Origin of the sequence: Streptomyces sp. NPDC006140 (assembly GCF_040628815.1) — a bacterium.
Taxonomy (GTDB): Bacteria; Actinomycetota; Actinomycetes; order Streptomycetales; family Streptomycetaceae; genus Streptomyces.
The window spans coordinates 175,074-287,603 of record NZ_JBEXTS010000001.1 but is presented as its reverse complement, the minus strand read 5'-3'; the positions used below and the strand labels follow the sequence as shown (position 1 = coordinate 287,603).

The 112,530-nt window shown below is 70.2% G+C and carries 105 protein-coding genes, 3 tRNA genes and 5 pseudogenes (1 of these 113 cut by a window edge); 63 read left to right on the top strand and 50 right to left on the bottom strand.

Annotated elements, in window-relative coordinates; genetic code table 11:
* Positions 1–72, bottom strand: partial view of an amidohydrolase family protein gene (locus tag ABZ386_RS01325; RefSeq protein ID WP_358962932.1) — the 5' end (the start) only. 1,053 nt of this gene lie to the left of the window's left edge; the window shows 72 of its 1,125 coding nt (coding positions 1–72); it begins with the start codon at positions 70–72; its stop codon lies beyond the left edge, outside the window.
* A 202-nt stretch (positions 73–274) separates the two neighbouring features.
* Between ABZ386_RS01325 and ABZ386_RS01320 the strand changes: the two genes are divergently transcribed.
* The gene (locus ABZ386_RS01320; protein WP_358962930.1) at positions 275–757 is read left to right on the top strand and encodes a MarR family transcriptional regulator; all 483 of its coding nucleotides are present in this window, start codon (positions 275–277) and stop codon (positions 755–757) included.
* 304 nt (positions 758–1,061) lie between these two features.
* Here ABZ386_RS01320 and ABZ386_RS01315 read toward each other — a convergent pair whose 3' ends face one another.
* The 4 genes from ABZ386_RS01315 to ABZ386_RS01300 all read right to left on the bottom strand — a co-directional run bounded on the left by ABZ386_RS01315 (position 1,062) and on the right by ABZ386_RS01300 (position 5,588).
* The gene (locus ABZ386_RS01315) at positions 1,062–2,003 is read right to left on the bottom strand and encodes a ParB/Srx family N-terminal domain-containing protein (protein ID WP_358962927.1); all 942 of its coding nucleotides are present in this window, start codon (positions 2,001–2,003) and stop codon (positions 1,062–1,064) included.
* A 2-nt stretch (positions 2,004–2,005) separates the two neighbouring features.
* Complete coding sequence (locus ABZ386_RS01310) at positions 2,006–3,319, bottom strand: hypothetical protein (RefSeq protein WP_358962925.1); 1,314 nt, start codon at positions 3,317–3,319, stop codon at positions 2,006–2,008.
* Between the two features lie 186 nt (positions 3,320–3,505).
* On the bottom strand, positions 3,506–3,934 hold the full coding sequence (locus tag ABZ386_RS01305; protein WP_358963660.1) for a 2'-5' RNA ligase family protein: 429 nt from the start codon (positions 3,932–3,934) through the stop codon (positions 3,506–3,508).
* A 232-nt stretch (positions 3,935–4,166) separates the two neighbouring features.
* Positions 4,167–5,588, bottom strand: coding sequence for a helix-turn-helix transcriptional regulator (locus tag ABZ386_RS01300; protein WP_358962922.1), 1,422 nt, complete (start codon positions 5,586–5,588; stop codon positions 4,167–4,169).
* A gap of 992 nt (positions 5,589–6,580) precedes the next feature.
* Between ABZ386_RS01300 and ABZ386_RS01295 the strand changes: the two genes are divergently transcribed.
* The 13 genes and pseudogenes from ABZ386_RS01295 to ABZ386_RS01235 all read left to right on the top strand — a co-directional run.
* Entirely contained in the window at positions 6,581–7,975 is a 1,395-nt protein-coding gene (locus ABZ386_RS01295) for an ATP-binding protein (RefSeq protein WP_358962919.1), read from the top strand.
* Positions 7,950–8,378, top strand: a complete 429-nt coding sequence (locus ABZ386_RS01290) for a roadblock/LC7 domain-containing protein (RefSeq protein WP_358962916.1) — start codon at positions 7,950–7,952, stop codon at positions 8,376–8,378. Before ABZ386_RS01295 ends, ABZ386_RS01290 begins: the two co-directional genes overlap by 26 nt.
* A 16-nt stretch (positions 8,379–8,394) precedes the next feature.
* Positions 8,395–8,751 carry a DUF742 domain-containing protein gene (locus ABZ386_RS01285; RefSeq protein WP_358962913.1) on the top strand — a complete coding sequence of 119 codons (357 nt, stop codon included), beginning with the start codon at positions 8,395–8,397 and terminating at the stop codon, positions 8,749–8,751.
* Between the two features lies 1 nt (position 8,752).
* A complete protein-coding gene (locus tag ABZ386_RS01280) occupies positions 8,753–9,400 on the top strand; it encodes an ATP/GTP-binding protein (RefSeq protein WP_358962911.1) in 648 nt (215 codons plus the stop codon).
* Positions 9,387–10,010 carry a GAF domain-containing protein gene (locus tag ABZ386_RS01275; RefSeq protein WP_358962908.1) on the top strand — a complete coding sequence of 208 codons (624 nt, stop codon included), beginning with the start codon at positions 9,387–9,389 and terminating at the stop codon, positions 10,008–10,010. The genes ABZ386_RS01280 and ABZ386_RS01275 overlap by 14 nt, the downstream gene beginning before the upstream one ends.
* A 55-nt stretch (positions 10,011–10,065) precedes the next feature.
* Complete coding sequence (locus tag ABZ386_RS01270; RefSeq protein ID WP_358962906.1) at positions 10,066–11,277, top strand: acyl-CoA dehydrogenase family protein; 1,212 nt, start codon at positions 10,066–10,068, stop codon at positions 11,275–11,277.
* A gap of 164 nt (positions 11,278–11,441) precedes the next feature.
* Positions 11,442–12,413: a hypothetical protein gene (locus ABZ386_RS01265; RefSeq protein WP_358962904.1), complete on the top strand. Its 972-nt coding sequence runs from the start codon at positions 11,442–11,444 to the stop codon at positions 12,411–12,413.
* 98 nt (positions 12,414–12,511) lie between these two features.
* On the top strand, positions 12,512–13,105 hold the full coding sequence (locus tag ABZ386_RS01260) for a DUF6624 domain-containing protein (protein WP_358962902.1): 594 nt from the start codon (positions 12,512–12,514) through the stop codon (positions 13,103–13,105).
* A complete protein-coding gene (locus ABZ386_RS01255; protein ID WP_358962899.1) occupies positions 13,102–13,680 on the top strand; it encodes a class I SAM-dependent methyltransferase in 579 nt (192 codons plus the stop codon). Before ABZ386_RS01260 ends, ABZ386_RS01255 begins: the two co-directional genes overlap by 4 nt.
* Before the next feature lie 131 nt (positions 13,681–13,811).
* Complete coding sequence (locus ABZ386_RS01250) at positions 13,812–14,168, top strand: hypothetical protein (protein ID WP_358962896.1); 357 nt, start codon at positions 13,812–13,814, stop codon at positions 14,166–14,168.
* Positions 14,169–14,203: 35 nt separating this feature from the next.
* Positions 14,204–14,824: a hypothetical protein gene (locus tag ABZ386_RS01245; protein WP_358962893.1), complete on the top strand. Its 621-nt coding sequence runs from the start codon at positions 14,204–14,206 to the stop codon at positions 14,822–14,824.
* 465 nt (positions 14,825–15,289) lie between these two features.
* Complete coding sequence (locus ABZ386_RS01240) at positions 15,290–15,580, top strand: hypothetical protein (protein WP_358963683.1); 291 nt, start codon at positions 15,290–15,292, stop codon at positions 15,578–15,580.
* Positions 15,475–15,834, top strand: a pseudogene (locus tag ABZ386_RS01235) (MerR family transcriptional regulator); the annotation flags it as partial. The gene ABZ386_RS01240 and the pseudogene ABZ386_RS01235, both read left to right, overlap by 106 nt.
* A gap of 14 nt (positions 15,835–15,848) precedes the next feature.
* Here ABZ386_RS01235 and ABZ386_RS01230 read toward each other — a convergent pair.
* Positions 15,849–16,196, bottom strand: coding sequence for a hypothetical protein (locus ABZ386_RS01230; RefSeq protein ID WP_358962891.1), 348 nt, complete (start codon positions 16,194–16,196; stop codon positions 15,849–15,851).
* 88 nt (positions 16,197–16,284) lie between these two features.
* Between ABZ386_RS01230 and ABZ386_RS01225 the strand changes: the two genes are divergently transcribed.
* A complete protein-coding gene (locus ABZ386_RS01225; protein ID WP_358962889.1) occupies positions 16,285–16,701 on the top strand; it encodes a heavy metal-responsive transcriptional regulator in 417 nt (138 codons plus the stop codon).
* An 86-nt stretch (positions 16,702–16,787) separates the two neighbouring features.
* Positions 16,788–17,111 carry a DUF427 domain-containing protein gene (locus ABZ386_RS01220; RefSeq protein ID WP_358962886.1) on the top strand — a complete coding sequence of 108 codons (324 nt, stop codon included), beginning with the start codon at positions 16,788–16,790 and terminating at the stop codon, positions 17,109–17,111.
* Positions 17,112–17,121: 10 nt separating this feature from the next.
* Here ABZ386_RS01220 and ABZ386_RS01215 read toward each other — a convergent pair whose 3' ends face one another.
* Positions 17,122–17,793, bottom strand: a complete 672-nt coding sequence (locus ABZ386_RS01215) for a CDP-alcohol phosphatidyltransferase family protein (protein WP_358962883.1) — start codon at positions 17,791–17,793, stop codon at positions 17,122–17,124.
* Between the two features lie 144 nt (positions 17,794–17,937).
* Here ABZ386_RS01215 and ABZ386_RS01210 point away from each other — a divergent pair, with 144 nt between their 5' ends.
* Positions 17,938–18,507, top strand: coding sequence for an SRPBCC family protein (locus ABZ386_RS01210; protein ID WP_358962881.1), 570 nt, complete (start codon positions 17,938–17,940; stop codon positions 18,505–18,507).
* Between the two features lie 35 nt (positions 18,508–18,542).
* Here the strand turns inward: ABZ386_RS01210 and ABZ386_RS01205 are convergent, their stop codons facing one another.
* From ABZ386_RS01205 to ABZ386_RS01195, 3 genes are read right to left on the bottom strand one after another with little or no spacing between them, the layout of a single operon-like run.
* Positions 18,543–19,913, bottom strand: a complete 1,371-nt coding sequence (locus tag ABZ386_RS01205; protein WP_358962878.1) for an NAD(P)/FAD-dependent oxidoreductase — start codon at positions 19,911–19,913, stop codon at positions 18,543–18,545.
* Positions 19,914–19,951: 38 nt separating this feature from the next.
* Positions 19,952–20,656, bottom strand: coding sequence for a hypothetical protein (locus ABZ386_RS01200; protein WP_358962876.1), 705 nt, complete (start codon positions 20,654–20,656; stop codon positions 19,952–19,954).
* The gene (locus ABZ386_RS01195; protein WP_358962873.1) at positions 20,653–21,690 is read right to left on the bottom strand and encodes a DUF3179 domain-containing protein; all 1,038 of its coding nucleotides are present in this window, start codon (positions 21,688–21,690) and stop codon (positions 20,653–20,655) included. The genes ABZ386_RS01200 and ABZ386_RS01195 overlap by 4 nt, the downstream gene beginning before the upstream one ends.
* A gap of 144 nt (positions 21,691–21,834) precedes the next feature.
* Between ABZ386_RS01195 and ABZ386_RS01190 the strand changes: the two genes are divergently transcribed.
* From ABZ386_RS01190 to ABZ386_RS01150, 9 genes and pseudogenes are all read left to right on the top strand, one after another.
* A complete protein-coding gene (locus ABZ386_RS01190) occupies positions 21,835–22,290 on the top strand; it encodes a MauE/DoxX family redox-associated membrane protein (RefSeq protein ID WP_358962870.1) in 456 nt (151 codons plus the stop codon).
* Positions 22,274–22,582, top strand: a complete 309-nt coding sequence (locus ABZ386_RS01185) for a hypothetical protein (RefSeq protein WP_358962868.1) — start codon at positions 22,274–22,276, stop codon at positions 22,580–22,582. The genes ABZ386_RS01190 and ABZ386_RS01185 overlap by 17 nt, the downstream gene beginning before the upstream one ends.
* A 30-nt stretch (positions 22,583–22,612) precedes the next feature.
* Positions 22,613–24,181, top strand: a complete 1,569-nt coding sequence (locus tag ABZ386_RS01180) for a radical SAM protein (protein WP_358962865.1) — start codon at positions 22,613–22,615, stop codon at positions 24,179–24,181.
* Positions 24,178–24,996, top strand: a complete 819-nt coding sequence (locus ABZ386_RS01175) for a methyltransferase domain-containing protein (RefSeq protein WP_358962863.1) — start codon at positions 24,178–24,180, stop codon at positions 24,994–24,996. The genes ABZ386_RS01180 and ABZ386_RS01175 overlap by 4 nt, the downstream gene beginning before the upstream one ends.
* 84 nt (positions 24,997–25,080) lie before the next feature.
* On the top strand, positions 25,081–25,563 hold the full coding sequence (locus tag ABZ386_RS01170) for a hypothetical protein (protein WP_358962860.1): 483 nt from the start codon (positions 25,081–25,083) through the stop codon (positions 25,561–25,563).
* 188 nt (positions 25,564–25,751) lie between these two features.
* Positions 25,752–26,468 (top strand): Crp/Fnr family transcriptional regulator, encoded by a 717-nt coding sequence (locus ABZ386_RS01165; protein WP_358962857.1) that lies wholly within the window; start codon positions 25,752–25,754, stop codon positions 26,466–26,468.
* An 87-nt stretch (positions 26,469–26,555) separates the two neighbouring features.
* Positions 26,556–27,140 carry a redoxin family protein gene (locus ABZ386_RS01160; RefSeq protein ID WP_358962855.1) on the top strand — a complete coding sequence of 195 codons (585 nt, stop codon included), beginning with the start codon at positions 26,556–26,558 and terminating at the stop codon, positions 27,138–27,140.
* A 7-nt stretch (positions 27,141–27,147) separates the two neighbouring features.
* The gene (locus ABZ386_RS01155) at positions 27,148–28,041 is read left to right on the top strand and encodes a cytochrome c biogenesis protein CcdA (RefSeq protein WP_358962852.1); all 894 of its coding nucleotides are present in this window, start codon (positions 27,148–27,150) and stop codon (positions 28,039–28,041) included.
* Between the two features lie 192 nt (positions 28,042–28,233).
* A pseudogene (locus tag ABZ386_RS01150) lies at positions 28,234–28,335 on the top strand (fluoride efflux transporter CrcB); the annotation flags it as partial.
* A gap of 267 nt (positions 28,336–28,602) precedes the next feature.
* Here the strand turns inward: ABZ386_RS01150 and ABZ386_RS01145 are convergent.
* Positions 28,603–29,070, bottom strand: coding sequence for an ATP-binding protein (locus ABZ386_RS01145; protein ID WP_358962849.1), 468 nt, complete (start codon positions 29,068–29,070; stop codon positions 28,603–28,605).
* A 243-nt stretch (positions 29,071–29,313) separates the two neighbouring features.
* Between ABZ386_RS01145 and ABZ386_RS01140 the strand changes: the two genes are divergently transcribed.
* The 4 genes from ABZ386_RS01140 (at position 29,314) to ABZ386_RS01125 (ending at position 32,779) form a co-directional block, all read left to right on the top strand.
* Positions 29,314–29,895 carry a hypothetical protein gene (locus ABZ386_RS01140; protein ID WP_358962847.1) on the top strand — a complete coding sequence of 194 codons (582 nt, stop codon included), beginning with the start codon at positions 29,314–29,316 and terminating at the stop codon, positions 29,893–29,895.
* 194 nt (positions 29,896–30,089) lie between these two features.
* Positions 30,090–31,463 carry a potassium transporter TrkG gene (locus tag ABZ386_RS01135; RefSeq protein WP_358962845.1) on the top strand — a complete coding sequence of 458 codons (1,374 nt, stop codon included), beginning with the start codon at positions 30,090–30,092 and terminating at the stop codon, positions 31,461–31,463.
* Between the two features lie 79 nt (positions 31,464–31,542).
* The gene (locus ABZ386_RS01130; protein ID WP_358962843.1) at positions 31,543–32,181 is read left to right on the top strand and encodes a TrkA family potassium uptake protein; all 639 of its coding nucleotides are present in this window, start codon (positions 31,543–31,545) and stop codon (positions 32,179–32,181) included.
* Between the two features lie 178 nt (positions 32,182–32,359).
* On the top strand, positions 32,360–32,779 hold the full coding sequence (locus tag ABZ386_RS01125) for a hypothetical protein (RefSeq protein ID WP_358962841.1): 420 nt from the start codon (positions 32,360–32,362) through the stop codon (positions 32,777–32,779).
* A gap of 22 nt (positions 32,780–32,801) precedes the next feature.
* Here ABZ386_RS01125 and ABZ386_RS01120 read toward each other — a convergent pair whose 3' ends face one another.
* The 6 genes from ABZ386_RS01120 to kdpF form a co-directional block, all read right to left on the bottom strand.
* On the bottom strand, positions 32,802–35,363 hold the full coding sequence (locus ABZ386_RS01120) for a sensor histidine kinase KdpD (protein WP_358962839.1): 2,562 nt from the start codon (positions 35,361–35,363) through the stop codon (positions 32,802–32,804).
* Between the two features lie 54 nt (positions 35,364–35,417).
* Positions 35,418–36,098 (bottom strand): response regulator, encoded by a 681-nt coding sequence (locus ABZ386_RS01115; RefSeq protein WP_358962837.1) that lies wholly within the window; start codon positions 36,096–36,098, stop codon positions 35,418–35,420.
* A 162-nt stretch (positions 36,099–36,260) separates the two neighbouring features.
* Positions 36,261–36,875: a potassium-transporting ATPase subunit KdpC gene (gene kdpC / locus ABZ386_RS01110; RefSeq protein ID WP_358962834.1), complete on the bottom strand. Its 615-nt coding sequence runs from the start codon at positions 36,873–36,875 to the stop codon at positions 36,261–36,263.
* Between the two features lie 8 nt (positions 36,876–36,883).
* The gene (gene kdpB / locus ABZ386_RS01105; RefSeq protein WP_358962831.1) at positions 36,884–39,052 is read right to left on the bottom strand and encodes a potassium-transporting ATPase subunit KdpB; all 2,169 of its coding nucleotides are present in this window, start codon (positions 39,050–39,052) and stop codon (positions 36,884–36,886) included.
* Positions 39,049–40,713, bottom strand: coding sequence for a potassium-transporting ATPase subunit KdpA (gene kdpA, locus ABZ386_RS01100; RefSeq protein ID WP_358962828.1), 1,665 nt, complete (start codon positions 40,711–40,713; stop codon positions 39,049–39,051). The genes kdpB and kdpA overlap by 4 nt, the downstream gene beginning before the upstream one ends.
* Before the next feature lie 9 nt (positions 40,714–40,722).
* The gene (kdpF, locus tag ABZ386_RS01095; RefSeq protein ID WP_037965490.1) at positions 40,723–40,812 is read right to left on the bottom strand and encodes a K(+)-transporting ATPase subunit F; all 90 of its coding nucleotides are present in this window, start codon (positions 40,810–40,812) and stop codon (positions 40,723–40,725) included.
* A gap of 325 nt (positions 40,813–41,137) precedes the next feature.
* On the opposite strand from kdpF, the gene ABZ386_RS01090 reads away from it, so the two are divergent.
* Both ABZ386_RS01090 and ABZ386_RS01085 read left to right on the top strand, forming a co-directional pair.
* On the top strand, positions 41,138–41,311 hold the full coding sequence (locus ABZ386_RS01090) for a hypothetical protein (protein WP_358962824.1): 174 nt from the start codon (positions 41,138–41,140) through the stop codon (positions 41,309–41,311).
* Between the two features lie 498 nt (positions 41,312–41,809).
* Positions 41,810–42,559, top strand: a complete 750-nt coding sequence (locus ABZ386_RS01085; RefSeq protein WP_358962822.1) for a DUF4118 domain-containing protein — start codon at positions 41,810–41,812, stop codon at positions 42,557–42,559.
* Between the two features lie 539 nt (positions 42,560–43,098).
* Here ABZ386_RS01085 and ABZ386_RS01080 read toward each other — a convergent pair.
* The 4 genes from ABZ386_RS01080 to ABZ386_RS01065 form a co-directional block, all read right to left on the bottom strand.
* Positions 43,099–43,500 (bottom strand): hypothetical protein, encoded by a 402-nt coding sequence (locus tag ABZ386_RS01080; protein WP_358962820.1) that lies wholly within the window; start codon positions 43,498–43,500, stop codon positions 43,099–43,101.
* Between the two features lie 150 nt (positions 43,501–43,650).
* Complete coding sequence (locus ABZ386_RS01075) at positions 43,651–43,971, bottom strand: hypothetical protein (RefSeq protein WP_358962817.1); 321 nt, start codon at positions 43,969–43,971, stop codon at positions 43,651–43,653.
* A gap of 187 nt (positions 43,972–44,158) precedes the next feature.
* A complete protein-coding gene (locus ABZ386_RS01070) occupies positions 44,159–45,289 on the bottom strand; it encodes a ParB/RepB/Spo0J family partition protein (protein WP_358962814.1) in 1,131 nt (376 codons plus the stop codon).
* 510 nt (positions 45,290–45,799) lie between these two features.
* Positions 45,800–45,973: a hypothetical protein gene (locus ABZ386_RS01065; RefSeq protein WP_358962811.1), complete on the bottom strand. Its 174-nt coding sequence runs from the start codon at positions 45,971–45,973 to the stop codon at positions 45,800–45,802.
* 241 nt (positions 45,974–46,214) lie between these two features.
* Here ABZ386_RS01065 and ABZ386_RS01060 point away from each other — a divergent pair, with 241 nt between their 5' ends.
* Positions 46,215–46,757 carry a hypothetical protein gene (locus tag ABZ386_RS01060; RefSeq protein ID WP_358962809.1) on the top strand — a complete coding sequence of 181 codons (543 nt, stop codon included), beginning with the start codon at positions 46,215–46,217 and terminating at the stop codon, positions 46,755–46,757.
* A 6-nt stretch (positions 46,758–46,763) separates the two neighbouring features.
* A complete protein-coding gene (locus tag ABZ386_RS01055; RefSeq protein WP_358962806.1) occupies positions 46,764–47,576 on the top strand; it encodes a hypothetical protein in 813 nt (270 codons plus the stop codon).
* On the opposite strand, the gene ABZ386_RS01050 is transcribed toward ABZ386_RS01055, so the two are convergent.
* On the bottom strand, positions 47,554–48,534 hold the full coding sequence (locus ABZ386_RS01050) for a recombinase family protein (RefSeq protein ID WP_358962803.1): 981 nt from the start codon (positions 48,532–48,534) through the stop codon (positions 47,554–47,556). The two genes, ABZ386_RS01055 and ABZ386_RS01050, sit on opposite strands and share 23 nt — an antisense overlap.
* Before the next feature lie 119 nt (positions 48,535–48,653).
* A complete protein-coding gene (locus ABZ386_RS01045) occupies positions 48,654–48,908 on the bottom strand; it encodes a DNA-binding protein (RefSeq protein ID WP_358962801.1) in 255 nt (84 codons plus the stop codon).
* A 153-nt stretch (positions 48,909–49,061) separates the two neighbouring features.
* Between ABZ386_RS01045 and ABZ386_RS01040 the strand changes: the two genes are divergently transcribed.
* Complete coding sequence (locus tag ABZ386_RS01040) at positions 49,062–50,933, top strand: tyrosine-type recombinase/integrase (RefSeq protein ID WP_358962799.1); 1,872 nt, start codon at positions 49,062–49,064, stop codon at positions 50,931–50,933.
* A gap of 148 nt (positions 50,934–51,081) precedes the next feature.
* Here the strand turns inward: ABZ386_RS01040 and ABZ386_RS01035 are convergent.
* From ABZ386_RS01035 to ABZ386_RS01025, 3 genes are all read right to left on the bottom strand, one after another.
* Positions 51,082–51,158, bottom strand: a tRNA-Ile gene (locus ABZ386_RS01035).
* Between the two features lie 178 nt (positions 51,159–51,336).
* Positions 51,337–51,409 (bottom strand) — tRNA-Asn (locus ABZ386_RS01030).
* 5 nt (positions 51,410–51,414) lie between these two features.
* Positions 51,415–51,487 (bottom strand) — tRNA-Asn (locus ABZ386_RS01025).
* Between the two features lie 158 nt (positions 51,488–51,645).
* On the opposite strand from ABZ386_RS01025, the gene ABZ386_RS01020 reads away from it, so the two are divergent.
* The 4 genes from ABZ386_RS01020 to ABZ386_RS01005 all read left to right on the top strand — a co-directional run bounded on the left by ABZ386_RS01020 (position 51,646) and on the right by ABZ386_RS01005 (position 57,325).
* Positions 51,646–51,951 (top strand): YtxH domain-containing protein, encoded by a 306-nt coding sequence (locus ABZ386_RS01020; RefSeq protein WP_351332884.1) that lies wholly within the window; start codon positions 51,646–51,648, stop codon positions 51,949–51,951.
* Positions 51,952–52,104: 153 nt separating this feature from the next.
* Entirely contained in the window at positions 52,105–53,553 is a 1,449-nt protein-coding gene (locus ABZ386_RS01015; RefSeq protein ID WP_351332887.1) for an FGGY family carbohydrate kinase, read from the top strand.
* Between the two features lie 110 nt (positions 53,554–53,663).
* The gene (locus tag ABZ386_RS01010) at positions 53,664–55,397 is read left to right on the top strand and encodes an ABC transporter ATP-binding protein (protein ID WP_355713745.1); all 1,734 of its coding nucleotides are present in this window, start codon (positions 53,664–53,666) and stop codon (positions 55,395–55,397) included.
* Positions 55,397–57,325 carry an ABC transporter ATP-binding protein gene (locus ABZ386_RS01005; protein WP_358962796.1) on the top strand — a complete coding sequence of 643 codons (1,929 nt, stop codon included), beginning with the start codon at positions 55,397–55,399 and terminating at the stop codon, positions 57,323–57,325. The genes ABZ386_RS01010 and ABZ386_RS01005 overlap by 1 nt, the downstream gene beginning before the upstream one ends.
* A gap of 80 nt (positions 57,326–57,405) precedes the next feature.
* Here ABZ386_RS01005 and ABZ386_RS01000 read toward each other — a convergent pair whose 3' ends face one another.
* The 5 genes from ABZ386_RS01000 to ABZ386_RS00980 all read right to left on the bottom strand — a co-directional run bounded on the left by ABZ386_RS01000 (position 57,406) and on the right by ABZ386_RS00980 (position 64,298).
* On the bottom strand, positions 57,406–58,698 hold the full coding sequence (locus ABZ386_RS01000) for an RNA polymerase sigma factor (protein ID WP_355713739.1): 1,293 nt from the start codon (positions 58,696–58,698) through the stop codon (positions 57,406–57,408).
* 86 nt (positions 58,699–58,784) lie between these two features.
* Positions 58,785–60,707, bottom strand: a complete 1,923-nt coding sequence (gene dnaG, locus ABZ386_RS00995) for a DNA primase (protein ID WP_114252179.1) — start codon at positions 60,705–60,707, stop codon at positions 58,785–58,787.
* Between the two features lie 29 nt (positions 60,708–60,736).
* Entirely contained in the window at positions 60,737–62,002 is a 1,266-nt protein-coding gene (locus ABZ386_RS00990) for an FAD-dependent oxidoreductase (RefSeq protein WP_358962792.1), read from the bottom strand.
* Positions 62,003–62,136: 134 nt separating this feature from the next.
* Positions 62,137–63,414 carry a deoxyguanosinetriphosphate triphosphohydrolase gene (locus tag ABZ386_RS00985; protein ID WP_358962790.1) on the bottom strand — a complete coding sequence of 426 codons (1,278 nt, stop codon included), beginning with the start codon at positions 63,412–63,414 and terminating at the stop codon, positions 62,137–62,139.
* A gap of 110 nt (positions 63,415–63,524) precedes the next feature.
* Positions 63,525–64,298, bottom strand: a complete 774-nt coding sequence (locus ABZ386_RS00980) for a sirohydrochlorin chelatase (protein ID WP_358962788.1) — start codon at positions 64,296–64,298, stop codon at positions 63,525–63,527.
* 213 nt (positions 64,299–64,511) lie between these two features.
* Between ABZ386_RS00980 and ABZ386_RS00975 the strand changes: the two genes are divergently transcribed.
* Both ABZ386_RS00975 and ABZ386_RS00970 read left to right on the top strand, forming a co-directional pair.
* Positions 64,512–65,198: an ElyC/SanA/YdcF family protein gene (locus ABZ386_RS00975; RefSeq protein ID WP_351332905.1), complete on the top strand. Its 687-nt coding sequence runs from the start codon at positions 64,512–64,514 to the stop codon at positions 65,196–65,198.
* A gap of 169 nt (positions 65,199–65,367) precedes the next feature.
* Entirely contained in the window at positions 65,368–65,676 is a 309-nt protein-coding gene (locus ABZ386_RS00970) for a hypothetical protein (RefSeq protein ID WP_351332908.1), read from the top strand.
* Between the two features lie 116 nt (positions 65,677–65,792).
* Here the strand turns inward: ABZ386_RS00970 and ABZ386_RS00965 are convergent, their stop codons facing one another.
* Genes ABZ386_RS00965 through ABZ386_RS00955 form a run of 3 tightly spaced genes read right to left on the bottom strand, consistent with a single transcriptional unit; the run spans position 65,793 to position 69,365 of the window.
* Complete coding sequence (locus tag ABZ386_RS00965; RefSeq protein WP_358962785.1) at positions 65,793–66,560, bottom strand: enoyl-CoA hydratase-related protein; 768 nt, start codon at positions 66,558–66,560, stop codon at positions 65,793–65,795.
* A gap of 31 nt (positions 66,561–66,591) precedes the next feature.
* Positions 66,592–67,848 carry a hypothetical protein gene (locus ABZ386_RS00960; RefSeq protein ID WP_351332913.1) on the bottom strand — a complete coding sequence of 419 codons (1,257 nt, stop codon included), beginning with the start codon at positions 67,846–67,848 and terminating at the stop codon, positions 66,592–66,594.
* Positions 67,845–69,365 (bottom strand): amino acid adenylation domain-containing protein, encoded by a 1,521-nt coding sequence (locus ABZ386_RS00955; RefSeq protein WP_351332916.1) that lies wholly within the window; start codon positions 69,363–69,365, stop codon positions 67,845–67,847. The genes ABZ386_RS00960 and ABZ386_RS00955 overlap by 4 nt, the downstream gene beginning before the upstream one ends.
* A 390-nt stretch (positions 69,366–69,755) precedes the next feature.
* On the opposite strand from ABZ386_RS00955, the gene ABZ386_RS00950 reads away from it, so the two are divergent.
* The gene (locus ABZ386_RS00950) at positions 69,756–72,077 is read left to right on the top strand and encodes a molybdopterin oxidoreductase family protein (RefSeq protein ID WP_358962783.1); all 2,322 of its coding nucleotides are present in this window, start codon (positions 69,756–69,758) and stop codon (positions 72,075–72,077) included.
* On the opposite strand, the gene ABZ386_RS00945 is transcribed toward ABZ386_RS00950, so the two are convergent.
* Positions 72,064–73,710 (bottom strand): M4 family metallopeptidase, encoded by a 1,647-nt coding sequence (locus ABZ386_RS00945; RefSeq protein WP_358962781.1) that lies wholly within the window; start codon positions 73,708–73,710, stop codon positions 72,064–72,066. The genes ABZ386_RS00950 and ABZ386_RS00945 overlap by 14 nt on opposite strands.
* Positions 73,711–73,849: 139 nt before the next feature.
* Here ABZ386_RS00945 and ABZ386_RS00940 point away from each other — a divergent pair, with 139 nt between their 5' ends.
* The gene (locus tag ABZ386_RS00940) at positions 73,850–74,260 is read left to right on the top strand and encodes a gamma-glutamylcyclotransferase family protein (protein ID WP_355713714.1); all 411 of its coding nucleotides are present in this window, start codon (positions 73,850–73,852) and stop codon (positions 74,258–74,260) included.
* Positions 74,261–74,408: 148 nt separating this feature from the next.
* On the opposite strand, the gene ABZ386_RS00935 is transcribed toward ABZ386_RS00940, so the two are convergent.
* Positions 74,409–75,038: an NAD(P)H-dependent oxidoreductase gene (locus ABZ386_RS00935; protein WP_351332925.1), complete on the bottom strand. Its 630-nt coding sequence runs from the start codon at positions 75,036–75,038 to the stop codon at positions 74,409–74,411.
* 269 nt (positions 75,039–75,307) lie between these two features.
* On the opposite strand from ABZ386_RS00935, the gene ABZ386_RS00930 reads away from it, so the two are divergent.
* On the top strand, positions 75,308–75,829 hold the full coding sequence (locus tag ABZ386_RS00930; protein ID WP_358962779.1) for a hypothetical protein: 522 nt from the start codon (positions 75,308–75,310) through the stop codon (positions 75,827–75,829).
* 111 nt (positions 75,830–75,940) lie between these two features.
* Complete coding sequence (locus ABZ386_RS00925; protein WP_351332931.1) at positions 75,941–76,585, top strand: class F sortase; 645 nt, start codon at positions 75,941–75,943, stop codon at positions 76,583–76,585.
* On the opposite strand, the gene ABZ386_RS00920 is transcribed toward ABZ386_RS00925, so the two are convergent.
* On the bottom strand, positions 76,523–76,921 hold the full coding sequence (locus ABZ386_RS00920) for a helix-turn-helix domain-containing protein (protein WP_114252207.1): 399 nt from the start codon (positions 76,919–76,921) through the stop codon (positions 76,523–76,525). The two genes, ABZ386_RS00925 and ABZ386_RS00920, sit on opposite strands and share 63 nt — an antisense overlap.
* A gap of 105 nt (positions 76,922–77,026) precedes the next feature.
* Between ABZ386_RS00920 and ABZ386_RS00915 the strand changes: the two genes are divergently transcribed.
* The 4 genes and pseudogenes from ABZ386_RS00915 (at position 77,027) to ABZ386_RS00900 (ending at position 80,036) form a co-directional block, all read left to right on the top strand.
* Positions 77,027–77,923 carry an NAD(P)-binding domain-containing protein gene (locus ABZ386_RS00915; protein WP_351332935.1) on the top strand — a complete coding sequence of 299 codons (897 nt, stop codon included), beginning with the start codon at positions 77,027–77,029 and terminating at the stop codon, positions 77,921–77,923.
* Between the two features lie 224 nt (positions 77,924–78,147).
* Positions 78,148–78,498 (top strand): annotated as a pseudogene (locus tag ABZ386_RS00910) (2-keto-4-pentenoate hydratase); the annotation flags it as partial.
* A 314-nt stretch (positions 78,499–78,812) separates the two neighbouring features.
* Positions 78,813–79,454: an NAD(P)H-dependent oxidoreductase gene (locus ABZ386_RS00905; protein ID WP_351332938.1), complete on the top strand. Its 642-nt coding sequence runs from the start codon at positions 78,813–78,815 to the stop codon at positions 79,452–79,454.
* A 93-nt stretch (positions 79,455–79,547) separates the two neighbouring features.
* Positions 79,548–80,036, top strand: a complete 489-nt coding sequence (locus ABZ386_RS00900; protein ID WP_358962776.1) for a helix-turn-helix domain-containing protein — start codon at positions 79,548–79,550, stop codon at positions 80,034–80,036.
* 283 nt (positions 80,037–80,319) lie between these two features.
* Here ABZ386_RS00900 and ABZ386_RS00895 read toward each other — a convergent pair whose 3' ends face one another.
* Both ABZ386_RS00895 and ABZ386_RS00890 read right to left on the bottom strand, forming a co-directional pair.
* Entirely contained in the window at positions 80,320–80,664 is a 345-nt protein-coding gene (locus ABZ386_RS00895) for a hypothetical protein (RefSeq protein ID WP_356499465.1), read from the bottom strand.
* Between the two features lie 333 nt (positions 80,665–80,997).
* Positions 80,998–81,495 (bottom strand): annotated as a pseudogene (locus ABZ386_RS00890) (sulfite exporter TauE/SafE family protein); the annotation flags it as partial.
* 164 nt (positions 81,496–81,659) lie between these two features.
* Between ABZ386_RS00890 and ABZ386_RS00885 the strand changes: the two are divergent.
* The 6 genes from ABZ386_RS00885 to ABZ386_RS00860 all read left to right on the top strand — a co-directional run bounded on the left by ABZ386_RS00885 (position 81,660) and on the right by ABZ386_RS00860 (position 90,563).
* The gene (locus ABZ386_RS00885) at positions 81,660–82,877 is read left to right on the top strand and encodes an FAD-dependent oxidoreductase (protein ID WP_356499464.1); all 1,218 of its coding nucleotides are present in this window, start codon (positions 81,660–81,662) and stop codon (positions 82,875–82,877) included.
* On the top strand, positions 82,877–85,480 hold the full coding sequence (gene nirB, locus ABZ386_RS00880; RefSeq protein WP_351332947.1) for a nitrite reductase large subunit NirB: 2,604 nt from the start codon (positions 82,877–82,879) through the stop codon (positions 85,478–85,480). The genes ABZ386_RS00885 and nirB overlap by 1 nt, the downstream gene beginning before the upstream one ends.
* Positions 85,477–85,827, top strand: a complete 351-nt coding sequence (nirD, locus tag ABZ386_RS00875) for a nitrite reductase small subunit NirD (RefSeq protein ID WP_351332949.1) — start codon at positions 85,477–85,479, stop codon at positions 85,825–85,827. The genes nirB and nirD overlap by 4 nt, the downstream gene beginning before the upstream one ends.
* A gap of 166 nt (positions 85,828–85,993) precedes the next feature.
* Complete coding sequence (locus ABZ386_RS00870) at positions 85,994–88,567, top strand: DHA2 family efflux MFS transporter permease subunit (protein WP_358962773.1); 2,574 nt, start codon at positions 85,994–85,996, stop codon at positions 88,565–88,567.
* Between the two features lie 40 nt (positions 88,568–88,607).
* Positions 88,608–89,477 (top strand): maleylpyruvate isomerase family mycothiol-dependent enzyme, encoded by an 870-nt coding sequence (locus ABZ386_RS00865; protein ID WP_358962771.1) that lies wholly within the window; start codon positions 88,608–88,610, stop codon positions 89,475–89,477.
* Positions 89,478–89,603: 126 nt separating this feature from the next.
* A complete protein-coding gene (locus tag ABZ386_RS00860) occupies positions 89,604–90,563 on the top strand; it encodes a superoxide dismutase (RefSeq protein ID WP_351332958.1) in 960 nt (319 codons plus the stop codon).
* 53 nt (positions 90,564–90,616) lie between these two features.
* Here the strand turns inward: ABZ386_RS00860 and ABZ386_RS00855 are convergent, their stop codons facing one another.
* Both ABZ386_RS00855 and ABZ386_RS00850 read right to left on the bottom strand, forming a co-directional pair.
* A complete protein-coding gene (locus tag ABZ386_RS00855; protein ID WP_358963657.1) occupies positions 90,617–92,239 on the bottom strand; it encodes a SulP family inorganic anion transporter in 1,623 nt (540 codons plus the stop codon).
* Between the two features lie 443 nt (positions 92,240–92,682).
* A complete protein-coding gene (locus tag ABZ386_RS00850) occupies positions 92,683–93,288 on the bottom strand; it encodes a carbonic anhydrase (RefSeq protein ID WP_356499457.1) in 606 nt (201 codons plus the stop codon).
* Between the two features lie 216 nt (positions 93,289–93,504).
* Here ABZ386_RS00850 and ABZ386_RS00845 point away from each other — a divergent pair, with 216 nt between their 5' ends.
* The 4 genes from ABZ386_RS00845 to ABZ386_RS00830 all read left to right on the top strand — a co-directional run bounded on the left by ABZ386_RS00845 (position 93,505) and on the right by ABZ386_RS00830 (position 97,765).
* Positions 93,505–94,311: a response regulator transcription factor gene (locus tag ABZ386_RS00845; RefSeq protein ID WP_356670442.1), complete on the top strand. Its 807-nt coding sequence runs from the start codon at positions 93,505–93,507 to the stop codon at positions 94,309–94,311.
* Complete coding sequence (locus ABZ386_RS00840) at positions 94,308–95,792, top strand: HAMP domain-containing sensor histidine kinase (protein WP_356499455.1); 1,485 nt, start codon at positions 94,308–94,310, stop codon at positions 95,790–95,792. Before ABZ386_RS00845 ends, ABZ386_RS00840 begins: the two co-directional genes overlap by 4 nt.
* 208 nt (positions 95,793–96,000) lie before the next feature.
* Complete coding sequence (locus tag ABZ386_RS00835) at positions 96,001–97,155, top strand: alkaline phosphatase PhoX (RefSeq protein WP_351332968.1); 1,155 nt, start codon at positions 96,001–96,003, stop codon at positions 97,153–97,155.
* 109 nt (positions 97,156–97,264) lie between these two features.
* Positions 97,265–97,765, top strand: coding sequence for an excalibur calcium-binding domain-containing protein (locus ABZ386_RS00830; protein ID WP_351332970.1), 501 nt, complete (start codon positions 97,265–97,267; stop codon positions 97,763–97,765).
* 86 nt (positions 97,766–97,851) lie between these two features.
* On the opposite strand, the gene ABZ386_RS00825 is transcribed toward ABZ386_RS00830, so the two are convergent.
* From ABZ386_RS00825 to ABZ386_RS00810, 4 genes are all read right to left on the bottom strand, one after another.
* Positions 97,852–98,346 (bottom strand): DUF6415 family natural product biosynthesis protein, encoded by a 495-nt coding sequence (locus ABZ386_RS00825; RefSeq protein ID WP_358962767.1) that lies wholly within the window; start codon positions 98,344–98,346, stop codon positions 97,852–97,854.
* Positions 98,346–98,567 (bottom strand): hypothetical protein, encoded by a 222-nt coding sequence (locus ABZ386_RS00820; protein ID WP_356499448.1) that lies wholly within the window; start codon positions 98,565–98,567, stop codon positions 98,346–98,348. Before ABZ386_RS00820 ends, ABZ386_RS00825 begins: the two co-directional genes overlap by 1 nt.
* 143 nt (positions 98,568–98,710) lie before the next feature.
* Positions 98,711–99,895, bottom strand: a complete 1,185-nt coding sequence (locus ABZ386_RS00815) for a helix-turn-helix transcriptional regulator (RefSeq protein WP_355726805.1) — start codon at positions 99,893–99,895, stop codon at positions 98,711–98,713.
* A 72-nt stretch (positions 99,896–99,967) separates the two neighbouring features.
* Entirely contained in the window at positions 99,968–100,627 is a 660-nt protein-coding gene (locus tag ABZ386_RS00810) for an HAD family hydrolase (RefSeq protein WP_351349321.1), read from the bottom strand.
* A 66-nt stretch (positions 100,628–100,693) separates the two neighbouring features.
* Between ABZ386_RS00810 and ABZ386_RS00805 the strand changes: the two genes are divergently transcribed.
* Complete coding sequence (locus ABZ386_RS00805) at positions 100,694–102,034, top strand: erythromycin esterase family protein (RefSeq protein ID WP_358962764.1); 1,341 nt, start codon at positions 100,694–100,696, stop codon at positions 102,032–102,034.
* Between the two features lie 7 nt (positions 102,035–102,041).
* Here ABZ386_RS00805 and ABZ386_RS00800 read toward each other — a convergent pair whose 3' ends face one another.
* The gene (locus ABZ386_RS00800) at positions 102,042–103,292 is read right to left on the bottom strand and encodes a serine hydrolase domain-containing protein (protein ID WP_358962762.1); all 1,251 of its coding nucleotides are present in this window, start codon (positions 103,290–103,292) and stop codon (positions 102,042–102,044) included.
* Positions 103,289–103,807 (bottom strand): NUDIX hydrolase, encoded by a 519-nt coding sequence (locus ABZ386_RS00795; RefSeq protein ID WP_356620257.1) that lies wholly within the window; start codon positions 103,805–103,807, stop codon positions 103,289–103,291. The genes ABZ386_RS00800 and ABZ386_RS00795 overlap by 4 nt, the downstream gene beginning before the upstream one ends.
* 352 nt (positions 103,808–104,159) lie before the next feature.
* On the opposite strand from ABZ386_RS00795, the gene ABZ386_RS00790 reads away from it, so the two are divergent.
* Entirely contained in the window at positions 104,160–105,410 is a 1,251-nt protein-coding gene (locus tag ABZ386_RS00790; RefSeq protein ID WP_351349309.1) for a helix-turn-helix transcriptional regulator, read from the top strand.
* 416 nt (positions 105,411–105,826) lie between these two features.
* Entirely contained in the window at positions 105,827–106,321 is a 495-nt protein-coding gene (locus ABZ386_RS00785) for a DUF6415 family natural product biosynthesis protein (protein ID WP_358962759.1), read from the top strand.
* A 139-nt stretch (positions 106,322–106,460) separates the two neighbouring features.
* Here the strand turns inward: ABZ386_RS00785 and ABZ386_RS00780 are convergent, their stop codons facing one another.
* The 3 genes from ABZ386_RS00780 to ABZ386_RS00770 all read right to left on the bottom strand — a co-directional run bounded on the left by ABZ386_RS00780 (position 106,461) and on the right by ABZ386_RS00770 (position 111,428).
* Positions 106,461–106,829 (bottom strand): hypothetical protein, encoded by a 369-nt coding sequence (locus ABZ386_RS00780; RefSeq protein ID WP_351346316.1) that lies wholly within the window; start codon positions 106,827–106,829, stop codon positions 106,461–106,463.
* Positions 106,830–107,047: 218 nt separating this feature from the next.
* A complete protein-coding gene (gene ppdK / locus ABZ386_RS00775) occupies positions 107,048–109,741 on the bottom strand; it encodes a pyruvate, phosphate dikinase (protein WP_351346314.1) in 2,694 nt (897 codons plus the stop codon).
* Positions 109,742–110,225: 484 nt separating this feature from the next.
* Entirely contained in the window at positions 110,226–111,428 is a 1,203-nt protein-coding gene (locus tag ABZ386_RS00770; RefSeq protein ID WP_358962757.1) for an ROK family protein, read from the bottom strand.
* 121 nt (positions 111,429–111,549) lie between these two features.
* Here ABZ386_RS00770 and ABZ386_RS00765 point away from each other — a divergent pair.
* A pseudogene (locus tag ABZ386_RS00765) lies at positions 111,550–112,530 on the top strand (hypothetical protein); the annotation flags it as partial.

Below are 112,530 nucleotides of genomic sequence, written 5' to 3'. Positions count from 1 at the left end.
GGCCGCGGCGGCCAGCAGACGCCGCCGCGAGGTGCCCGCTGCGAGGGGGGATACAGACGGTCCTGTCGTCATCGTCCTGCCTTTCCATCGGTTTATGCGAATCGGGGACATGGGGCTGGGCTGGAATCGATCGAGCCCAGTATTAGGTAAACTAATCATAGGCTACCTAATGAATGATGGTCTCGGAAGCCCCGGTGATGTTGGGCACCAGGTCTGACCGGCTTACGATCGACAGACCGCGCCGAACCGACCGCCCCACTGGGAAAGCAGACCCATGTCCTCCTCCCCGTCTGAATCCGAGCCCCTCATCCGGCTGCTGTGGCGCGCACACAACTGGTTCCGAACCGCCCTGATCAACGCGCTTGAGGCCCAGGACGGCGAGGCGACCATCAGCGCAGCGCACGTGACCTTGCTGAGCCAGCTCCCGTCAGAGGGGGCAAGCATCGCCGAGCTGTCCCGGCGTCTGGGCGTCAGCGCCCCTACCGCGCACCAGTGGGTTCATGAACTCGCCGCCATGGGCTTTGCGACCGTGGAGAGCGATCCCCGGTCCGCGCGGTCCAAGCTCGTGCGCCTCTCGACAGCCGGTACCCGGCGCCGCGCGGAGTCGATGGAGATACTGGCCGGGCTCGAAGACGCGCTCGCCGGGCGCGTCGGTGCGGACATGGTCACCGCACTTCGGGCAGCCCTGGAGGAACCGTGGGGATCTCCGGAGTCGGCGGCTGCGGACGCCGACCTTGCCCCGCTGAAACGCCGTTGACTCCCGGGCACAGTGGCCGGTACCTCCCCGGGCAAGGACTCAGTGCCTGTGCGGGCGATGCGCTGGGTGACGCCGCGCTGCGGCATGATCCAAATGACAGGCCCTAGTGGTGCGGGACGATCACCACCGCGCGAGCAGAGGTGAACCGCGGACGGAGACGTCCGGTGATACCAGCAGGGGGTGCTCTCCGTGCGAGCGGGGGTGATCCCGTCGAGAGAAAGTCCAACCGCCTGACGACTGCCGTTCGCACGAACGGCGATCTACTGCACACGCAGCAGCTCCCATTTGGCAGCCACCGATGTCGTCAAGACTTTTCCGGATCAGGCGCTCCACTGGCTTCATCACCTGGGTTGCTCATAGCCAGGACCTCCAGCGCACGCCACGGCTCATCGGCCGGCACAGTGCCGTCCTGCACCATCCGGTCGATGGCCGCCCGTACGACGGCTGCGGTCTCCACTGGCACGTCCCGCACGCCGAACACCGTCTCCAGCGGGGCCGTGCCCTTGCGGTTCGGCTCACCCGTGGCGGCGTCGAACCAGCCCTCGGCCAGCTCACCCAGGTGCCGCTCGAACACAGTGAGGATCACGCCGAGCGCCGTCGCGCTGTTGCCGATCTTGTAGGCGGCCCGCGACGTCTCCAGCGCATCGAGAACCGGCTCGTACTGCTCCAGGCCCGCCACCCACCGCTGGTCCGCGGAGGCCGTGGCGCGTGCGGCGTCGAACGCGGCTTCGGCGCGCTCCAGCTCGTCGGGCAGGAACACCAACTGCACGGAGGCGAAGTCGAGGTTGGCCTCGCCGAGACTGGCGACGTCCACCTTTTCCAGCAGGTCGAGAGTCTTGTCGTCCAGGCCGGTGTACTGGCGCCACTCCACCGACTCCAGCTCGTCGTACAGCTCCTTGAGGATCGCTGGGTCGTCCTCGCCATCGATGGCGTTGTGTGAGAGCTGGATCGCGATCTGCCGCTGCCGTGGCAGCGGCTCGTCGATCTGCATCCACCAGATCGAGGACAGGCCGGCCTCGATGGCCGCGAGCGTGCGGTGGTTGCCGGACAGCACGATCAGCCGCCCGCTGTCGGTATCGTTCCAGACCAGCGGGGTCGAGGTCAGGTGCCCGTCGCGCTTGATGTTGGCGACGAGCTGCCGGAACCTCTCGTGCGGCATGAAGCGCGCGTTGACGTCCAGCAGGGTCAGCGTTCGCGGGTCGCCCTGCACCATCTTCGGCGCGGCGAGCTGGGTCGACTCCTCCATGGTCAGACTCCCGTCTGCGTCGGCGTGGCACGGGCGCCCCACCGCTTCGCCCACTTCTCCAGAGCCCCGGCGAGCGTGTGCCCGCCCATCGGCCCCTGGTACTGGAGCTGGAACTTCCAGCCGTCCCCGTTCGACGGGCTGCGTTTCACCATCCGCAGCAGCCCGCGGTACTTCATCGACACCGGGTTGTTGCTGAACGCCGTCGTGAGCACCGTGCGGATCCGGCGCGAGAGCGCCCGCTGGCACAACAGCTGTGCTTCCGCGCTGGTAGCCGCGAGCACGATCAGCTTCGACAGCCGCGGGTAGTCCGTCGGCGCGACCGCGAAGTCGGAGAGCAGGTATGCCTCGTCGGGCGTGTAGGTGCTCGGCGCCATGGCGAAGACGCCGAGGATCTTGCCGGTGCCGTCCCGGACTGCGACCGCGAGGTTCGCGGCGCCGGGCGCGATGCGCGGGTTGAGGTAGCGGGAGCGCAGCGCGTTGAACTGGCCCGGCTTGAGTATGGCGAGCTGCAACGGCCCGACCAGTTCGTCACCGGCCTGCAACCGTGGGGCCTTGACGGGCTCGATCGGCTGGCGGGGAGCGACGATCCGCGTCGGAGCAGCGGAGGCATAGACATAGAAGGGAGCGGCGCGCGGGGTGGCCTTGATCACGCCGCGCAAGTACGCGCGCAGCTCGGGCACGTCGTGATTCGAGGCGGTCAGCCAGTACGGCCGGTCGGTGATAGCGGCGAGGACGTCAACCACGTCGGCGTCGGACAGCGGCTCGTACTCGGGGGCGTCCCACGTGAAGTGGGTGTTCAGCGGCTCGTACAGCTTCTCGTACCCGCCGCCGTAAAAGGGAGGGAAGGAGCAAACGGGAGCCTCGCGTGGCACCTTCTGGAGCCAGGTGCGCACGTCTTCCACTTCGTACGAGGCCAGTTCGACGCGGGTTGTCGATAGCCGCTGGACGGTCTCGGCGTGCTTGGTCTTCCACTGGTCTCGGTAAGACCGTACGACCCGTTCGTGCCAGAGGCCTTCTCGGCCGACGCTGGCCAGGAACCTGGTGCCGAGCATCATCGTGGCGACGGTGCCGACTCCGTCGTCCAACGAGTCAGCAAGCCAGTGGAGCTGTTCCTTGCTCTCCTCCCGCAACTGGATGCCGATGCGCTGTTTGGTAAGCCACCGGCCGATAGCTGTGGTGTAAATGGACACGTCCGAGGAGTGGAGAGCGAAGCCCATTCCACCCAGGGACCTTTCGATGGTGAAGTTCCCGCAGCACGGAATGTAGACACACCCTCGCGGCCAACTTCCCGCTGTTTCACGCACGATGGCGCGCATCGGGCTCGGAATGGTGCCCTGGAACAACTCTCTCCTCCCGGATGCGCGTTTGCGAGGAACGACCAGCGCCCGGCCCGTCGAGTGCCGGACCGGGCGCTGAAGAGGAACTTAACACAAGGATCGTAGTAACAATTTCAAGTAGGTCACCTATCTCACCCCAACTCGTCGCCCCCGACCGGCCAGAGGCTACCGGGCGCCTTCAAGCGAGAGGTGGACCGTCCGAACCATCTTCCATGTATAGGCGGCGGCCTCACGTCGCATCTCGACTAGGTCGAGGCGATCGATCAGCAGTGGCACAGGAGGCAGAGAACGGAGGGGCTTGACCACGGCCTGAACGGGGCGTGCTGGAATCCTCGTGCGGCAGTAGCCGATTCCGATATGGGGCCTGAGCCTGCTGCTGCTCTTCATGGGGGGAAGGCCACAGGCGAAGGAGGCCGCGACGAGTCGCTGATGGAGGGAGATGATGGGGGTCCATGGAGCGACGCTGTAACGGAGGGCACCGCGAGATCCTGTAAGGGGCAGGGCGGAAAGCTCGAAAGCGGGCGGCGCCTCGGCTTGTACGGCTTCAACCAGGTCGTGGAGCTGACGCTCGTCGACGTCATGGGCAAGGGCGATACGGCCCATCGTGAGGTGGAAGCCCTGCCGATCGATCAGATCGAATGCCTGTAGGTGGCGTACTGCGTCCTGGCACCGAAGAGCGTGAGCGACGAACGCGGGATCATCGGGAACGGTGAGCAGCCAGTAGTAGGCGCGTGTGTCGGCTGTCCAGCCCGGGCGCCGCCAGTGGTCTTGCATCTCTGTGAGTGCGTCGAAGGCCTGCCAATCGTGTGTGGCGATGGCGACAGGGTCATTCAGGTCCGGGGGTGGGCTGGAGGGGAACGCGTCCGGGTGCGTGATCAGTGGAGCCATCCCGCGGCGACGTCCTTCCCGTGACGTGTGCTGACGCTGGCATCGTGACAGAGTCGGCCAGCTGGCGTACACGGGGGGTGGCGGCCCACGCCCGCAGGGCCTCGCCGTACTCACGTACGGCCGCGACCTCCTTCCAGTTCGTTGCGCTGCGTCGGAGATCATGGGCTCGTTGGACGACCGACAGGATCAGGGGACCGTCCGCCGCGTCTTCGAGGACCTGCCGGCCGAGAAGCATGGCGTGTTCGACATCAGGGCGTTGACCCAAGACCAGTGCGGTGGCGACATCGAGCCGAACCAGGGAGCGCGTCCAGTCCGAGTCTGATTCGGCGACGTGTTCGCTGATCTCATCCTCGTAGCGCAGGACCTCGGCGGTGTCGCCGAGGGCGACGTAGCCGGTGATGGCGTTGGCCAGAGTACGGGTAACGCCGTAGGGCTCCAGCGAGATGCAGGGAGTCAGAGCGGCGGTGACGCCGTGGCGGGCGGTGAGACCTTCCGCAGCCTCGATGGCGCGGATGGTGCCGGTGTGATCGCCCTGACGGGCGAGCGCGCGTGCGAGTCCGTTGACGTGGAGGCGAATGGCCTGAGGGTGTTCCGGAGAGAGTGCGATCCCCGTCCTGGCCCATGTAGCTGCGTGAGCGAAATCGCCCTGGTAATAGGACGACAGTGAGCGCGTGCCGTGGACCCACATGATCGTCTCTAGGTCGCCGATGTCCTGGGCCATGGTGACGGCTTCGGTGCAGTAAGACGCAGCGACGTCGTGGCGTCCGGCATTGACTGCCATGTAGCCCAGGACGGCCGAGATGCGTGCCGCGACCCGGAACAGCTCGGTGCGGTGGGAGGGCGGCTGTTGGCCCTGAAGCAGCCTGTGCAGGTGAGAACGGAGCTTGCGCGTCTTGCTGGCGAGCCGGGACGAGCCCGTGGGCCCGTCGGACTCGTAGACATCGACGATGCGCAGCAAAGCGTCTTCAGCTGCCTGAATCGCCATCGGCGCCGTATTCGATGCCAGCATGTCGTCCACGGCGGTGGCGATGTCCACCGGGTCGTCCCAGTCAGGCTCGACCGGCGTGACAGGGATGGCTGGTGCGCCCGGTACGCGGATGGGTGACAAGGCGGCCGGGACGCCCAAGCCCTCCACCACCTTGATGATCTTGTCGATGCGCGTCAGGGGACGGCCGGCTTCGAGCTTGGAGACTTCGCCCTGAGACAGACCGGTGCGCGAGGCGATGTCTCCTTGGGACAGGCCGGCGATCTCTCGGATGAGCTTGATGGCCGTGACGAAGTCATAGGAAGAGAAGGCCTGTTGTACTGCGGGGTGGTCCCAGACCTGTGAAGGCAGCCATCCCGTCTGCTGGCACGTCACGCACAGAGGGCCGGGGTTGTAGCGGCTGAGTGGAGCGCCGCACCACCTGTTGCTGCATCGGCCATTCGTCTTCACGTTGCCCCCGAACTCGCCTTTCAGACAGGGCCCTTCAGCCTATTCACTTTGGAATATTCCTGCGGGAATGGGTTCCCCGTGAGGATCGTGCCACTCTCCTTTTCGGCCGCTGCCCAAGCGGTTTCATGAGAGGAGGTGTCCCGATTTGTTCACTCACGCATGGACGGATGACGAACTGGTCGATGTCCTCGCTGACCGGTACGGGCTGCGGGTCATCTCCGCGTCACGGGTCGATCACCCGGAGCCAAGGGCCATGAGCTGGCGCGTCAAGCACGAGGCTGGAGGCCCAGTGCAGGTCACGCAGCACCTGGACCGGAAGCGCCTGGCGTCGGCATCGATCGCGCTGGACATGGCTGAATACTGCCGTGCCGCATCCCTCGCGGTCCCCAGGGGCTGGGCCGACTCCTCTACCTGCACGACACCCATTTCGCCCCAGAGATCGACCAAACAGTCACGGAGCGTGTCCGACATGCTCAACCGACTGCCCCCGTAGCCGGTGACCGGGACAGGTGCGCACGTCGTTACCCCGTGGCGGGTGGCTTGTCCCGGTGACCTCTCCCTCTTACCCACGCCAAGTCACGCGGCCGGCGCACCTGTTAGGTCGCCCGCCCCCGAGGTTGCTGATGTCTGTTACTTCACCTGCTGGACGCTCTGCAGGCCGACGACGTGGAAGGCCGTCAGGGCGCGGGCTGAACACTGCCAGGGGTATACGCGCGCGGCTGCGGCTACTCGCCGTCGTCCCAGCGGCTGCTGTGCTGGTGTGGTTGGCCTTGGCCGAGCATGTCCTGCGTGCCGGACTGCTGAGGTCCGGCATGAGTTGGCTCCCGTGGACCGGAGCGGCCCTTGGATGCCTGCTTGTGGCGAGCGCCGCGTGGGGGTGGGCTGATGCGACCGCGGGCACGGTCCATGAGCAGCGGGTGGCCAACAGCAACGCCGTGGAGCAGTGGATCACGCGTCTGCTCTCGGTCCTGGCTGATGGTCTCAAGTGCACCCAGCAGACGATGGATCAAGTACAACGTGGCGAGCGGCCGCAGCTGCGCGAACTGCCCCTGAAGCCTGATGAGCGCAACCGATTCGCCGTTTTGGAGTACGAGCTGCACAGGTTCGTACGCGAGGCTCAGCTATTGATCAGCGGTGCTTCCGCTCAGCAGGAGAAGCGGGCGCACCTCACGCTCGGGCGCCGGATGCTGATGCTGCTCAACCAGATGCTGAGGGCCTTCGACGAGCTGGAGCGTGAGATCGAGGACCCTGTTGTCCTGCGTCCGCTGTGGCATCTGGATCACATGGCGACTCGGGCCCGTCGCTTCGCCGAGAGCATCGCCGTAGTGGGAGGCGCCGTGCCTCGGCGCTCCGACAAGCCGACATCGCTGTCCGATGTGATCAACCATGCGATTGCCGAGGTCGAGCAGTATGCGCGCGTGAAGCTTGCGTCACCCGTCGAGGGGACTATCAGGGGCAGGGCGGCAGCCGGCCTCATTCATTCGCTGGCCGAGCTGATCGACAACGCGACTAACTTCTCCGCTCCCGACACTCAGGTCGCGGTCCGAGTCGTGAAACTGCCGGCCGGGATCGCCATCGAGATCGACGATCACGGAGAGCAGATACCGGACGAATTCCGGGATCAGTTGAACGGTCTGTTGGCCGATGTGTCCCGTCCCACCGTCGGCGAGTTCGTGCGCGATGGACGTATCGGGATGTGGGTGGTCGCCACCCACGCCCGGCGGATCGGCTTCCAGGTGAGGCTCCAGACCAACATCTATCTGGGCAACCAAGCGGTTGTCGTCATTCCGTTCGCTCTGTTTCACAGCAGCACGACCGACAACGGACAGGACGAGCAACCTGCGCCCGCACCGGTACGCCGAGATCTGGAAACGCCTCGGCCGCCCCTGACTGGTGGACGCATCCGTCCGGGCAGCGACACACGTCTTCCGGACGGTCCGCGACCCGCAGGTGCCGCACTGCCGACTTCGGCAGCCGACGCTGAGCGGTTGCCGCCGCTGCCCCAGCGCAGGACGGGCGCGACGCAGGCATTTCAACCCGGCCGGACAAGCTCAACCAGTTCCGGCAGCGAGAGCCCGCAGCCGCTGACGGTCCGGGACACCTCACGCTCCTACCTGGCAGAAGGACTGCGGCGTAGGCCCAGTCGAGCCGTGCCCACCAACGCGCCTGATAGCAGGCTGATGGCACAGATCGCTGCCGGACGCCGTCGCGCAGCCCAGCAGGGCGCTTCCGGCAGCCACCCCTCCCCCAAACCTTCCGAATCTCCCCACGCCTTGGAGGCATCTCATGAAGCCCGAAACCCCGACGAATGACCTGACTTGGCTGCTGAAGGACTTCGTCGAGCGGGCGTCCGGCGCCCAGAGCGCGCTGGTGACGTCCCGAGACGGATTGAAGGTGGGCTACTACAGCAGTCTCGATGGAGCCGAGCCGGACACGCTGAGCGCCATCGCCAGCGGGATGCACTCGCTGGCGATCGGTGCCACCGTCGAACTCCAGGTTGCCGGCGGTGTCCGGCAGGTCACCGTGGAACTCGACGAGGGCTACCTGTTCGTCATGGCGGCTGGCGATGGTGCGCTGCTGACCGTCCTGGCCGACGGTGCCACGGACATTGAGCAGATCTCGTATGAGACGGAACTGCTCATCAAGCGCATGCCCGGATCCCTGTCCGTCGCGCTCCGGGACCAGGCTGCGGCTGCCGGCGAGTCGGTCCTGTGAAGTGCCGGGCGACGACATGGTCTGGCTCGACGATGACCTGGGCGCGGTGCGGCCGTATGCACTGGTCCACGGACGCGTCAGCCCTACTCACCCCGAACTTGACCGTGCGTCCCTGGTTCAGGCGAGCAGCGAGCCGCCCGCCACCGCTCTGCAGACCCACTATGCGCAGGTGTTCGACCTGTGTCGCTTCGGGCCACGCTCAGTCGCCGAGATCGCGGCCACACTCGGGAAGCCGATGCAGGTCGTCAAGATCTGGCTGTCCGATCTCCTCGACGACCGCTATCTGACGGTGCCGATGCCGGTCGGCTTCGAGACGGCCGTTACCGATCCACGAGTACTGGAGGACGTCCTTGCCGGACTACACAAGCTCTGACTTGACGATCCCGGCCAAGGTCGTGGTCTCTGGCGGCTTCGGCGCAGGCAAGACAACCCTGGTCGGCGCGGTCAGCGAGATCAAGCCGCTTAAGACTGAGGAGACTCTCACCGTCGCCGGGATCGGCACGGACAGCCTCGTCGGCATTGAGCGGAAGACGCAGACCACGGTGGCCATGGACTTCGGCCGCATCACCATTCCGCTCAGTTCCCGGACGGTGAGGGAGCTGCGGTACGGGGGAAGGGCCCATGTCCAGCTGATGCTGTTCGGTACTCCCGGCCAGGACCGCTTCTGGTTCATGTGGGACGACCTGGTCGAGGGAGCCATCGGCGCGGTCGTCCTCACCGACACCCGTCGGCTCGCGGACTGCTTCGCGGCCGTGGAGTACTTCGAACGCCGCCGAACGCCATTCCTCGTGGCGATCAACCGCTTCGACGGAGCCCACCTCTACACCGAAGACGAAGTCCGCGCGGCCCTCCAGCTCGACCCGCAGATCCCAGTCGTCTCATGCGACGCGCGTCAGAAGGCGTCCGTGCGACAGGTGCTGATCTCGCTGATCGAGCACGTTCGCGAGCGCACCCGAAACTCGCCCACTCGACCGCCCCTCACTGATGTTTGCCTCGGAGAAACGCCCAATGCCCACCTTTGACAACGATTCCGGCCGCCACGACCTGGTCCCGGCCGACCGTGAACTCCACACGCGTATGGGCTTGCTGCCGGTCCTGAACCTGGTCGATGACCAACCGGTTGCCCAGCTCGACGCACTCGCCTCGGCGCTGGCGGCCGAAGCGGCCGACCTGGTGAGGAACCCGGCCGGGTTCCACAGCATGGTCAACATCATGAAGAACGGCTACCAGTACTTCGCCGGAATGTACGTCCCCGTCGGCCGAGGCGGCGGCGAAAGCCAGGCCGCCGCCACCGAGATCCCGCCCGTTCAGCGGTTCATGCCCCGCAACGAGGGGTGGTGCGTCCACACCCTGGACCGCCGTAAAGTGCTGCCTTTGGAAGACATTTACGACTATCCCCGATGGTCGGGCAACGGCGCCGTTGCCAAGCTCGGTGCTCGCACCTACCTCGGCGGCCCCCTGATCCATCAGTCGACGGATACGGGAATCGGAACCATCTGTCTGGTCGGAGACCGGGTGACCGCCTGGGGGCGTTCCGGCGTCAGCCTCCTCAAGCACTACCAGCAGCAGACCCTGACTCTGATCGACGAGCTCTCTGCCCAAGCGCCGCACCCGCTCACCGCGCCGCGCTGACCGCACACCACGGCAAGGCAGTAGGGCCGTTGGCCCGAGGAAAGGGAAATCCAGGATGTCTTCACTCGACGTGTATCTGAGCGAAGCCCATCGCAGCCTGCGCAAGCAAGGCCGGGAGGTCGCCCGCGAAGAGGTCGCACCCCGCATCGCAGACATGGAAGCCGCCGGAACGCACACCGACCACGGCATCGCACGCATCGTGGGCGAGCGGGGCTGGTTCGGCGTATTCATCGGCACCGAGCACGGGGGCCTGCACGCCGGGCACGTCGCCAAGACCATCCTGCTCGATGAGCTCTCCTACGTCAGCGGAGCCGCAGGTGCGATTCTGCAGGCCCCACTTATCCCCACCCTCGCCCTCCTGTACCGAGGCAGCGTCGAGCAGAAGCAGCGATGGCTGCCCCAGATCGCCGCCGGAACGCTGTACATGGCGATCGCGGTCACCGAACCGGAACACGGCAGTCATGTCCTCGGCATGACGAGTACAGCGCGCCGCAGTGGCAAGTACTGGATCATCAACGCCGACAAATGCTGGGTGGGTGCCTCGGGTATCGCCCACCTCCACGTGGTCATCGTCCGCACAGGCAAGCGCGGCGACCCGCGGGGCTTGTCGGCCTTCCTCGTCGAAGCCGACCGGGACGGCCTCGAAGTCACCCAGCCACCGCTGGTAGGTCTGCACGGGTTCACCGCCGGCAATGTGCGGCTGCGCAACGTCCGTGTACCCGCGAGCGCGTTGCTAGGCGAGGTGGGGGACGGCCTTGACATCGCCTACACCGCCTCCACCGTCTGTGGCCGCCCCAACCTCGCGGCAGTCGCGCTCGGGCTGCATCGCCGCGTGCTGGATGTGACCACCGACTTCCTCGCCGGTCGCCCGCGATACGACGGTGTCCTGGCGGACCTGCCGGTCGTCGGCCAGCACCTCGCCGAAATGAAGTCCCGTCTGATGACAGCCGAAGGCGCTGTCTACTACGCGGCGCACCTGCTGGATCAGGGCGTTTCGTGCGACGCAGAACTGGTCAACAGCAAGCTCGTCAACAGCCGTGCGGCCAAGGCTTCTGTCCAGGAAGGCAAGGACACCCATGGCGGATACAGCGGCCGGGCCGACTACGAGATTTCCCGTCTCTCCCGCGACATCGACCTCGTCTCAGCCCCCGCCGGACCGGACGACATCCAACTCCTTCGGCTCAGCGAGGTGGCCCGGGGCACCGACCGTGTCCAGTGGTCCGCACGCTACCTCGCGCAAACCGCCTCCCAGACGCCCCCTGTCTGATCCCCCGCTTCCCGCCCCCTGCTGGACCGACATGGAGCACCTTCATGGCGAGCACCTCCCTCCACGCCGTACTGGGAGTCGGCCGACGGCCTGAGGGAGCTGATCGGCACGCGGAATTTCGGCGGCGGCGCTTCAGACGACCGGACCCCCATACCAACTACGTCATGTCTGAGCAGCACTCCGTCCACGAATTGAGAAGGGACATGCAGACACCTATCCCGGCGGAGATAGCCACATGGGCCAGAGGCCGTGTGGGGAATCACCTATCCTGGGCGCTGCCCAACGACCTCTCCGGTGCCCGCTCCTGGCGCATGTCCTCATCGGAAGGGATCATCGAGCTTCGCGTTCTGCGGACCCATGGCGACTTCCAGCGAGAGGTGTACGCGCACCGGAACGCCATCCCTCACCTCGGCGCCGGACGCGCACCGCGTCTGCTCGGCTTCGAACCCAGGTTGCGGGCGCTGCTGACGTTGGAGCCACGCGGCGAGCGGGTGGACGACGCTCCGGAAAGGGGCCTGCACTTGATGGCACCTGTCCATGAACAGGCCGGACAGCTGCTGCGCAGCCTGCACGACAGCGCGGTCCGAGTCGGCGACAGGCATGCCCAAGCCGTCCGGAACACCGTGCTCTACATCGATTACGTCGACCGCCTGCTGGATCAAATCGATTCCTCGATACTCGACGGGCAGCGCACGGTCATCCGCCGCCGCCTGGACGTCGTGCGCGAGCGTGCCCCTCAGTTACCCAGTGCCTTCTGCCATGGCTCGTTCGGCTCCTCATGCTGGCGATGGCAGCGGGCACAGCGGACCCTGGTCCTCACCGGTTTCAGACGCTCCCAAATGATGGCCGCTTCCCTGGACTTCGCCCGGCCGTCGCTGCTCTGGGCCGACCGTCCTCAGCTCCGGGCCGCCTTCACCAGGGGATACGGCCGACCCTTCAACCAGCTGGAACAGCGCCTGCTGAACGACTTCGCCGTCGTCGCGACCGTAGAGGATCTACGGAACGCGATCCGGCTACAGGACTCCGAAGCACACGCGTATGTCGCCGTGGCCCTCCGCGCCGCCATGAACCGGCTGCAAATCCCGGACATTGCCCTGCCCACACGTCTGGTCGGCACGGAGGCGCCACCCAGATAACGGTCATGCCATTTCCAGACCCACGAACCTCGCCGGGTCCGCCCAGCGCAGGCGACAACCATTGAAAACGTTCTCACGGCGCCGATCGGAGTCTGACCATGACCACGCAACCGCAGCGGCCCGACCTTGCCCGCGAACTGCTCAGCCGGGCCCAGAGAGCAACGACGCACCGCTCCAAGCTGCTCCGCGGACTGCTGAGCCGGTCCGAGATCGACATGGGATGTCATATCGACCACGCCGATGCCCAGGTGCTCCGGCGGATCGTTGCTGAACACGGATGGCCTGGCAGGAGCCTGGTCGGTGAGGAAGGCGCGGAGGCAGCGTGGCAGCTCGCCTTGCACGCCGATCACCTTCCGGACTTCCAGCGGGCGGCGCTGCGCATGTTGGCCAATGCCGTTGAACGGGGTGAGGCCCCGATCCGGCAGTGGGCGCACCTTCGTGACCGGTGCGCCATCAACGCGGGACAGCCCCAGATCTACGGCACACAGCATCGCCGCGGGCTGCCCGGCGTAGAGATGTTGCCGACCCAGGACCCGGAGAACCTGGATGCACGGCGCGCCAGTGTCGGCCTGCCCCCGCACGCCGCTGTTCATGAAGCCCTGCGGCAGCGCCACCACCGTGAACCGAAAACCGAGCAGTCCGGTCGCGACGGCGAGCCGACGCGAGCTGCTCTGCTCAGGAGCGCGGCATGACGATGACCATCACCAGTCCCGCCAGCACCACGTGGAATGCCTGGACAGCGGAAAGCCGCAGCTATCACATGCTCACCGTTGTGGAGCTGGAGCACTTCGTCCGGCAATTCCCCGTACGGCGCGGTCACGTAGCCGTGGACGCCGGCTGCGGCAGTGGCGTGTTCTCCCGTCAGCTCTTCCGCTTCGGCTATGACGTCACCGGACTCGACTACTCCGCCCCCGCCCTGATCGCCGCCCGCCGAACGCCGTTGCCCGGCGTCCGCTACTTGCGTCACGACCTCAACCGGGGCGACCCACCTGGTCTGCCGTCACATGGCATCGATCGCGTGGCCTGTCGCCTGGTCCTGCCCTGCCTTCGTGACCCGGCCGCCTCGATGCGACGCGTCCGCGACCTCTGGCTCAGTCCCGGAGGCCAGATGTACGCCGTGGTTCCCGTCGTTGATGAGCATGCCGAGCAACCCGGAGGAACGACCGAGCGGGAGATCGACGCCCTCAGCTCCGGGTGGGCGCAGACCGTGCGCTACGACCTGCGCGGTCCGCTCGCCTGCCTGGCCCTCCGTACCACGGCGACGTAGACCCCGCTTGGGCTTCCGGCCGACGCCACTCCCGGGAGCCTAAGCGCACAAACTCCCGGCGCGAACAGCGGAACAACATCTCGCACCGGGCCACGCAAGTATCAGGAAATTACGCACAAAGGGAGAATCAGGTGACGGTGCTCGCCTCCGGAACGCTGGTGGAGCAACAGGCGGAACTCATGCGGCAGCTGAATGACGTGCTGAAGCAGCATGAAATCGGACGTGACTTCCGGATCATGTTCGCCCCGCCGCAACTGGACGTCGCCGAGGATGAAGTCCTCGTCCAAGTGGTGAACCCCGAAAAGCGCATGGTGGAAATCCACCCGCGCCGCCTGACGGAGCTCCACCTTGGAGACACGATCCACGCGACACAGGTCATCGACCCCTCTGACGAGGCGTTCGGAAACTACTCAACAAGCCAGCGCGCCACGACCTACCTCAAGACAACAAGGCCGGACGGCTCCAAGGGCCACCTGATGGTGCCTTGAATCAGCCCACCATGGACGCTCGTACGCATCAAACAATGGCATCCAGCTTCCTCGCAGGTCTGGGGCCGGCAATCTGGCCCAGACTCGCATCGGAACGACCAGTGCACGTCCCGCGGGTATTCGAGCCGACTTGGATCAGCGACCTCCACCTACCCCTGGGCGCGGGAAAGGCGGCCAATCAGACGGTTGCGCTGGCCGACGACACGGCCTTCCACCGTGAATCCCACGAAGACGCAGTCACTCGCGCCTACCAGGACCGACCGCGGACACGCATCTACGAAAGCCTGAACGTCCGCAGCGATGGCTGGTTCAGTCTGGTGGCGCTACGCCTGGCGGGAATGCTGCGCCGCCAAGTGGTCTGCGCCGCGTACGAATCCCAGGCCGCCGACCGCAACCTCGGTGCGCATGATGACGAATGGCTCGGCGTTATCGCTCAAATGCGAGGCGTCAAACGCTGGTTGATGTGGCCAGAGTCGAACGGCGTACCGGTCGAGACTGTCACCCGGGTTGGAGACGTACTGATCCTGCCACGAGGCGTGAAGCACGAAGTGAGCACTCCCGACCCTCCGGGCTATTCGGTGCATCTGCTGTTTGCCGTCACCGACAAGCCAATCGAAATGCAGCGAGAAGAGAGCCACGGAGCAGCAAGACCATGACGGAATGACCTGCGCGGCGCTCTCACCTGCCTCGCGCTTCGCTCGGTGGCCCAGAGGTACCAGCCCGGGCCATCGAGCGGCAGGGCGGCACCTGCGGTCGGCGCCGAGACGCCGATGACGCGGTCTCGGTCATCTCTGATTGGGCCCGAGCCCTCGGCGCGCGCAGCCGAGAAGGACGGAGGCCCTGCCTACCCAGCCGGCACCCCTGATGACCAGATTCCCGGCGATCGGATCATCGACAAGAAGTACAGCCGGATCTCGATCTCCTGGTCGGCCGCCTAGTACGCGGTGCCGGACCAGGACGTCATGCACCAACCCATCCACGCAATGGTGAGGCAACCGATGCCCCCTTCGCCAACCAGCTCGCGGCGCCTGACCGCAACCGAGCGACGTACGGAGACACCGCTCACCTCATCCCGTGGATCGTCCTCGACCCCGCAGCGATCACAACTGAAGGGGCAGCCGGTGAGAAGGTTCCTGAGCCCAGAGCGCCTGTGGGCTCTGCTTGATGCGCCGCAGGAGGACCGGATCTTGCCGCATGTGCTGTGGCTTCCGGACCAGGAGGTCCGGGTGCTCAACTACTTCGCTCGCGTGCGCGAGATCCTGAACCGCTACCCGGAGCTGATCACGCCGGTCGCCACCCCCGCCCTTCAGCACGAACTGTCCGGTCTGGCACCGACAAGACCGGCCTCGTCATCCTTCCCCGCTCCCAGGGCGGCTTCCGCCTCTGCACCGAGTCCGACGTCGCCCGCCTGATGGTCATCCGCCACATGAAGCCCCTCGGCTTCACTCTGGATCAGATGCGCGACCTGCCGGACGCCACCGACCGCCTTGACGGTGATCAGCTCACGCCGGAGGAGCGGGACGCCCTGATGGACCGTGTCTGCGGATACGAGCAGGAGGCCACCGAGCAGGTGGCCAAGCTGCGCGTTCAGCTGGCGCGGGCCGAGGAGTTCGCGCGGACACTGCGCGAGCGGGTGGAGCGGAGCCAGGGGGCCATCCTCCCGTAGGGCGAGCTGCCTCCTCAGCCCATCCCGTTCGTCTCGGAGAATCCGCTCGCAGTCAGGGCACGGCGCAGGTCCGCGACGGCAGGGGCACCGTCCATAGTGCCGTCGAGGTGGCGGTAGATCCGGCAGGACAGGCTCGGCTCAGCGCCCTCGTTGGCGAACGGGTCGATGCCGTCCAGCAGGAGGGTGGGTGAACCTGTCATGCCCTGCCGGGTGGCCTCGTCCGCGTCGTTGACCTCGATCCATTCCACCGGGACGGTCCGGCCTTCGAGGGCGTCGGCGATCCGTTCGCGGATGAGCGGGGCGTTCGGGCAGTTGGGCACGGTCAGCACAGTGATACGCGTCGTCGTCCCCGGCTGGTTCATGGCGGACCCCTTCCAGATCTGGCGCTGTGCCTTTATCTGGACGGTAGACCTTCCAGTGCGCTGGAAGGTCAAGGGCTAGCCTGGAGGCATGCGCATCGGTGACCTCGCCGCCGTCAGCGGGGTGACGGCGAAGACCCTCCGCTTCTACGAGCAGGCCGGGCTGCTGCCCGCGCCTCCGCGTACGGCGGGCGGCTATCGCGACTATCCGGAGCAGACCGTGCAGCGGCTTGCGTTCATCCGCGACGCCCAGGGAGCGGGGCTGAGCCTGGCCGAGATCCGCTCCGTGCTCGCTCTGCGCGATGCCGGCGCGTCGCCCTGCGCACACGTCACCGCACTCGTCGACCGCCACCTTGAGGACATTGACCGGCGCCTGGCCGAGTTCCAGGCCACGAAGGCGGTCCTCCAAGGGCTGGCGGAGCGGGCCGCCGTGACCGATCCGGCCGACTGCACCGATGCCGAGGTGTGCCGCATCCTCGCAGGAGCGAACAGTTCTCGTGGACGGTGAGCGCCATCACTGAAGGGGCCGGTCGGGCCCACCTAGCGTGAAGGTCACGGGGCATACCGTCCCCGTTCACGGTGAGGAGTAGGGCCATGCTGCGTGCAGTGTGGAACGGCACGGTGATCGCGGAGGCGCCGCGCACGGTGATCGTCGAGGGCAATCACTACTTCCCGCCCGAGTCGCTGCACCGGGAGTACTTCACGCCGAGCAGGACCCGGTCGCTGTGCTTCTGGAAAGGGATGGCGCGGTACTACAGCCTTGAGGTCGACGGGCTGACGAATCCGGATGCTGCCTGGTACTACCCCAAGCCCAGCCCACTGGCCCGGAAGATCAAGGACCATGTGGCGTTCTGGCAGGGCGTACGCGTGGAGGGCACACCGGAGCCGCCGGACCAGCCCGCCGCCGACAAGAAGTAGCACGGGCGGTTCAGCGGCGGGTGAGGTGGCGCAGCGCGACGACGGTCTGGAGGGCGGCGGCCGGCCGCAGGAGGACGGGGCGTGGCCGCTCGGGCATGGTGCCGCGGTACAGGGCGAGGCCGGTGACGGCGACGACGGGAAGCGTCCAGGCGGCGACCGCAGCGGCCCGTACGGTGCGGCTGGGTTCGTGGCGCAGGGTGAGCCACATCCAGTAGGCGGCGTCGGCGAAGGTGTCGGCGTACTCGCCGAAGGGGGAGGTCGTGCCCTGATGGCGGGCGAGGCGTCCGTCGGCGAGATCGAGGCCGATCGCCAGCACCCCGGAGAAGCGGCCGGCTCCGCCGGGCAGGGCCGGGAGATTGGCGCGCAGCAGCGTCAACGCGTCCGCGGGGGTCAGGCGGTTACGGTGCTCCAGCATCCCTAGGTGCAGTACGGCGAGCGTCCAGCCGACGGTCACCCAGCGCCGCCCAGGCCGCTTGTCGGCGGCCAGCGCGTACAGGGCGCCGTGCAGGACGGTGACCTCGGCCAGCGCCCTCGGCCGTCGGGCGGCCTGACGCAGTGACCGGCGGGCAGCGTGCCCGAGGAAGCGCACGACGGCAGCCGGGGCGAAGTGCCCCGCACGCAGTTCGGCCAGCAGCATGTTCGTGGCGGCGCGGCTGTCGGCCAGATCGGATACGGACTCCACGCTCCTCCAAGCTCCACAGGGCGATGGTGCTGAGCGTAGAGGCCGACACGGCCGGCTGAAGGTGAGCGCGCTCACTGATCGGCGGCAGTACCCGGCCTAGCGTCGGTCAGAAGACGGGATGGAAGCGCGTGGGAGGTCGGGGCGATGGTGTGGATCGGCGCGGCGGTGGCAACGGCGGTGGCGGGCGTGGGAGCGGCGGCCGGGTATTTGGGGCTGGTGACCGGGGCACTTCCCGTGGATGTGGGGGTCGGGCGGCGCAGCCGACCACTGGGGTCTCAGACGGTCGACGTCGCGGCCCCACGGGAGCTGGTGTTCGATGTCATCGCCCAGCCGTATCTGGGGCGGGCCACGCGGGCGATGCGGGAGAAGGTGCTGGTGCTGGAGCGGGGTTCGGACATGGTGCTCGCCGCGCACCGCACCCCGGTCGCGGGCGGACGGCTGACGGCGACGACGGTGGAGACGGTGCGGTTCACCCACCCGGAGCGGGTCGATTTCCGCCTGGTGCGTGGACCGGTGCCCGCCGTCACCGAGTCGTTCACGCTCACCGAAGACGGGCCCGGTACGCGACTGGTGTACGCGGGTGAGCTCGCCACCGACCTGTGGCGAGCGGGGCAGTGGTGGGGTGGCCTGGTCGCCCCACGGTGGGAGGCGACCGTCGCCGCGTCCCTGGCAGCAGTCCGGCAGGAGGCCGAGCGGCGCGCGGCCTTGCCGTGAGCGGGTCGCCGTGCTGGTGCGCCACGGGGTTCTGGTCAGTCATGGCCGAGGTTACTGAGGGCGTCCTCCACGGCGCGGTGGAAGGTGGGGTAGGCGAACATCATGTGGCGGAGCCGCTGGACAGGGATCGCGTTCTGGATGGCGATGGCCAGCCCGTAGAGGACTTCACCGCCCGCCGGGCCGACGGAGGTGGCCCCGACCAGGACGCCGCGGTCGGTGTCCTCGACGAGTTTGATCAGGCCGTTGTTACCGGCCTTGTGGATCCATCCGCGTGCTGAGGACGGCATCCGCGCGGTGCCCGTCCGTACTCGAAGGCCCTCCTCGCGGGCGGCCTGTTCGCTCAGGCCCACGGAGCCGACCTCGGGGTCGGTGAAGGTGACGCGTGGCAGCGCCCGGTAGTCGGCGTCCGGTCCGGGCGTGCCGAGGATGCTGCGGACGGCGATCTCGGCCTGGTACATCGCCACATGGGTGAACAGGCCACGGCCGGTGACGTCACCGACGCCCCAAACCCCCTCGGTGGCTCGCATGTGTCCGTCGACGGCCAGGGCACGTGCGTCGGGATCGAGGCCGACGGTCTTCAGGCCGAGTCCGGCCAGCTGGGGCCGGCGTCCGGTGGCCACCAGCAGCCGCTGCGCGGTGATCTCCTCCCCGCCTTCCAAGGTGAGCGCGAAGGTGTCGTTCGCGTGGCGCACTCCGGTGGCGCGCGCTCCGGTACGTACGGTGATGCCTTCCTCTTCGAGTACATCGGCCAGCAGTGCTCCGGCTTCGGGTTCTTCCGCCGACAGCAGCTGCCCCAGCGCCTCCACGACGGTCACCGCGGTGCCGAAGCGGGCGAACGCCTGCGCCAGTTCCAGGCCGACGGCGCCGCCTCCGAGCACGAGCAGTGATGCCGGGGGCTCTTTGACCGAGACCGCTTGCCGGTTCGTCCAGTACGGCACGTCATCCAGGCCGGGGACGGGTGGGATCTGCGGGTGGCTGCCGGTGGCCAGCACCACCGCGCGCCGGGCGGCGAACGCCTGGCCGTCAGCCTCTACACGGCCGGGGCCGGCCAGGCGGGCACGGCCGCGGACGAAGTGCCCGCCCTTGCGGGCGAACCGGTCGACGGCCACCTGGTCGTTCCAGTCGTCGGTGGCCTCGTCGCGGATCCGGGCGGCGACCGGAGCGAAGTCGGCAATCACCTGGGACTCTCCGGCCATGCCGGGCACCCGCCCCGCCTCGGCGAGGAGATTGCCGGCGCGGATCATCATCTTGCTCGGGATGCACGCCCAGTACGGGCACTCCCCGCCGACCAGTTCCGCTTCCACCCCGACCACGTCCAGCCCTTCTTCGGCCAGCCGCTCGGCGGCATGTTCACCGCCGGCCCCCATGCCGATCACCACGACATCGACTTCCTGTACCCGAGCCATGAGGGGCCTCCTTGATCAACTGTGCTTGAGGGTCCTGGTCATTGCGTATCCGGGACGGCAGGGGGTGTCTGTGCCGCCGCGTCGCCGGTGTCACCCGCGTGGCGGGTGCGTCGTCCGGATCGGTCAGTCCGCGAGGTGCCCCACGTCAACGTGCCGGCCAGCATGAGCAGGGCGAGCGGGTAGAAGACCGGGCGCAGTGGGATCAGGACCGGCAGGAGTGCGGCGGCGGTACTCGCTCCCAGGACGAGCAGGAACGTGGGCACGCAGCAGGCGAGGCCGAGCAGGAACGCCGGAAGCACGCCCAGCAGCCGGGCGTAGCGGGTGCGCCTACAGGAGGCCACCTGCTGGGCGGCATGGGCGGCCACGGCGATGTTGCAGCCGACCAGTGCCGCCACGACGGCGCCGAGCAGCAGGTTGACCGGACTCAGGAGAACCGCGACATGGCTGGTGGGGTGCCAGGCGAGGACCGGCTCGAAGAGATACGGCGCGCGGACCTCCAGCAGCTGCCCGGGAGCGGCCTGGACCGCGGGTGCGCCGGTGAACCGGCCGGAGGCAGAAACGGCGAGGTCTCCGATGGAGAGCAGGTACACCAGCAGGGTGAGGCTCGCGGCGATCAGCGCGGCCCTGCGGTGGCGGCGTACGGCGAGGGCGGCACGCACCCGCCGCGGCGCGGCCTTGAGCGCGACGGCGGCGGCGTCCCAGGCGTCGCCGGCCCTGGCGACTGCGGTCAGGGGGCTGCTCATGTCCGCACCTGTGCGTTGGGGTAGAACGCGTACCAGGCGAACCACATGGCGTCGAGGAAGTCCGCCGGCTCCCACCGTTCACCGACCTGCTGAACGACGCGGGCGGTGCCGAGTCGGTCGTCCCAGCGGGCCTCCACCCGCGTGCCACCCACCTCCGCTCGCACGATCCGGTGCGTGCGCACCAGGTCCTTGCGGATGGCCAGCCGCTCCTTGCCGACCCGCACGCCGATCACGACGTCCTTGTCGGCGAAGCGGTCGCTGGAGGCGAGCACGGGGAAAATCGGACTGCCCTCGGCGTAGTAGCCGCCGCAGTCCGGATAGGACTCGTAGGAGCCGTACGGGTCGCTGCCGTACGAGCGCAGCGCCCCCGTGTCGGTGGACAGCACCGCCGTGTCGGGATGCGCGGCGCGCCACTGCTTCCACGTCGTCCACACCAAAGGGACGGTGTCCAGCCGGGTGCCCTTGAGCGGGCCGCTCACCGCCTGACCGAGCAACTGCGGCCACTGCGAGCCGGTCTGCCGGTCGTACATCAGCAGGTTGGAGTTGACGAGCTTGCCGGTGGTGCCGAACGTCAGGTCCTGGACGCCGGGCGGGGCGGAGAAGCCGATGACCGTCCCGGTCAGCGGGCAGTAGGTGACCGCGAGCGGTTCGCCGCCGACGGTGTCGTTGACGATCTCGTGCCACACCAGCACCAGCTGCGGGTACGCCCTCACCTCACCGCGGTACTCCAGACCGAAGATCGGATCGTCCTCGTCGAGGAAGCCGGCCTTGTTCGCCATGACGAACCGGGGCTTGTCGACGGAGGGAATGCCATCCTTGTCCGGCCCGCCGGACACAGCCGATTCAGCGAGCGCCTCCAACGACGGATCCTGGCCCGCCTGCACCGCCGTCACTGACCCCGACGGCCGCTCCGAGAGGGTCTGCCAGCCGATCACACCCCCGCCGCCCACGAGCAGAACGACGACGCCCCCGATCACTCCCGCGCCCTTGAGCACCTGCCGCCGTGGCGGGCGGGGGGACAGTTGACCGTTCACCTGGCACCTCCCGAAACCGCTGGGACACCAGCTCGCACAGCGGGCGAACACCGCTTCGCACCTTCGATCGTGCCCCGGGGCGAGGTGACGGTTCGGTGAGCGCGCTTACAGTTCTCGCCCTCCGTGGCGGCCTACGGTCGGATCATGGTGCTCAGGATCGTGCTCGGGACGCTGTACACGGCGATGGCCATCGGTCAGCTCGCCTCCTTCGAGCACATGCCGCGGATTCTGTCCGCGTACGGGCTGGTGACCGGTCCCGCGGCGAACGTGCTGGCCGCAGCTCTCATCGTGAGCGAGCTGGTGTGCGGGATCTGGTTCCTGGCCCGCCCCCGGTCGAAGGCCATGGCCCCGGTGTGGGCGTACACGGGCGTGTCGGCGATGTGGACGGTGCTGGCCGCGCAGGCGTACGCCCGCGGCGTGACGGCGGCCAACTGCGGCTGCTTCGGCATCTACCTCACGCAGCGACTGAGCTGGTTCGTGCTGCTCCAGGACGCACTGACCTTGCTGTACGCCGCCGTGCTGATCCACTCCGCCCGCCGGGTGCCCGCCCCGTCACACGGTGACCGGGAGGAGGCGAGCCGCAGTGTCCGAATCCCGTGAACATTCCGGGCTCGGCGCCCTGGCGGCGGCCGTGGGTGCCGCACTGTTGATGGTGGTGTGCTGTGCCGGCCCGCTGCTCGTGGCCGGCGGGGCACTTGGCGCCGTCGGCGGGGCCCTGGCCAATGGGTGGCTGGTCACCGTGGGCGCGGTGGTGCTGCTCGCTGGCGCTGGCCACGCCCTGCGCTGCCGGGCCCGACGCCGCCGCGGCGCCGGACCGGACGACTGCTGCCCGACCGTCCCAGCACAGCCACAGCCACACGAAGAAGCCGACCCCAGCAGCGACGTCCGCTGAACGGCGATTCCAAGAAAGAGGAGTTCTTCGATGACCCAGGCGCCAGCACCGAAGCACAAGGTGGACCGCGACGAGGTGTTCGTGGAGTTCACCAAGTCAATCTGCCCTCTGTGCAAGACGCCCGTTGACGCGCAGGTCAACATCCGCGCGGACAAGGTGTATCTGCGGAAACGCTGCGCGGAGCACGGCGAGTTCGAGGCGCTGGTGTACGGGGATGCCGAGGAGTACCTGTCCTCGGCCCGCTTCAACAAGCCCGGGACGATCCCCCTCACCTTCCAGACCGAGGTGAAGGACGGCTGCCCGTCGGACTGCGGGCTGTGCCCGGAGCACAAGCAGCACGCCTGCCTGGGGATCATCGAGGTCAACACCGGCTGCAACCTGGACTGCCCGATCTGCTTCGCCGACTCCGGCCACCAGAGCGACGGCTACTCCATCACCCACGAGCAGTGCGCGACCATGCTGGACGCCTTCGTCGCCTCCGAGGGGGAGGCGGAGGTGGTCATGTACTCCGGCGGCGAGCCCACCATCCACAAGCACATCCTCGACTTCATCGACCTGGCCCAGGCTCGCCCGATCAGAAACGTCAACCTCAACACCAACGGCATCCGCCTGGCCACCGACAAAAACTTCGTCGCCGAACTCGGCAAACGCAACCAGATCCCGGGCCGCTCAGTGAACGTCTACCTCCAGTTCGACGGCTTCGACGAGCGCACCCACCTGGAGATCCGCGGCCGTGACCTGCGCACGTTCAAACAGCGGGCGCTGGACAACTGCGCCGAGGCCGGGCTCACCGTCACCCTCGTCGCCGCCGTCGAGCAGGGCCTGAACGAACACGAACTCGGCGCGATCATCGAGTACGGCATCGACCACCCCGCCGTAAGGTCCGTGGCGTTCCAGCCGGTCACCCACTCCGGCCGGCATGTGGAGTTCGACCCACTGAACCGGCTCACCAACCCCGACGTCATCCGGCTGATCAACGAGCAGCGGCCCGGCTGGTTCCAGAAAGGCGACTTCTTCCCCGTACCGTGCTGCTTCCCGACCTGCCGCTCCATTACCTACCTGCTGGTGGACGGCGAGCCGGGCAACCACACCGTGGTGCCGATCCCGCGGCTGCTGAACGTCGAGGACTACCTCGACTACGTCACCAACCGCGTCATGCCCGACGACGGCATCCGCGAGGCGCTCGAAAAGCTCTGGTCCGCCTCCGCGTTCATGGGTACCGCCACGACCGAGGAGAAGCTCCGTGCGACCGCGGAGGCCCTGGACTGCGCTGACGCGTGTGGCATCGACCTGCCCGAGACGGTCAAGCATCTGAACGACAAGGCGTTCATGATCGTCGTGCAGGACTTCCAGGACCCCTACACCCTCAACGTCAAGCAGCTGATGAAGTGCTGCGTCGAGGAGATCACCCCCGACGGGCGGCTCATCCCGTTCTGTGCGTACAACTCCGTCGGCTACCGCGAACAGGTCCGCGCCGAGATGTCCGGCGTCCCCGTCGCACCGGTCGCCCCGAACGCGCTGCCCCTCGCGGGCCGGCTGACGACGACCCCGTACGGCTCGAAGACCACCCGTACCGGCAGCGAGGAGCGTCGGCCGTGACCAATGAGGAGATCAAGTCCTGCTGCGCGGACGCCTACTCCAGGGACATCGTCGCCCTGCTGCTCGGGGACTCCTACCACCCCGGCGGCACCGCCCTGACCCGGCGCCTCGCCGACCGTCTCGCGCTCGACCCCGTCAAACGGGTCCTGGACGTGGCCTCGGGCCGCGGCACCACCGCTCTCCTGCTCGCCGACGTCTACGGGGTTCGGGCGGACGGCGTCGACTACGCGCCGGCCAACACCGCGCTCGCCCAGGGCGCCGCCGAGGCCGCCGGGCTGGCCGACCGGGCCGTCTTCACCACTGGCGACGCCGAGCACCTGCCCTACGACGACGGGGTATTCGACGCCGTGGTGTGCGAGTGCGCGCTGTGCACCTTCCCCAACAAGGAACGTGCGGCAGCCGAGTTCGCCCGCGTCCTGAAACCCGGCGGACGCCTCGGCATCACCGACGTCACCGCCGACATCGACCGCCTTCCGCCCGAGCTGCGCGGACTGACCGCCCGCATCGCCTGCATCGCCGACGCCCGCCCCTTGGACGAATACGCCGAGATCCTGGCCGCGGCCGGGCTTCGCATCGTCACCACGGAGCGGCACGACGAGGCGATGCTCCGCATGATCGACCAGATCCAGGCCCGGATGAGCCTGCTGCGCATCACCGCCCCGGCCCGCCTGGCCGACGCTGGCGTGGATCTGGGCGCGGCTCCGGCCGTATTGGACGCGGCCCGCGACGCCGTCACCGACGGCGTGCTCGGCTATGCCTTGCTTACCGCAGTGAAGTCACCTGGACGGCCCACCGGTCTACCGCCGGGTACGTAAGCGCCCTCACATACCTGCATGTGCCCTGCGTCCTAGCGTCGGCGACGAGAGGGGAAAGAACCCACAACAGGGAGGACGATCACCATGGCCACCACCGTGCAGGCATCCCCCAAGACCGCCGCGATCCCGGTCCATGCGCTGTGGGGTGCCGCGGCCGGGCTGGTCGGCGGAGTCGGGATGGGCATCTGGATGTCGGTGTCCCGTCCGATGATGGACACCGCCATGATCACCATGGTCGCCGGTCTCCTCGGCTCCACCAACGCCTTCGCCGGATGGCTGATCCACCTGGCCATCGCCACCTTCGCCGGCATCACGTTCGGCGTGGTGCTGGGGCAGTTCGCCGAGCGCATCGCCCCCGCCGTCGTCCTCGGCCTCGCCTACGGCGCGGTGTGGTGGACCGTCGGCGCACTGTGGATCATGCCCGCCAACATGGGCATGCCCATCTTCGAGTGGAACGACGTCACCGCCTCGAGCCTCGGCGCCCACCTCGTCTTCGGCCTGCTCGCCGGAGCGGCGTTCGCGTGCATCGCCCAGGCGATGGGCAAGCACACCGGCCCGGCTCGATGAACCGCGAGGCTCCCCCGTCAACACCCGACCCCACCGCCCCACCACCGGGCGCGGCACCGCGCCACATAGCCATCGACGGCGGTGCGGTGCCCTACTGTCTGGCCAGCGGCGCCGAGGCGCTGGCCAGCCCGGCGTGGGGCGCCGCGCCCCCGCCATGGGCCCCGGGACGACGCGAGGAGACGCACACCATGAACCACGCCGCATCGGACGACGACGCCGAGCGGACCTGGTGCCTGGCCGAGGTCGACATCTTCTGCGACCTGTCCGAGCAGGAGATGGAAGCCATCGCCGCCGCGGCGCCGATGAAGACCTACCACGCGGGCGAGATCCTCTACTCGCCCACTCAGCCCTCCGAGGTGCTGTTCATCCTCAAGAAGGGCCGGGTCCGCGTCTTCCGGGTTTCCGCCGACGGACGTGCGCTGACCACCGCGATCATCTCACCGGGCACCATCTTCGGCGAGATGGTCCTGCTCGGACAGCACATGTACGACAACTACGCCGAAGCCCTCGACGACACCGTCGTGTGCGTAATGAGCCGCGCAGACGTACACAAGTTCCTGCTGTCGGACGCCCGGATCGCCGCCCGGATCACCGCGATCCTCGGCCGCCGCCTGGCCGACCTCGAACAGCGACTGTCCGACAGCGTGTTCAAAACCGTCGCCCAGCGCATCGCCACCACGCTCACCACCCTGACCACCGCCCAGCCCCCCGCCGGCCCGCTGCGGCCGGTCGGACGCCATCCCCAGATCGCCCTCACCCACGAACAGCTCGCCGCCCTCGCCGGCACCTCCCGCGAGACCTGCACCAAAGTGCTGCGCGACTACGCCGACCACGGCCTGCTCCGCCTGGCCCGCGGGCGCATCACCGTTCTCGACCCCGAACGGCTCAAGGACGCCGCGGGCTGACGTCACCAAACCGTAAGGGCCTGGCTTGCTGCCCACCCGAGCCGCCACAACTACCTTCGCCACCAAGACCGACCTATAGGAGCCTCCTTGCGCGCCCGCACCCTTCTCCCGGCCATCCTGGCCGCCGCCCTCCTCACGCTCACCGGATGCGGCTCCAGCGAAGGCGCCGCCTCCGCCAGTGACACGGGTGCATCAGCGACGGAGGCGTCACCCCCCGCTCAGCCGCCCGCCGCCTCGAACGGGAGCGGGGCGGACGGGGCGAAGGTGCCCGAGGCGCTGAACTTCACCGCGACCACGGTGGACGGCAAACCGTTCGACGCGAAAACGCTCGCGGGCAAGCCCACCGTGCTGTGGTTCTGGGCACCGTGGTGCCCCACGTGCAAGGGCCAAGCCGCCGAGACCGCCAAGGTCGCCACCGACAACGCGGGCAAGGTGAACGTCGTCGGTGTCGCCGGCCTCGACAAGAACGCCGCTATGCACGACTTCGTCGCAGACACGGACACCGGCTCCTTCCCTCACCTGTCCGACGAGAAGGGCGAGGTGTGGAAGCGGTTCGAGATCACCCAGCAGAGCCACTACGTGATCCTCGACAAGACCGGAGAGACCGTCTACGAAGGCGTCCTGCCCGGCGGCAAAGGGCTGGCCGACAAGGTCGCCGGGCTCACCGGCTGAACCCGCCATGGCCGATCTTCCCCTCGCCCTCGCGCTCGGCGCCGGGATGCTCGCCGCCGTCAACCCCTGCGGCTTCGCCCTGCTCCCCGCCTACCTGTCCCTGCTCGTCCTCGGCGACGACACCCCCAGCCGCACCGTCGCCGTCGGCCGCGCGCTGACGGCCACCGCCGCCATGACCGCCGGATTCGCCGCCCTCTTCGCCGTCTTCGGACTCGCTGTCCAGCCCGTCGCCGGGCAAGTGCAGCAGCACCTGCCCTGGTTCACCATCGCGTTCGGGCTGCTCATGGCCGCCGCCGGAGCCTGGCTCCTGACGGGCCGCCAACTGCCCAGGCTGGCTCCGAAACTCCGGCGCGCACCGAAAGTGACCCGCTCCCTGCCCTCGATGGCGCTGTTCGGCGCGGCGTACGCCACCGCCTCCCTCGGCTGCACCATCGCCCCGTTCCTCGCCATCGTCGTCTCCGCCTTCCGCAGCGGCTCCATCGGCGAGGGCATCGCCCTGTTCGCCGCCTACGCCGCCGGAATGGGGCTGATCGTCGGAGCGTCTTCCCTGACCGTCGCGCTCACCCGTGCCACCGCCGTGACCCGCCTACGCCGCCTCGGTGGGATCGTCCCGCGCCTCGGCGGCGGCCTGCTCCTCCTCGCCGGCACCTACGTCGCCTACTACGGCTGGTACGAGATCCGCGCCCAGAACGCCCCAGCCACGGCGGACCCAGTCATCGATACCGCGGGCAGCGTCCAGCGCGCCGTTGCCGACGCCCTGGACGCTGCCGGCCCGGTCGTGATCGCCGTTGTCTTCACAGTCCTGCTCCTCGCGGCCTTGCTGATCCGCCAGCACAGGCGCACCCGCCGGAAGCCCCGCACCGGCCTCGAATCATCGTCCGCAGCCAAACGGCCGGCCTGAACCGGAGCAGGACGGGCGGGCTCGGCTGAAGCAGCTGACCACCGGGCGGGGCCTGGCCTACGCCTCCCCGTACGGTCACGCCTGTCTGCTGGGTGGGGCGCTGCGGCAGGGAGCGCGTGAGCGTGTCGCCAGCCTGCCGGAGAGTGATCCAGATGCCGCCGCACCGCACACGGGTCGCCGCTGGGCCCGGCCCTGGCCGAGACCGGCGTGAGGTTCTTCGCCGCCGCCAGCGTGGTCGCCGCACTAGGGGCCGCGTTCACCGGCGCCGCGCTCGCCCGAGCGATCTGGGCCTGAACATCAGCCCGAACGCGAACCAGCCACATCGGCTTTCCACGGCGCGATCATCCAGACCAGCACCGAGTCCTGTAGCCCGGCCCGCACGAAGCCCAGGCCCAGCAGGCCGTCACCAGCTGAACCGTTCGCAGCCGCGCGTCAAGCTGTCTGATGTGCGACGGCCCGTGGCCTGCTGCCGGGCCGGAGAAGGCCAAGGGACGCCTGCTATGGCCCCGGCCCAAGTCACTGCGGAGTGAACCGGCGACGTCAACGTGCTGATCAGCCCGGTCAGCCGGCCAGGTCTCCGATCGCGTCGTCGGCCAACATCACCGCCGCCACCACGCGCTTGCCCACCGGCTCGCGGTGCACCTCAAAGTGCGGGCAGATGGCCATGACGATCTCCAGCCCGTGCTGACCCACCCGGCTCGGATCGGCGGCATGGACCACGGGCATCCTGGGCTCGGTGTCCCATACGCTCACCTGAACCGCGCCCCCGTGGAGCTCCAACGTCAGCAGCATCGGGCCTGGGGCGAACTTGCGGGCGTTGGTCACAAGCTCGCTCACCACCAGCTGCACCATGCCCATCGCACGGCCGGACACTGGCACCCCGTGCTCGGCCTGCAGATCCTCGAGGAACACCCGGGCCAGCTTACGAGCCTCGCCGATCTCCTCGCAGCCCTCGAACGCAGCGGACTCCGATTTCACCCCGCTGCCCAGCGGCGTTGCCCATTCCCCGCCCTCGGTCGCCTGGCCCATGCAACTCGCCTCGCATCCGGTACTCACGCCTAGAGCCGAATACCCTCAGATGCCGACGCCAGACGGGCCAAACCGGGCAACACGATCCGATCAGCCCGCACTGCCCAGGCGGCCCACTGCTCCCTTCGGAACCGCAGGCTCCCAGTTCCGCTGTGTGGTCTGCCATGGTCACCGCGGCCCCGCCGTCTTCTTCCGTATTTCAGTACGCAGTCTTCATCTTGATTCCCAAGGGGAGGAAATCGCGTGCCGAACGACGCACGAGTGACGCGCCGCCACAGCCTGAGGACCGCAGCGGGGGCCGCCGCCATCGCCGTACCGCTGCTCACCACGGCGGGGTCCACCGCGCCCGCGGCGGCCGGCGAGTATGCGGGCGCGCTGAACGTGATGACGTACAACCTGCGCTTCGCGCGCGAGCGTTCCGCGGAGCTGATCAGCGAGACGATCGCCCGTTTCGACAGCTCGCTACTGGTCGTGGTGACCGGCGACTTCAATGCCGCGGCTCATGACAACCCGGTCTACGACGCGATGCTGGGCGCCGGGCGGCAGGCGCATCGACTGGATCCTCACCACCCCCGCGGTGACCACGTACTGGGCGGCGATCAACCCGTTGTCGATGGACGGCCAGCTCCCGAGCGACCACTTGCCGGTGCAAGCCTCGCTGGCCCTGGGAGTGCATCGCCGAGTCGGCTCATCGTCGTATCGGTCACGCACGGGCGGGCCGGAACCTGGGCCGACACCTCCCGACCTCTGGCGGCGTGGACAGGGCCGCGGGTCGGGGAGTCTTCTGGAGACAAGCCCGCGATGAGCAGCTCCAGACCGGCGTAAACCGTCTGGCGCCATATGACTCGCCGAGCTAACACACTCCCGTCTGCCGCCGACTGGGCCGCCGGGGGGGCGTTCCATTCCCTCCGGACCGGCTACATACACCGTGGCAGGACCTCGGTTAAGGTGGCCCGCTGGATCTTGGCTGGTTGCTGGTGGATCCTTTACGGAACGTTGACGGACAGGAAGGCCGGGGTGTGGCAGGGCGCGCGGTGCGGATGTGGCAGTCGCTGTTGGCGGCGCATCCGGCTCGCACGGTGGTGATGGGCTTCGCTGCCGTGATCCTGCTGGGGACGGTACTGCTGATGCTGCCCGTCGCCGCAGAGGACGGCCGGAGTGCCGATGCGGTGACGGCGCTGTTCACGGCCACGTCCGCGGTGTGCGTGACGGGTCTGGTCGTGGTGGACACCGGCACGTACTGGAGCGGCTTCGGCGAGGGCGTGATCCTCGTGCTGTTCCAGATCGGCGGCTTCGGCATCATGACGATGGCCTCACTCTTGGGTCTGCTGATCTCCGGCAAACTGCGGCTGCGGATGCAGCTGACCGCGCAGGCGGAGACCAAGAGCCTGGACATCGGGGACGTGCGGCGGGTGCTGCTCGGGGTCGCCGGATGCACGCTCGCGGTGGAACTCGCGGTGGGCGCGATGCTGGCGCTGCGGCTGCGCTTCGGCTACGGCGAGTCCATCTGGGACGCCACATATCTGGGGGTCTTCCATGCCGTGTCGGCGTTCAACAACGCCGGGTTCGGGCTGCACGCCGACAGCCTCACCAGGTACGCGCAGGATCCGTGGGTGACGCTGCCCGTCGCCGTGGCCGTGATTCTTGGTGGAATCGGTTTTCCGGTGCTGCTGGAGTTGCTGCGGCACCGCAATCGGGCCCGCGCCACGGGTCGGCGTGGCTGGTCGTTGCACTTCCGGCTGACGGTGGTCACTACGGCCGTGCTGCTGTTCACCGGGACGCTGCTGACATGTGTGCTGGAGTGGGCGAACAGCGACACGCTGGGCTCGTTCGACTGGCCCAAGAAGATCCTGGCGGGGTTCTTCCATTCGGCGATGTCGCGTACCGCGGGGTTCAACAGTGTCGATGTCGGGGCGATGACGGATGCGACGCTGTTGCTGACCTGCATGCTGATGTTTATCGGCGGCGGCAGCGCGGGTACTGCGGGTGGCATCAAGGTCAGCACCTTCGCGGTGCTGGGTGCGGCGATGTTGGCCGAGGTCCGTGGGGAGCCCACGTCCTCGGCGATGGGCCGCAGGCTCGCGCCGCATGTGCTGCGGCAGGCGCTGACCGTGGCGCTGGCCGGCGTGGGCTTTGTGATGTCGGCGACCCTGGCGCTGCTCGCCGTGGTCGACAAGCCCTTCGAGGAGGTGCTGTTCGAGGCGGTGTCGGCCTTCGGGACGGTGGGGCTGTCCACCGGCATCACCGCCGACCTGCCGACCGTCGGCCAGCTGATCGTCATTGTGCTCATGTTCGTCGGCCGGCTCGGCCCGGTCACCCTGGTCTCGGCGCTTGCCCTGCGTGAGCGCAAGCGTCGCTACGAGCTACCCGAGGAGCGACCCGTCATTGGCTAGTTTTCTGCACTCACTGCGCCGTCGCCGCCGTAAGCGCCGTGCTGGGCACACTGCCATTTCCGGTCACGGTGAGCAGCGCGTGGCCGTGATCGGTCTCGGCCGCTTCGGCAGCTCGCTGGCCCATGAGCTGATGCGGCGCGGCTGGGACGTTCTCGGTGTCGACACCGACCCGCATCTGGTCCAGCGGTTGAGCGACGATCTCACGCACACGGCGGTCGCCGACTGCACCGACCCCGAAACTCTGCGCCAGCTCGGCGTGCACGAGTTCACCAGCGCCGTGGTCGGCATCGGTACCGACATCGAGGCCAGCATCCTCATCGCCTCCAACCTGCTGGAGGCGGAAGTCCCCAACATATGGGCCAAGGCCATCAGCCGCCAGCACGGCAAGATCCTCGAACGCCTGGGCGTGCATCACGTCGTCCTGCCCGAGCACGACATGGGCGAGCGCGTCGCCCACCTGGTGACCGGCCGCATGCTGGACTTCATCGAGTTCGACAACGACTACGCCCTGGTGAAGACCGTCGCCCCGGCTGTGGCCACCGGCATGCCGCTCGGCGAGAGCCAGGTGCGCAGGCGCTACGGGGTGACGGTCGTCGGGATCAAGCGGCCGGGCGAGGGCTTCACCTATGCCACCGCCGAGACGGTCCTGACGAAGGGGGACGTCATCGTCGTCACCGGCAAGATCCACGATGTGGAGTCCTTCGCCGAACTGAGCTGAGCCCACAGCGAGCGGTCCTGCCGCTTCTTCATGTTCTGTGCCGCGGACGGCGGGTCGGCCCAGGGTGCTCGTTGCCCATACGGAATCCGTTAAGAAGGCCGGTCACGACGGGCGGAACTGCCCTGGACACGGTGTCATGGGAGGGAGTAGGGCAAAGGGTACGGGGAGGGATGTGCTCATGGCGGAGTGGCGGCCGTTGCGGATTGCGGCCAGGCCGATTCCTGAGCCTGTCCCCACGCCCTTTGTGTGGGCGGGGGCCTTTGCCGGGGCATTGCTGACGGTGGGTGTTCTCAGCGCGGTGAACGGGTTCGCCGATGCGCTGCACGCCTTGCTTGTGCTGTGTGCCCTGGCGGCGCTGCTGGGTGTGTGCGCCCGCTTTGCCGCGGCGCCGGGCACCGGCGCGGTGTGCTGGCTTTTCCTCAACGGCTTCGCGGTGCCCCCGCACGGGGAGCTCACATGGCAGGGTTATCCGGATGTGGGGCGGCTCGTCTTCCTGACTGCTGCGGCACTGCTCGGTACGGTGACCGCTCGCCTCGTCAGCGCCCGGGGGGCATACCGGCGGATCACCCCGGGCGGCGACCGGGACGCGCGCTCCTGAGTGGCGGCCTCGGCAATGGTCGTTACGAGGTGATGTGGGCGGGCAGGTCGGGCGGTACGGGCGGGTGGTCGGTAGCGGTCTTGAGGGTGAGGACCATGGTCATGCCGCCGCCGGGGGTGTCTTCGGCGGTGAGGGTGCCGCCCATGGCCTCGGCGAAGCCCCGGGCGACCGCGAGGCCGAGCCCGACTCCGGCGCCGCGGGGGGCGTCCCCGTACCGCTGGAACGGCTCGAAGATCCGCTCCTTGGCTTCGTCGGGCACACCGGGGCCGCGGTCGACGACCCGCAGCTCGACCCGGTCGCCGAGCGTGCTGGCGGAGATCAGCACGACTTCGTTCTCCGGGCCGTACTTCACGGCGTTCTCCACGATGTTGGCGACGGTCCGCTCCAGCAGCCCGGGGTCGGCCGCGACCATCGGCAGGGTTTCGGGGACGTCCAGTTCGACGGAGCCTTCGGGAACGCCGCCGAGCGCCATGGGCACCACTTCGTCCAGGTCTATGTCGCGGATCAGCGGGGTGACGGTGCCGGTCTGCAGCCGGGACATGTCCAGCAGGTTGCCCACGAGGTGGTCGAGCCGGTCGGTGCCTTCTTCGATGCTCGCCAGCAGTTCCGCCTGGTCTTCTGCGGACCATTGGACGTCGTCGGAGCGCAAGGACGTGACCGCAGCCTTGATGGTGGCCAGCGGGGTCCGCAGGTCATGGCTGACGGCGGCGAGCAGCGCGGTGCGGATGCGGTTGCCCTCGGCGAGCTCGCGTGCCTGTCCGGCTTCCTGCTTCAGCCGCTGGCGGTCCAGGACTGCGGCGGCCTGGGCGGCGAAGGCGGCCAGCACCCGGCGGTCCTCGGCGGGCAGCACTCGACCGGACAGGGCGAGGACCAGGTTGTCACCGACGGGCATGTCGACGTCGGCGTCCGCCGGGCGCTCGATGGGACGGGCGGTCCCGGCGCTGCCCGCGCAGGTCCACGGCTCGACCTCGCTCTTCCGCTCCAGCAGTGCCGCCGACTCCATGCCGAAGGTCTCCCGCACCCGTTCCAGCAGCGCCTGAAGACTGTCCTCACCGCGCAGCACACTGCCCGCCAGGAACGACAGGGTCTCGGCCTCGGCGCGCAGCCGGGCAGCCTGGTGGGTGCGGCGGGCAGCCAGGTCCACGACCGAGGCGACCGACACCCCGACCGCGAAGAAAACGATGATCGCCAGGAGATTCGCCGGATCCGCAATGATCCACGTGTGGGTGGGCGGGGTGAAGAAGTAGTTCAGCAGCAGCGAGCCGACCGTGGCCGCCGCCAGGGCGGGCAGCAGTCCGCCGAGCAGTGCGGCAGCCACAGTCAGGGTCAGGAACAGCAGCACTTCGTTGGCGAAGCCGGGTCCCGCATCGGCGGGCCGGGTGTTGACCGAGGTGAGCAGCACAGTGAGCAGCACCGGGCCGACCACGCCGACGAGCCATCCGGCGATGATGCGGGTGCGGCCGAGCCGGCCGCCACGGGCCACCGGCAGCCCGCGGCCCTTGGCTGCCTCCTCGTGGGTGACGATGTGGACGTCGAGATCCGGTCCGGACTCACGGGCCACCGTGGCGCTCACACCGGGCCCGAAGGCGTACTGCCAGGCGCGTCGGCGGCTGACGCCGAGCACGATCTGGGTGGCGTTGACGCTGCGGGCGAAGTCCAGCAGCGCCTGGGGGATGTCATCGCCGACGACATGATGGAACGTGCCGCCCAGATCCTCCACCAGCGTCCGCTGCATCGCCAGCTCCTTGGGCGAGGCCGAGGTGAGCCCATCGCTGCGGGAGATGTAGACGGCCAGCACCTCGCCGCCCGCCCCCTTCTCCGCCAGCCGGGCCGCGCGCCGGATCAGGGTCCGTCCCTCTGGCCCGCCGGTCAGCCCGACCACGATCCGCTCGCGGGCCTGCCAGGTGGAGCGGATGTCGTGCTCCCCGCGGTACTGCTGCAGGTACTCGTCGACCCGGTCCGCGGTCCACAGCAGCGCCAGCTCCCGCAGCGCGGTCAGATTGCCCGGCCGGAAGTAGTTCGAGAGCGCCGCGTCGACCTTGTCGGGCTTGTAGATGTTGCCGTGCGCCATGCGGCGGCGCAGGGCCTGCGGTGACATGTCGACCAGCTCTATCTGGTCGGCGCGGCGGACGACTTCGTCCGGTACGGTCTCCCGCTGCCGTACGCCCGTTATCGACTCGACGACGTCGCCGAGCGACTCCAGGTGCTGGATGTTGACGGTGGTGATGACGTCGATCCCGGCGTCCAGCAGTTCCTCGACGTCCTGCCACCGTTTCGGATTCCGTGAGCCGGGCACATTGGTGTGGGCGAGTTCGTCCACCAGGACGACGGCCGGCCGGCGCTTGAGGACGGCGTCCACATCCATCTCGGTGAACACCGTGTCCCGGTACTCCAGCTCCCGGCGCGGGATGTGCTCCAGGCCGTGCAGCATCACCTCGGTGCGCGGCCGGTCGTGGTGCTCCACGAAGGCCACCACACAGTCGGTGCCGCGCTCCACGCGGCGGTGCGCCTCCGACAGCATCGCGTAGGTCTTGCCGACGCCCGGCGCCGCACCGAGGTAGATCCGAAGCTTGCCGCGTGCCATGGTGCAGTGGTTCCGATCTTTCTGCGCTTCGCCGGGCTGGTACGGGCAGGAGGGTTACTTCTCGAAGCGGTATCCCATGCCCGGCTCGGTGATGAGATGTCGTGGATGGGTGGGGTCTGTCTCCAGTTTGCGCCGCAGCTGCGCCATGTAGACCCGCAGGTAGTTCGTGTGCGTCTCGTACGAGGGGCCCCACACCTCCTGAAGCAGCTGCTTCTGGCTGACCAGCCGCCCCGGGTGGCGGATCAGCACCTCCAGCAGCTGCCACTCCGTCGGAGTCAGGCGGATATCTGTATCGCCGCGGTGGACCTTCTTCGCGAGCAGGTCGATGGTGAAATCGTCCGTGGCGACGGTCACCGGTTCACCTACCCCCGCCTCCTCGGTGCGGCGGACGGCGGCACGCAGCCGGGCCATCAGCTCATCCATGCTGAACGGCTTGGTCACGTAGTCGTCGGCGCCGGCGTCGAGGGCCTGGACCTTCTCCATCGAGGTATGGCGGGCGGAGACCACCAGGATGGGCGCCCGGGCCCAGCCGCGCAGGGCTCGGATGACGTCGATGCCGTCCATGTCCGGCAGGCCGAGGTCGAGCAGCACCACGTCCGGCGGTGCGGCGGCGGCCAGCCGGAGGGCCGTGGCGCCATCCAAGGCGGTGTCCACCTCGTACTTCCGCGCCTTCAGATTGAGCGCCAGGGCCCGGATGATCTGGGGATTGTCCTCGACCACGAGTACCCGGGTCATCGCAATGCCTCCGTCCTGACCGCGGCGGTCGTCCGTCCGTAATGCCGGCGGCTTGCCAGGCATGACAGGGTGCCTTTCGGGGGTGGATACGAAAGGCGGCGGGAGCCGGTGGCGCTGGTGGATCCCTCGCTTCGCCGGCTCCCGCCTGCCGCATCGGTGTAATCAGTTCCTGCTCAGAAGCGCCCGCACCGCGAGGTTGAGTTCCAGGACGTTGACGCGCGGCTCGCCCAGGAAGCCGGCTGTGCGGCCCTGGGTGTGGTCCTTCACCAGCCTCTCCACCTGATCGACGGACAGCCCGTTCGCCGCGGCGACCCGCTTGACCTGGATCTGGGCGTACTCCGGCGAGATGTCGGGGTCGATGGCGGAGGCGGAGCCGGTGACCGCGTCGGCGGGCACCTTGGACTCGGGGACGCCGTTGAAGTCGGCGACCTGCTTCTTCGCCACCGTAACCGCCTTGACCAGGCGCGGGTCACTGGCGCCGAGCTGGCTTGAGCCCGTGGCCAGCGGGTCGTAGCCGCTGTGGGAGGGGCGGCCCTGGAACCACATGGGGCCGGGATCGTCGGTGCCCTTGATGTTCCAGCTCTGCCCGATCAACTTCGATCCGACCTCTCGTCCGTCGGCATCGACCATCGACCCGTTGGCCTTGCCAGGGAAGGCGGCCTGGGCGATGCCGGTGACCAGGAGCGGATAGGCGATGCCCGTCACCAGAGTCAGGACGAGCAGGGCCCGAAGTCCTGCCCAGAGCAGACGTGCGGTGTTGGCCACGGAGTTGTTCATGGTCGTCGTCACCCGATCCCGGGGATGAGAGAGATGAGCAGGTCGATGAGTTTGATGCCGAGGAACGGGGCGACGAGCCCGCCGAGCCCGTAGATGCCGAGGTTGCGCCGCAGCATCCGGTCGGCGCTCATCGGCCGGTAGCGCACACCCTTCAGGGCGAGCGGGACGAGGGCGATGATGATCAGCGCGTTGAAGATGACCGCGGAAAGGATCGCCGACTCGGGCGAGGCCAGGCCCATGACGTTGAGCTTGTCCAGGCTCGGGTAGGCGACGGCGAACATCGCGGGGATGATCGCGAAGTACTTCGCGACGTCGTTGGCGATGGAGAACGTCGTGAGTGCGCCCCGGGTGATGAGGAGTTGCTTGCCGATCTCGACGATCTCGATGAGCTTGGTCGGGTTGGAGTCGAGGTCGACCATGTTGCCGGCCTCCTTGGCGGCCGACGTCCCCGTGTTCATGGCCACGCCGACATCCGCCTGCGCGAGTGCGGGCGCGTCGTTGGTGCCGTCGCCGGTCATCGCGACGAGCTTGCCGCCCGCCTGCTCCCGCTTTATCAGCGCCATCTTGTCCTCGGGCGTGGCTTCGGCGAGGAAGTCGTCGACACCGGCCTCGTCGGCGATGGCCTTCGCGGTCAGCGGGTTGTCGCCGGTGATCATGACGGTTTTGATGCCCATGCGGCGCAGCTCCTCGAACCGCTCCCGCATGCCCTCCTTGACCACGTCCTTGAGGTGGATCACCCCGAGCACGCGGGCCCCGTCACCGTCCTCGACGGCGACGAGCAGCGGGGTGCCGCCGACCTCCGAGATCTCGTTCGCGATGGCGTCGGCGTCTTCGGCGGCGGTGCCGCCGCGCTCTCGCACCCACGCGAGGACGGAGGCGGTCGCGCCCTTGCGGACTTTGCGGCCGGCCCCGTTCTCGACGAGGTCGACGCCGCTCATCCTGGTCTGTGCGGTGAACGGCACCCATTCGGCGTGCGCCAGCTCGCCCTGGTGCCGCTCGCGCAGCCCGTACTTCTGCTTCGCCAGGACGACGACGGAGCGGCCCTCCGGCGTCTCGTCGGCCAGCGAGGACAGCTGGGCGGCGTCCGCGAGCTCGGCTGCGGTCGTCCCCTGCACCGGCACGAAGTCGGCGGCCTGCCGGTTGCCCATGGTGATGGTGCCGGTCTTGTCGAGCAGCAGCGTCGAGACGTCACCGGCGGCCTCGACGGCCCGGCCGGACATGGCGAGGACGTTGCGCTGCACCAGCCGGTCCATGCCCGCGATGCCGATGGCGGACAGCAGTGCGCCGATCGTCGTCGGGATCAGGCACACCAGCAGCGCGGTCAGCACCATCATCGACTGCTCGGCACCGGCGTAGATCGCGAACGGCTGCAGGGTGACCACGGCGAGCAGGAAGACGATCGTCAGCGAGGCGAGGAGGATGTTCAGCGCGATCTCGTTGGGGGTCTTCTGCCGGGCGGCGCCCTCGACGAGATTGATCATGCGGTCGATGAAGGTCTCGCCGGGCTTTGTCGTGATCTTGACGACGATCCGGTCCGACAGCACCTTCGTACCGCCGGTGACGGCGCTGCGGTCGCCGCCCGACTCGCGGATGACCGGGGCCGACTCACCGGTGATCGCCGACTCGTCGACGGAGGCCACGCCCTCGACGACGTCACCGTCGCCGGGGATGATGTCACCCGCCTCGCAGACCACGAGGTCGCCGACGCGCAACTCGGTGCCGGGCACCCGCTCCTCGGTCCCGTCCTTCGTGAGCCGCCGTGCCACGGTGTCGGTCTTGGCCTTGCGCAGGGTGTCGGCCTGCGCCTTGCCGCGTCCCTCGGCGACCGCCTCCGCCAGGTTGGCGAAGATCACCGTCAGCCACAGCCAGATGGTGATCGCCCAGCCGAACCAGTCGCCGGGGTCGGTGAAGGCCAGCCCTGTGGTGAGCACCGAGCCGATCTCCACCACGAACATCACCGGGGACTTGGCCATCACCCTCGGGTCGAGCTTGCGGAAGGCGTCCGGCAGGGACGTCCACAGCTGCTTCGGGTCGAACAGGCCCCCGCCGATCCGCCCGCTCGGCTTGTGCCCGGTGGGCGCGTCCTGGTGGGGAGCGAGGGTGGGGGCGGTGGTCGGAGTGGACATGGCGTCCTGCTTCTTAGCGTCCAGTTCGTGCTTGCCGGTGTCGGTGGTCATGTCGCCAGCCCTTCCGCGAGCGGGCCCAGGGCCAGGGCCGGGAAGAACGTCAGACCGGTGACGATCAGAATCGCGCCCACCAGCAGACCGGTGAACAGCGGCTTCTCGGTGCGCAGGGTGCCCGCCGTGGCCGGGACCGGCTTCTGCTCAGCGAGCGAGCCCGCCAGCGCCAGCACCAACACCATCGGCAGGAACCGGCCGAGCAGCATGCACAGCCCCAGCGCGGTGTTGTGATACGGCGTGTTCGCGGCGAAGCCCGCGAAGGCGGAACCGTTGTTGTTGGACGCCGAGGTATACGCGTACAGCACCTCGGAGAAGCCATGGGCCCCGACGTTGGTCATCGACGACTCGCCCTTGCCCAGCGCCATCGCCAGCGCCGTGCCGATAAGGACCAGCGCGGGCGTGACCAGGATGTAGAGCGCCGAGAGCTTGATCTCCCGGGTGCCGATCTTCTTGCCCAGGTACTCGGGCGTACGGCCGACCATCAGGCCCGCGAGGAAGACCGCGATGACCGCCATGATCAGCATGCCGTACAGGCCGGAGCCCACCCCGCCGGGCGCGATCTCGCCCAGCATCATGCCCAGCAGCAGCACCCCGCCCGACAGCCCCTGGAAGGAGTCATGGAAGGAGTTCACCGACCCGGTCGACGTCATCGTCGTCGACACCGCGAACAGCGAGGAGGGGCCCTCGCCGAACCGCTGCTCCTTGCCCTCCATGGAGCCGCCCGCGATCTGCGAGGCGGTGCCCGGGTGGGCGTACTCGACCATGGTCACCGCGATCACACCGGCGAGCCAGATGACCGCCATGGCCGCGAGAATCGCGTATCCCTGCTTCACCGAGCCGACCATCTTGCCGAAGGTCCGCGGCAGCGAGAACGGGATCACCAGCAGCAGGAAGATCTCCAGCAGGTTCGTGAATCCGTTGGGGTTCTCGAAGGGATGGGCGGAGTTGGCGTTGAAATAGCCGCCACCGTTCGTCCCCAGGTCCTTGATGGCCTCCTGGGAGGCGACCGCACCGGGGCTGATCGCCTGCTTGTCCCCGGTCAAGGTGGTGATCGTGTGGATGTCTGAGAAGTTCTGGATCGCGCCGGCCGCCACCAGCAGGATCGCGGCGACGACCGAGATGGGCAGCAGGATCCGTACGATCCCGCGCACCAGGTCCGCCCAGAAGTTCCCCAGGTCGCCTGTGCGGGACCGGGCGAAGCCTCGCACCAGCGCGATCGCGACGGCGATACCGACGGCCGCGGAGACGAAGTTCTGCACCGCCAGCCCGGCGGTCTGGGTGACGTGGCTCATCGCCGACTCACCCGAGTACGACTGCCAGTTGGTGTTGGACACGAACGAGGCGGCCGTGTTGAACGCCTGGTCCGGGGTGATCGCCTTGAAGCCGAGTGACAGCGGCAGTTTGTCCTGCACCCGCTGCAGCAGATACAGGAACAGGACACCGACGACCGAGAAGGCGAGCACCGCCCGCAGATACGCCGGCCAGCGCATCTCGACGTCGGGATTGGCACCGACCGAGCGGTAGATCCACCGCTCGGCCTTGAGGTGCTTCTTGGAGCTGTATACGGCGGCCATGTAGTCGCCGAACGGGCGGTGCACCAGCGCGAGCGCGCCGATCAGCGCGGTCACCAGGAGCACGTCAGCAAGAACGGGGCTCATCGGCGGTGCTCAGAACCTCTCCGGGAAGACCAGCGCGATGACCAGATAGCCCAGCAGGGCCACGGCCACGACCAGCCCGACGATGTTCTCGGCGGTCACAGCCGACCCACCCCCCGGGCGATGAGAGCCACCAGCGCGAACACCGCGACGGTGGCGAGTACGAAGGCCACATCGGCCATCGCGAGCTCCTAGACGAGATTCGGAAATCAGCGGACCTGTAGAGGAAACCCCGCCGCAACACCGATTCACCCGTCGTTGACACCGTCCTGACGCCCCCAGCGCCCTTCTTGACGCGTCCCTAACGCGGTTGCGCCCGACCCTGCCGAAACAGTTCCTAGAGTGTCTCCCGATGACGGGTCTGCGACCGCCGCCGTAGGCGGCTGATGCCGTCATTGAGCCCTTCGACGCTGAGGGAGGCGGCGGAATGACCGGTCCTGAAGACCCGTACCGCAGCATCCGGCGCATCGAATACACCCTGCTTCTGATCGTTGTGGGCCTGGGAGCCGTCGGGGTGGTCACCGAGACGGTGTGGCTGCTCTGGATCGCGGCATGGTTCCTGATCGTCGCCGGCCTGATGGAGATGTTCTTCCGGCCTTGACAGAGCGGTCGGCGGTTGTCCGCCTTCGGCCACGTACCTCGATCGGGCGCCGGCGCCGACGTGGTCGCCCTGGGCATCGACGAACGGGCCCGCTAGCCCATCACCTTCCGGCAGTCACCACGGGCTGATCGTCATACTGGCCACCGTGGGGGTGAACGTGCTGACCTGCGGCTGCGCCACTTCGCACGCGGCGGTGGCGCCGCAACCCTCTGCAGCACTGCAGCGACATCGTCGAAGCCTGGCTCCTATGCGCGTGGGTGTGACGGGCGCACTCGCTGCGCTGGGAACCGGCGGTGCTGTATGGGGTTGCGGCTGACACGCAGGGGCACCGACTAGCTGGTGCACGGCGTCAGGAATACATCAAAGCGGCGCAGCGGATGTGGCCGAGCAGGGGCGGCAGCGGGATTCTTGCCCTGTCGACCACCGTGCCGCGTCGACCCCCGTACGGGCGGCATTCTGGGCAAGGGGCCGCTGACCGCTACCACGAGGTGGTGGACCATGCCGAATGTGCTGCGTGACCGGATCGCCCTGACGTCGGCCCTGCTCGCCCCGCTCTTGGTGGCGCTCGCCCTGGTACCGATCCGTCCCCACGTGTCGTCCGCGAACCTGGCGCTCATCCTGGTCGTGGTCGTTGTGGCGGTCGCCGCCCTGGGCAGCCGCACCGCCGGGGCGGTGGCCGCGCTGTCGGCGGCGGCATGGTTCGACTTCTTCCTCACCCGTCCCTACCAGCACTTCACCATCTCCGACGGCGACGACATCGTCACCACGCTCCTGCTGCTCGCGGTGGGCGTAGCGGTCTCCCAACTGGCCGCGCACGCCCGCACGTTGAAGCTGGTCACCATCACTGGTGCGGCACACCTGGCACGCATCCACGAAACCGCCCGTCTGGTCCAGGCCGGAGCCTCGCCTTACGCCGTCGTGGATCAGGTGCGGCAGCAGCTCATCGAGATCCTGGGTCTGCGCGGCTGCCGCTTCGAGCACGGGACCTTGCTCGGCCGACATCCCCGCCTGGAACAGGACGGCTCGCTGGCCGCCGGCCGGGCCCACTGGAACCTGGACAGGGGCGGCTGGCCCGGCGAGGAGATCGAACTGCGTGCCTCGGTAGGCGGCCGATACCTCGGCCGGTTCATGCTGCTGCCCGAGCCCGGCGCCGCAGTGCCGCCCGTGCAGACCCGTCTGGTCGCCATCAGCCTGGCCGACCACGTCGGTGCGGCGCTGGACACAGCGGGTCCGGTGCTCGACCGCTGACCCGGCGGGTCAGGCGCTCGGCACGGTGCGCCATGGTGCGAGGGCCATGTCCTGGCTGGGCCAGGGCACTCGCTCGACTCGGCGTTGACCAGTGACCGCGCTGAAGGGACTGTGGCGTTGTACACACTGGCGAGTTCTGGGAGCGCCCGAATGCGACACGGAGGGTCTCCTGCGAACGCGAAACGCACCACTCGCCCGTCGGCCCCGAAAGCGACACGACCTGCGTGGGACACGACGTGTGGTATGGACGCACGGCTGCGCCACCCGGCGCACGGCATCATCCGGTGATGCGGCACACCTCCTCTCGGAGGTCGCGGGCAGCACCCAGCATGCGCGCTCCATACATCCAACTGCCTGCGGTTTCCCGCGCGATGGAGCGCATGGGCCGGAATGGCGTCTGGATCATCTCTCGCCTCCTGCACGAACGACAACGCCCGGCCTCGGCGAGTGCCGGGGCCGGGCGCTGAGCTGGAACCTTACACAAGGAGCAGGCATACCCTATGAATCATGACATCTACCTTTGGGTGCGATTCCGACACTCAGATCAAGGTGCCCTGCTGATTCATTGGGGACAGCTCACGCACATCGTCCCCCGTGACGTTCTTCCACCAGGCGGCGAACACGCGGCGGTGGCACCACAGGCCAGGCTTGGCCAGATCCTCGAAGCAGAGCAGAACCAGGCGGTGATCACCCTCGGCCTGCGCGATCTGCCGAAGCCGCGCGGCGATCCGCTCGGGGCCGAGCTGGTCGAGGTCGGCCCGGTAGGCCGCATTGAACTCAGGCTCGGGCGCATAGAGGTAGTCACGACGCGGCGCGAGCTCCCGCACCGAGTGGGTGAGGGAGTAGGGGAGCTTGAAGCGAACACCGCCCAGGGTGATGCGAACTGGGACCCCTTGCGGGGACTGGAACGCCTGGAATCGGTTGGTGAACAGGGTGAGCACGCTTGCTTCCTTCCTTACTGCTGATCACCCCGGCCACAGGCATGCCGCCGACGGCCAGGGCGTTGCCGGCGCCCGCTCGCCTCTGGGAGCGGGCCCGAACGACACCGGGTCCGCAGGGAGGACGCTCCCTGCGGACCCGGGCCGATCCTCTTACTCGTCCGAGAAGACGAAGGAGGTCGGGGCTGCCAGTTGAATGACGATATCGAATTCCACTGGCCCGCCTGCACAGTTGGCCGTGAGGCGGAGGACCCTGTTGGTCTCATTGGAGAACTGGGAGGCCGTGGTCTCTTCCACTTCGGCGATCATTTCCGAAGCCGGGCCGGGAACAAGCTCACGCGACTCCGCCAGGAGGAAGGAGAGGTGATCCGCAAGCTCCCGGATCGCAGGGGAGGCCGACTTACTCCCCCAGTCCACACACTCCGACCTGACCTGCCAGATGCTAACAGAGTCCAGTTTCACATCGTTCATCATTCCCCAATCCCCAACCTCAAAGAGAATTTCCCTTTCCGTGCTTATATTTTATGACATACACAGCTCCATTAACATGGAAAGCGAAAGGGAATTCAAATTGAAGTGGGCGCCGCCGGACTCCCGGCCGCGCCCACTCTGCAACACCTGGAGAGAGGTGGGGCGCGGCCGCCGCCGCGCCCCACCTGCTCTACTTCGCCGCCGCTTCGGCCTTCTTGGCGGCCGTCCGGCGCACCGGGGCCTTGGCGCCCGTGGCGGTGCGCGCCGCAGGCTTCGGAGCGGGCTTGGCCGCCGCCTTCTTCGCCGGGGGCTGCTGCTTGGCCGCCGCCTTCACCTCCGGCTTCTCGACCGCCTTCGGCTCGACCGGCTTCTCGGCTTCCACCTCGGCCTTCGCAGCCGCCGCCTCCTGCTGGACCTCGACCGCCGCCTTGTTGAACTCCTCGGCCATCGCCCGCTGCACGCCCTGGGCCTTGCTCAGCAGGTTCCGCACCATCTGGATCTTGGCGTACAGGCGGCCGACAACCCGCAGGTGACGGGCGAGGTCGTCACCGAGGATGACGGCCAGGTCCTCCGGCTTCTTCTCGGCCAGCTCCTCCAGCAGCGGGATCAGGACTTCCTCCGCCTTGCCCAGGCCGTCCTTCGCCTTGGCCTTGGCCGCCTTGCGCTTCTGGGTCTCCTCCTCGGTGGGCGACTCCTCGCCGGTCAAGGAGGTCTGCTTCTCCATCAGCTTGAGCCCGTTGGCGAAGTGCTGCGCCTCCGCCTCGGAGTCGAAGTCGCCGCGCACGTACCGCATGGCCGCGACCATCTGGTTGGCGGGGTTGAGCTGGGCGATGTGCCAGGCCAGGTTGTTCTTGATCTGGCCCTTGTCGACCATCTCGGCGACCTCCGGGCGCAGGGTGAGCAGGCCGAGGCGCCAGGTGATGTGGGTCTCGGTCTTGCCGAACTGCTTGGCGATCTTGGCCGGGGACCAGCCGGCCGCCTTGAGGTCGGCGTACGCACCGGCCTCTTCCATGATGGTCATGTCGGCGCGACCGACGTTCTCGGCGATGCCCTTGACGTACGCGTCTTCTTCGTCCGTGTTCTTGATGATCATGGCCGGGATCACGTCCATGCCGAGCGCCTTGCAGGAGATCCAGCGGCGCTCGCCCGCGATCAGCATGTAGGGCGCCTCGCCCCCCTCGACCGGGCGGACGACGATCGGCTGAAGAAGGCCGTTCTCCTTGATGCTTCCCTTCAGTTCTTCGAGCTTCACCTTGTCGAAGAACTTGCGGGGCTGCTCCGGGTTCCGGGCGATCTCCGAGAGCTTGAGGTTAGCAAACATTTCCCGCGCCTTCCTTAATTCTTGGGAAAACTTCACTTTCGCTTTCCCGTTGATTTCTTACACTTATATCTTAATCGCATGCACCTCTAAAGCAAGTGGGAATTCCTTTTAATTTCCGGAATTCAATTCCGGGTGTTGCGGCTCAAATCCCCAGAGAGGGGGAGGTGTCAGGCCCGCCGGGGCGACCTCGACCTCGTGCCGCGCGCTGGAAATGAGGCGAGCCCGCCACGACCTCACGGCCATGGCGGGCTCCGCTCTCATCACGCACCCCATCGACCGCACCGACACGGCCGACTCCTCGCGGGCGGGGCGCGGGGGGTCGGCCGCCCGCGAGGAGTAGGGAAGGGCGTCGCTCACGCGACGCCACCCAGGCGGGATCCTGCGGCTGCTGCACCCGCCCGGCGCCTTAGAACATACATCACTTCATCAAAAGAGTCACCTATCTCAATGCCCATGACGATGCGGTGCGGTGCGGTGCGGTGCGGTGCGGTGCGGTGCGGTCTGGCAGTCTCACCCGTTCTCGCCTTCCCTGCGACCTGACCCCTGGCCCTCGGCGCGAATGAGACCCAAGGACTCCACAACCTTGCGCGCCTCTTTGCGGGCCGCCGACCGGTCGGTGCCGAGCAGCACCCGCGGGGGCAGCTTCGCCAACTCCTTGATCCGCCGCTCGTCAACCTCGCACATGCGATTCCTCCCGTGAACGGCGTGCGCGCCGCCATCGCCCGCCAGATGCACCCTCTCCCGGCACGTCGGCCCTGGAGGGCGGACGCGGAGTGCAGCGGCGCCCCGCTCGCCGGCCTGCACCCATCGGGAAACTGTCCGACAAACCTTATAACCCGTCCGAGCTGCTAGGTATTGTGGAAGACGCAGCTCCTACTGGGTAGTTACCATGCCGGGAGCATATGTCAGGACAAGGATGGGGGAGATGGCAGATACTGCGGATGCGCCCGAACCCATGGGTCTGGGCGCGAAGTTGCTCACCTTGCTGCGCCTGCGCCGTGACCCGGACGGGTTCACCCCCAGCGCCCGGGACATTGCAGAGGCAACGTCAACACCCGGACAGCGCAAACCCGGCCTCTCTCATGGCCAGGTCAACAGCCTGCTCAACGGCTCCAGCAGCAACCCCCGGACGTCCACCGTCACCGCACTCGCTCAGGCACTCGACGTCCCCGCTGCCTTCCTGCTTCCCGGGCCGGAATGGGATGACCTCACCGCGCTCACCGTGTACCGGGACCGTCCCGAGGTGCGCGAGGCGCTGCGATTAATGCAGGGCCTCGATGTGCAGGACATTGCTGCAATCGTTTCGATGCTCAGGAAGATGCGCTTGGACGCGGGTCTCCCCGAAGACGTGCCAGCGATCCCCCCTCCTCCTCCTGGCGTCGACCAACCCCGTGAAGGCCGTCCGCGTCGCCGACTGAGCCTGAGAGAAGCCGCTGAGAGGGCAGCGGCCGACCTGGAAGGACGCTGAACTCCCTTGGACACCCCCCTCTTCAGCGCGAGTGCCCTGCTCATCGCGCTCGCCACAGCCGCCTACCTCGCCTACGCTCCCCAGCCCCGGCGCCAGGAGCCCTTCCACATGGCCCGCCGCGCCCGCGTAGTGCTGTTCACGAGCGCCTTCACCTGTGCGTTCTTGCTGGTTCCCCCCGTTGCCACGGCTGTGGACGAACTGACCCGGCAAGACGGAATGGGCACCTTCTTCTTCAACCTTGCGAGCGGCCTGACCGTGCTCAGCATGCACCTCGTGACGGTGTACTGGACGTACCCAACCGCCCGTATCCGCAGAGCCATTGTGAGCTGCATCTGCTTCTTCGGCTGTGTCATGGCCGTGCAGGTCTGGGAGTTCCGCTCCGTCCAAGCCTCATCGGCAGAACTCTTCTCCGCATCCGTGAGCAGTAGAACGGAGGCCGCCTTCGTTCTGACGCACCTTGGCTTCCTGGACGTCATGGCCGTCGCGGTCAGCCTCCAGTACGCCCTGCTGGCCCGCGCCACCTGGCCACGCTGGCGCGTTGCCGCTGCCGGTCTCGCAGTCACCACCCTCGGAGCCCTGCTCGGCCTGGTCTACTCCCTCGCCCGCACCGGAGCCGTCATCGCCCACCTCGTGGGGCAGTCCTGGCCCGCCGCCGTAGAGACACGCGTTGTGCCCATCACGGGTGCCCTGGCGGCACTTTTTGTCACCGCAGGGCTCACACTGCCCACGATCGCGCAGCGGATCCTCCTGCCGCACGACCAGCCAGTAACGGGCCGGGCCGTCAGGGACAGCACCGTCAGGCGGATTGCGCTTCCGTAGAAGACGCCGTGTCCCACGAGCGCCACTTCAAGGCCACCCGGTCCGCGTCCACGGTACGCGAGCCCCTGGACGCGGCCGGGTACACGGCGATCTGCTCCAGGAGGAGGACGAGGAGACCCCTCTTCGCGACCATCGGAGCGTGCTTCCACCACCGGACCAGATCGGGGACGTCGCCCACGGGGACGTGCTTGACCTGCTCCAGGAAGCGGGCCTGCGTGGACTTCTCCCGGATCAGCTCGGCCAGTTTCTTGTCGGCCGCCTTGAACGCCTTGAGTGACAGGTCCTGGACCGTGCCGTAGCTCTCGCCGAGTTCCTTCTGCCTGCGGCGGGCGTCGGCAGCCTCCTTGCGCAGCTTCTCGGCCTCGGCAAGCAGTTCCTCCCGCACCTCGCCGATCAGCGCAGCCACCTCCGGCTTGGCCAGCTCCGCCAGGACGTGTTCGGCGACGTACGCCTCAAGCAAGTCGGCGTTGATGCGGACCTTGCCACACCCCCCGGGGTGCTGGGCTGTGCTCGGCATGCAGCGGTGGCCGCGGCTGCCCGAGTTCGACGGCGAAGCCCCCAGAGTGCACCCGCACAGGCCGCAGACACCCAGCGGACCGGTGACCAAGTACTCACGAGCGGGTTCCCGCTGGGTGTCAGCGTCGCTGGAAGAGCGCATGGCACGGATGGCCAAGAAGTCTTCAACAGGGATGAGCCGCGGGCCGCCGGAGTCCACCAGGTTCCCGTTCTCGTCCTCCATCAGGCCGGCAATCGCCGGGTGGTACAGGACGTTTGCGAGAGTGGCCGGCCTGAACAGGTTGCCCTGCGTCGTGCGGTAGCCCTCGGCGTTGATCCAGTCGCACATGGCCTCGAAGCTCTGCTTCAACAGGCGCCGGGAGGCAGCTCCCCTGATCCCTTCCGCCTCGCTCTCGCGCACACGCCGAAAGGCCATGTCCTCGAACCCGAACAGCCGCGGCATCTCCTGGACTCCTCGCCCTCACAACCGACCCCCTGACATGGGCCACTCTAGTGGCAGATAGGTCACCCTTTTGCAAATTCATCACGCTTCTTGCGCGTATGAACCAGCTACCCCGCACATCACGCATGCCCGGACGCCAGACCCTCGACCCCCAGAACCTTCCACAGCTCCGCCGTCGGCACGCGAGTCGTCCCACCCAACACAAGCGTCCGAACCGGGAAGGCCCCACTCCGGATCAACTCATACGCCTTATCACGGCCAATACCCAAAGCACGGCCGGCGGTCGTCACGTTGACGGTGGCCGGAAGCGACAGCAGCTCCTCAAGCCCCATCACTCCGACCGATGCCTGGCCGCCGGCTTCCTGAGCAGTCATCTCGTTGGTCGCAATCTCCCCCGCGCCAACTCGTCAGCAACTTTACAACGCTGTCCGACACCCCCAGCAAGATCAAGAGAGATCACGCCAGACACGTACGGACACGTACGCACGACCGGGCTGGCTACGGGCCAGCCAACGGCAGGGGGTTGGATGTACTCGCCGAACTTCTACCGGCGATGCCAGTGCAAGGGGCCGCTCACCGACAAGAACGGCAACCCCATACTGAACGCCGACGGCACGCCGAAGATCGGGGACATCGGGCTGACGTGCCCGAAGCTCGGACGGAAGGGCCACGGTACGTGGTACTTCTCCCTGGAGCTCGAACGCGGCGAGAACGGCAAGCGGCGCCGCCCCAAGCGCGGCGGCTTCCCCACCAGGGAGAAGGCCGAGGCGGCGGCCGAGCAGTTCTACAAAGAGGTGGTCGGCGGCGCCGACGTCCTGTCGACCGAGACCATGGCCGAGTATCTGCGGCGCTGGATCGACGCGAAGAAGAAGCTGGCCCGCACCACCCGGCACGGCTACCAGGAGCACATCGACAACTATCTGGTGCCGCACCTCGGCCACATCAAGCGCCGAGACCTCCGCGTCCGCCACCTCGACGCCATGTACAACGCCATCGAGCGCGAGAACGCTGAGCGGATACTCCACCGCCTACGGGTCGAGGAACTGACCAAGGCCCGCGATGCCGCCCACCAGTGCTGGGTCCGCGCCGCAGGGAAGAAGGAGGAACGCCGCCGTACCCGGCGGGCATACCTCGACGCCAACGCCGCCCTGCGAGAGGGCCGAAGGGGCCTGCGGAAGGTCACGTCCGCCGCGACCATGCACCGCATCAACGACACCCTCAGCTCCGCCATCACCTGGGGGATGAAGCGCGAGGATGCGTTCAGCAGGAACTGGGCCCGGCTGGTCGAACTGCCGGCGGTCACGCGTCCCAAGCCACTGGTGTGGACGCCCGAACGCGTCGAGCACTGGAAGCGAACCGGCGAGAAGCCGGGCCCCGTCATGATCTGGACGCCCGAGCAGACCGGCGCCTTCCTGGACTTCGTCCGGGACGACTGGTTGTACGACCTGTGGCACTCCTTCATCTTCCTCGGTCCTCGCCGGGGCGAGATGTGCGCGCTCCCGGTGCACGAGGTCAACCTGGCCGGTCTCTGGCTACGCATCTCGGCCCAGATCGTAGAGGTGGCCTACCGGCTGTACGGCGAAGCACCCAAGGCCGACAGCGTCCGCACTCTGAACCTGAGCGAGGAGTCGGCCGAAGTCCTGGCGCAGGGACGAGCCCGGCGGGCGAAGGCGCGCGAAGAGTGGTCCGCCGCAGGCGCTTGGGTCGAGTCGGACCGCTTCTTCACCCACGAGAACGGCGAACCTCTCCACCCCGACTGGGTGAGTCGGCGCTTCAAGCGCCTGGTGGAGCTGTCCGGCCTACCCCCGGTCCGGCTTCATGATCTCCGGCACATCTCGGCCAGTCTCTCGCTGCTCCAGGGCAACGACATCAAGGTGGTCCAGGAGCGGCTTGGGCACAGCTCGCGCCAGATCACCTCGGACACCTACACCAGCGTCATGCCCCAGCTCGCACGACGCGAGGCCGAGTCCATGACGTCCGTGATCCCGCGCAGCGTCTCCTACGACGTGCTCCGGCCGCTCGCTCTGCCTCAGAAGCTCTTCAGCAACGGGATGGCCGTTGTCTACGCCGAGGCCGCCCGGAGCCGCGACGACATCTGGACCGTCAGTGTGAAGGCACGGCACGACGGCCGCTCACTCGGCAGGATCAAGACGGCCGCCGCCAGCCAGGAGAACGCGACCCTGGCCGTGATCCAGTGGGTACGCGACTACTGCAAGGAGGCCGGTCTAAGGATCTTGTCGGCGGACAAGATCACGGCGCATCTGCCGGAGCTCGGGCGGCGCCGACACCTTGCCCGCTTCGTCATCGACGGCGAGACCGAGATGGGCCTCGAAAGCCTGGCCCGCGTCCTACTGGAAGCCAGCGAGCAGGACCAGGAGCCGTCCGATGAGGCGGCCTAGGCACCTGAGGGATCCGAGTGGCGCCCTCCGGGTCCCTGTAGGGTCCCTGGATCTTGATCTGGGTGGGTGAACGGTGGTCGCCGCCTCGGTGTGGCGCCCACCGTTCTCGCGTTTCCGCAGGTCACATCGTTTCTGCGTGACCACTGGGTGGTGGGGCGGGTGGGACTCGAACCCACGGCCGACGGATTATGAGTCCGCTGCTCTAACCGGCTGAGCTACCGCCCCATAGCGGCGTGTCGCGTACATGTGTGCGCGCCGTCTGCCGCAGCATAGCCGCTCATACGATCTCCTGCTTCGGATGGTCGGCTCGGCCACGGCGTTCGTGACCTTGATGACTCCGCCACGGGCCGGACGGTTCCACCGGACATGAAAAAGGACCCCTGAGGGGTCCTCGTTCACCATGCTCCCCCGACTGGACTCGAACCAGTAACCTGCCGGTTAACAGCCGGCTGCTCTGCCAATTGAGCTACGGAGGACCGAGCTCCCCGGACTGGACTCGAACCAGTAACCTGCCGGTTAACAGCCGGCTGCTCTGCCAATTGAGCTACCGAGGAAGGTCTCGTTGCATCGAACGTACCTACCTGGGTATTCGCCAGGGGGCGCGCGCTCGCTGCGACACATACATTAGCGCAAGCAGGGGGGTGCTCCGCCAATCGGTACTCCCCGGCGCCGACGCCCCACCGGAGACCTACGCAAGGAAAGGGTGGCCGCCATGCGTTACCGGCTCACGTTCGTCGCCGGAGTCGTCCTGGGTTACGTGCTGGGCACGAGGGCCGGACGCGAGCGCTACGAGCAGCTGAAGAAGTCGGCCCGGCAGTTCGCACAGAACCCGGCCGTCCGCAACACCGCGGAGTCCGCGGCCCACCAGGGCCGTGAGATCGCGGGCAAGGCCTACCACGTGGTCAGCGACAAGGTCGGCGACCGCGTCCCGGACTCGGTCGCCGAGCGCGTCCGCCACCTCAGGGAGCGCGCCACCCACAACGGCGGCGCGGACGACTGGGGTACGAGCAATACGTAACAGTTCCTTCCCAGGCGCCGAGCACACCCAGGTCCCCCAGGGACGCGGGGAACTGCGCGACCAGCCACGAAGCACCCGCACCCAGAACCCGGCGGCCCACCCCCACGGCGCCCACGGCTCAAGCCGGCGCGGCGGTACGGCAGAATTTTGGCCATGGGGATAGTCGCCGGGTTGGACAGTTCACCCGATTTCACTCGTATCGTCGTCTGTGACACGGACACCGGAGCCGTGCTCAGGCAGGGATATGCACCGCATCCGGTGGAGAGCCCCGAGGGCGGCGGCCGGCCGTCCGACGTCGACCCGCAGGCCTGGCTGCTGTCCCTGGGCGAGGCCGCGGGCGGCGGGCTGCTGGAGGGCGTGCAGGCGATCGGCGTCTCGGCGCAGCAGAACGCCGTCGTGCCGCTGGACGCGCAGGGGAACACCGTGCGGCCGGCGATGGTCGGCGGGGACAAGCGGACGCAGGTCGCGGCGGCCGATCTGGTCGACGCGCTCGGCGGGCGCGAGGCGTGGGCGCAGGCCGTGGGGTGTGTGCCGCAGGCCGCGCAGCCGGTGACGAAGCTGCGCTGGCTGGCGCGGACCGAGCCGGAGAACGCGCAGCGCACCGCGATCCTGCTGCAGGCGCACGACTGGCTGGTGTGGCAGCTGCTGGGCCGGCCGGTCCGCAGGACCACCGACCGGGGCGGAGCGTCCGGCACCGGGTACTGGTCGGCGGCGACCGGCGCCTACCGGCCCGACCTGGTCGAGCTGGCGCTCGGCCACCAGGTGATGCTGCCGGAGGTGATCGGCCCGGCGGACGCCGCCGGTACGACGCCGGAGGGGCTGCTGATCTCCGTGGGGACCGGCGAGACCATGGCGGCGGCGTTCGGGCTGGGCATCGGCCTCGGGGACGCGGTCGTCTCGCTGGGCGCGTCCGGGTCGGTGATGGCCGTGCACCCCGAGGCGCTGGTCGACGGCTCCGGGATGATCACCGCGCTCGCCGACGCGACCGGCATGCACCTGCCCGTCGTCACCACGCTGAACGCCGTACGGACCCTGCGCGGGGCCGCCGAGCTGCTGGGGCTGCCCGATCTGGAGAGCCTGTCCGACCTGGCGATGAAGTCGACGCCGGGGGCGCACGGGCTGGTGCTGCTGCCCTATCTGGAGGGTGAGCGGACGCCGAACCTGCCGCATGTCGCCGGGACCCTGGCGGGGCTCCGGCGGGAGTCGATGAAGCCGGAGCATCTGGCCCGGGCGGCGTTCGAGGGCATGCTGTGCGGGCTCGCGGACGCGCTGGACGTGCTGCGCGGCCGGGGCGTGGAGGTGCGGCGGGTCTTCCTGCTCGGACCGGCCGCCGAGCTGCCCGCCGTGCAGGCCGCGGCGCCCTCGCTGTTCGGGACGCAGGTCGTGGTGCCGCAGCCCGCGGACTACGCGGCGATCGGCGCCGCCCGGCAGGCGGCCTGGGCGCTCGGGGCGTCGCAGGGCACGCTCGACGCGCGGACCCCGCCGGCCTGGCAGGGCGCGGTCGCGCAGGTGCTGGAGCCCGGGGAGGAGCTGGCGGTGGGGCAGGCCGTGCGGCAGCAGTTCGTGTCGGTGCGGGAGCAGACCCATCCCGGGGCTTTCTGAGGGCTTGACCGCCTGTTGGGTTAATTCGGTTGAGGTAACGCCGGTGGAGTGTTCGACGATAGGGGCCAAGGGCAACCAACCGCCCCCTCGCCCACTCCGAGAGAAGCAGCGTGCTCATACGACTTCTGCGACGTTATCTCAGGCCCTACAAGAGACCCATCGCCCTGCTGGTGCTGCTGCAGTTCCTGCAGACCTGCGCCACGCTCTACCTGCCCACGCTGAACGCGGACATCATCGACCAGGGTGTCGTCAACGGCGACACCGGCTACATCATGGGCTACGGCGGCCTGATGATCGGCATCTCGCTGGTGCAGGTCGTGTGCAACATCGGGGCCGTGTACTACGGCGCGCGGACGGCGTCGGCGCTCGGGCGGGATGTGCGCGGTGCCGTGTTCGACCGGGTGCAGTCGTTCTCCGCGCGTGAGGTCGGACACTTCGGGGCGCCGTCGCTGATCACGCGGACGACGAACGACGTCCAGCAGGTGCAGATGCTGGCCCTGATGACGTTCACGCTGCTGGTGTCGGCGCCGATCATGTGCGTGGGCGGCATCGTGCTGGCGCTCGGTCTCGACGTGCCGCTGTCCGGGGTGCTGGTGGCGGTCGTGCCGGTGCTGGGGATCTGCGTGACGCTGATCGTGCGGCGGCTGCGGCCGCTGTTCCGCTCCATGCAGGAGCGGCTGGACGCGGTGAACCGGGTGCTGCGCGAGCAGATCACCGGCAACCGGGTGATCCGGGCCTTCGTCCGGGACGAGTACGAGCAGCAGCGCTTCCGGAAGGCCAACACCGACCTCACCGACTTCGCGCTGGGCACCGGCAATCTGCTCGCGCTGATGTTCCCGATCGTGATGACGGTGGTGAACCTGTCGTCGATCGCCGTGGTGTGGTTCGGCGCGCACCGCATCGACAGCGGCGGGATGCAGATCGGTGACCTGACGGCGTTCCTCGCCTATCTGATGCAGATCGTCATGTCCGTGATGATGGCCACCTTCATGTTCATGATGGTGCCGCGTGCGGAGGTGTGTGCCGAGCGCATCCAGGAGGTGCTGGACACCTCCTCCAGCGTCGTGCCGCCGTCGGCGCCGGTGCGGGAGCTGCGCCGGCACGGGCATCTGGAGATCCGGGGGGCGGGCTTCCGCTATCCGGGTGCCGAGGAGCCGGTGCTGCGGGCCGTGGACCTGGTGGCCCGGCCGGGTGAGACGACCGCCGTGATCGGCTCGACCGGCAGCGGCAAATCCACGCTGCTCGGGCTGGTCCCGCGGCTGTTCGACGCGACCGAGGGGCAGGTGCTCGTCGACGGGGTCGAGGTGGCGGAGATCGACCCGCAGCTGCTCGCGAAGACGGTCGGGCTGGTGCCGCAGAAGCCGTACCTGTTCGCGGGGACGGTGGCGACCAACCTGCGCTACGGCAATCCCGACGCCACCGACGAGGAGCTGTGGCACGCGCTGGAGGTGGCGCAGGCCAAGGAGTTCGTCCAGGGACTGGAGGGCGGGCTGGACGCGCCCATCGCGCAGGGCGGGACGAACGTCTCCGGCGGGCAGCGGCAGCGGCTCGCGATCGCCCGGACGCTGGTGCAGCGGCCCGAGATCTACCTCTTCGACGACTCCTTCTCCGCGCTCGACTACGCCACGGACGCCGCGCTGCGGGCCGCCCTCACGCGGGAGACCGCCGAGGCGACCGTGGTGATCGTCGCCCAGCGGGTGGCGACCATCCGGGACGCCGACCGGATCGTCGTCCTCGACGAGGGCCGGGTCGTCGGCACCGGCCGGCACCACGAGCTGATGGCGGACAACGAGACCTACCGGGAGATCGTGCTCTCCCAGCTCACGGAAGCGGAGGCTGCCTGATGGCGGGGCCCATGGGGCGGATGATGGCCGGGGGCGGTCCCGACCAGCGCTCGCTGGACTTCAAGGGGTCGGGCAAACGGCTCGTCGCGCAGTTCCGGCCGGAGCGCGTGACCATCTACGCGCTGCTGCTGTGCGTGGTGCTCAGCGTCGGTCTCAACGTCGTCGGGCCGAAGATCCTCGGCAAGGCGACCGACCTGGTCTTCGCCGGGATCGTCGGGCGGGGCATGCCCGAGGGGGCGAGCAAGGAGCAGGTCCTGGAGCAGATGCGGCAGCGCGGGGACGGTGAGGTCGCCGACATGCTCCGCAGCACCGACTTCACCCCGGGTGAGGGCATCGACTTCACGGCCGTCGGGCATGTGCTGCTGCTCGCGCTGGGCGTGTTCACGGTGGCCGGGCTGCTGATGGCGGTGGCGACGCGGCTGGTGAACCGGGCCGTGAACCGCACCATGTTCCGGATGCGGGAGGACGTGCAGACGAAGCTGTCGCGGCTGCCGCTGTCCTACTTCGACAAGCGGCAGCGCGGTGAGGTGCTGTCCCGGGCGACGAACGACATCGACAACATCGGGCAGACACTGCAGCAGTCGATGGGGCAGCTCATCAACTCGGTGCTGACCATCGTCGGCGTCCTCGCGATGATGTTCTACGTCTCCTGGATCCTGGCGCTGGTCGCGCTGGTGACCGTGCCGCTGTCGTTCGTCGTCGCCACGCGCGTGGGCAAGCGGTCGCAGCCGCACTTCGTGCAGCAGTGGCGCACGACCGGCAAGCTGAACGCGCACATCGAGGAGATGTACACCGGGCACACCCTGGTGAAGGTGTTCGGGCGGCAGGAGGAGTCGGCGCGGCAGTTCGCCGAGCAGAACGAGGCGCTGTACGAGGCGGGGTTCCGGGCGCAGTTCAACAGCGGGGTCATGCAGCCGCTGATGATGTTCGTGTCGAACCTCAACTACGTGCTGGTCGCGGTCGTCGGCGGGCTGCGGGTCGCCTCCGGGTCGCTGTCCATCGGCGATGTGCAGGCCTTCATCCAGTACTCGCGGCAGTTCTCCATGCCGCTGACGCAGGTCGCGTCCATGGCGAACCTGGTGCAGTCGGGTGTGGCGTCGGCGGAGCGGGTCTTCGAACTGCTCGACGCGGAGGAGCAGAGCGCCGACCCGGTGCCGGGCGTGCGGCCCGAGGAACTGCGCGGGCAGGTGGCGCTGGAGCACGTGTCGTTCCGCTACGACCCCGACAAGCCGCTCATCGAGGACCTGTCGCTGAAGGTCGAGCCCGGGCAGACGGTGGCCATCGTCGGCCCGACCGGCGCGGGCAAGACGACCCTGGTCAACCTGCTCATGCGGTTCTACGACGTCACCGGCGGGCGCATCACCCTCGACGGGGTCGACATCGCCCGGATGTCCCGGGACGAGCTGCGGGCCGGCATCGGCATGGTGCTGCAGGACACCTGGCTGTTCGGCGGGACCATCGCGGAGAACATCGCGTACGGGGCGTCCCGGAAGGTGACCCGCGGGGAGATCGAGGAGGCGGCCCGGGCCGCGCACGCGGACCGGTTCATCCGGACGCTGCCGGACGGGTACGACACGGTGATCGACGACGAGGGCAGCGGGGTCAGCGCGGGTGAGAAACAGCTCATCACCATCGCGCGGGCGTTCCTGTCCGACCCGGTGATCCTGGTGCTGGACGAGGCGACGAGTTCGGTCGACACGCGCACGGAGGTGCTGATCCAGAAGGCGATGGCCAAGCTGGCGCACGGGCGGACCTCGTTCGTCATCGCGCACCGCCTGTCGACCATCCGGGACGCGGACGCGATCCTCGTCATGGAGAACGGGTCGATCGTGGAGCAGGGCACGCACAGCGAGTTGCTGGCGGCCGGTGGGGCGTACGCGCGGCTGTACCAGGCGCAGTTCGCGCAGGCGGTGGCCGAGGTGGACTGAATCGGTCGTGGGGCGGCTGCGGGTCCGTCGTGGCTGGTCGCGCAGTTCCCCGCGCCCCTTGAAGGGGCGCGGGGACGGCATCAGTCCAGATAGCCCCTCAGCTGGTCCGCGAAGGCGTGGTCCCGCAGTTTGTTCAGCGTCTTCGACTCGATCTGCCGTATCCGCTCCCGCGTCACGCCGAAGATGCGGCCGATCTCCTCCAGCGTGCGCGGACGGCCGTCGGCCAGGCCGTACCTCAGTTGGACGACCTTCCGCTCCCGCTCCCCCAGCGTCGACAGCACCGCCTCCAGGTGCTCCCTGAGCAGCAGGAACGCCGCCGACTCCACGGGGGAGGTCGCGTCGCCGTCCTCTATGAGGTCGCCGAGGGCGACGTCGTCCTCCTCGCCGACCGGCGCGTGCAGCGACACCGGCTCCTGGGCGAGGCGCAGGACCTCGCCGACCCGCTCCGGCGGCAGGTCCAGGTGCGCGGCGACCTCCTCGGGCGTCGGCTCGTAGCCCCGCTCCTGGAGCATCCGGCGCTGGACGCGGACGACGCGGTTGATCAGCTCCACGACGTGGACGGGGACCCGGATCGTGCGGGCCTGGTCGGCCAGGGCGCGGGACATGGCCTGGCGGATCCACCAGGTGGCGTAGGTGGAGAACTTGTAGCCGCGGGCGTAGTCGAACTTCTCGACGGCCCGGATGAGTCCGAGGTTGCCCTCCTGGACGAGGTCGAGCATGGTCAGGCCGCGGCCGACGTAGCGCTTGGCGACGGAGACGACCAGGCGCAGGTTGGCCTCGATGAGGCGGCGCTTGGCCATCCTCCCCATGACCACGAGCCGGTCGAGGTCCAGCGCCAACTGGCTGTCCAGGTCAGGGGTGTTGCTCAGCTTCTCCTCGGCGAACAGGCCGGCCTCGACGCGGCGGGCGAGTTCGACCTCCTCGGCCGCGGTCAGCAGGGGGATGCGGCCGATCTCCCGCAGGTACTGGCGGAACAGGTCCGAGGAGGGGCCGCCGGTCTCGGTGCGGGCCGGGGGCGGCTCGACGGCTTCGGGCGGCTCGGCCGTCTCGACGGCCTCGGCGGGCGGCTCCTCCGGCTCCGTCTCGGGGTGGTGCGTGACGCGGTTCTGCGCCGGGACCGCGGAGAGGGCGTCGGCCTCCGCGTCCGGGGCTGTGCCGTCGGCGCCGCGGGCAGCGCCGACGTCGGTCTGGGTGAGGGTCTGGGTCTGCACGGGGGCGACCTCCAGGATGATCGCTGCCAAGGTGGGCGGCAGCGGTACTTCGGGGGCGGAGTCGACGGCCTCGCCGCTTTCCGTCCCGTACGCGATGAGCGGAACCGCGGGGATCTGGGACCCGTCGGTGACGGACCGGCCGCGCTCCGAGGACTCAGGCACCGCAACCCAGTGTGGGGTAAGACACATCGTCGCCACGAGGGGCGTGCGATGACTTTTTGCTTCCCGTCCGTGACCGCGCGGTGACGTCAGAGCGCGGCGGCGCCGTGTTCCCGGAGGGTCTGGTCGTACTGCTGGAGGACCCACAGTTCGTTCTGGACGGCGGCCAGCTCGGCCGGGTCGCCGTGCGTGCCGAGGCGGGTGAGCCGGCCGGTGATGTCGCGGATGCGGCGCTCCACGGCCCGGCGGCGGACCGTCACCAACTGGGCGCCGGCATACGTCTCGTCGACGCCCTTCACGCCCTTGTGCAGCATGATCGCCTCGACGGCCAGCTCCGTCACCATCGCGCGGACCGCGTCGTCCGGGGCGGCCTCACGGACTTTGACCAGGTAGTCCTGCGGGTCCGCGACGCCCAGTTCGGCGCCGCCCGCGTCCAGGATGGCCTGGCGTACGGCCGCGTAGGGCGGGGCGGTGAACTCGTCGACGCCGTACGCGTCGAAGGCCGGGGAGACCAGCTCGGGGCGCTGCAGGGCGAGTTTGAGCAGTTCGCGTTCGGTGGCGTAGACGGGGTTGCGGAGGTTGAGGGCCGGGCCGCGGGGGCCGGCCTGCTGGGGCGGGCCGGCGTACTGCTGCCCCTGGTGGTGCCGCTCCGGGCCGGGGCCGGACTTGCCGCCGCGGTCGCGGGCCCAGCGGGCCAGCTGGGCCACGCGCTTGACCACGAACTGGGTGTCGAGGATGCCGAGCATGCCGGCGAGCTGCACGGCGACTTCGTGCTGCGCGCCGCTGTTCTTGATGCGGGCGACGATCGGGGCGGCCTCGTCCAGGGCGGCGGCGCGGCCCGCCGGGGTGTCGAGGTCGTAGCGGCCGACGATCTGGCGCAGGGCGAACTCGAAGAGCGGGGTGCGGGGTTCGACCAGGTCGGCGACGGCTTCGTCGCCCTTGGCCAGGCGCAGGTCGCAGGGGTCCATGCCGTCGGGGGCGATCGCGATGTACGTCTCGGCGGCGAACTTCTGGTCGTCCTCGAAGGCGCGCAGGGCGGCCTTCTGGCCGGCGGCGTCGCCGTCGAAGGTGAAGATGACGCGGGCCGAGCCGTTGTCCATGAGGAGGCGGCGGAGGATCTTGATGTGGTCGGTGCCGAAGGCGGTGCCGCAGGTGGCGATGGCGGTGGTGACACCGGCGAGGTGGCAGGCCATGACGTCCGTGTAGCCCTCGACGACGACCGCGCGGGACGCCTTGGCGATGTCCTTCTTCGCGAGGTCGATGCCGTAGAGGACCTGGGACTTCTTGTAGATCGCCGTGTCGGGCGTGTTGAGGTACTTGGGGCCGTTGTCCGCCTCGTAGAGCTTGCGGGCGCCGAAGCCGACGACGTCGCCGCCGATGTCGCGGATGGGCCACATCAGGCGGCCGCGGAAGCGGTCGATGGGGCCGCGGCGGCCCTCCTGGGAGAGGCCGGAGAGGAGCAGCTCCTTGTCGGTGAAGCCCTTGCCGCGCAGGTAGCGGGTGAGGTGGTCCCAGCCCTGGGGGCTGTAGCCGACGGAGAAATGCTGCGCGGCGGCCTGGTCGAAGCCGCGTTCGGCGAGGAAGATCCGGCCGGTGTCGGCCTCGGGGCTGGTGGCGAGCTGTTCCGCGTACCACTCGGCGGCGATCTTGTGGGCCTCGACCAGGCGGATCCGCTCGCCGCGCTGGTGGGAGGGGTTGTAGCCGCCCTCCTCGTAGCGCAGGGTGATGCCCGCCTGGCCGGCCAGGCGCTCGACCGCCTCCGAGAAGGTGAGGTGGTCGATCTTCATCACGAACGTGATGGTGTCGCCGCCCTCCTGGCAGCCGAAGCAGTGGAACAGGCCCTTGGCGGGGCTGACCTGGAAGGAGGGCGACTTCTCGTCGTGGAACGGGCAGAGACCCTTGAGGTTGCCGCCGCCCGCGTTGCGCAGCTGGAGGTACTCGGACACCACGGCGTCGATCGGGACCGCGTCCCGTACCGCCTTCACGTCCTCGTCGTTGATCCGTCCTGCCACGCGTGAATTCTACGGGGGCGGACTGACACTCACGGTGCGAGGTTTTCGAGTGGAATGCGGGGATCCGCGAGGTTCTCCGTGTTCACCCGGGCCTTGCCGCGGACCAGTCGCTGGATCTTGTCTGTGACGTCCCACACGTTGACGTTCATGCCCGCCAGCACCCGGCCGTCCTTCAGCCAGAACGCGATGAACTCCCGCTTGCCCGCGTCGCCCCGGATCACCACCTGGTCGTAGCTGCCCGGCGGTGCCCAGCCGGAGTACTCCATGCCCAGGTCGTACTGGTCGGAGAAGAAGTAGGGCACGCGGTCGTACGTCACGTCCTGGCCGAGCATGGAGCGCGCCGCCGCCGGGCCGCCGTTGAGGGCGTTGGCCCAGTGCTCCACGCGCAGCCGCGTGTCGAAGAGGGCGTGCGGGAAGGAGACGACGTCGCCGGCGGCGTAGATGTCCGGGTCGGAGGTGCGCAGCCGCTCGTCGACGACGATGCCGCCGCCGTGGGCGCGGTCGGCGATCTCCAGGCCGGCCGCCTCCGCGAGGTGGGTGCGCGGGGCCGCGCCGATCGCGGCGAGGACGTCGTGGGCCGGGTGTTCCTCGCCGTCGTCCGTGCGGGCCGCGAGGACCATGCCGTCCTGGCCGACGATTTCGGTGAGCCGGGCGCCGAAGTGGAAGCGCACGCCGTGCTCGCGGTGCAGCTCGGCGAAGAGCTGGCCCAGCTCGGGGCCGAGGACGGAGTGCAGCGGGCTCGGGCCGCGGTGGACCACGGTGACCTCCGCGCCGTACTCGCGGGCCGCGGCCGCCACCTCCAGGCCGATCCAGCCGGCGCCCGCGATGACGAGGTGGCCGTTGTCCCGGCCGAGGTTGGTCAGGACGTGCTTGAGGCGCTCGGCGTGGGCGAGGCGGCGCAGATGGTGCACGCCGGCCAGGTCCGTGCCCGGGATGTCGAGGCGGCGGGGCTCGGCGCCGGTCGCCAGGAGCAGCTTGTCGTAGCGGACGGCCGTGCCGTCGTCGCCGAAGCGGACCGTCTTCGCCGTGCGGTCGACGGCGTCGACGGTCTGGCCGAGGTGGAGTTCGATGTCGTGCGCCGCGTACCAGGCGGGCTCGTGCACGAAGACGCTGTCGCGTTCCTCCTTGCCGAGGAGGTAGCCCTTGGACAGCGGCGGGCGCTCGTAGGGGTGGTCCCGTTCGTCGCAGATCAGTATCACGCGGCCGGTGAAGCCCTCCGCGCGGAGCGTCTCGGCCGCCTTGGCGCCGGCCAGTCCGCCTCCGACGATGACGAATGTCTGATCCGCGTCGACCACTTGATGCCTCCTCGTCAGGGTGTCGCCACTTGCGAGCGTCCCGCACGGAGCGTGATGCGGGAAGAGGGAGTGACCCGTTCAGGCCACGGAGGGTCACCATCGGGCGTGCTGTGGCCTCTCGCTTCCCGCCAGTCTCATGCGTGCCCTGTCAGACGGGCGTGAAGCGAACGGGCCGAGGTGTCCGTGAGGGAGGCGATCTGGTCGACGATGACGCGCTTGCGGGCGCGGTCGTCCGGTGCCCGGTCGAACAGGGCGCGGAACTGCGGGTCCAGGCCGTCGGGGGCGCGGGCGGTGAGTGCCTCGGCCAGTTCGGCGACGACGATCCGCTGGTCGGCGCGGAGCCGCTCCTGCTCCGCGCGCTGCATGACGTAGAGGTCGGCGACGGCCTTGAGGACGGCGCACTCCATGCGGGTTCCGCGCGGGACGACCAGTTCGGCGGCGTACCGGGTGAGCCGTCCGGTGCCGTACGCGGCGCGGGTCGCCGTCTCGGCGGCGAGGCAGAAGCGGCCGATGAGCTGGCTGGTGGCGTCCTTCAGCCGGGCCTGGGCGACGGCGGTGCCGTCGTAGCCGTGTGGCCACCACTCCTGGGCGAGGAGCCGGTCGAGGGCCTCGGCGAGTTCGGCGGGGTCGGTGTCGGCCGGGACGTACCGGCCGAGGGCGACCTGGAAGACGTCCCGGCGTTCGGGTTCCGCGTGCAGGCAGTTCGGGTCGATGTGGCCGGCGTGCAGGCCGTCCTCCACGTCGTGCACCGAGTAGGCGACGTCGTCGGACCAGTCCATGACCTGCGCCTCGAAGCAGGTGCGGGTGCCGGGGGCGTCCTTGCGGACCCAGTCGAAGACGGGGCGGTCGTCCTCGTAGACGCCGAACTTGTTGGACGCCGGGTCGGTGGGGTGGGCGCCGCGGGGCCAGGGGTACTTGGTGGCGGCGTCGAGAGCGGCGCGGGTGAGGTTGAGGCCGACGGAGCCGTCCGGGGTGAAGCGTTTGGGCTCGATGCGGGTGAGGAGCCTGAGGGACTGGGCGTTGCCCTCGAAGCCGCCGCAGTCGGCCGCGAACTCGTTGAGGGCCTGTTCGCCGTTGTGGCCGAAGGGCGGGTGGCCGAGGTCGTGGGAGAGGCAGGCGGCTTCCACGAGGTCCGGGTCGCAGCCGAGGGCCGCGCCCAGCTCCCGGCCGACCTGGGCGCATTCCAGGGAGTGGGTGAGGCGGGTGCGGGGGCTGGCGTCCCAGGCGGGGCCGAGGGTGCCGGGCGTTACCACTTGGGTTTTGCCGGCGAGTCTTCTCAGGGCGGCGCTGTGCAGGATCCGGGCCCGGTCGCGTTGGAAGGCGGTGCGGCCGGGGCGTTTGTCGGGTTCCGGGGCCCAGCGGTCGACTGACGTCGGGTCGTAGGCCGGGGGGGTTTGTGAGGTGCCTGCCATGTGTCGACAGTACGGGCATGGGTGTGCTGTGTGCCTGAGCGTTTGCGGGGTTCAGTTGTGTGGCGGGTGCGGGCCTGGTGTGGCTTGTCGCGCAGTTCCCCGCGCCCCTTTCAGGCCGATGCCAGTGCTGGTCCCTCGAAAGCCCGGGTCGCCAAAGTCTCGTCGTAGCGGTGCAGGAGGAGCTGGGCCATCGACGGGTGCGTGCCGAGGGGGGCCGCCGTGATCCAGGGGGCCGACTGGGCGCACTCCGTGGCGAAGCGGCCCGGGGCCGTGAAGTAGGAGGCGAGGGCTATGTGGCGGCGGCCCCTTGCCAGGAGGGTGCGGACCGCGGTCTGGACGGTGGGGGTCGCGGCCGAGGCGTAGGCCGGGATGACCGGGACGCCGAGGCGGGTCGCCAGGAGGTGGGCCGTGCGGCCCGTGTCCGTCTTCGCGTCCGGGTCGCGGGAGCCGGCCGCGGCGAGGACGACCGCGCTGGTGCGGCGGGGGGTCGCGCCCCAGCCTGCCTCCAGGAGGCGGGCCTGGAGGGCGTCCACCAGCAGGGGGTGCGGGCCCAGCGGGGCCGCCAGGTGGGTGCGGGCCGGGGAGGCCGCGGCCATCTCGGGGATGTCCTGCTTGACGTGGTAGCCGCGGCTGAGGAGCAGCGGGACCAGGACCGCCTCGGTGTCGCCCAGGGCGGCGAGGGTGTCGGGGAGCAGGGGGGCGTTGAGTTCGATGTGCCCGAGGTGGACGGGCACGTCGGGGCGCAGCGCGCGGACTCGGTCGAGGAGCGCGCGTACGGTGCTCAGCGCGCGCGGGTCGCGACTGCCGTGGGCCACGACGACGAGGGCGGGCGGGGCCGGGCGGCGCGTGGCGGGCGGCGGGACGAGGCTGAGCTGGCTGGGCATGCGTCGATGGTCGCTGCGCCACGTTGCCTTCCCGTTGCGGGGGCGTCACGGGTGTTTACCAGCGGTTCACCATGCGGGACAGGGGGTGTGTGAGGTGCCTTGAGCTGGGGTTTCGATGTTTCGCGTGAAGCTGGTCACGTGGCTGCGGATGAACCGGGCGGCCCGGCCGGGCGTCCCTGACTGTCGAGAGCCGACCTGGGGAGGGACCGTCCGATGCGTCTTCCGGCGTTTCGCAGACCGCGGCTGCCGCGTACCCGGCGGGGGCAGCGGCGGCTGGTGCAGGCCGTGATGGCCGGGTGCGTGCTCGGGCTGCTTCCGGCGACCTGGATGTATGTCGCGGCGGGTGACCGGCTGCGGACGACGGCCGATGTGCCGCGGACCGATGTGGCCGTGGTGTTCGGTGCGGGGCTGTGGGACGGGGAGCCCTCGCCGTATCTCGCGCACCGGCTGGACGCGGCGGCGGAGCTGTACCGGGAGGGCCGGGTCGAGGTGGTGCTCGTCACCGGGGACAACAGCCGGGAGGACTACGACGAGCCGGACGCGATGCGCGGGTACCTGACGCGGCACGGGGTGCCCGACGGGCGGATCGTCAGCGACTACGCCGGGTTCGACACCTGGGACTCGTGCGTGCGCGCGAAAAAGATCTTCGGTGTGGACGAGGCCGTGCTGATCAGCCAGGGGTTCCACATCCGGCGGGCGGTGGCGCTCTGTCAGGCGGCGGGGGTCGCGTCATACGGGGTCGGGGTGGACGCGGTGCATGACGCGACCTGGTACTACGGGGGCGCCCGGGAGATCTTCGCCGCCGGGAAGGCCGCTCTGGACGCGGTGTTCCGGCCGGATCCGCGGTTCCTCGGACCCCGGGAGCCGGGTGTGGAGCGGGCGTTGGCCACGGCCGAATAGCCTCTCGGACGGATCCGGACGTTCTGCCAGGACGGGTTTGACGGGCACATTTCACCCCAGAGTGTGAAAAACAGCCCGGCGCTCTCCGTGTCCGTCCGCTCACGCTTAGTGTCTTCGCCGTGCGGCGGCGGATCGGGCCGCCGCCGCGAACTGGGGGAAAGGACACCTGATGACTCGACTTCGCTCCGCGCTGGTGATGGCCGCCGCGGGCGCCCTGCTGGTCCTGCCGGCCGCGATGGGGACCGCCTCGGCGGCGCCCGTGGCGGCCGGGGCGGTCCGGGCTCCGGAGCCGGGGTGCGCCAAGCTCGGCGCCTCGGGGCAGTGGTGGGCCGACATCCACAACGTGTGCGGGCACACCATCAGGGCCAGCGTGGAAGTCGACGGCTTCGACCCGTCGTGCATCCAGATCGGTCCCCACTCGGTCGGGCGGATCGGTCTGGACGAGGGCGACGACCCGTACTACGCGTACGTGTGCTGACCGGGCGGCGCGTGGGTGAACCGATCGGGGGCCGTGTCCTGACCAGGCACAGCCCCTGAACGTGGCCGGGGAGCGGGAGCGCGGCCGGCGCGCCCCGCGTCTCCCGCCCCCGGCTGTCAGCGCCCTCGGAAGACGGGCGGGCGCTTCTCCAGGAACGCCGTCATCCCCTCCTTCTGGTCATCGGTGGCGAACAGGGCGTGGAAGACGCGGCGTTCGAAGCGGATGCCGTCGCGCAGGCCGGTTTCGAGGGCCTGGTCGACGCACTCGCGGGCCGCCCTGACCGCCATGCGGCCGTACGAGGCGATCGTCGCCGCCGCTTCGAGGGCCTCGGGCAGCACCCGGTCGTCCGGGACCACTCGGGAGACGAGACCGCAGCTTCCAGCCTCCCGCGCGTCCATCGTGCGGCCGGTGAGGACCAGGTCCATCGCCTTGGCCCGGCCGACCAGACGGGTCAGCCGCTGGGTGCCGCCGATACCGGGGATCACGCCCAGCTTGATCTCCGGCTGGCCGAAGACGGCCGACTCCCCCGCGACGACCAGGTCGCACATCATCGCCAGCTCGCAACCGCCGCCCAGCGCGGGGCCGTTGACGGCGGCGATCTTCGGGGTGCGCAGGTCCGCGAACTCCTCCCAGGCGGCGAAGTAGTCCTCGGCGGCCATGTCGACGGCCGACTTGGGGGCCATCTCCTTGATGTCGGCGCCCGCCGCGAAGACGCCTTCCGAGCCGGTGACGACGAAGCAGCCGGTCCCGGGGGCAGCGTCCAGCGGGCGGAGCGTGTCCAGGAGTTCGGCGAGGAGCGCGCCGTCGAGCGCGTTGCGTACGTGCGGGCGGTGCAGGCGCACGGTCACGACACGGCCGTGGCGCTCGACCTTCAGGTTGTTCATCTGCCTTCTCCTCACGAGGGGTTACGACGGGTCAGGAGTCCCAGATCGCGCCGTACGCCGGGATCCCCCGCCGCTCCAGGCCGTGGACCACCTGCCAGGTCAGTCTCTTGTTGGAGATGCAGATGACCGCTTCGGCGCCGAAGTCCCGGTAGGCCTCGTGGGCGAGGCGCACCATGTCGGGCTTGCCGTGCCGGGAGGTGTCCCAGACCAGGGCGTGCGGCTGGGCGGCGAGGATCTCGTCGACAAGTGCGTCGCCGTAGGTGGCCCGGGGGTCCCGGGTCGCCCAGACCAGGCGGGAGGGGACCTCGGCGGCGAGCAGGTGGGGCAGGCAGGGGCCGATGCCGCTGCCGGTCGCGACGTAGACGACCTTGCGGAACAGCACCTCGATGTTGGCGACGCCGGCCGTGGTGATGCCCTTGACCCAGACCTGTGCGGGCAGGTCGTCGATGAAGGAGCCGGTCCAGTCGCCCGCCCGCGAGATGGTCAGGCGGAAGCCGGGCTCGCCGGGCGTGGGGACGTTGGCGAACGAGTGCCATTCCTTCAGCGGGCTGCGGCTGATCGCGGTGGACGAGCCCGCGAAGGGGGTCTCGCCGTGGTCGAAGCGGGCCAGCACGACGTGGGAGGAGGGGCGTTCGAGGCGCACGTCCACCTTGCGCAGCCGGAGCCAGGGCAGGGCGACGCTGAAGGTGACGACCGCGAGCGTGCCGACCTGCCAGGGGCCCGGCGACGCCAGCAGCGTGTGCGTCCAGAACAGGGCGAGGGCCGTCCAGCCGCCGAAGCGGTGGATCCGCTCGAAGTGGTCGTGGTGGCGGGCGCGGAAGGGCGGCAGGGCGGTGGCGATGATCAGGGCGAGGAGCGCCAGCAGGGCCCAGCCGACGGCCCGGGGGGCGCTGTCCGGGGTGCTGATCGTCAGGGCCAGGAACCAGGCCGTTCCCGCCAGTGCCCCGCCCACGTGCAGTCCGCCGAAGTGGTACACCTTGCCGAGCGTCCAGCGGACCTTCAGCGGCCAGGTCGTCGGGGCCGCGGTCGCCAGCCGGAAGAGCAGGTTGATGACGTACTGCTGGCGTATCAGCACGGCGAGGGCGAGGTTGGCGAGGGCGGCGTGCCCGAGGGTGGGCGTGGCCAGGGGCCAGTGCGCCCAGGCGAACGCGGCGTTGGCCAGCAGGACCAGGGCCGCGAGGCGGTGGTAGTGCATCAGGGCGGGGTGTTTGAGCGCGCGGCGCGCGGCGGGGAGCAGCGGCGGGAGGTCGCCGGTGCCCTGGCGGGCCCGGGGCGGGGACGTGGTCATCGGGCCACCGCCAGACTGTCGTCGAGCATCCGCAGCAGCGCCTGTTTGTCGACCTTGCCGCGGTCGGTCTCCGGCAGGAAGGCCAACGGCAGGACCCGCTCGGGCACGCAGTAGTACGGCAGGGCGTCCGCGACGGCGCGGCGGGCCGCTTCGGGGTCGATGTCGGCCGGGCAGACGAAGGACACCAGGGTGCGGGCGTCGCGCCGCAGGGTGACCGCGCGGGTGCAGCCGGCGGCCGACTCCAGCACCGCGGAGACGGAGTCCAGTTCGACGCGGAAGCCGCGCACCTTGACCTGGTCGTCGGTGCGGCCGAGGTGTTCGAGCTGCCCGTCGGGGGTCCAGCGGCCGAGGTCCCTGGTGCGGAACATGCGGCGGCCGCCGCCGAGGAACGGGTCGGGGGCGTAGCGCTCGGCGTTGAGGGCGTCGTCGCCGAGGTAGCCGGCGGAGACGCAGTCGCCGCCCGCCCACATCTCGCCCACCTCGCCGATGGGCAGGGGGCGGCGGTCGGCGTCGAGGACGTAGACAGTGTTGTTGGGGGTGGGGCGGCCGATGGTGAGCAGCGGGGCGGACGGGTCGTGGCGTCCCATCGTGTTGACGATGGTGGTCTCCGTGGGGCCGCAGCAGTTGTAGAAGGCGGCCTGCCGGGCCCACCGGTCGGCCAGCGGGCGGGGGCAGGGCTCCCCGGCGACGGCGACCGTGCGCACCCGGGGGCAGGCGGCGGGGTCGAGGCCGGACAGCACGGTCGGGGTGGCGATGAGCACGTCGGCGGTGCGGGCCGCGGCCGCGATGTCCTTGCCGCGGATGACGAGGGTGCCGCCGTGGGCGAGGCAGCCGAGGATCTCCCAGGCCGCCATGTCGAAGGCGATGTTGAGGAGCTGGGCGACCCGGTCGCCGGGGCGGACGTCCAGGGAGCCCGGTGCGGTGAGCAGGATGTTGGCGACGTTGCGGTGGGTGACCCGCACACCGTTGGGGCGGCCGGTGGTGCCGGAGGTGAACAGGACGTAGCAGCCGTGGTCGCCGGTGACGCGCGGGCGCGGGGCCGGGGCGTCGGGCAGCGGCTCGTCCAGCGGGAGCAGCAGGTGGCCGTCCGGCAGCGGTACGCGGTGGGCGTGTTCGGCGGTGGTGAGGACGACGCGGGTGCGGGCGGTGCGGATGACGTGGGCGAGCTGCGCCGGGGGCGCGAGGCCGACGTCCTGCGGGACGTAGGCGGCGCCGGCCTTCAGGATGCCGAGCAGGCCGACGAGCATCGGCAGCGAGCGGCGGACGAAGAGGCCGACGTGGTCGCCGGGCCGAACGCCCTCGCGGACCAGGCGGGCGGCGAGGGCGCCGGCGTACCGGTCGAGTTCGCCGTAGGTCAGGTGCGCGCCCTGGTGCTCGGCGGCCACGGCGTGCGGGGCGGCCGCCGCCTGCCGGGCTATGGCGTGGTGCAGGAGCGGGTCGGGGACGGGGACGGCGGGACCGCGGCCGAACTGCCGGAAGAGGTGCCGGTCCTGGGGGGTGAGGTGGCGCAGAGGCATGGTCGGGTGGCCTCCTGGCTGTTTCGAGGGTCGGATGGCCACAGGCGGTGCGGCCTCGGGTGGAGGCAGCCGCGTGTGGATGCAGCCGGATGAACGGCGGGCATGCCCGGGTGTCGAACGCCGTGCGGAGTCGTGCGAGCGCTGCGCGTAGCGAGAGCGTAGCCCCGCTGCTTCAACACTCAACGAGGTCGGATCGGCCAAGAAAGGAATGAAATGAGCCACATGTGGCGTTTCCTGTCACAGAGGCAACGTCCGTGCCGGTCGGCGACGACGTGAAGGTGGGCAGCCCTGTGCCCTCACGAGGGCGGGGCGGCGGCGGGGAGGTCCCCGTCCCGGCCGCGTAACAGGGAGCCGTCCCGGGCGTAACACGGCCGAAGCACGCTGGACGGCATGCAGAACACCGCCACGCCCACGCACTGCCCGTACTGCGCCCTGCAGTGCGGGATGAACCTGACGCCCACGCCGGACGGGACCGTCGAGGTGAGCGAGCGCGCGGACTTCCCCGTGAACCGGGGCGCGCTGTGCGGCAAGGGCCGTACGGCGCCGGCGGTGCTCGCGAAGAACGTCCGGCTGACCTCCCCGCTGGTGCGCGACGCGGGCGGCACGCTGGTGCCCGCCTCCTGGGACGAGGCACTCGACCGGATCGCCGCGGAACTGCGCCGCACGCGCGCCGAGCACGGGCCGGACGCGGTCGGCGTGTTCGGCGGTGGCGGCCTCACCAACGAGAAGGCGTACACGCTCGGCAAGTTCGCGCGGGTCGTGCTCGGCACGTCCCAGATCGACTACAACGGCCGGTTCTGCATGTCGTCGGCGGCCGCCGCCGGCATCAAGGCGTTCGGGCTGGACCGGGGGCTGCCGTTCCCGCTGGAGGACATCCCGAAGTCGGGCTGCGTGATCCTCGTCGGGTCGAACCTCGCGGAGACCATGCCGCCGTCGCTGCGCTTCTTCACCGAGCTGAAGGAGAACGGCGGCACGCTGATCGTCATCGACCCGCGCCGCACGAGGACGGCCGAGCAGGCGGACCTGCACCTGGCGCCGCGGCCGGGCACGGACCTGGCGCTCGCGCTGGGCCTGCTGCACCTGGTGATCGCCGAGGGCCGGGTGGACGAGGAGTACATCCGCGAGCGCACGGCCGGCTGGGAGGACGCCCGGGCCGCCGCGATGGCGCACTGGCCGGAGTACGTGGAGCGGATCACGGGGGTGTCCGTTCCCCAGCTGCGCGAGACGGTACGGCTGTTCTGCGAGCCGGAGTCGGCGATGGTGCTGACCGCGCGCGGGCCCGAGCAGCAGTCCAAGGGCACGGACACCGTCGGCGCCTGGATCAACCTGTGCCTGGCGACCGGCCGGCCCGGCCGCCCCCTGTCGGGCTACGGCTGTCTGACCGGGCAGGGCAACGGGCAGGGCGGGCGCGAACACGGACAGAAGGCCGACCAGTTGCCGGGCTACCGCAAGCTCGACGACCCGGCGGCGCGGCGGCACGTCGCCGAGGTGTGGGGCGTCGACCCGGACAGCCTGCCCGGCCCCGGGCGCAGCGCCTACGAGCTGCTGGACGCGCTGGGCACGGACATCAGGTCGCTGCTGCTGATGGCGTCCAACCCGGTCGTGTCGGCGCCCCGGGCCGCGCACATCGAGGAGCGCATCAAGTCACTGGACTTCCTGGCGGTGTGCGACGTGGTGCTGTCGGAGACGGCGGCGCTCGCGGACGTGGTCCTGCCGGTCACCCAGTGGGCCGAGGAGACCGGCACGACGACCAACCTGGAGGGCAGGGTCCTGCTCCGCCGCCGGGCCATCACCCCGCCCGAGGGCGTCCGCAGCGACCTGGAGGTCATGCACGAGCTCGCCGCCCGCCTGGGCGTGGAGAAGGGCTTCCCGACGGACCCGGAGGAGGTCTTCGAGGAACTCCGCCGGGCGAGCGCGGGCGGCCCCGCGGACTACTCGGGGATCACCTACCGCAGGCTCGCGGAGGAGAACGGCGTGTTCTGGCCCTGCCCGGCCCCGGCGGAGGCGGGGGGACCGGGCGAGGGCGCCCGGCCGGACGGACGGCTGGCGGCGGTGGACGGCGGTGAGGACGCCCTGCCGGACGGACAGCCGGCGGCGGTGGACGGCGGTGAGGACGCCCTGCTGGACGCGCCGCTGCCCGACGACCCGGCCCGGGAGACGCCGACCGCCCACCCGGGCACGCCCCGCCTCTTCCTCGACCGTTTCGCCACGCCCGACGGACGGGCCCGCTTCGTGCCCGTCTCGCACCGCGCGACCGCCGAGGAACCGGACGACGAGTACCCCGTGCTGCTCACCACCGGGCGGGTCGTCGCGCAGTACCAGTCCGGCGCGCAGACCCGGCGCGTGGCCGAGCTGAACGCCGCCGCGCCCGGGCCGTTCGTAGAGATCCACCCGCGGCTGGCGGCCCGGCTCGGGGTGGCCGAGGGCGACCCGGTCGCCGTGGTGTCCCGGCGGGGCCGGGCCGTGGCGCCCGCGAGGATCACGAACGCCATCCGGCCCGACACCGTCTTCATGCCGTTCCACTGGCCGGGCGAGGGCCGCGCCAACTCCCTCACCAACCCCGCGCTCGACCCGACGTCCCGGATGCCGGAGTTCAAGGCGTGCGCGGTGCGGCTGGAAGCGGTCGCGCGGGAGGCGGCCGAGGAGGGATCGACCGGGGAGGGGTCAGTCGCGGAGGGACCGGTCGAGCGGGAAGCGGTCAGCGCACGTTGACCGCGTTCCAGGCCGCGGCCACCGCCCGCTGCTCGGTGCTGTCGGCGCCGTAGAGGTCCTTCGCCGCGCTCAGGGTCGCCGTGCGCGCGCCCGCGTAGTCCGTCGAGGACGTCATGTAGGCCGTCAGGGCGCGGTACCAGATCTTGCCGAGCTTGGCGCGGCCGATGCCCTGGACCGTGGAGCCGTCGCAGGTCGGCGAGGTGTGGCTCACGCCGTTGATCGTCTTCCTGCCGCTGCCCTCCGCGAGCAGGTACGCGAAGTGGTTGCCGACGCCCGAGGAGTAGTGCACGTCGAGGTCGGCCACCTTCTCGCTCCAGCAGTCGGCCGACTCGCCGTCCCTGGACGGCTTGTCCATGAAGCGCAGGGCCTCCCGGCCGAGGCCGGAGCGGACGACCTTCTCGCCGATGAGCCAGTCACCGGGGTCCTTCGCGTTGTCCGCGTAGAACTCCACCAGCGTGCCGAAGATGTCCGACGTGGCCTCGTTCAGGCCGCCGGGCTCACCCGAGTACGTCAGCGCCGCCGTCTTGGACGTCACGCCGTGGGACATCTCGTGCCCGGCCACGTCCAGCGACACCAGCGGGCCGAGCTGCTTGCCGTCGCCGTCGCCGTACGTCATGCAGAAGCAGGTGTCGTCCCAGAAGGCGTTGTTGTAGTCCTTGCCGTAGTGGACGCGGTTGTACGAGCCCTTGCCGTCGCCGGCGATGCCGCTGCGGCCGTGGACGTTCTTGTAGTAGTCCCAGGTGACGTCCGTGCCGTACTGGGCGTCCACCGCCACCGTGGCACGGTCGGAGGTCCGGCCCGTGGCCCAGTGGTTGTCGGCGTCCTCGAAGAGCGTCGCCGGGGCGCGGGTCAGGCAGATGGTCAGCAGGCACTGGTCCGTCTTGTTCTCGGCGTCACCGGTGTAGGTGCCGCCGCGCGTCGCGTCCTTGAGCCGGTACGACGACCCGGACTTCGTCGTCTCCAGCGGGACCGTGCCGCCGTAGAGGGACTCGCCGTCGCCCGCCGCCGACTCCAGGGTGTCCCAGGCGTCGATCCGGGCGCCGGTCGTCGCGTCGGTCAGGACCGTGCGCCCGACCGGGTTGCCGAGGTCGTCGTGCGCCACCGCGTCGGTCTGCCAGGCCAGCTTCGGGGCGCCGTGCAGGGCGTCGACGACCAGGCGCGGCTTGGCGGTCAGCTTCTTCAGGGTCTCGCCGAGGTGTGCGGCGCGCAGCAGGCTCGCGGCGAGGTCGGCGGCCTTGGGGGCGGACACCTTCGGGGTGACGCCGGTGAGGGAGAGCGCGGACTTCGTCGCCCGGTTCGTGCCCCGGTAGCTGCCGTCCGGGTTCAGGTGGAGGACGAAGTCGCCGCCCAGCACCGGGAGTCGGCGGTAGGTGCGGTCGTAGCGGACGTGCCGGGTGCCGTCCTGGTCGACGATGACGTCCCGGACCTTCGCCTCCTGGGCGGAGGTGAGGCCCAGTTCCGCGGCCCGGTCGTCGAGGACTGTCTCGGCGTCCTCGATCGCTTCGGCCCTGGCCGGCCGCTCGGCCGCGCCGGCGGTCGGGGAGAGCGCGGCGGCCAGCAGGGCGGCGGTGCCGGTGACGGCGGCACCGGCGGTGGCGAGACGGGAACCGCGGACATGACGTATCCGACTCATCGGTCTCCTCATACGGGCGCACCCGGTCGCGTGGGGTCGACCGGGGGCGGCGTTGATGTTGACCGCGAGTCAAGTCGGGGTGGACCTGGCATGTCCATAGCCCCGCTGTGGAGGTGTGTGAGGGTGCAGAATCGTTCCTGTGACCCTGCCTTTCTTCGTCTACGGCACGCTTCGCCCCGGCGAGGTCAACCACGACCTCTTCCTGCGCGGCCGCACCTCCGCCGAGGAACCGGGCCGGCTCGCGGACGCGGTGCTGTACGACGGGCCGGGCTATCCGTACCTGGTCGAGGAGCCGGGCGGCGGCGTCGTGAGCGGGGAGCTGGTGACGGCGCTGCCGGAGACGTACGGGGCGCTGCTCGCGGAGTTGGACCGGCTGGAGGAGTACGTGCCGGGGGATCCGCGGAGCCTGTACGTGAGGGTGGAGCGGAAGGTCGTCCGGGGGGTGGACGGGGTGGGTGTGCGGGCCTGGGTGTATGTCGCCGGGCCCGCTGTCGCCGCGCGCCTGCGGAGTGCCGGGCGGCGGATCGAGGGTGGGGACTGGCGGGGGTGAGGGGGCGCGGGGCGCTCCGCGCAGGCCGTACGGCGGCTGCGGGCCGTCCGGCGACCGCGGGCCGTCCGGCGACCGCGGGCCGTCCGGGGTTGCTCGCGCAGTTCCCCGCGCCCCTGGGACTGGCGCTTCGCGCCGTCCCCCGGTGGGGTCAGGCCGCGTAGGGCCGGCTTTCCCGGGCCTGCCGCAACGCCCGGCCCCACCACACCAGTTGGTCCAGCATGGTCTTGGCCGCGGCGTCCGGGGCCGTCGGGTCGCGCAGGGTGCCCTGGTCGTCGAAGGACGCGCCGGCGTTGTGGAAGGAGACGGTGTCGCGGACCGTCACGGCGTGGAGTTCGGCGAAGACCTGCCGGAGGTGCTCCACGGCGCGCAGGCCGCCGGACAGTCCGCCGTAGGAGACGAGGGCGACGGGCTTGGCCTGCCACTCGGAGTAGTGCCAGTCGACGAGGTTCTTCAGGCCCGCCGGGAAGGAGTGGTTGTACTCGGGGGTGAGGACCACGAACGCGTCCGCGCGGGCGAGCTTCGGGGTGATGCCGGCCAGTGCGGCGGTCGCCTCCGGGGTCCGCTCGAAGGACATCGGCAGCTCGGTCTCACCGACGTCCACGACCTCGGCGACCAGGTCGTCGCGGCCTCGGAGGCGGTCCAGGAGCCAGTCGGCGACGACGGGCCCGAAGCGGCCGTGACGGTTGCTGCCGACGACGAGGGTGACGTTGAGGGGGCGGAGGGCACGGTCGGCAGAGGACTGCCCACGCCCGGCTGTGTTGGCTGCGGCTGTGTTCATGCCGCACAGACTCGTACCTCAACCTTGCTTCAGGTCAAGCCCCGACCGACGGAACCAGGTCACCCGTTCACACCCGCCCGCCGCACATTTCCGCGCCCCGCCCGTCACACGCCCCGTGACCTGGCGAAACACCCCTGACGGGCCGTCGGGCCCCCCGCCCCTGACACCCATTCACCCCAATTCTGACGCCGCCTCAGAAAGCGCGGCCGCCCCGCAGCCCGTTACCTCGGAAGGGCAGGCGCACGACCGACCAGCGCGAAGGAGCACCGATGCGACGTACCGCCCGGCCGCTGACCGGTACCGCGCTCGCCGTCGCCGCCGCGGCCCTCGCCACCGCCCCCGCGTACGGCGCGCCCGCCGGTGACCTGGAGGTGTCCCCGTCCTCGGTCGTGCCGGGCGGGCAGGTCGCGGTGCGCACGGCGGCCTGCGGCGCCGGCGGCACGGCGACGGGTGACGCCAGCGCGGTCGGAGCCGGTTCCCTCGGCCTGGCGCCGGGACCGCACGAGCCGGCCGCGACCGGCCGGTTCAGGGTGCCGCCGAGCGCGCAGCCGGGGACGTACGAGATCACCGCGACGTGCACCGGGAGCGGCCGGCGGGTCACCGGTGACCTGGTGGTCACGCTGGCGTCCGGGCACGAGCAGGTGCATCCCCGGGGGAGTGTGAAGACGGGGGTCGGTGGCGCTCTGGGCCCCGATCCCGTGCAGACCGCGGCCGGTGTGGCGGCCCTCGCCGTCGCCGCCGCGGGCGGTACCTGGCTCCTGCATCGCCGGGCGAGAGGCGACGGGATCTGACGGACACCCTCCGCTGTCCGTCGCCGGTACCGCTGTCCCCTCCCCCTCCGGGTCCGACGCCCCTCGCGGCCCGGAGGGGGGTACGGGGCCGCAGCTCAGGAAAGGGTGGGTATGCGCAGGTTCCCCAGGTACGGCAGCGGCGTCCGCAACCCCGCGAACGCGGCCATGGCGGCCGTCACGGTGTTCGCCCTGTGCTCCGGGGTGTGGCTGCTGCGCAACGGCGTCGAGACGCACGCCCCGCCACAGCCGTCCGCCGCGCAGGCCCGGGCCGGGCAGGAGCAGGCCGCCGTCCCCGCGCTGCCGCCCTCGCCGCCCGACCGGATCCGCATCCCGGCGATCCGGGTGAACGCGCCCCTGACCGGGCTCGGCCTGACGAAGACCGGCAGCCTCGACGTACCGCCGGCCGCGCGCGAGAACCTCGCCGGCTGGTACGAGGCCGGCACCACCCCCGGCGAGAAGGGCACCGCGATCGTCGCCGGGCACGTCGACAACGCCGAGGGGCCCGCCGTCTTCTACGACCTCGGTGCCCTGGCCAAGGGCAGCACGATCGAGGTGGACCGGCGGGACGGCAGCGTCGCGGTGTTCACCGTGGACGCCGTCGAGGTGTACGCCGCGAAGGACTTCCCCGACGAGAAGGTCTACGGCGCCGCCGACCGCCCCGAGCTGCGCGTCATCACCTGCGGGGGCGGCTACTCACGCGGCACCGGTTACCAGGGGAACGTCGTCGTCTTCGCGCACCTGACCGGCAGCCGGTGAGCCTCCCGCTCCCAGGACGTTGGCCCTCCCCCACTCCCCCAGCGGCTCCAGCGCCGCGTTCAGCGAGCGGCCCCGGGCGGTCAGCGAGTACTCCACGCGCGGCGGGACCTCGTCGTACGCCTCGCGGTGCACCAGTCCGTCGGCCTCCATCTCCCGCAGATGCGAGGCGAGCACCTTCTCCGTGACGCCGGGCAGCTCCCGGCGCAGCTCGCCGAAGCGGCAGGGCCGCTCGTTCAGCGCCCACAGGATGAGCACCTTCCACTTGCCGCCGATCACGTCCATCGCCGCGTCGATGCCGCAGACGTACCCGCCCGGCCGCCGTTCCCTCGTCCCCATGCCCTCGACCTCCCCTGCCGCTGCCTGCACCCTTCCCCCGGGGTAACCACCCACTTCGAAGTACGTACTTGAGCAGGCCCTCCCCCTGCGACGAGCCTAAACGCCATGACCGACAACGCAGTTGCCTCCCGTACCCCGCTCACCCTTCTCGGCGCCGGAGCCATGGGCACGGCCCTCGCCCGCGCCTGGCTCGCCGCAGGTCACGAGGTGACCGTCTGGAACCGCACGCCCTCCCGCGCCGAGGCCCTCGCCGCCGACGGCGCCACCGTCGCCCGGACCGCCGCCGAGGCGGTGGCCGCGCACCGGCTGGTGATCGCCTGCCTGCTCGACGACGCCTCCGTGGACGAGGCCCTCGACGGGGCCGACCTCACCGGGCGGGACCTGGTGAACCTCACCACCGGCACCCCTGGCGAGGGCCGGGCCCGGGCCGCCTGGGCGGAAGCGCGCGGTGCCCGTTTCCTGGACGGCGGGATCATGGCCGTACCGCCGATGATCGGCGTCCCGGACTCCGGCGGTTACGTCTTCTACAGCGGCTCCCGCGAGATGTTCGAGGAGCACCGCGCCACCCTCGCCGTCCCGGCCGGCACCCGTTACGTCGGGGCCGACCCGGGCTTCGCCGCGCTGCACGACGTGGCCCTGCTGAGCGCGATGAACGGCATGTTCGCGGGCATGGCCCACGCCTTCGCCCTGATCGGCCCGGAGGACATCGCCCCGAAGGACTTCGCCCCGCTGCTCGTCGACTGGCTGACCGCGATGGCCCCGGCCGTGCACCAGACCGCCGACCAGCTGGAGAGCGGCGACTACACCAAGGGCGTCGTCTCCAACCTCGCGATGCAGGCGGCCGGTATCCCCACGTTCCTGCGCACGGCCGAGGAACAGCACGTCAGCCCCGAGCTGCTGACGCCGTACCTGGAGCTGATGAAGAGGCGGGTGGACCAGGGGCACGGCGACGAGGACGGGACGGGGATGATCGAGCTGCTCGATCTGCGGCGCGGCGCCTAGCAGCTGCCGTCGCACGGCAAGCGGAAGCCGCCTGGGGGGGGCCGCAGCCGCCGGGACAGGGGAAAAGGCCCGCTGGCACCACGCAGCCGGCCCCGCACCGGCAGCCACCGCCACCGCCACCGGCCCACGGTGTTCCGCGTCCCGGAACGGAGAGTGGCCCATCGCGGCGGTGCTGTCTAAACCGGTGTACGACCGCCGCTTCCGCTCCCTTCTGGAGGTACCCCGTGTCGACCACGCTCGACAGCGCCAGCCCGGACACCGCGCAACCAGCGGTGGTCAAGGCAGCCGACCTGCTGGCGGAAGCCGCCCGTACCGGGGCCGCCTGTCCGCCGGTACGAACGCTGTTCGACGACGGCGGCGATCTGGAGACCGCGTACGCCGTTCAGCAGCTGAACGTCCGGCGCGCCCAGGCCGTCGGCCGCCGGATCGTGGGCCGCAAGACCGGACTCACTTCCGCGTCCGTACAACGCCAACTGGACGTGGACCAGCCCGATTTCGGGGCGCTCTTCGCCGACATGGCGGTGGCCGACGGCGGCCGGGTGCCGTCCGGACGGCTGCCGCAGCCCACGGTGGATCTGGCCACGCAGCCGAAAACCGCTTCCTGACGCGCGGAGCCGAGGGGCCCGAGCCGGCGCGTGAGCGCTCGAACGTCGAGGTCATCTGTGGCGCGACGGCGGATTCGTGGAGCCGGAGGCGCACCTCAGTCTTTGACAGGGCCCCGCTGAGCGGTGAGCGCGACCCGGGTCAGGAGGTTCCGGAACTGGGCCCCAAGGACGGCGCTTTCACTCGCTCGGCCCACGCTGTTACCCAGCTCACTTTTCTTGTGGGTAGATGTTCTGCTGTGCATACTATCTTCATCGCAGCAGAAACCATGTTGGAGGACCGCACCATGAACCTGTTCCGCCTCGACGCGAGCATCCGCACCGAAGGATCGGTGAGCCGCGCCCTCGCCGACACCGCCGAGCAGGCCTGGCTCGCCGAGCACCCCGGCGGCGTCGTGACCCGGCGCGACCTCGGGGTCGAGCCGCTGCCCGGGGACGCGTGGACCGCGCTCGCCCACGAAGTCGTCAACCCGGCCGCACCGGCCCCCGCTGCGGCGCACGAGCTCCTCGACCGTCTCGGCACGGAACTCCTCGAGGCCGACGCGTTCCTGTTCGCGGTGCCGATGTACAACTGGAATGTCCCGGAGCAGGTCAAGACGTGGATCGACCTGATCCTGAAGCACCCCCAGGTGGGGATCCACGGTGACCAGCCCCTCAAGGGCAAGCCGGCGCTCCTGACGCTGAGCCGGGGCGGCGGCTACGGGCCCGGCTCCCCCAAGGAGGGCTGGGACTACGCCACGCCCTACCTGCGCAGGATCCTGGCCGACGTCTTCGGCCTCGACCTGCAGATCGCCGAGGCGGAGCTGACCCACGCGTTCTGGAACCCGGAGATGGCGCACCTGCGGGGGCTGGCCGAGGAGTCGATGAAGACTGGGCACGAGCAGGCCGCCGAGCACGGGCTGCGGATCGCCAAGCTGATCAGGGCCTGACCGCCCCAGGGCCTGTCGCGCAGATCACCCGAGGTGCGGGCCCCCGCACCGATCTGCGAGACAGGCCCTTGAACGATCGCTCTCAAGGCGTTCGTGAAAGGACTGCACGTAGGCAATGGAGCCGCAGCGCGGGAGACGGCCGTTCCGTCGTCGGTCACGCAGAAGGCGTCCGACCTGCTGGAAGTGTTCCGTCACGGCCGCGTGTTGACGCTGAGTGAGGTGGCGCGCCGCGCCGGTCTGCCGAAGCCGCCGCCTCGTCGCGCTTCCGTACCTGCCGGATCGGCACCGGGCCGTCGGGCACACCATCCATCTTTGGTCACCCTGGGTGTCATAGCGGCGGGCGTCGTCGCGCTCGGCTCTGCGACCGCACTCCCCGCCGACGCGGCAACCAGGTACTGGACGGTCCAGGGGACCGGATCCACGCCGGCCGAGGCCAAGAAGGCCGCCGACGTGCGAAAGAGCAGGTCAAGTGCCGTTTTGTGCTGTGCGTCAACGTGGACGAGGAAGAACACGCGCGGGGCCGGCGAAACGTGTGCCGGTTCCCGGAACACGCGCTTCGTCGGTCACGGTCCCGCGCCATAGCGTTTCCAACGCCACCAGCTCAGCCGGCGCCCCGACCGACGCGCCGCTCAACGAGGAGGAGACGAGTGGCCACCGAAACATTACTTTCCTGCTCAACGCGACGCCGCAGCGGCTTGGGAAGCAGCAGACGACGCCACGAGGAGGGACTTGCCGAGCCTCGCAGTTGACTACATCAGCGTGAACCAGGCCCGCGCATAAGCGACAGCGGCACGAAAGAATGCCCCCAGATTCAAAGATCTGGGGGCTTTCCTCATGCCCGGAAGAACGCTGCGAACACTACCAACTACCCCCGCCAAACGGTGACGCTGATCTTGCCAGAAGGCTGCCACCCGGTGGAGTAGGTTTGACTGCTAGCCGTCGACATCATCGAATGCCAAGGCCCAATCTTGATCTCGGCGTAGGCTCGCTTCCGGTCGTCCAGGGTGTCGTAAAGGGTTCCGTGAAGCAGGACTTCACCGTCGTTGTTGGAACAGAAGCTGTATGTGATCTTTACGCCAGTGTTTTCCTTCGTCTGGGCTTTCACGCACTTGCCTGCCGCAGTGGCCGGCGTGGCGGTCAGCGCGGTCAGCCCGCTCACAGCCAGGACGACGCTTCCCGTCACAGCAGCAAGGCGCCTTACGGCCGTCATGTGTACTCCCCCAGTCAGCTTGGACGTTCATGTGCGCGCTTCGCGGCACGTGCACCCCAGCATGGAGGACACCCGGCGCCCCGCGTACCTATAACATTCCAGGGCCCTAGCCACCCTGCCCGCTGCCGTGCACCGACCGCAGCGAAGACGGCCGGGAATCCCCTTCGCTCTGGTAGGGGTGAGTCGGAAGAGGTATCGCGCACCTTTCCACACATGATCGGCGGTCTGAACCCTCCGGCTCGTGGCGTCAGCGCGCTCCCCCGTTCCTTGCGGAGGTAGAGCCCTGTGCCATGCCTCGATAACTCAGTTGGTCAGAGCGCCTGTTTCTTTGGTAAACGTGCCGGTGCTTGGGCCGATGAGGCCGTCGTAGAAGCCGATGCCGAGGCCCGCGAGGCCGATCGCCGCGAGGACCTGGCGGCGGGTGGCCGGGCCGGTCGCGGGTGCCGTGCCGAACGCGGGCCGCAGGATCACGAAGGCGGCGACGGCGAGCAGCACCACCATGATCACCGGCTTGAGGACGTCGTTGCTCATCCCGGCCGCGAGGAAGGCCCCGCCGGAGGATCCGGCGAGGGCGGCCAGCCCGATCCGCACGGCCGTCCGCACGTCCACGGGAGCCTTGCGGGCGTATGTCACCGCCGCGCCCGTCGTGCCGACGACGGCGACCGCCTTGTTGGTGCCCAGCGCCTGCGCGGCGGGCGTGCCCGGCGGCAGGCCGGGCAGCAGCACCGGCAGCAGCAGGAGCCCGCCCCCGCCGACCACGGCGTCGATCCATCCGGCGGCGAGGGCCGCGAGGCGGAGCAGGACGATCATGGTCAGCGATATGTCGGGCATGATCAGCACCCTGTGCGGCACCTTCTGCCGCACCTCCTCACAGCCCGCCGGTGCCGCCCACCGGGAACCCTCACACCCACCCCCCGCCCCCGCTGAGGGCAGCGTTCCCCGTGGGAAACAGATGTGATGCTGCCGGGTAACACCGGCACCGCACGCTCGATGACATGACCTCGAATGAGCGTGTGGTGGTGATCGGCACCGGCCTCGCGGGCGTACGGCTCGCCCGGCGGCTCGGTGAGCTCGGCACGCCCGCGTCGCTGATCGGCGAAGAGGAGCACCGGCCCTACAACCGGGTGCTGCTCGCCGAAGTGCTGGCCGGGCGTTACAGCCCCGAGGTGATCGCCCTGCCCGCGCCCGCGGAGCTGCGGCGCGGCCGGGTCACCGGCATCGACCGCGCGGAGCGGACCGTCACCTGCGCGGACGGTTCCGTGATCGCATACGACCGGCTCGTTCTCGCGACCGGCTCCAACCCCGTCCTGCCGCCGCTGCGCGGGCTGTTCACCGAGGACCACCAACTGCCCGAGGGCGTCCACGCGTTCCGCACCATGGACGACTGCCTGGGCCTGTCCAAGGCCGTCCGGCCGGGCGTGAAGGCGGTCGTCATCGGCGGCGGGCTGCTCGGCGTCTCCGCGGCCCGGGCGCTCGCCCTGCGCGGCGCCCAGGTCGTGCTCGCCCAGCAGTCCGAACGGCTGATGGAGCGCCAGCTCGACCCGGCCGCCTCCCAGCTCGTCAAGCGGCATCTGACCGACCTGGGCGTGGAGGTGCACACCGAGTGCCGCGTACGGGACGTGCGCTGCGTCGGCGGCGCCGTGCGCTCGGTGGAGATGGCCGACGGGTACGCGCTGGACGCCGATCTCGTCGTGGTCGCCTGCGGGGTCCGCCCGCGGGTGGGACTCGCGCAGACCGCCGGGCTCGACGTCCGCAAGGGTGTCGTCGTCGACGACGAGCTGCGCACCTCCGACCCGTACATCCACGCGATCGGCGACTGCGCCCAGCACGACGGCGTCCTCTACGGCCTCGCCACTCCCGCACTCGAACAGGCCGACGCGCTCGCCGAGCTGCTCGCCGGTGACACGGCCGCCCGCTACACCGGCACGCGGTCCCTGACCCGGCTCACGCTCACCGGGCACGACAGCCCCTTCGACCTCGCCGCGTTCGGCGAGACGGAGGCGCTGCCGGGCGACGACGTCGTCCAGCTCGCCGACGCCACCCGCGGCACCTACCGCAAGGTCGTCGTCCGCGACGACCGCCTGGTCGGCGGGGTCCTCGTCGGCGAACTCGGCACCGTCGGCGCGCTCGCCCGCGCCTGGGAGGGAGCAGAGCCGCTCCCCTCCGACGGCGGCCCGCTGCTCCACCTGCTCACCAATGATGGAGGCTCCTGATGACCGCCACTGGGGCGAACCCCACGATCGTGCTCGTCGGCCACGGCATGGTCGGCCAGCGCTTCCTCGAAGCGCTCGCCGAGCGCGGCCTGACCGCCACGCACCGCGTGGTCGTGCTCTGTGAGGAGCCGCGCCCGGCGTACGACCGGGTCCAGCTGACCTCGTACTTCTCGGGCAAGACGCCCGAGGACCTGTCCATGACGGACATGGAGTTCATCAAGGACCACGGCATCGAACTTCGCGTCGGCGACCCGGCGGTCACCGTCGACCGCGAGGCCCGCAGGGTCACCGCCCGGTCCGGTGAGGTCTTCGACTACGACGTCCTGGTCCTGGCCACCGGCTCCTACCCGTTCGTGCCGCCGGTGCCGAACAAGGACGCCGAGGGCTGTTTCGTCTACCGCACGATCGAGGACCTCCTCGCCATCGAGGAGTACGCGAAGACCAGGGCGTCGACGGGAGCCGTCGTCGGCGGCGGTCTGCTCGGTCTGGAGGCGGCGGGCGCGCTGAAGGGCCTGGGACTCGACGCGCACATCGTGGAGTTCGCGCCCCGGCTGATGCCGGTCCAGGTCGACGAGGGCGGTGGCGCCGCCCTGCTGCGCACCATCGAGGACATGGGCCTGAGCGTCCACACCGGTGTCGGCACGCAGGAGATCGTGGTCGGCGAGGACGGTGCCGTGACCGGCATGAAGCTGTCCGACGGCTCCGAACTCGCCACCGACATGGTGGTGTTCTCCGCCGGTGTCCGCCCGCGCGACCAGCTGGCCCGCGACTGCGGCCTGACGGTCGGCGAGCGCGGCGGCATCACCGTCGACGAGCAGTGCCGTACGGTCTCCGACCCGCACGTGTTCGCCATCGGCGAGTGCGCGCTGGCCGCGGACGGCCGGGTCTACGGCCTGGTGGCCCCGGGGTACGAGCAGGCGGAGACCGCCGCCGCGACGATCGCTCAGGACGAGGCCGAGTTCACCGGCGCCGACCTGTCCACCAAGCTGAAGCTGCTCGGCGTGGACGTGGCGTCCTTCGGTGACGCGCACGGCACCGCCGAGGACTGCCTGGACGTCGTCTACTCCGACTCCCGCGCGGGCCTGTACAAGAAGCTGGTCATCGGCCGCGACGGGACGCTGCTCGGCGGCATCCTGGTCGGCGACGCGGAGGCCTACGGCACGCTGAAGGCGTTCACCGGCTCGGTCCCGCCGGTCTCGCCCGAGTCGCTCGTGCTGCCCGCCGGCGCCGGCGCCCCGGCCCAGCTCGGCCCGACGGCGCTGCCGGACGAGGCGATCATCTGCTCCTGCAACAACGTCACCAAGGGCACGATCCGCGGCGCGGTCACCGACCACCAGTGCACCACCGTGCCCGAGGTGAAGAAGTGCACCAAGGCCGGTACGACCTGCGGATCCTGCGTCAAGGTCCTCGGCCAGCTCGTCAACGCCGAGCTGGAGGCCAGCGGCGTCGAGGTCGACAAGGGCCTGTGCGGCTGCTTCTCGCAGACCCGCGAGGAGCTGTACGAGATCGTCCTGGCGCTGCGCATCAACACTTACCAGGAGCTGCTGGACCGCTACGGCCGCGAGGGCGCCCGGGGCGGGGACGGCTGCGAGGTCTGCAAGCCGGCCGTCGGCTCGATCATCGCCTCCCTCGCCCCGACCATCGGCGCGAGCGGCTACGTCCTGGACGGCGAGCAGGCCGCGCTGCAGGACACCAACGACCACTTCCTGGCCAACCTGCAGAAGAACGGCTCGTACTCGGTCGTGCCGCGCATCCCCGGCGGCGAGATCGCCCCGGAGAAGCTGATCGTGATCGGCGAGATCGCCCGCGATTTCGGCCTCTACACGAAGATCACCGGTGGTCAGCGGATCGACATGTTCGGCGCGCGCGTCGAACAGCTGCCGCTGATCTGGGCCCGGCTGGTGGACGCCGGCTTCGAGTCCGGCCACGCCTACGGCAAGGCCCTGCGCACGGTGAAGTCCTGCGTCGGCCAGACCTGGTGCCGCTACGGCGTCCAGGACTCCGTGAAGATGGCGATCGACCTGGAGCTGCGCTACCGGGGCCTGCGCTCCCCGCACAAGCTGAAGTCGGCGGTCTCCGGCTGCCAGCGCGAGTGCGCCGAGGCGCAGTCGAAGGACTTCGGCGTGATCGCCACCGCCAACGGCTGGAACCTCTACGTCGGCGGCAACGGCGGCGCCACCCCGCGCCACGCGGACCTGCTCGCGCAGGACCTGTCGGACGCCGAGCTGGTGCGGCTGATCGACCGGTTCCTGATGTTCTACATCCGTACGGCCGACCGCCTGGAGCGCACCTCCACCTGGCTGGAGCGGATCCCGGGCGGCCTGGACCACGTACGGGACGTCGTCGTCCACGACTCGCTCGGCATCTGCGACGAGCTGGAGAAGCTGATGGCCGACCATGTCGCGCACTACCGCGACGAGTGGTCCGAGACCATCAACGACCCCGAGAAGCTCGCCCGGTTCGTGTCCTTCGTGAACGCGCCGGACACTCCGGACCCGGTCGTCGCCTTCGTGCCCGAGCGCGACCAGATGAAGCCCGACCTGCCGCTGCTGTCCATCGGCATGCGACCCGCCGACGTTCTGGAAGGAAGCGCCCAGCGATGACCCTGGCACCTGAGACGACCGACCTGAAGGTCCAGCTCGCCCTGGACGGCGACTGGTTCACGGTCTGTGACCTGAGCATGCTGCTCCCGGGCCGCGGGGTGGCGGCACTGCTGCCGGACGGCCGCCAGGCGGCGATCTTCCGCGACCGTTCCGGCGAGCTGTTCGCCATCGACAACCGCGACCCCTTCACCGGCGCCGCGGTCCTCTCCCGCGGCCTGACCGGCTCCCACCAGGGCCGCCCGTTCGTGGCCTCCCCGCTGCTGAAGCAGCGCTTCGACCTGGCCTCCGGGCAGTGCCTGGACGACGAGACGGTGCAGGTGACGGTGTACAAGGTCCGCACCGCCTGACGGTCCGGACGCAGAAGCGACCCACCACGCGCGGGATCCCCGCCGGCCATGGAGGCCGGGCGGGGATCCCGCGCGTGGTCCGTTTCCGGCCGGGTAAACCGAAGCTTTACGGTTGCTTGGGGCATTGAATTGCTAAGGGCAAGTAATCCCCTTCTAGGGTTGCGGAATGACCGAAACCGCAGCCGTACCCGAGGAGGCGGCCCCGGCATCCCCGCCCGGCGGGCTGACCCACCGGCAGATCCTGACCATCCTCAGCGGTCTGCTGCTGGGCATGTTCCTGGCCGCCCTGGACCAGACGATCGTCAGCACCGCGATCCGCACGATCTCCGACGATCTGCACGGTCTGAGCCAGCAGGCGTGGGCGACCACGGCGTACCTGATCACCTCGACGATCACCACACCGCTGTACGGCAAGCTGTCGGATCTGCACGGCCGCAAGCCGTACTTCCTGACCGCGATCAGCATCTTCGTGGTGGGGTCGGCGGCCTGCTCGTTCGCCACGTCGATGACCGAACTGGCCTGGTTCCGGGCGTTCCAGGGGCTCGGCGCGGGCGGCCTGATGTCGCTGGTGCTGGCGATCATCGGCGACATCGTGCCCCCGCGGGAGCGCGCCCGCTACCAGGGCTATCTGCTGGCCACCTTCGCCACCTCCAGTGTGCTCGGCCCGCTCATCGGCGGGTTCCTGTCCGGCCGGGACAGCATCGTGGGGATCGCCGGCTGGCGCTGGGTGTTCCTGGTAAACGTGCCGGTCGGCCTGCTCGCGCTGGCCGTGGTCGCCAAGGTGCTCAACGTGCCGCACACCCGGCTCGACCGGCGGATCGACGTCTGGGGCGCGGTGACCATCGCGCTCGGCGTGGTGCCGCTGCTGCTGGTGGCCGAGCAGGGCCGCGACTGGGGCTGGGGGTCGACGAAGTCCGTGGCGTGCTACGCGGTCGCGGCGGTCGGCCTGGTGCTGTGGGTCCTCGTGGAGCGACGGGTCGGCGATGACGCGCTGATCCCGGTCCGGCTGTTCCGCAACGGGATGTTCAGCCTGGTCAGCGTGGTGCTGCTGATCGTCGGCATGGGCATGTTCGGCGGGATGATGATGATCCCGCAGTACCTGCAGATCGTGAAGGGGGCCACCCCGACCACCTCGGGCCTGCAGATGCTGCCGCTGGTCGTCGGCATGATGGGCGCCTCGATCGTCTCCGGCCAGGTCACCTCCAGGACGGGGAAGTACAAGTTCCTGCCGATCGTCGGCACCGCGCTGATGATCGTCGCGCTCCTGCTGTTCGCCCTGCGGGTGGACTGGGACACGCCGCTGCGGCAGACGATGGCCTACATGCTCGTCCTGGGCCTGGGGCTCGGCTGCTGCATGCAGACGCTGGTGCTGGCGATGCAGAACGCGGTGCCGCCGCAGGACATGGGGGTGGCGAGCGCCTCGTCCACGTTCTTCCGGCAGATGGGCGGCACGGCCGGCACGGCCGTGTTCACCACCCTGCTGTTCACCCACGTTCCCGACAAGATCGCGGACGCCTTCACGTCGGTCGCCCACACCGCCTCCTTCCGGGCGGCGCTGCGGGACCCGGCGGTGCGTGCCGACCCGGCGAACCGGCCGGTGCTGGACATGGTGCAGGGGCACGGGTCCTCCGGCGCCGACCAGGTGCTCAGCGACTCGTCGTTCATCCAGAAGCTCGACCCGCGGCTCGCCGTGCCGTTCAAGATGGGCTTCGCCGACTCGATGCACGTGGTGTTCCTGACCGCCGCGGCCGTGATGGTGCTGGGCTTCCTGCTGGTCCTGTTCATCAAGGAGGTACCGCTGCGCCAGGTGTCCGGGCTCCAGGCCCGCGCCGCCGAGGAGGGCTCGGCGGTTCCCGTGGAGAAGACACCGGTCGATGTCGAGAAGACCCCGGTCGATGTCGAGAAGACCCCGGCCGGGAAGGCTGCGTCCGCCGCGCAGACGCCCGCGCCGGCCCGCTCCGAGGCGGAACCGTCCGGCGGCGGAACCCCGGTGCGCGGCTTCGTCCGCGGCACGGGCAACGCCCCGGTCCCGCGGGCCGCCGTCACACTGATCTCCCTGGGCGGACGGCAGTTGGGCCGCGCGGTCGCCCGGGCCGACGGCGCCTACGCGGTGACCGCGCCGGCCACGGGTTCGTACGTCCTGATCGCCTCCGCCGACGGCTTCCAGCCGCAGGCCTCGACGGTCGTCGTGCACGACGACCCGGTGGCGTACGACATCCTGCTCAGCGGCACCAGCGGGCTGAGCGGTGCCGTGCGGGCCGCCGAGACCTCGCTGCCCGTGCGGGACGCGATGGTGATCGTGACCGACGTCCGCGGTGACCTGCTGGCCACTCAGGTCACCGGCGGGCAGGGCGAGTTCTCCTTCGAGGAGCTGGTGCCGGGGACGGTGACCGTCGCGGTGAACGCCGCCGGTTTCCGCCCGCGCGCCGTGCCGGTCGAGATCGGCGCCGGCGGGGCCACCCGCATCGAGGTCGACCTCGACTTCGGCGCCCACCTCCAAGGCGTCGTCCGGGCCCCGCACGGCCCGCTCGCGGACGCCCGGGTGACCCTGGTGGACGCGGCGGGCAACGTGGTCGGCACGGCCGTCACGGCGGCGGACGGCGCCTACGCCTTCACCGACCTGGACAGCGGCGAGTACACGGTCATCGCGACCGGCTACCCCCCGGTGGCCACGGCGCTGACGGTGAGCGGCCGCGGCGTCGACGGCCATGACGTGGAACTGTCCCACCCGGCCGAGTGACGGGGCACCCCGGCGGGCCCGCGCCTGGCAGGCTGGGCGCATGGTCATGCAGCCGAACGACTGGTCCGGGCTCTCCTGGCTGGGCCCTCCGATCGACGCCCGCGCGCTGTTCCGTCCGGAACTGGAGGCCCTGCTCGGGCTGTTGCGGGGACTGGGCCCGGCGGAGTGGGCTCGGATCGCCGTGCCGGGGTGGACCGTCCACGACGTCACCGCGCACGTCCTCGGCGACTGCGCCGCCCGCCTCGGCCGCCGTGATCCGGGCCCCTTCGCGCCCGGTGAGACCCTGGAGGCGTTCATCCACCGAGCCAACCAGGAGTGGGTCGAGCGCCACCGGGACACGGAACCCGCCGCGCTCGTCGACGCCCTGGAGCGGGCCGGTGCCGAACTGGCGGACCGCTTCGCCGCCGCCGACCTGGACGCGCCGTCGCTCGGCGTGTCCTGGGCCGGGGCCGACCCGGCGCCCCTGTGGCTCGACTGCGCCCGGGAGTTCACCGAGTACTGGACGCACCGGCAGCAGATCCGGCACGCCGTCGGACTGGACACCGACCCCGAGCCGCGGGCCCTGTCCGTGGTCCTGGACACCTTCATGCGGGCCCTGCCGCACACCCTGCGCGGCACCGAGGCACCGGACGGCACGCAGGTGGAGGTGACGGTCACCGGGCCGGGAGGGGGAAGCTGGACCGTGACGGCGAGGGCGGCGGTTACCGGCGAGGCCGGCGTGGCGGGGGGCTGGTCCCTGGGCGAAGGGCCGGAGGGGCGGCCCGCCTGTGCCGTACAGCTGGACGCGGAGACCGCCTGGCGGCTGTGCACGCGCGGCATCGAGCCCGCCACCGCCCTCGCCCGGGCCCGCGTCGAGGGTGAGCGGCGGCTCGCCGAGGCGGTGTGCCGGATCGTGTCCGTCGTGTACTGACCGGGACGGGCCGCCGCGCCCTGTCGAGTTCCTGTCGGGTTCGCCAACTCGGCGCGCTGCTCGGATCACTTGGCGTTTCATCGGGTGCGTCGAGTCACTCCCCCACCTGTCACGAAAGGCCCGACCATGACCCGGAACCACTCCCGGCCGTCCCGGCGCACCGTGCTCGGCGGGGCCGTCGCCGCGCTCGCGGTGGCCGCCGGCACCGGCACAGCGCAGGCCGCTCCCAGCACCGCACAGGCCGCCCCCGGCAGCGCCTGGCCCACCGAGTTCCCGCTGCCCGACGGCTGGCTCCCCGAGGGCATCACCATAGGCAGCAGGCCGTACGCCTACATGGGCTCCCGCGCCGACGGGGCCGTCTACCGCACCGACCTGCGCACCGGCAAGGGCCGGGTCCTGCACGAGGGCGCGCCCGGCCTCGCCTCCATCGGGCTGAAGCTGGACGGCGACGGCCTGCTCTACGTGGCCGGTGGTGCCGGGGGAACCGCGCGGATCGTCGACTCGCGCAGCGGCGAACTGCTCACCACCCACCGGCTCACCCGGAACGCCGCGCCCTTCATCAACGACGTCGTCCTGCACCGGGACCGCGCCTGGTTCACCGACTCCCGCGACGCGGTCCTCTACGGCGTCCCGCGCGGCCGCGAGGGCGAGGTCCGGGCCCTCCCGCTCACCGGCGAGTGGGTGCAGGCGCCGGCCGGGACCAACGGCGCCAACGGCCTGGTCGCCACCCCCGACGGCCGCGGTCTGGTCGTCGTCAACGCCGGGCAGCTGTACAACGTCTCCCTCAGGACCGGCCGCGCGGCGAGGATCGCGCTGCGGGGCGGGACCGACGTGGCCAACGGCGACGGCCTGGTCCGTCTCGGCCGCACCCTGTACGTCGTCCAGAACCGCCTGAACAAGATCACCGTCTGGGACCTCGACCAGCAGGCCACCACGGCGACCCTGCGCAGGACGATCACCGACCCCCGCTTCGACGTCCCCGCCACCGCCGCCCGTTTCGGCAACCGCCTCTACCTGGTCAACGCCCGCTTCACCAGCCCGCAGACGCCCCAGACGACGTTCAACGCGGTGGCCGTGCCCCTGTAGACGGCGTGGAGCCGGCGGCTCGCCGTCGGTGTCGGGGACGAGGGTCCGCCCCGTCAGCCCACGAAGGGCGAGTGGGACGCCCGCTCCTCCGGGAGGGGCCGTGTGTCGAGGTAGAACCACTCGGCGTCGGCGGTGGGCCAGGGCGACGGCGCCGCCGTTTCCACGGGCTCGACCGCTTCCGCCGGTTCCCCCGCCGTGGCCGCCGCGACCGGGCGCCTGGGCAGCGGCTCCGGTGCCGGGCCTTCGCCGACAGGCCCGGCACCGGTGACGGCCGGTTTCGCCTCCCCCGGCATCAGCAGTTCCACCCGCAGCCCCAACCCCCGCTGCTGCGCGGTGAACTCCTCGACCTGGCTGCGGCAGGCGTGATCCAGGTGGGTCACGCCGGTCAGGTCGAGCCGGATCCTCGGCTTCCCGGACGCGGCGGCGGCCTCCAGCGCCTCGATCACCTTCGGCAGCCGCAGGAACGTGGCGTTGCCCGCCATGACGACCTTGGCCGTGTCCTCCTCGACGTCCCGGCGGACCACGGTCTGGGACATGCGCAGCGCGGCCAGCACGATCCCCGCGGCGAGCCCGAACAGCACGCCCTCCAGGAGCGCGGTCGCCACGATGACCAGCGTCGTCATCGTCATCACGGCGAACTCGCCCTTGTCCTGCCGCCACATCTTCGGGAACTCCGCGGGCCCGAACAGCTTCCAGCCGCTGTGCACGAGGACACCGGCGAGCACCGAGATCGGGATCAGGGCGAGCACCTGCGGCAGCAGCAGCGCGAACGCGAGCAGCCACAGGCCGTGCAGGGTGCGCGAGAGCCGGGTCTTGGCCCCGGCCTGGACGTTCGCCGAACTGCGCGCGACGACCGCCGTGACGGGGAGCGCGCCGAGGATGCCCGCGACGGTGTTCCCGGCGCCCTGGGCGATCAGCTCGGTGTTGTAGCGGGTGCGCGGGCCGCTGTGCATGCGGTCCACGGCGGCGGCCGTGAACAGGCTCTCGGCGGACGCGATGACCGTGAAGGTCAGGATGGCGGTGATGACCGCCCCGTCCGCGAGCCGGGCGAACTGCTCCGCCCCCGGCACCTGCACGGACGCCAGCAGGTTGCCCACCTGGAGCGTCTTGACGTCCACGCCGGGCAGCGCGGCGACGACCATGCCGATGCCGACGGCCACCAGCGCGGCGGGGATCTTCCCGGCCGGTCCCGGCACCTTCTTCCACACGAAGCTGAGCACGATCGTGACGACGCCGAGCAGGGTGGCGATCATCGCCTGCGGGTCGGTCAGGATGTCGGCCAGCAGCCCGGGGATCCCGGCCATGTTCTCGATCGGGGTGCCGGGGGCCTTGGCGTCGGCCATCGGATAGGCCTGGCTGAACATCAGCGGCACCCCGATGCCGGCCAGCATGCCCTGCACGACGGCGACCGAGATGGCCTGGAACATCCGGCCGAGGCGCACCAGTCCCAGGACGATCTGGAGGAGGCCGGCGAACAGCACGATGACGCCGAGCATGGCCACGCCGACCTCGGCGACGGTCTCCGCGACCAGCGCGGCGAGTCCGGCGGCCGGTCCGCTGACCTGGAGCGTGCTGCCCCGGACGGCACCGACGACGAGGCCGCCGATCACGCCGGAGATGATCCCGAGCTCGGCGGGCACCCCGGAGGCGACGGCGACACCGATGCACAGCGGCAGGGCGACGAGGAAGACGACGAGCGAGGCGGTGACGTCGGTCGCGAGATCCCCTCGCGCCCCACCCTTGCCGCCGGGGCCGCCGCCCTCACCGCCGCCGGCCCCGACGCCGCCGGCACCGGCGCCGTCGGCACGGCGACGCACACCGCGGACCAGACCCGCCAGCACACCACCGACGCCCGCGGCACCACTGGTTCCACCGGTACCGGCCGCCGTCCCGCCGCGCGCACCACCACCGGAGGCACCCGTCCCCCGACCACCCTCCGCACGTCCCTGGGGGCCACCGCCGGGGTCCGCCGCCGAGCCGGATGCCCCCCAGCCCCCGGCACCTCCTGCCGCTCCAGCCGCCCCCCAGTCCCACGCCCCGCCCGGCGCACCGGTCGGCGGACCGGCTGGCCGTCCCCCGGCCGTACCGCCCCGGCCCCGTCCCCGCGCATGCGCCCCGCTCACGCGGCGTGCACCCGGAAGTCGCCGTCGTCGCCGAGTTCGTGGACGAACCCCGTGTCGACCTCGTAGTACCAGCCGTGCAGGCGCAGCCGGCCCGAGTCGAGGCGCTGCCTGACCACCGGGTAAGTCCGCAGCGCCGCCAGCTGGTTGACGACGTTGCTCTGGGAGACCTCCGGCAGCGACGGGTCGTCCGGCGCGGTGTCGAGGACGGAGGTCAACTCCGGGCGGGCGATGCGCAGCCACGCGTCCACACCGGGCAGCGCGGACAGGTCGTCGCCGGACTTCAGCGCGCCCATCGCACCGCAGTGTGAGTGACCGCACACCACGATGTCCTGAACCCCGAGCACCTCCAGTGCGTACTCGATGGTGGCCGCCTCTCCGGAGGCCCCGGGCCGTCCGTAGGGCGGCACGATATTTCCCGCGTTCCGTAGCTCGAATATTTCCCCGGGCCGTGCACCCGTGATGAGGGCGGGTATGACCCGCGAGTCCGAGCAGGTAATGAACAACGCCTCGGGATATTGCCCCTCGGCCAGTTTCCGATATGCGCCGCTGTCGAAATCGACGCTCGTCCTGAACGCACGGGCGCGGTCCAGCAGTGCCTTCAACTCTGCCTCCTGAGCTGTGGTTTCCTCCTGTGCTCATCACCGTAGAGGGCCGACCTACAGAGGAAGGTTAAGCAAACCCCAGAGTCCGGCCAGGAATTGAACATTCTTTATCCGGATACCCATACGATCGCTCATCTTGTAGCGTGTGGACTCCGCGGCAGGGAATGCGAATTCACGCTGCCCGGATTCATGCCGGCTCACGGAGAGACAGGACGTATGGGCATACGAGTACTGCTCATCGAGGACGACGAGACGATCGCCGAGCCGCTCACCGAAGGGCTCGGCCACTTCGGGCTGACGGTCGACCACGTCGCCACCGGCACGGACGGCCTGAGAGGCCCGTACAACGACGTCGTCCTGCTCGACCTGGGACTGCCCGACATGGACGGCATCGACGTCTGCCGGGGCATCCGCCAGGTCTCGGACGTCCCCATCGTCATCCTCAGCGCGCGCGGCGAGGAGGCCGACCGCGTGCTGGGCCTGGAGCTGGGCGCCGACGACTACCTGGCGAAACCTTTCAGCGTGCGGGAGTTGGTGGCCCGGGTCCGGGCGGTGACCCGCCGCACGCAACGCACACAGCAGGCGTTCCCGGGGCCACCGGACACACCGACCACACAGGCCACACCGACCACACCGGCCACATCGCCGGCCACAGCAGCCGACCCCCCTGTCACACCGTCGTACGACCCGGCCCCCGACCCTCCGCACGACCCGGGCCCGCTCGTCGTGGACCGCCGTACCCGGCAGGTCTGGGTCGGCGACGCCCCCGTCCTGCTCACACCCAAGGAGTTCGACCTGCTGGCGCTCCTCAGCGAGGACCCGGGGGCGGTCTACTCGCGCCAGCAGATCCTCGACCGGGTCTGGGACCCGCACTACGACGGCCCCACGAAGACACTGGACGTCCACGTGGCCGCGCTGCGCCGCAAGCTGGGCCACCCGGCGTGGATCCGGACCCTGCGGGGCGTCGGTTTCCGGCTGGCGGTGCACACGGGGCCGGGCGCGGCGCGCGTGGCGTCTCCATGACCCGCCGTCTGCTGCTCAGCTACCTCAGCCTCGCCGCGCTGGTGCTGCTCTGCCTGGAGATCCCGCTGGGCTTCGTGTACTCGCGCGGCGAGCGGGAGCGGGTGGTCAACGCGGCGAAGGACGAGGCCGAGTCGGTCTCGGCGTACGCCGCGCTGTCGCTCGCGGCGGGGCGGGCCGAGCGGGACCTGCCCGCGCGGGCGGCGCACTGCGCGCAGCGGATCGGCGGCAAGGTGGTGATCGTCGACGCTGCGGGGGCTCCGCTCGCCACCTCGCACCCCTTGGACGCCGGGGTGTCCGGCGGCCTGGCCGCCCGGCCCGGCATCGCGGCGGCGCTGCGCGGCACCTCGACGGTGGACGTCCGTACGTCCACCATCGGCGGGGTCGAGTACCTGTCGGTGGCCGCGCCGGTCGGTCAGGAGGCGCGGCCGGTGGGCGCGGTATGGCTGACGGTGCCCACGCGGACGGTGCACGAGCGGGTGCACCACGTGTGGCTGCTGCTGGCGCTGGGCGGGGCCGCGGTACTGGCGGCGGTCGCCGTGCTCGGCTTCGCCTTCGCCCGCTGGGCGGGCCGCCCGATCCGCGAACTGGAGCAGGCCACGCACGACCTGGCCGACGGCGGTCGGTTCGCGCCGGTGACGATCACCAAGGGCCCGCCGGAAGTACGCAGCCTGGCCGCCGCGTTCAACCGCACCGCGGCCCGGCTCGCCCATCTGCTCGCCTCCCAGCGGGCGTTCGCGGGCGAGGCATCGCACCAGCTGAAGACGCCGCTCGCGGCGCTGCGGCTGCGTCTGGAGAACCTGGAGCCGGACGTCGCCGCCCGCGCCCGGGGCAGCCTCACCGCGGCCGTCACGGAGACGGACCGGCTCGCCCGGATGGTCGAGCACCTGCTGGCGATGGCCCGGCTGGAGGAGCACGCGGCCGTCCCGGCGACCGTCGACCTGGGCGCGGTCTGCGCGGAACGGCACCGCACCTGGCAGCCCCTGTTCGCGCGGGAGGACGTCTCCCTCGTGCTCTTCGCCGGGAGCGTCGGCCCGGTGCTCGCGGTGCCGGGAGCCGTCGAGCAGATCATGGACAACCTGCTCTCCAACGCCCTGCGGGCGTCCCCGGCGGGCAGCACCGTCACGATCGAGCTGCGGCTGCAGTCCCCGTCCCGGCGGGCGTTGCGCGACAGCCGCCCCCGCTGGGTCGACCTGCACGTCACCGACGAGGGGCCCGGCATGACGGAGGAACAGCGGGCCCGCGCCTTCGACCGCTTCTGGCGCGCCCCGGGCGCCCCCAAGGGCGGCACGGGTCTCGGCCTCGCCCTGGTGCAGCGCCTCGCCCACGCCAGCGGCGGCGAGGCGGCCCTGCGCGCGGCGGCGACGGGCGGCCTGGACGTGGTGATCCGGCTGCCGTCGGCGCGCCCGCCGGGAGAGACGCAGGGGCCGGACGGTGACCGGCCGAGGAGGCCCCGACGGGAGGCACCGGCACTGCCCGCGTAGGCCGCCGTCCACGGGGCGCCCCGGGCACCTGGGCACCTGGGCACCCGGGCACCCGGGCACCCACAGGCGGCTCACCGCATGCCGCCCGCCGGCCACTGGTTGTCCATGCTCCGTCAATCCCGCACCTCTAGCGTCCTCTCCGCCTCCCCCCACGCACGACCCTGCCGTCGACCGGCGGCAGGCCGGTACGGCACCTCTTGGAGTGAGAGTGGAACGTCGTAGCCTCCTGCGTGCGGCCGTCCTCGGCGGCACCTCGGCCGCGCTGGGCGGAACCCTGTGGCGCGGCGCCGCGTACGCGGCCCCGGCTCAGCCCGGCACCGGCCCCTACGGGCCGCTGGGCTCCCCGGACGCCAACGGCATCAGACTCCCCAGCGGCTTCACCAGCCGGGTGATCGCCCGGTCGGGCCAGCGGGTCGGGACCACGTCGTACACCTGGCACAACGCCCCGGACGGCGGCGCCTGTTACGCCGACGGCACGGGCTGGATCTACGTCTCGAACTCGGAGATCAACCCCGGCGGCGGGGCGAGCGCGGTGCGGTTCTCGTCGACGGGCGCGATCACCGCCGCGTACCGCATCCTGTCGAACACCCGCACCAACTGCGCGGGCGGCAAGACCCCGTGGAACACCTGGCTGTCCTGCGAGGAGGTCGACCGCGGCTACGTCTTCGAGACCGACCCCTGGGGCGTGCAGGCGTCCGTCCGCCGTGACGCGATGGGCCGCTTCAAGCACGAGGCGGCGGCGGCCGATCCGGTCCGCCAGGTCGTCTACATGACGGAGGACGTGACGGACGGTTGCTTCTACCGCTTCCGTCCGACGACGTGGGGCGACCTCTCCGCCGGCACGCTGGAGGTCATGGTGGCGGGCAGCGGCACGAGCGGCCCGGTCACCTGGGCCCGGGTCCCCGACCCCTCCGGCGCGACCGCCACCCGCAACCAGGTCTCCGGAGCCAAGCGCTTCAACGGCGGCGAGGGCTGCTACTACGCGAACGACACCTGCTGGTTCACCACCAAGGGCGACAACCGCGTCTGGCAGTACAACGCCGCCGCCCAGACCATCGAACTCGCCTACGACGACTCCCTGGTCAGCGGCACGGCGCCCCTCACAGGCGTCGACAACGTCACCGGCGCCACCTCCGGCGACCTCTTCGTGGCCGAGGACGGCGGCAACATGGAGATCTGCGTCATCACCCCCGACGACGTGGTCGCCCCCTTCCTCCGCATCGACGGCCAGTCCGCCTCGGAAATCACCGGCCCCGCCTTCTCCCCCGACGGCACCCGCCTCTACTTCTCCAGCCAGCGAGGCACGACCGGCAGCTCCTCGGGCGGCATCACGTACGAGGTGAAGGGGCCGTTCCGGGCCTGACCCATCAACCCGGCTTCACGTGACCATCACAAAATGGTCACCCATCCCCCAAGCCGGGCCGCCCGGTCCTACGGTCATCCCCTCACGTACCACCTCTGGGGGGATGACCATGGCCAATCCGTACACCAACCCGTATCCCGGGCCGCCCGTACCGCAGCCCCCACGCCCGGCGCCCCGCTGGGCCCGCAAGCGTTACGTGCTGCCCGCGCTCGCCCTGGCCCTGTTCCTCGGCGCCGGCATCGGCGCCGGTGGCGGCGAGACCGGCACGGACGCGAAGCCCGCGGCCGCCGGACCGCAGCCGACCGTCACCGTCACGGCGACGACCACCGCCACCGCGACCGCGACACCGCTCGCGGAGGAGCCGGAACCCGCGCCCACCGTCACGGCCACCAAGACCGTCCGGGTCACCACCACGGTCACCGCCCGGCCGGCAGCGGGCGGAGGATCCGGCGACGGCGGGTCTGGCGACGGCGGGTCGGACGGCGAGGACATCTACTACGCCAACTGCAGCGCCGTCCGCGCAGCCGGCGCCGCCCCCATCCACCGCGGCGAACCCGGGTACGCCTCCCACTTGGACCGGGACAACGACGGGGTCGCCTGCGACACGTGAGCCGCCTCGACCGGCGGGAAGAACACAAGCGCATGTCGTGGGACTCGTCCCGCCGGAGGCTGGCGATCCTCCGACGGGGCGGGCCGTCAGTGGCCGGAGCGGCTCACCGTGCGTGCGCAGTCCTGATGGACCCGCCCCGATTCGAGACCCGCTCCCGACGGGCACACCCGCTGGAACGGCACCCACGCTTCGTCGCCGATGACGTGGTCGCAGAGCAGGCAGACGGTGATTCCGGTGAGCGTGTCGTGGTGGTCGCACAGGGAGACGACCGACCGGGCCAGCGACTTCACGCGTTCCACCTCGCCGCACAGGCCTTCGGCCTCGGGCTCCTCCATGCGGCGCCTGGCCTCGGCGACACGGGCCAGCGCCACGTTCGTCGGTACGTCGTCCTTGGAGCGCTTGGTGGCGAGCAGCTCGATGTGCGCGATCAGGTGCTCCAGGAACTCGCGGAGGTCTTTCCCCATGAGCTGCGTGGCCTGGTGGCGCGGCAACGTGCGCTGGTCCAGGAACCAGCTCGCCTGGGCACGCATCGCGGTCACGCCCGGAACGGTCACCTCGGCCTCGGAGCGGGTGGCGTTCATCACGCGTCCCCCCAGGTGCCCGCGTAGACGCCCGCACCCAGGCGCGCCACGTAGGGCCGGACGAGGACACCTGTGTCCTCCCACAGCGGAGGCGCCTGCCGTCCCCGGCGGTGACTGCGGACCGCCATGAGCCGTGCGCCCCAGACCTCGGGCGACGGATGGCGGGAGGGCTCGGGCAGCACCGCCCTTACCCATGCGAGTGCTCGTGACGGGAAAGCCATCGTCGACGCTCCTTGGCAGCGTTGGCCACGCCCCGGTACCGCCGCTGGCGGTCGCCGGGGTCCGCGGATCTTCTGTCGACAGATGGTGGGGGTGGCAAAGGGCGACAAGTACCCCAGCGAGGGGTAGTAGTCGGGGGCGCCTGCTAGGTGGCGGCGCACCACTCCGCGAAAGTGGTCAGGGCCTCGGCGTCGGCGCGCTTCAGGCGGCGCAGCGTGGCCGCGTCCTCACGGACCCATGGGTGCTCGCGGGTGTGCTGCGGGGCGATGCGGCGGGCAGCCTTCAGCGACTCGAAGGCGTCATCGGTCAGGCCGGTCCACAGCTGGGCGCGGGCAAGCTCGATGTAGAAGCCGGAGCGGCGTTCGGCAGGCAGGTCCCTGGGCGGCTTCCACTCACTGGCGACCTCGAGGGCGCGGCCGACATGCTCATCCCCGAGGCTGACCGCGACGGACACCTCGTGCGTCCTCACGGAGTCCGGGCCGAACGCGGTGCCGCAGTACACGTCCTCGGCCACCCGTTCGGCCAGGGCATTGGCCTCGTCGAGATGCGTGACGGCGGCCGCGGCATCGCGCGCCCGGCCGGCGATCACGGCGGCCCGCATGTGCAGGGCACCTTTCGCCGCGATCCGCGCCGGGGTGGTGGGCGCGGGAGCGGCATCCAGGGCGTGTTCCAGGACACGCAGTCCGGCCGTGTGGGCGCGCGCGGCGAAGAAGGTCTCGGCGCGCACGTACGCCACGGAGGCGGACAGCAGCGGATCGCCGGTCTCGGCGACGACCCATCGCATCAGTTCGATGAGCCGCGCGGACAGGTCATGGGCGCCGTACTTGAAGGCGACGGCGTCTGCGGAACGGTAGGCCATCACCAGGAGGCCGGACAGCTCCGGCCGCTCTTCACCGGGGGCCGCCTGATACGCGCGGGCGAGTTCGGTGAGCAGGTCGGGCAGCTCACGGGCGATGCGTGTGTATGCGGCGGCGAGCCGCCAGCGGGCCGCCTCAGCGACAGCCGCACGGAGTTCATGGAGAGGGCGGACCGGGCCCTCGTCGGGACAGTCGTACGTGGCGAGCGCGGCGGAGAGAGCGGGCAGCGCCGCGTGGACACGGGTATGAACCGGAGTGCGGTCGGCGCGCAGGCGGCCGGGGTCGATGCCCAGGGCGTCGGCGATGGCTTCCAGCGTGGCGTCGGTGACTCCGCGCTCTCCCCGCTCGATCTTGCGGATGGTGCCGAGCGCCACGCAGGCCGCGTCGGCGAGCTGCTGCTGCGTCATCCTCGGGTGCGTGACGCTGCGGTAATAGGCGATCCGCGCGCCAACGCCCTTCCCGTCTGCGGGCATTCCGGCTCCAGTTCGGTGCGTCCACTCCGCACCGTACCCACGCCGAGACGCAGCGTGTGCGCGAACGCCCCATCAGCTCCGGCTGGTGGGGCGACCTTTCACGATCTCCGTCAACTGGGTGAGGCTGTCGATACGCCAGTCCGCCGCTGTCACGACCTCCGGAGCGTCTGCCCAGAGGTGCCCCCATGGTCCGCGGCGAAGGTGCGCCACCCGCAGTCCGGCCGCCTTCGCCGGGAAGACGTCATTGGCCGGGTGGTCGCCGACATAGAGGGTCGCCTCCGGTGCCGCCCGAGCCACCTCACGGACCCGCTGGAAGAACTCCGGCTGTGGCTTCGCCACCCCCCACTCGCCCGAGGTCACGATGAGATCGGCGGGCAGGTCCAGGTCGCGCAGCAGTTCACCCGCTCGGGGAGTCTGGTTGCCTGCGATGACGACTCGGATCCCTGCCGCCCGGAGCGCTGACAGGGCCGGGCGGACATCGTCGTAGAGGTCTCCCTCGTTCAGGTGCTCGCCCCGGCCGGCTGCCTCGCGCGCGTGGTACTCGGCAGCGACGTCGATGCCCGGCCGCGCGAGCCGGAGAGCGTCGGCGTTGTCACGGCCCTGGGCGACGACGGCTCCGACGAGCGCCGAGAGGGTGTGGCGGGGCACGTCCAGCCAGTCGGCCCAGGAAGCCCAGTAGCGGTCGTCACGGGTGATCGTCTCGCCGACGTCGAACACGATGGTCTCAATCACCCTCGGAGCCTAAGGGTCCGCCGCGGATGGGTTCGAGGACGTCACCAGCAGGGCACGTATGCCGACATGTCCTGCCTGCGCCCCTGGACCTTCGTCGTCCTCGTGTTGGTTCTCCTCGCCCCGGCCCCTGCCGCCGCCGCTTCCCCACCCGCGGGGGACCCGGTCGTTCCGGTTCTGGAGCGGGTCGCGAGCCCGCTGCGTACCGCCGAGCCCGGTGGGGACGTGGGCCATCTGCGTCCGGTCGGCGAAGCGGTCGGGGACGCGGTCGTCGTGGGGATGGGTGAGGCGACGCACGGTTCGCACGAGTTCCTCACCATGAAGGACCGGGTCTTCCGGTACCTGGTGGAGCAGCGCGGCTTCCGGACCTTCGCCCTGGAGACGGCCTGGAGCACCGGCGTACGCCTCGACGACTACGTCGTGCACGGCAAGGGCGACCCGGAGCGGATCATGCGGGAGGACTTCCAGTACACCTACGCGCTGAACCCCACCGCCGAGAACCTCCGACTCGTGGAGTGGATGCGGGATCACAACCGCCGGCATCCGCACGACCCGGTCCGCTTCATGGGGGACGACTGGGGCTACACCGGCCCGGAGCTGTACGACCGGGTCACGGAGTACGTCGCCCGGGTCCGCCCGGAGCTCTCGGCGCGGTTCGACGCGCTGTACCGGGGGCTGCGGCCGGCCGTCCCCTCCGGCGAGTACCAGAAGGCCTACTTCACCCGCCCGCTGGCCGAGCGGCAGGACATGGCCGCACGGACCGGCCGCGCCCTGGAGCTGCTGGAGACGCTGGAGCCGCGCGGTGAGGCCGGGCGGCGGGAGTTCGCCGAAGTGCTGCGCCACGCCACGGTGATCGACCAGACGGCCACCGGGTACGCCTTCGACTTCGACGACCCGCGGCAGGTCGCCGAGGCCATGCGCTGGCGGGACGAGGTCATGGCGGACAACATCGTCTGGTGGCACCGGCACACCGGGCACCGGATCCTGCTGGCGGGTCACAACAACCACATCGGCTACGAACCCGAGGACCCGCGGGTCCTGCCCCGGACGCAGGGGGCGTTCCTGCGGGACCGGCTCGGCGACGGCTACGTGAGCGTCGGGCTCACCTTCGGCCGCGGCTCGTTCAAGGCCACCGACCCGGAGGAGGTGCACATGCTCACCCACACGGTCGGCCCCGCCGGGCCCGGCAGCAACGAGCACACGCTGGACCGGGTGCGGTACGACCGCTTCGTCATGGACCTGCGCACCGCCCCGGGCCCGGCCCGCCGCTGGCTGGCCGAGGCCCGGCCCACGCGCAGTGTCGGCACCGCCTACCCGGAAGAGCGGAACTGGTTCGACATCGCGCTGGGCCGCTGCTTCGACGTCCTGATCCACCAGGACCGGGTGCGGGCCGTGGACCTGCTGTCCTGAACGGCCGTCACCGCCCGCACAGCATCCGGTCGATGAGCCCCTGGAGGGCCTTCTCGGTGCGCAGGAGCCGCGTCTCGTCGGTGGTCCGTCCGTTGACCGTGAGGACGACGGACCGCTCGCCGTCGGCGGTGAAGCCCGTTCTGACGAAGGTGCCTTCCAGGTCGCCGTGATGGCCCCAGCGACTGCCGCCGCACGCCAGCGGCTGTTCCTGCAGGCCGAGGCCGTAGCGCATCCCCGGTGTGTACTGCTGGTGCTCCTCGTTGACGGGGACGGTGGTGCGCATCGCGGCGAGTTCGCGGGGCGGGAGGAGGCCGCCGGTGAGCAGGGCCGTGAAGAACCGGTCCAGGTCGCGGGGTGTGGAGACCAGCGAGCCGGCCGGGCCCGCCCATGCCATGTTGCGGGTGGTGGTGTCGGTGTAGCCGTCGGACCCGGCGAACCGGTGGTACGTGCGGGCGTGGGGCTCCGGCAGGTACGGGTCGTCCCCGGGGACGCGGGTGCCGTGCAGGCCCAGCCGGCGGACGATCCGGTCGTGCACCTCCTCGGCCCAGGGGCGTCCCGTGACCTGCTCGATGACGGCGCCCAGGAGCTGGTAGCCGGTGTTGGTGTAGTTCCAGCGGGGCTCCGGGTCGTCCGGGTCGGCAGGGGGGAAGTCCGGGGGGTGCCGCAGCGCGGCGTCGACCAGGCGCTCGGGGTCGACGCGGTCGAAGCGCCGGCGCTCGAAGTCCGGGGCGGTTTTCCCGGTCAGCTCGGTGGAGTCGGGGTCGTACAGGCCGCTGGTGTGCTGGAGCAGGTGCCGGACGGTGATGCGGCTGCCGTCGTTGCCGTGGCCCCGGACGCGGCCGGGGAGCCAGTGCTCCACCGTGTCGTGCAGGGACAGGCGCCGCTCGGCGGCCAGTTGGAGGACGGTCGCGGCCACGAGGGACTTGGTGACGCTGGCGGCCCGGACGTGCGGGTCGTCCGGCACGGGCCGGCCGGTGCCCGCGACGGCCTGACCGACCCCGGCTTCGGCGACGTGCCGCCCGTCGCGCACCCGGATGTGCAGGCTGACGCCCTGGGCGGTGCGCAGGACGGCGGCGGCCTCGTGCCGCAGCCGCTCCGGTGTGAGGGGGGCCGGGGGTGTGGCACCGGCCGCCGGGGTGGTCACGGCGAGGGAGGCCGCCAGGGACGCGGCGACGACCGCCGCCAGGAGGCGCGGCGCGGCCGGCAGACGCGGCGCCGTCAGCAAGCGCGGTGCCGTCAGCAAGCGCGGCGCCGTCACTGGGGCCGCCCTTCCCGCAGGCATACGACGGTCCCGGCCAGGGCTGCGGCGTGCAGGGCGGTGAGGGCGGGCAGGGCGGGCATGAGCGCGATGGACCCGAGCTCGTCGAGGGCGAACAGGCCGTGGTCGTCGTGCTCGGTACTGCGCCGGACGGACAGGTCCGCCGGGAGGCGGCCGCCGTGGAAGTAGAAGTCGATCACCGGGCCCGTGCCCATCACATCGGCCCGGTGGTCGTACCCGATCAACCGGGGCGGGCGGTCGAGGACGATACCGGTCTCCTCGCACACCTCCCGGCGCGCGGCGGTGACGGGGTCCTCCCCCTGGTCGAGCATGCCGCCCGGCAGCCCCCAGATCCCGGAACCGGGCTGGCCCTCGGCGTAGCGCAGCAGCAGGATCCGGTCCTCGGCGTCGAGCAGCAGGACGCACGACGCGACGATGGTCTGCGGCAGCGTCTTGACCCACTCGGCACGCGGCAGCACACGCGGCGCGTTCGAGGCGGGCACGGTCGTCTCCACGGTGGTGTTCCTTCCCTCGGCCGGGCAGCTCGCGGTGAACTGCCCAACCGGTGGAACGGCCGGACCCGTCGATGGTCACCCGTGTCGAGTGGCTACTGGATGACCACTCGGCGCCAGCAGGTAAGGCGTCAGCGCCAGTGCTGCCCCATGGGCGCCAACCGTCGGGCGCATCCATGTCATAACTCAGGAGGAGTGAGACTCAGCCGACGGGAGCACACTCATCTACGACGCCGGGGCAGCTGTGCGGCGATGACCCACGAGCCGGACCGCAGGCCCACCCGGACGCTCACACGAGACAGGCCTTGCCCCCTACTCTGGCAGTGACGAAGCTGCTAGGAGGGGCAAGGCCGTGATGTCTGAAGATGCGACCCCCGACCCGTACTCCGACCCGTTGCGGTTCGGCCAGCGAGTGCAGATTCTGCGCGAGCGCCGCGGCATGACACAGGCTCAACTCGCCGATCTCATCGCTATCTCACCGCACACGCTGCGCAAGATCGAGAACGGGCAGCAGAAGGCGCCTGGGCTCGACATGGTTCTGCGGATCGCCCAAGCCTTGCGGGTCCGTGACCTCGCTGACCTCACGGGCAGGCCGGACGCTCACGTGGACCTGTTCGTCGGCCCGGGCCACCCTCGTCTGGCGGCGGTGAAAGCAGCGATCGACGACTTCTCCCTCACTCGTAGCACCGAGCCGCCGCGCGTAGCGCATCTGGAGGCCCGCCTGCACGCGGCCTGGAGGGAGCGGCATGCCTCGAAGAACCACCGCGAGGCGATCGGCGGGCTGTTGCCCGATCTGATCCGGGACGCTCAGAACCTCGTCAGGAATGCCGACAGTGCGACGGAGCGACGTACGGCGCAGGCCCTCCTCGCTCAGACTTACTCGCTGTCCCAGTTCTTCATCGCCTACCAGCCCGACAGTTCCCTGCTGTGGCGGGTTGCCGAACGGGGCATGATCGCTGCGCAGGAGAGCGAGGACCCTCACGCCATCGGTGTCGCTTCGTGGCTGCTCGCTCAGGCGCACCGCGACAGCGGACCCCGGCACTTCGACGCCGCCGACGCCGTGAACCGCGAAGCCATTGCCTTTCTCAAGCCCCTGCTGCCGGAAGCGAGCGACGACATCCTCGCCATCGCCGGCGCGTTGGAGTTCGAACTCGGCTACACCGCGGCCCGACGGCGCGAAACGGGCACCGCGTGGCGGCATTGGGACAGGGCGAAGGACATGGCCGCGCGGCTGCCCGCGGACTACTTCCACCCGGTGACGTCGTTCTCCCGAGCCATCATGGGCGCGCACGCGGTGACGGTGGCGGTGGAACTGCACCAGGGAGGCGAGTCCGTACGGCAGGCTGCCAGGGCGGACCAGAGCGTCATCAAGTCCCGGCCGCGTCGCGCCCGGCATCGCATCGAGGAAGCCCGCGGCTACCAGCTGGACAACCAGCCGGACACTGCGCTGGCGTCGCTGGAGAAGGCGTACGTGGCCGCGCCGGAAACGATCCGGTACAACGGCTACGCGCGGGCGATCCTTCTGGAGCAAGTGGAATCGACGCGAGCACCTCGTCGCCGTCGTGCCGCTGAACTGGCGGAAAGGATCGGCATCCTCGCTGCCTGATGGTAGCGACCGGATTACGGTCGGCGGTCAGGTGCAGGCGCTTCTACGGTCTTGGCAAGGACCCCGGCGACCGCGCGAACGGTCCCGGGGCGTGGCCAACGCTGTTAAGGAGCGTCGACAGTGGTCTTCCTATCACGAGCACTCGAATGGGTGAGAACGGTGCTGTTCGAGCCGCGCGCCCCCGGCCGGCACCGTCGTACCCCCGCCCGCGCGCCACGCGCCGTGCTCTCCACGTCCTCTCCCATGCCCTCTCCTCGGCCGTCGCCGGACGCCCGGGGCGCGCGGGTCATGGCCGCCTGCGGCCACCGCCGGAAACGGCAGGCGCCTTCACTGTGGGAGGACACAGGTGTCCTCGTCCGGCCCTACGTGGCGCGCCTGGGTGCGGGCGTCTACGCGGGCACCCGGGGGGATGCGCGATGAACGCCACCCGCTCCGAGGCCGAGGTGACCGTTCCGGGCGTGACCGCGATGCGTGCCCAGGCGAGCTGGTTCCTGGACCAGCGCACGTTGCCGCGCCACCAGGCCACGCAGCTCATGGGGAAAGACCTCCGCGAGTTCCTGGAGCACCTGATCGCGCAGATCGAGCTGCTCGCCGCCAAGCGCTCCAAGGACGACGTACCGACGAACGTGGCGCTGGCCTGCGTTGCCGAGGCCAGGCGCCGCATGGAGGAGCCCGAGGCCGAAGGCCTGTGCGGCGAGGTGGAACGCGTGAAGTCGCTGGCCCGGTCGGTCGTCTCCCTGTGCGACCACCACGACACGCTCACCGGAATCACCGTCTGCCTGCTCTGCGACCACGTCATCGGCGACGAAGCGTGGGTGCCGTTCCAGCGGGTGTGCCCGTCGGGAGCGGGTCTCGAATCGGGGCGGGTCCATCAGGACTGCGCACGCACGGTGAGCCGCTCCGGCCGCTGACCGTCCACTGACCAGCCCCGCTCATCTGCGGAACAGGAGGATCCCAGGGCATCTCCCGGATACGGCAGGGGCCCGCCCGGTCCCGGACGGGCCCCTGCCAGGTGCCGTGGCGCTCTCGGCGAGACGGCGAGAGGGCGGATCAGCGGGTGGGCTGGTCGGAGTAGCTGAAGTCACCCACCGTCCAGGCAGTGACGTCCTCGATCGCGACGCGGTACATCCCGCCCGTCTCCGGGATGCCCATCGTGCCCTGCAGGATGCGGGCGACGTGGAAGTGCAGATGCGTGGGCGGCCCGTCCTTCTTCGCGGGGGTGTCGAACACGGCGGAGAACTCGCCCAGGTGGGCGGAGTCCGTCAGCACCTCCGACACCCGCTGCCGCCACACGGCTTCGGGAGCCAGGCGACCGGTGATGACGGCACCACCGGTTACCACGGTCAGGGACATCCGGTTGCTCTGCCCGGACTCCACACGGGCGGCGATGTCAACGATCAGCTCGTCAGGCTTCGGCATGGGAGCACATCTTATGCACCGGCCCGTCCGGGCGGCGCCCCGGATCCACCCGCGGTGTCACGGCGAGCGCGGGGTGGGGCGCGACACGGCGAGCGGGACGGCACCTCCGCACAAGGTGCCGCCCCGCTCTCCTCCGTGCTCCGGAGCCGCCGCGATCGGTGAGGGTCGGGGACCGCCGACGGCTCCGGGTTCCTGGTGGGCCCAAGTGGGCCCCGGGTCTAGCGGTGGTCGCTGCCCTGGGACGTGACCGCCGCCCGGCCCGCCTCCAGGCGGGCGACCGGGATGCGGAACGGGGAGCAGGAGACGTAGTCGAGTCCGACCTCGTGGAAGAAGTGGACCGACTCGGGGTCGCCGCCGTGCTCGCCGCAGACGCCGAGCTTGAGGTCGGGGCGGGTCTCGCGGCCGGCCTTGGCGGCCAGCTTCACCAGGGAGCCGACGCCGTCCTTGTCGATCGTCTCGAACGGGGAGACGCCGAAGATGCCCTTCTCCAGGTACGCCGTGAAGAACGAGGCCTCGACGTCGTCCCGGGAGAAGCCCCACACCGTCTGGGTGAGGTCGTTCGTGCCGAAGGAGAAGAACTGGGCCGCCTCGGCGATCTGACCGGCGGTCAGGGCGGCGCGCGGCAGCTCGATCATCGTGCCGATGGAGAGCTTGAGCTGCGCGCCCGAGGCCGCCTCGACCTCGGCGATGACCTTGTCGGCCTCCTCGCGCACGATCTCCAGCTCCTGGACCGTGCCGACGAGCGGGATCATGATCTCGGCGCGCGGGTCGCCCTTGGCGGCCTTGCGTTCGGCCGCGGCCTCGGCGATGGCCCGGACCTGCATGGTGAACAGGCCGGGGATGACCAGGCCGAGGCGGACGCCGCGCAGGCCGAGCATCGGGTTCTGCTCGTGCAGGCGGTGGACCGCCTGGAGGAGGCGCAGTTCGTTCTCGTGCGGCTCCTGGCGGGACTCGGCGAGGGCGACGCGGACGGAGAGTTCCGTGATGTCGGGCAGGAACTCGTGCAGCGGCGGGTCGAGGAGGCGGATGGTGACCGGCAGGCCGTCCATCGACTCGAAGAGCTGCACGAAGTCCTGCTTCTGCAGCGGCAGCAGCTGCTTGAGGGACTCCTCGCGCTCGGCGTCCGTGTCGGCCAGGATCAGCCGCTCGACCAGTTCGCGGCGGTCGCCGAGGAACATGTGCTCGGTGCGGCACAGGCCGATGCCCTGGGCGCCGAAGCGGCGGGCGCGCAGCGCGTCCTCGGCGTTGTCGGCGTTGGCGCGCACGCGCAGGCGGCGCTTGCGGTCGGCGAAGGCCATCATGCGGTGCACGGCCTCGACCAGCTCGTCGGCGTCGTCGGCGCCGGGGTGCATCCGGCCCTCGAAGTACTCGACCACCGGCGACGGCACGACCGGTACCTCGCCGAGGTAGACCTTGCCGGTGGAGCCGTCGATGGAGACGACGTCACCCTCCTCGACGACGTGCCCGCCCGGCACGGTCATCCGGCGGCGCTTGGTGTCGACCTCCAGCTCCTCGGCGCCGCAGACACAGGTCTTGCCCATGCCGCGCGCGACGACGGCCGCGTGGGAGGTCTTGCCGCCGCGCGAGGTCAGGATGCCCTCGGCGGCGATCATGCCGTCCAGGTCGTCGGGGTTGGTCTCGCGGCGGATGAGGATGACCTTCTCGCCGGAGCGGGACCACTTGACGGCCGTGTAGGAGTCGAAGACGGCCTTGCCGACGGCCGCGCCCGGGGAGGCGGCGATGCCGCGGCCGACCTGCTGGACCTTCGCGTCCTCGTCGAAGCGCGGGAACATCAGCTGCGCGAGCTGGGCGCCGTTGACGCGGGTGAGCGCCTCGGCCTCGTCGATCAGGCCCTGGTCCACCAGCTGGGTCGCGATGCGGAAGGCCGCGCCCGCGGTGCGCTTGCCGACGCGGGTCTGCAGCATCCACAGCACGCCGCGCTCGATGGTGAACTCGATGTCGCAGAGATCCTTGTAGTGGTTCTCCAGGGTCTCCATGATCTGCATGAGCTGGTCGTACGACTTCTTGTCGATCCGCTCCAGCTCGGCGAGCGGCACGGTGTTGCGGATGCCCGCGACGACGTCCTCGCCCTGGGCGTTCTGCAGGTAGTCGCCGTAGACGCCCTGGTGGCCGGAGGCGGGGTCGCGGGTGAAGGCGACGCCCGTGCCGGAGTCGGGGCCGAGGTTGCCGAAGACCATGGAGCAGACGTTGACGGCCGTGCCCAGGTCGTGCGGGATGCGCTCCTGGCGGCGGTAGAGCTTGGCGCGGTCGCCGTTCCAGGAGTCGAAGACAGCCTTGATGGCGAGGTCCATCTGCTCGCGCGGGTCCTGCGGGAAGTCCCGCCCGGCCTCGGCCTTGACGATCTTCTTGAACTTCGTGACGAGCTTCTTGAGGTCGGCGGCCTCCAGCTCGGTGTCGACCGTGACCTTCTTGGCGGCCTTCGCGGCCTCCAGCGCGTCCTCGAACAGCTCGCCGTCGACGCCCAGGACGGTCTTGCCGAACATCTGGATGAGGCGGCGGTAGGAGTCCCACGCGAACCGGTCGTCACCGGCCTGCTTGGCGAGGCCCTGCACGGACTTGTCGGAGAGGCCGATGTTGAGGACGGTGTCCATCATGCCGGGCATGGAGAACTTGGCGCCCGAACGCACCGACACCAGCAGCGGGTTGTCGGGCTGGCCGAGCTTCTTGCCCATGCGCTGCTCCAGCGCGTCGAGGTGCGCACTCACCTCGTCACGCAGTGCCGCCGGCTCCTCGCCGCTGTCCAGGTAGACCTTGCAGGCCTCGGTGGTGATCGTGAAGCCGGGCGGGACCGGGAGGCCGAGGTTGGTCATCTCGGCGAGGTTCGCGCCCTTGCCACCGAGGAGGTCCTTGAGGTCCTTGTTGCCCTCGGTGAAGTCGTAAACGAACTTCACGCCCTCAACGCTCTTACCGTGCTCAGCTACGTGGGGATCTTTGTTTTCCGACACGGGTCTCGACTCCTCGAGGACGCGGTGGCTGCCCTGACGGCGAGGAACATACCCAGATCAAAGGCGTCTGGGTACGTCCACTCGCGCGTCATGCGCCTGTAACCACTCGTCCGCCAGCGGATCGAAAGTCAAGGCTCGGCAAGCGATCACAGCCGCATGTTTTCACTTCTTGAACGCAAGAACCTCCCCGACCCTTGCTGAGCGCTCATGTGAGCGAGGTTTCCGCACATTTGATTTCGCTCGATGAACGATCAAAGGGTGGCACTCAGTGCCACCCTTTGGAGAAGTGCAGCCGCTCAAGATCCGCTCATCTGAGCGCAACCCTTATCAAGGGTGGCGAGAATCACGCTGCCACAGCCGACCGGATTTCACCATGCGGACGCGTCTCGGGACCGAAATCCGCCCGTCACACCACCTGCCACACCACCCGTCACACCCCGAGCGCGCGCAGCCGCTCCTCGACCCGCTCGGGCGCGTAGAGGTGCTCCACGACCATCGCACCGGCCCCCACCAGCCCGGCCCGCTCGCCCAGCCGCGAGGTGACCACGTCCAGGTGGGCGGTGGAGCGGGGCAGCGCCCGCTGGTAGAGCAGCTCGCGCACGCCGGTGAGGAAGGGTGTTCCGGCCAGATCTCCGGCGATCATCAGCACTCCGGGGTTCAGGAGGGTCACGACGGTCGCCAGCACGTCGCCGACCCGGCGCCCGGCCTCCCGGGCGAGCCCGACCGCCTCGGGGTGCCCGGACGCCAGCAGGTCCCGGACGTCCGAGCCCGACGCCGCCGGCACCCCGGTCTCCGCCAGCCGCCGCGCCACCGCGCCACCGCTCGCGACGGCGGCCAGACAGCCGTAGGAGCCGCACCGGCACAGCGCCTGGGCGCCCTCCGGCACCCGGATGTGCCCGATGTCCCCGGCGCCGCCGTCGATGCCCCGGAACACCGAGCCGCCGACCACGACTCCCGCGCCGATGCCGGTGGAGACCTTGACCAGCACGAAGGCTGAGCAGTCGGGGTAGCCGGTGCGCTGTTCGCCGTACGCCATGAGGTTGGCGTCGTTGTCCACGAGCACCGGCACCGCCTCGGCGCCCGTGTACTCGGTGAGCGCCCGGGCCAGCCGGCCCCTTATGTCGTAGCCGTCCCAGCCGGGCATGATCGGCGGCTGGACGACGCGGCCGGTCTCGGTGTCGACCGGGCCGGGCACCGCGAGCCCGATCCCGCAGACCGTCTCGGCGCTGTGCCCGGCCTTCTCCAGCAGTTCGGCGAACCAGCGGCCGAGGTCGCCGAGCACCACGTCCGGCCCGTCCTCCACGACGAGGGTGCCGGAGTGCTCGGCGAGGATCTCGCCGCTCAGCGACAGCACGGCCGCCCGTGCGTGCCGGGTGTCGAGGTCGGCGGCCAGCACCACCGCGTGCTCGTCGTCGAACTCCAGCGTGATGGAGGGGCGTCCGCCCAGCGGGGAGTCCACCGGCCCGCCGGCGCCCTCGCGCAGCCAGCCCGCGCGGAAGAGCCGGTCGAGCCGCTGCCCCACGGTGGCCCGGGAGAGCCCGGTGGCCTGCTGGAGCGCACCGCGGGTCGTGGCCCGGCGACTGCGCACCAGTTCGAGCAGATCGCCGGCGCTTGCCTGAACGCGTCCCGTCATGCGCACCCCCTTGTGTTTCCCAACCCTGCATTACATATTGGGTTTTGCGTGTTAAATAGACGTAACCCTACGGTAGCCCTGCCAGATCCTGGTCAGGAGTACGTCTTTGGGAGAGCCCCGAGTGGATCGCATCGCCCAGCTCACCACGCGCCCCGCGGGGCGCGAGATCGCATACGATCCGGCCGCCGCGCCGCCTTCCCTGCAGGTCAGGGCCGCGCAGGTACTGGAGGCCAACTGGACGGGCAAGTCCACCGTGCCCTCCCGCAGCCTGTATCCGCACCAGTGGTCGTGGGACTCGGCGTTCATCGCGATCGGCCTGAGGCACCTGTCGCCGTTACGGGCGCAGACGGAGCTGGAGACGCTGTTCGCCGCCCAGTGGGCGGACGGGCGCATCCCGCACATCGTCTTCAACCCCTCCGTGCCCCTCGACGCGTACTTCCCGAGCCCCGACTTCTGGCGCTCCTCCACCGCGGGGAGCGCGGCGGGCGCCCCGCGCACCGTACAGACCTCCGGGATCGTGCAGCCACCGGTCCACGCCCTGGCCGCCTGGCTGGTGCACCTCGCCGACCCGGGCCTGTCCCGGGCGCGCGGCTTCCTCGCGCGGGCCTACCCCCGGCTGGCCGCCTGGCACCGCTACCTGCTGCGCCGGCGCGACCTGGGCGGGGGCGGGCTGGTCTCCGTAGTCCACCCGTGGGAACAGGGTATGGACAACAGCCCCTGCTGGGACCGCCCGCTGTCCCGGGTCACTCCCGCCCCGGCCCGCTCCTTCCGCCGCGCCGACCTCGACCACGGCGCGCCCGAGGACCGGCCGACGGATCTGGACTACGGGCGGTACGTGCGGCTGGCGGCGGACTACCGGGACGCCGGTTACGCCGACGAGCCCTACCGGGAAGCCACCGCCGGGAGAGGACCGGACGGCTTCGCCGGGAGCCGGGCGGGCGGCTCCGCCGGGAGCGGCGCAGGCGGCTCCGCCGACAGCGGGCCCGGCAGCCCCGCCGACAGCGGCACAGGCGGCTCCGCCGACAGCGGGCCCGGCAGCCCCGCCGACAGCGGCACAGGCGGCTCCGCCGACAGCGGGCCCGGCAGCCCCGCCGACAGCGGC

Coding starts and splice junctions, on each gene's coding strand:
- ABZ386_RS01230 (WP_358962891.1), bottom strand. CDS start 16,196: ATGAACCAGCCGGGGACGACGACGCGTATCACTGTGCTGACCGTGCCC.
- ABZ386_RS00770 (WP_358962757.1), bottom strand. CDS start 111,428: ATGACGGGACGCGTTCAGGCAAGCGCCGGCGATCTGCTCGAACTGGTG.
- ABZ386_RS01060 (WP_358962809.1), top strand. CDS start 46,215: ATGGCAGATACTGCGGATGCGCCCGAACCCATGGGTCTGGGCGCGAAG.
- ABZ386_RS01225 (WP_358962889.1), top strand. CDS start 16,285: ATGCGCATCGGTGACCTCGCCGCCGTCAGCGGGGTGACGGCGAAGACC.
- ABZ386_RS01005 (WP_358962796.1), top strand. CDS start 55,397: ATGGCGGGGCCCATGGGGCGGATGATGGCCGGGGGCGGTCCCGACCAG.
- ABZ386_RS01290 (WP_358962916.1), top strand. CDS start 7,950: ATGAAGCCCGAAACCCCGACGAATGACCTGACTTGGCTGCTGAAGGAC.
- ABZ386_RS00815 (WP_355726805.1), bottom strand. CDS start 99,895: ATGCCCGCAGACGGGAAGGGCGTTGGCGCGCGGATCGCCTATTACCGC.
- ABZ386_RS00975 (WP_351332905.1), top strand. CDS start 64,512: ATGCGTCTTCCGGCGTTTCGCAGACCGCGGCTGCCGCGTACCCGGCGG.
- ABZ386_RS00915 (WP_351332935.1), top strand. CDS start 77,027: ATGACCGACAACGCAGTTGCCTCCCGTACCCCGCTCACCCTTCTCGGC.
- ABZ386_RS00885 (WP_356499464.1), top strand. CDS start 81,660: ATGACCTCGAATGAGCGTGTGGTGGTGATCGGCACCGGCCTCGCGGGC.
- ABZ386_RS00935 (WP_351332925.1), bottom strand. CDS start 75,038: ATGAACACAGCCGCAGCCAACACAGCCGGGCGTGGGCAGTCCTCTGCC.
- ABZ386_RS01200 (WP_358962876.1), bottom strand. CDS start 20,656: ATGAGCAGCCCCCTGACCGCAGTCGCCAGGGCCGGCGACGCCTGGGAC.
- ABZ386_RS01255 (WP_358962899.1), top strand. CDS start 13,102: ATGACGATGACCATCACCAGTCCCGCCAGCACCACGTGGAATGCCTGG.
- ABZ386_RS00820 (WP_356499448.1), bottom strand. CDS start 98,567: ATGGCTTTCCCGTCACGAGCACTCGCATGGGTAAGGGCGGTGCTGCCC.
- ABZ386_RS01245 (WP_358962893.1), top strand. CDS start 14,204: ATGGCATCCAGCTTCCTCGCAGGTCTGGGGCCGGCAATCTGGCCCAGA.
- ABZ386_RS00830 (WP_351332970.1), top strand. CDS start 97,265: ATGGCCAATCCGTACACCAACCCGTATCCCGGGCCGCCCGTACCGCAG.
- ABZ386_RS01190 (WP_358962870.1), top strand. CDS start 21,835: ATGGTGCTCAGGATCGTGCTCGGGACGCTGTACACGGCGATGGCCATC.
- ABZ386_RS01285 (WP_358962913.1), top strand. CDS start 8,395: ATGGTCTGGCTCGACGATGACCTGGGCGCGGTGCGGCCGTATGCACTG.
- ABZ386_RS01125 (WP_358962841.1), top strand. CDS start 32,360: ATGGCGGAGTGGCGGCCGTTGCGGATTGCGGCCAGGCCGATTCCTGAG.
- ABZ386_RS01085 (WP_358962822.1), top strand. CDS start 41,810: ATGCCGAATGTGCTGCGTGACCGGATCGCCCTGACGTCGGCCCTGCTC.
- ABZ386_RS01120 (WP_358962839.1), bottom strand. CDS start 35,363: ATGGCACGCGGCAAGCTTCGGATCTACCTCGGTGCGGCGCCGGGCGTC.
- kdpB (WP_358962831.1), bottom strand. CDS start 39,052: ATGACCACCGACACCGGCAAGCACGAACTGGACGCTAAGAAGCAGGAC.
- ABZ386_RS01050 (WP_358962803.1), bottom strand. CDS start 48,534: ATGCCGCGGCTGTTCGGGTTCGAGGACATGGCCTTTCGGCGTGTGCGC.
- ABZ386_RS00865 (WP_358962771.1), top strand. CDS start 88,608: ATGGTCATGCAGCCGAACGACTGGTCCGGGCTCTCCTGGCTGGGCCCT.
- ABZ386_RS00870 (WP_358962773.1), top strand. CDS start 85,994: ATGACCGAAACCGCAGCCGTACCCGAGGAGGCGGCCCCGGCATCCCCG.
- ABZ386_RS00960 (WP_351332913.1), bottom strand. CDS start 67,848: ATGACCACGTCCCCGCCCCGGGCCCGCCAGGGCACCGGCGACCTCCCG.
- ABZ386_RS01075 (WP_358962817.1), bottom strand. CDS start 43,971: ATGATGAACGATGTGAAACTGGACTCTGTTAGCATCTGGCAGGTCAGG.
- ABZ386_RS01115 (WP_358962837.1), bottom strand. CDS start 36,098: ATGACCCGGGTACTCGTGGTCGAGGACAATCCCCAGATCATCCGGGCC.
- ABZ386_RS01070 (WP_358962814.1), bottom strand. CDS start 45,289: ATGTTTGCTAACCTCAAGCTCTCGGAGATCGCCCGGAACCCGGAGCAG.
- ABZ386_RS00825 (WP_358962767.1), bottom strand. CDS start 98,346: ATGAACGCCACCCGCTCCGAGGCCGAGGTGACCGTTCCGGGCGTGACC.
- ABZ386_RS00925 (WP_351332931.1), top strand. CDS start 75,941: ATGCGCAGGTTCCCCAGGTACGGCAGCGGCGTCCGCAACCCCGCGAAC.
- kdpC (WP_358962834.1), bottom strand. CDS start 36,875: ATGAACAACTCCGTGGCCAACACCGCACGTCTGCTCTGGGCAGGACTT.
- ABZ386_RS00845 (WP_356670442.1), top strand. CDS start 93,505: ATGGGCATACGAGTACTGCTCATCGAGGACGACGAGACGATCGCCGAG.
- ABZ386_RS00780 (WP_351346316.1), bottom strand. CDS start 106,829: ATGCCGAAGCCTGACGAGCTGATCGTTGACATCGCCGCCCGTGTGGAG.
- ABZ386_RS00905 (WP_351332938.1), top strand. CDS start 78,813: ATGAACCTGTTCCGCCTCGACGCGAGCATCCGCACCGAAGGATCGGTG.
- ABZ386_RS00895 (WP_356499465.1), bottom strand. CDS start 80,664: ATGACGGCCGTAAGGCGCCTTGCTGCTGTGACGGGAAGCGTCGTCCTG.
- ABZ386_RS01275 (WP_358962908.1), top strand. CDS start 9,387: ATGCCCACCTTTGACAACGATTCCGGCCGCCACGACCTGGTCCCGGCC.
- ABZ386_RS01015 (WP_351332887.1), top strand. CDS start 52,105: ATGGGGATAGTCGCCGGGTTGGACAGTTCACCCGATTTCACTCGTATC.
- ABZ386_RS01170 (WP_358962860.1), top strand. CDS start 25,081: ATGGCCACCACCGTGCAGGCATCCCCCAAGACCGCCGCGATCCCGGTC.
- ABZ386_RS01265 (WP_358962904.1), top strand. CDS start 11,442: ATGTCTGAGCAGCACTCCGTCCACGAATTGAGAAGGGACATGCAGACA.
- ABZ386_RS01145 (WP_358962849.1), bottom strand. CDS start 29,070: ATGGGCCAGGCGACCGAGGGCGGGGAATGGGCAACGCCGCTGGGCAGC.
- ABZ386_RS01165 (WP_358962857.1), top strand. CDS start 25,752: ATGAACCACGCCGCATCGGACGACGACGCCGAGCGGACCTGGTGCCTG.
- ABZ386_RS00970 (WP_351332908.1), top strand. CDS start 65,368: ATGACTCGACTTCGCTCCGCGCTGGTGATGGCCGCCGCGGGCGCCCTG.
- ABZ386_RS01040 (WP_358962799.1), top strand. CDS start 49,062: ATGTACTCGCCGAACTTCTACCGGCGATGCCAGTGCAAGGGGCCGCTC.
- ABZ386_RS01155 (WP_358962852.1), top strand. CDS start 27,148: ATGGCCGATCTTCCCCTCGCCCTCGCGCTCGGCGCCGGGATGCTCGCC.
- kdpA (WP_358962828.1), bottom strand. CDS start 40,713: ATGAGCCCCGTTCTTGCTGACGTGCTCCTGGTGACCGCGCTGATCGGC.
- ABZ386_RS01210 (WP_358962881.1), top strand. CDS start 17,938: ATGGTGTGGATCGGCGCGGCGGTGGCAACGGCGGTGGCGGGCGTGGGA.
- ABZ386_RS00805 (WP_358962764.1), top strand. CDS start 100,694: ATGTCCTGCCTGCGCCCCTGGACCTTCGTCGTCCTCGTGTTGGTTCTC.
- ABZ386_RS00790 (WP_351349309.1), top strand. CDS start 104,160: ATGTCTGAAGATGCGACCCCCGACCCGTACTCCGACCCGTTGCGGTTC.
- ABZ386_RS01320 (WP_358962930.1), top strand. CDS start 275: ATGTCCTCCTCCCCGTCTGAATCCGAGCCCCTCATCCGGCTGCTGTGG.
- ABZ386_RS00965 (WP_358962785.1), bottom strand. CDS start 66,560: ATGAACAACCTGAAGGTCGAGCGCCACGGCCGTGTCGTGACCGTGCGC.
- ABZ386_RS00955 (WP_351332916.1), bottom strand. CDS start 69,365: ATGCCTCTGCGCCACCTCACCCCCCAGGACCGGCACCTCTTCCGGCAG.
- ABZ386_RS01065 (WP_358962811.1), bottom strand. CDS start 45,973: ATGTGCGAGGTTGACGAGCGGCGGATCAAGGAGTTGGCGAAGCTGCCC.
- ABZ386_RS01090 (WP_358962824.1), top strand. CDS start 41,138: ATGACCGGTCCTGAAGACCCGTACCGCAGCATCCGGCGCATCGAATAC.
- ABZ386_RS01045 (WP_358962801.1), bottom strand. CDS start 48,908: ATGACTGCTCAGGAAGCCGGCGGCCAGGCATCGGTCGGAGTGATGGGG.
- ABZ386_RS00950 (WP_358962783.1), top strand. CDS start 69,756: ATGCAGAACACCGCCACGCCCACGCACTGCCCGTACTGCGCCCTGCAG.
- ABZ386_RS01270 (WP_358962906.1), top strand. CDS start 10,066: ATGTCTTCACTCGACGTGTATCTGAGCGAAGCCCATCGCAGCCTGCGC.
- ABZ386_RS01310 (WP_358962925.1), bottom strand. CDS start 3,319: ATGCGCGCCATCGTGCGTGAAACAGCGGGAAGTTGGCCGCGAGGGTGT.
- ABZ386_RS00785 (WP_358962759.1), top strand. CDS start 105,827: ATGAACGCCACCCGCTCCGAGGCCGAGGTGACCGTTCCGGGCGTGACC.
- ABZ386_RS01180 (WP_358962865.1), top strand. CDS start 22,613: ATGACCCAGGCGCCAGCACCGAAGCACAAGGTGGACCGCGACGAGGTG.
- ABZ386_RS00840 (WP_356499455.1), top strand. CDS start 94,308: ATGACCCGCCGTCTGCTGCTCAGCTACCTCAGCCTCGCCGCGCTGGTG.
- ABZ386_RS01020 (WP_351332884.1), top strand. CDS start 51,646: ATGCGTTACCGGCTCACGTTCGTCGCCGGAGTCGTCCTGGGTTACGTG.
- ABZ386_RS01205 (WP_358962878.1), bottom strand. CDS start 19,913: ATGGCTCGGGTACAGGAAGTCGATGTCGTGGTGATCGGCATGGGGGCC.
- ABZ386_RS00920 (WP_114252207.1), bottom strand. CDS start 76,921: ATGGGGACGAGGGAACGGCGGCCGGGCGGGTACGTCTGCGGCATCGAC.
- nirB (WP_351332947.1), top strand. CDS start 82,877: ATGACCGCCACTGGGGCGAACCCCACGATCGTGCTCGTCGGCCACGGC.
- ABZ386_RS00985 (WP_358962790.1), bottom strand. CDS start 63,414: ATGGCAGGCACCTCACAAACCCCCCCGGCCTACGACCCGACGTCAGTC.
- ABZ386_RS00930 (WP_358962779.1), top strand. CDS start 75,308: ATGCGACGTACCGCCCGGCCGCTGACCGGTACCGCGCTCGCCGTCGCC.
- ABZ386_RS00945 (WP_358962781.1), bottom strand. CDS start 73,710: ATGAGTCGGATACGTCATGTCCGCGGTTCCCGTCTCGCCACCGCCGGT.
- ABZ386_RS00980 (WP_358962788.1), bottom strand. CDS start 64,298: ATGCCCAGCCAGCTCAGCCTCGTCCCGCCGCCCGCCACGCGCCGCCCG.
- ABZ386_RS01220 (WP_358962886.1), top strand. CDS start 16,788: ATGCTGCGTGCAGTGTGGAACGGCACGGTGATCGCGGAGGCGCCGCGC.
- nirD (WP_351332949.1), top strand. CDS start 85,477: ATGACCCTGGCACCTGAGACGACCGACCTGAAGGTCCAGCTCGCCCTG.
- ABZ386_RS01315 (WP_358962927.1), bottom strand. CDS start 2,003: ATGGAGGAGTCGACCCAGCTCGCCGCGCCGAAGATGGTGCAGGGCGAC.
- ABZ386_RS01260 (WP_358962902.1), top strand. CDS start 12,512: ATGACCACGCAACCGCAGCGGCCCGACCTTGCCCGCGAACTGCTCAGC.
- ABZ386_RS00860 (WP_351332958.1), top strand. CDS start 89,604: ATGACCCGGAACCACTCCCGGCCGTCCCGGCGCACCGTGCTCGGCGGG.